Genomic DNA, 83,464 nt, shown 5'->3' on the forward strand with positions numbered 1-83,464 from the left:
AAAAGGGCTGCTATTTTCCAGCATCTGTCTTCGCTATGGATATTCTTGGCAACACGGTAGAAGACGCCGGTCTCGGGCAATCATTGGGGGAGCCCGATAATCTTTGCCTTCCCGTTCCCAATACTTTAGTTCCCTCCGCCGCCGATCCAGAACATATTGCGCAACTGCTGTTAACCATGCGCAACCAAGATGGCACTCCCTTTGACGTTGAACCCCGAAATGTTCTTAACCCGTTGTGGCAGCAGCTACGCAATCGAGGTCTATTTCCGGTGGTAGCGGTAGAGCTGGAGTTCTATCTGGTGGATAAAAAGCGTGATGCGGAGGGGTATATCCAGCCGCCTTGTGCGCCGGGTAGCGATGAACGCAACATGCAGAGCCAGGTTTATTCGGTGGATAATCTGGATCATTTCGCCGATGTGCTGCGTGATATTGATGAAATGGCTAAATTACAGGGTATTCCGGCCGATGGCGCGCTGGCAGAGGCTTCACCCGGCCAGTTTGAAATCAACCTGCACCATACCCGTGATGTGCTGCAAGCCTGCGATCATGCGGTTCAGTTAAAACGCCTGATTCGCCAGGTGGCAGAAAATCACGGCATGACGGCGACTTTCATGGCTAAACCTTATGAAGAGTACGCAGGCAGCGGTATGCATGTGCATATCAGTCTGCTGGATGCTGCCGATCATAATGCGTTTGCCTGCGATGATGGCAGCGATTCCCCTTTGTTAAAACGTGCGCTGGCAGGAATGATCGACCTGATGCCCGCCTCAATGGCACTGCTGGCACCCAATGTTAATGCCTACCGACGTTTAGTGCCGGAAGCCTGTGTGCCGTTACAGGCGTCGTGGGGACACAACAATCGCACGGTGGCGCTCCGTATTCCCTGCGGTGACGTCGAGAACCACCGCATCGAATACCGGGTTGCTGGCGCGGATGCTAACCCGTATTTAGTGGTTTCAGCGGTGTTGGCCGGGCTGCTACATGGGCTGGATACGCAACTGCCATTGCCGCATCCGGTGTCAGGTAACGGCCACGAAGCGGAAGGGCTGGCGTTGCTCGTTCGCCAAAGCGAGGCTCTATATGAGTTTGAAAACAGCTATCCGCTGCAAAAACTGGTAGGCGAACGTTTCGGTAAGGTGTGGCATACCTGCAAAAACTACGAGTTGATGCAGTTCGAACGGTTGATTACCGCTACTGAGATCGACTGGATGCTGAAAAACGCCTGAGCAATTTTTATATTTATTGTTCCGGCATCTTGTGTCGGGCCAACAGATTGAGGCAGAATACGCGCCCTGCAAAAACAGAATATAACCGACGCTTATCGCGCCGGTTATTTTTTTGCATATTGTTTTCGCTGACTTAACCGAGGCCGGGCACGCACCCGGATAGATAAACACTGAAAACACGCTGAAGCGTGAGATTGAGGATACAAAGATGGGGATGTTTTCCACACTACCAGCCCACGCTGGTACGCGTTTTCGTGATGACTACGGCGCCGCACGTACTGCAAACCTTACTCCCTGTCGCATTTTGCGCAGTTTCCCCATGGCTCAACCCGATCTGGTTGCCGTACAGGGGGGACTGAAGCATGTCGTTTAATACCTCCGCCGCACCACAGCGTGCGCATCTGAAAAAATCACTGACCTTACTTCCGGTCGTCATGATGGGCCTGGCCTACATGCAGCCTATGACCCTGTTTGATACTTTTGGTATCGTCTCTGGGTTAACCGATGGTCACGTTGCTACCGCTTATGCCTTTGCGCTGATTGCGATTCTGTTTACCGCCGTGAGCTACGGCAAGCTGGTACGCCGCTTCCCCTCTGCGGGCTCCGCTTATACCTATGCTCAGAAGGCTATCAGTCCGCACGTCGGCTTTATGGTGGGCTGGTCATCGCTGCTGGACTACCTGTTCATGCCGATGATTAACATCCTGCTGGCTAAAAACTATTTTGAAACGCTGGTGCCTGGCATTCCTTCGTGGATTTTTGTCGTGCTGCTGGTGGGCTTTATGACGCTCTCTAACCTGAAGGGCATTAAAACGGTCGCTAACTTCAACAGCCTGATTGTGGTGTTGCAGGTCATCGTTATGGTCGGTATCACTGCGCTGGTGATTTACGGCGTGGCGAACGGCGAAGGCGCAGGTACGCTGGCCAGCAGCAAGCCATTCTGGTCAGACAATGCGCACGTGGTGCCGATGATTACGGGGGCGACAATTCTCTGCTTCTCGTTCCTCGGCTTTGACGGGATCAGCTCCTTGTCGGAGGAGACTAAAGATGCAGAACGTACTATTCCGCGCGCGATTTTCCTGACTGCCCTGATTGGTGGCGTGATCTTTATCGTGGCATCGTACTTCCTGCAGCTCTATTTCCCGGATATTTCTCGCTTCCAGGACCCGGATTCCTCACAGCCAGAAATCATGCTGTTTGTTGCCGGTAAAACGTTGCAGTTTGGCATTTTGATTTTCTCGGTGGTGACGGTGCTGGCGTCAGGTATGGCGGCACATGCCGGCGTTTCACGTCTGATGTATGTGATGGGCCGTGACGGGGTATTCCCGGAGCGTTTCTTCGGTTACATCCATCCGAAATGGCGTACGCCTTCTCTGAACGTATTGCTGGTCGGTGCGATTGCCCTGATGGCGATTAACTTCGACCTGGTGACGGCGACCGCATTGATTAACTTCGGTGCGCTGGTGGCGTTTACCTTTGTGAACCTGTCGGTGATTGCCCAGTTCTGGATCCGTGAGAAGCGTAACCGCACGCTGAAGGATAACGTCCAGTTCCTGCTGCTGCCGCTGCTTGGCGCATTAACCGTCGGCGCGTTGTGGATCAACCTGGAAGCGAGTTCGATGGTGCTGGGTCTGATTTGGGCAACGATCGGGATTCTGTATCTGGCGTTTGTCACTCGCAGCTTCCGTAATCCGGTGCCGCAGTTCAGCGAAGAGATGTAAGTTAGTTTGTATCAGCTTTCCCCCACCTGGTGGGGGAAAGCTGACAGAAAGACGTTACCTATCCGCTCTTCTACCCCGCAATAACCAGTTCCCATGCTCCGGCACTTAATAATTCTCGCGCCGTGTGGTTTAACTGATCGTCCGTCACAATAGTATCAAACCGCTCAAGCGGAAGGGCCAAAAATGTCGCGATCTTGTTGTACTTCGAACTGTCGCTCAGCAGCACGCGCTTGCTGCTTACTTCGCTGACCGTTTGCTTCACCGTAACTTTGTCTTCATCCGGTGTGAATAAGCCGCGTGGCCCCCAGCAGAACGATGAAATAAACGCGATGTCAATCGCCAGATGACGCAGGCTACGTGCGGCTGCTTCCCCGACGCAGGAACGATTCTCGCGGCATACCGTGCCGCCGGTGTGGATCACCCGGCAGCTGCTGGCTTCCATCAGCAAATTCGTCACCATGAAATCATTGGTTACTACCAGCAAATCATTGCGATCCACCAGTTCACGTGCCAGCGCCAGCGTCGTGGTGCCTGCATCCAGGTAAATACAGCTATTATGCGGAATATGCTGAGCCGCCAGTCGGCCAATAGCATTTTTCTCATCATTAAACAGCGTGGTTTTGGTGAGATGTGAAGGCTCCGCCGCCAGCCGATCCGCTGAGCGCACTCCCCCTGACACGGACAGCACAGCGCCTTGCTCTTCCAGCTTTTGCACGTCACGACGGATCGTCATGTGCGAAACACCCAGACGATCGGTTAATTCCGCAATACTGACCACACCGCGCTCAGCAACCAACGCCAAAATCTGTTGATGTCGTTCGACCGGGATCACATCGTCTCCTTGATGATTATCATTTTTTCACATTGTAATGGATTTAAGAGGTAAGGCGATCAGAAAATTTGCCGCCTTTAAGCACGAATCCCTGCCTGGAAGCGCGTCTCTTAAGGCCTGGCGCGGATGTGGGGCGCGTGTGAAAATTTGTTGCATCTAAGCGCTGAAGTTATTTTTTGTGATGCCACACACATTTTTTCATCGGGTGACCTGTCAGGATTAACATCATCAAACAAATAATCACTTAATTTAACAGAGGGGCGACGATGCCAGTCTCAAACATCTGTGTTATCGGTTTAGGTTCAATGGGGATGGGCGCGGCGCAATCTTGTATCCGTGCGGGTCTGAATACCTGGGGCGTGGATCTTAATCCTGCCGCGCTGGACCTTCTGCGTCAGGCGGGCGCGCGTGATGCGCAGACTTCAGCAGACCGCTTTGTCGATCAGCTCGACGCGGTGCTGTTGCTGGTGGTGAATGCAAAGCAGGTCAATGCGATTTTATTCGGTGAAAATGGCCTGGCGGCAAAACTGAAGCCCGGCACGGTGGTGATGATCTCTTCTACTATCTCTGCACAGGACGCGCAACAGTTTGAGCAAAAACTGGCTGAGCATCAGCTATTAATGCTGGATGCGCCAGTATTAGGCGGCGCGGTCAAGGCCGCTACGGGCGATATGACCGTGATGGCATCAGGCAGTGAAGAAGCCTTTACCAAACTGCAACCCGTACTGGATGCGGTGGCGGCGAAAGTCTATCGTGTTGGGGCCGAAATCGGTCTGGGCTCTACCGTCAAAATTATCCACCAGCTATTAGCGGGCGTACATATCGCGGTGGGCGCAGAAGCGATGGCGCTGGCGGCGCGTGCGGGCATTCCGCTCGACACCATGTATGACGTGGTTACCCATGCCGCAGGCAATTCCTGGATGTTTGAAAACCGCATGCGTCACGTGGTCGAGGGTGATTACAGCCCTAAATCTGCCGTCGATATTTTTGTTAAAGACCTGAATCTGGTCGCCGACACCGCCAAAACGTTGCATTTCCCGCTGCCGCTGGCGTCTACTGCGCTCAATATGTTTACCGAAGCCAGCAATGCCGGTTATGGCCGCGAAGATGACAGCGCGGTGATCAAAATTTTCAGCGGCATCACGCTGCCGCAAGGTGGGGAGAAAGCCTGATGCGACTGGGAGTCATTGCCGACGATTTTACCGGTGCGACCGACATCGCCAGTTTTTTGGTGCAAAACGGTCTCTCCACCATTCAGTTTAATGGCGTGCCGCATAACAGCGACGCGCTGGACGCGCAGGCAATCGTCATCAGCCTGAAATCGCGTTCCTGTCCGGTTGAGCAGGCGATTGAGCAGTCGCTGGCGGCGCTGAGCTGGTTACCACAGCAGGGCTGCGAGCGCTTCTATTTTAAATATTGTTCGACCTTCGACAGCACCGAGCGGGGCAATATCGGACCAGTCACCGATGCACTGCTGGCGGCGCTTGGCGAAATGCAAACGGTGATCTGTCCGGCACTGCCGGTGAACGGCCGCACCGTTTATCAGGGGCATCTGTTTGTCGGCGAGCAACTGCTGTCAGATTCCGGTATGCGCCATCATCCGGTAACGCCGATGACTGACAGCAACCTGCTGCGGTTGATGGAGCGCCAGGCCAAAGGCAAAGCGGGATTAATTGCCTCACAGGTGGTTGAGCAGGGCGTGGACGCGGTACGTTGTAAGCTTGACGAACTGCGTGAGCAGGGCATTCACTACGTCGCAATCGATACCCTGAACGAACAGCACCTGCTGACGCAGGGTGAAGCGCTGCGTGACATGCGTCTGGTCACCGGCGGTTCCGGGCTGGCGATCGGTCTGGCGCGGCAATGGGCACAGGACGATGCCGATCACCGCAGCGCCGAACAGGCCGGTCGTCCCCAGGGAACGCGCGCCATAGTTATCTCTGGTTCCTGCTCGCAAATGACCAATCGCCAGGTCAGCGCCTATCGACAGCAGGCACCAGCGCAGGAAGTGCAGGTCGAACGGTGTCTCGACGATGTCGAAAGTTATGCCCTGCAGCTTTGCGACTGGGTTGATGCCAACAGCCATCAGGCGCTGGCTCCGCTGCTGTTCGCCACGGCCGATGCGCAAAATTTGCAGGCAATCCAGCAGCAGTACGGCGCGCAGCGCAGCAGCGAGGCAGTGGAAAATCTGTTTGCCGCCGTGACGCGTGAGCTGAAAAAACGCGGCTGGCAGCGCTTTATCGTGGCTGGCGGCGAAACGTCGGGTGTGGTAGCGCAGAGCCTTGGCGTCACGGCATTTCACATCGGCCCGACCATCTCCCCTGGCGTACCCTGGGTGCGCGATATTCGGCAGCCGCTGTCGCTGGCGCTGAAATCCGGCAATTTTGGTGATGAGCACTTTTTCCGCCGCGCCCAAACGGAGTTTTCCCATGCCTGAACAATATTCTCTTAACGAACAGCAGGCCCGCGCCGAGATGGTACAGCTCGGTGCTTCCTTCTTTCAGCGCGGTTACGCCACTGGCTCAGCCGGCAATTTGTCGATGCTGCTGGAAGATGGCAATCTGCTGGCCACGCCGACCGGTTCCTGCCTGGGCGAGCTGGATGGCGAGCGCCTGTCGAAAGTCACGCCAGAAGGCGAGTGGCTATCCGGCGATAAACCGTCGAAAGAGATCGCCTTTCATCGGGCGCTCTATCTGAATAATCCTGACTGCAAAGCGGTGGTACATCTGCACAGCCATTACCTGACCGCGCTTTCATGTCTGCAAGGGCTGGACACGCAAAACTGTATCCGTCCGTTTACCCCTTACGTGGTCATGCGTGTGGGTGACGTGCCGGTAGTGCCTTATTATAAGCCGGGCGATCAGCGGCTGGCTGAGGATCTGGCGCGGCTGGCATCGCGCTATCGCGCTTTCCTGCTGGCTAATCACGGCCCGGTGGTAGTGGGAAAATCGCTGCGTGAAGCGGCGGACAATACCGAAGAGCTGGAAGAGACCGCACGGCTGATGTTTACGCTGGGCGACCGCGCCATTCGTTATCTGACGGATGACGAAGTGGTGGAATTAAGGAGTCGATAATGCCGAAGTTTGCAGCCAACTTATCTACGCAGTTTAACGAGGTGCCATTTCTGGAGCGCTTTGCCGCTGCCGCGCAGGCCGGTTTTGAGGCGGTGGAATTTCTGTTTCCTTATGACTATCCTGCAGCGCAGCTGAAGCAGTTACTGGATGAGAATCATCTCAGGCTGGTACTGTTCAACACGGCGGCCGGTAACGTGGCGGCGGGTGAGTGGGGCGTATCGGCCATTCCCGGTCGTGAAGCCGATGCACATGCCGATATTGATCGCGCGCTGACCTATGCGCTGGCACTGAACTGTCCGCAGGTCCATATTATGGCGGCGACCGTGCCAGAGGGAGCCGATCGTCAGTCGTATGTCGATACGTTTGTCAACAATATGCGTTACGCCTCGGAGCGCTTTGCGCCGCACGGCATCACGCTACTGATTGAAGCGCTGAACCCGAAAACCAAGCCGAATTACCTCTATTCCAGCCAGTATCAAACCTTAGAAATGGTTGAGCGGATTGCTCGTCCTAATGTTGCTACTCAGCTTGACCTGTTTCATGCGCAGCTGGTGGATGGCAATCTCAGCCACCTGATTCGCCAGTATGCCGGGCGCTATCGCCATGTGCAGATCGCCTCCGCGCCGGACCGGCATGAACCGGATGAGGGGGAAATCAACTATCCGTGGCTGTTCACGTTGCTGGACGATGTCGGCTATGACGGCTGGATCGGCTGCGAATATATCCCCCGTGGCAACACGGTCAATGGCCTCGGCTGGTTCGCGCCCTGGGCAAAGAAATCCTGAAATAACCCATGAAATAACACCGGCGTTTCGGCGCCGGTGTGGCTCTGGTCGTCCTTTTGACGTACCGGCACCAGGCTGTGCTGTACCCCCTTAATCCCAAAAAGATAATTATTACCGAGGCTTACCATGTCTACCGCATTGCTGTTAGCTATTGCGTCCGCCAGCATCGTGATCTTACTGCTGCTGGTTATCAAAGCGAAAGTTCACCCCTTTGTTGCGCTGCTCATTGTCAGCCTGCTGGTGGCGGTTGCTACCGGCATTCCGGCTGAAAAAATCATGGAGACGATTATCAGCGGTATGGGCGGTCTGCTCGGCCATATCACCATTATCATCGTGCTGGGGGCGATGCTTGGCGCGATCATTGAAGCGTCGGGCGGCGCGGAGTCGCTGGCGCAGCGCTTCAGTAAAACCCTCGGCCTGAAGCGCACCGTAGCCGCGTTGACGATGGCGGCGTTTATCCTGGGTATTCCGGTATTTTTTGAGGTCGGCTTTATTATCGTTATCCCGCTGATCTACGGCTTTACCAAGGTGGCTCGGGTATCGCCGCTGAAGTTTGGTCTGCCCATGGCTGGCGTGATGCTGACGGTTCATGCGGCGCTGCCGACCCATCCGGGCGCGGCTGCGGCGGCAGGGATCCTGCATACCGATATGGGCTGGTTGATGATGCTCGGCATCGCGATTTCGATTCCAGTCGGTATCGTCGGCTATTATGCGGCGAAAGTGATGAACCGTCGTCATTATCATCTGTCGGTCGAGGTGCTGGAACAGTTGCAGATGGCGAAGCCGGAAGGCAGCGAGAAAAAGCACGAAGTGGCTCCGCCAGGCGCGCTGACCATTAGCGGGTTGATTGTGGTGCCGATCGCGTTAATCGTACTGGGCACTTTATCGCACACCTTGCTGTCCGAAGAGAGTGTGCTGCGTAAAGTGATGATGGTGATTGGTACGCCGCCGATTGCGCTGCTGATTGCGTTAGGTTTAGCGGCCTGGCTGCTGGGTGTACGTCGCGGCTGGAGCAAAGACAAACTGGAAGATCTGACTGGCCGGGCGATTCCAACTTCAGCGAGCGTGATTCTGGTCGCTGGTGCAGGTGGCGCATTCGGCAAAGTGCTGGTGGCGTCAGGGGTGGATAAAGCGCTGGCGGTGACGCTGGAAACGCTCCATCTGCCGCTGGTACCGGCGGCGTTTATTTTGTCGCTGGCGCTGCGTGCTTCACAGGGTTCCGCCACCGTAGCGATCCTGACCACCAGCGGCCTGCTGTTGCAGGCAGTGGCTGGGGTGAGCGATATGCAGCGCGTGCTGGTGACGCTGGCAGCGTGCTTCGGCGGGTTAGGGCTGTCGCATGTCAATGATGCGGGCTTCTGGGTGGTAACGCGCTATCTCGGCCTGTCGGTAGCAGATGGTTTGAAAACCTGGACGGTGCTGACCACATTGATGGGCCTGAGCGGCTTCGCCTTGACCTGGCTGCTCTGGGCGCTGGTGTAATCTCTGGGGGCGGAAAATACCGCCCCTGACTTTCGCTATGAAACCAGTTCCTGGGCATACAAATACAGCGCTTTTAGCTGCCCAAGCTTCTCCTGATCCGCCTCATGCAAACTCGCCAGTGACTCCAGCTCCAGCAAAAACGCCTGCACTTTCTCGGCATTTAACACTTCACGACGATGTTGCAGCCAGCGCTGTTGCTCGGCGTCATCCAGCGTGCCGGGGAAATTGCGGGCGCGGTAACGGAACAGCAGTTTCGCTACGCGGGGGCTTTCAAAGGTTAAATCCAGCGCAGGCAAGTTCTGCGGCGCGGTCTGACGGATAATCGTCATACCCGCCCGATCGGCATCGCTAAAGAAACCGTCATATAACTGCGCATCAACATCATCTGATGGAGTAAACGGCTCGGCTTCAGCAAAAAGGGTTACCGCTTTTTCACGCACATCCGGCTGTTGACGCAGTAGCGCCAGATTATCCAGACAGCGCTGACGATCAATGCCTAACCGCTCGGCATCTTCCGGGCGCAGGGTATTGGCTGGGGCCAGAACCGGACATTTATTAATATGCACCAGCTTGATGGGCACTGAGGCCAGCTCGCCCAGTTCGCTTTTACGCGTATATAAACGTTCACGTAGCGTATCGGCATCCAGCGTCAGCAGTGGAGTCATATCGCCCGCCAGATCCACGACAATCAGCGCGTTGCGATTCTCCGGATGCCAGGCGAGCGGCACAATCCAGCTGGTATTACCCCGTGCGGCGCCAAACATGCCGGAAACATGTACTAACGGTTTCATTTGCGGGATGTCGATCAGCGTCATCAGTTTATTTTTGTTGCGATGCGTAAACAAAAATGCAAACAGTTTCGGCTGCTTCTCTTTTACCAGCTTTGCCATGGCCAGCGTGGCGTAGACGTCAGACATCGCATCGTGGGCGTTCTGATGCTCCACGCCGTTAGCTTTGGTCAAATGTTCCAGGCGGAAGCTGGGAAAGCCGTCATCGTTTTCTGGCCAGTGGATGCCGTCCGGGCGCAGCGCATAGCAGGCACGCATTAGATCCAGCAAATCCCAGCGAGAATTGCCGTTTTGCCAGCTCCAGCCGTAGGGATCATAAAAATTGCGATAAAAAATATTGCGCGTCACTTCGTCGTCGAAGCGCACGTTGTTGTAGCCCACAACACAGGTTTGCGGCTCGGTAAACAGCGCGTGGATGCGTTCGGCAAACGCCACTTCGCTGACGCCTCGCGCCATGGCGATTTGCGGCGTGATGCCGGTAATCATCACCGCTTCCGGCTGAGGCAGATAATCATCCGGTGGACGGCAGTAAAACACCTGCGGCTCGCCAACTGGATTGAATTCGTTGTCGGTGCGCAAGCCAGCGAACTGCGCCGGACGATCCAGCGAAGGACTGGTGCCAAACGTTTCATAATCGTGAAACAAAAAAGTTAAATCCGAAGGCACAGCGTTTTCCTTTACGGGAAAAAATCAGCGCTCAGGATAGTCTGCCGGGCGCGTCAGCACAACCGCGCCGGTACAGGTTGCGAAGCAGACTGCACCGATCATACTTTTTTTCAATTTAGACAAACCTTCTCGACGCTTTTGCCGTAAAACGTGCGGCTGTTTCTGTTTCGTTTACCTGTTTGCGCAACTAAGGATGAAGTGTTGAAAAGGCGTCTGCTGATTACTGTAACTGCAACTATTTTTTGGGCATCGCTGGCGCAAGCCGAAGATATGCCTTTTCCCCTGACGCCACCGGCCATTGACGCCGCTTCCTGGGTATTGATGGATGCCACCACCGGCCAGGTGCTGACGGCCGGAAATCCTGATGAACGCCGTAATCCAGCCAGCCTGACTAAACTGATGACGGGCTACGTGGTCGATCGCGCTATCGATCAGAAAAAAATTACCCGCGACGATATGATAACTGTAGGTAAAGATGCCTGGGCGGCGGGTAATCCGGTATTCAAAGGCTCATCGCTGATGTTCCTCAAGCCTGGCGACAAGCTAAGCGTGCGCGATCTGAGCCGTGGTGTGATCATTGATTCCGGTAATGACGCCTGTGTCGCGCTGGCAGATTACGTGGCGGGCAGCGAAGCCGGTTTCGTTAAACTGATGAATCAGTATGTTGAAAAACTGGGCTTACAGAATACGCATTTTGAAACGGTACATGGTCTGGATGCGCCAGGTCAGTTCTCCAGTGCGCTGGATATGGCGAAACTTTCCCGGGCGATTATTGATGGCGAACCAGATTTTTACGCCATGTATAGCGAGAAAACGCTGACCTGGAATGGCATCACGCAGAACAACCGCAACGGTTTGCTATGGGATAACAATCTGCATGTTGATGGTCTGAAAACCGGCCATACCGAAACCGCCGGTTTTAACATCATCGCTTCCAATGTGGTGGGAAAACATCGCCTGATTGCGGTAATTATGGGCGGCAAAAGCGCGAAAGGGCGTGAAGAGCAGGCGCGCAAGTTGCTAATCTGGGGACAAAATACCTTTGATACCGTTCAACTGTTCCATGCCGGTAAAAAGATTGGCACTGAGAATGTCTGGTACGGTAATCCACACCAGGTTGATGTCGGCACCGTCAACGATATTTACCTGGCGCTGCCGCGCAGTGAAATTCAGAACGTGAAGGCCAGGTACGTTATTAATCGCAAAGAACTCGACGCGCCGCTGAAAGCGAATGAAACCATCGGTGAAATTCAGGTCATGGACAAAGACAAGCAGCTGGCAAGTTATCCGCTGGTAACGCTGAAAGCTGTTGATGAAGCGGGCATTGTTACGCGCATAGAAGATTATCTGAAGCAAAAGCTCTGATTCGCGCTTGTGGTATCGCGTAAAAAGCCGCCGAAAAAAGGGCAGCCTGTTGGCTGCCCTGTTCGCGTTTTATTGCAGATCATCCTTCATCTTTTTTATCTCTCCGGCATCGACCGGAGCGGCAGCATTGCCCCAGCTGTTACGGATATAGGTAATCACCGCAGCAATATTCTCATCGCTTAACGTACCCGCAAATGCAGGCATCGCAGGCGCGGTGGGATGTGCATCGGTATCGACACCGCGGCTTCCCGCCAGCACGACGCGCATCAGCGAGGTGGCATCAGGCTGGTTGAGCAACGGATTGTTTGCCAGCTGCGGGAAGATATTCTTCTCACCGCGTCCGCCAGGGCTGTGGCAGGCTGAACATTTGGCTTCATAAATAGTGGCCCCCATTTTCATGCGCGCATCACTCGCCGCTAGCGGCTCCGGTTTTTTCCCGGCTTTTTTATCGCCATCCTTAAGGTAAACTGCGACTGCGTTGAGATCGTCTTCACGCCAGTGCTGCGTCGAGTGACGTACCGCGTCTGCCATTGGCCCAGAAGCGATGTCATAACGGTTCACGCCGGTACGCAAGTAGCTCACAATATCCTGCTGTGTCCATTTGCCTAAACCGGTATGTTCGCTGGCGCTGAGGTCAGGCGCATACCAGCCTTCGACCACTTCACCGCCAAGAAAATGGCTGCTCTTATCGCCGCCCAGCAGATTTTTTGGCGTATGACAGGTGCCACAGTGTCCCAGACCTTCCACCAAATACGCACCGCGATTCCATTCGGCAGATTTATTGGGGTTGGCCTTAAATTCGCCCTTATCGAAGTTGATCCAGTTCCAGAACAGTAAGCTGGCGCGGATATTGAACGGGAAAGGCAGTTGGTTAGTCTCAACGGGGTGATGGATCGGCTGTAGCGTTTGCATCCACGCCCATAAGTCTTGCAGATCTTTTTCCGACATTTGGGTGTAAGCGGTATAGGGCATCGCCCCGTATAAACGCTTGCCATTATGCCCAACACCTTCATTCATGGCGCGACGAAAATCATCGTAGCTCCAGTTACCGATACCGGTTTCACGGTCTGGCGTAATGTTAGCGCCTGCCAGCGTACCGAACGGCGTTTGCAGCCTGACACCTCCGGCGAAAGGCTGTTTTTCATCGCTGGTGTGACACGCGGTACAATCCCCAAGCGTGGCGATGTACTGGCCCCGGGCAATCTGATCGTATTCCGGCTGGGCCTGACTGCTCAGGCTTAACGTCATGAGCACGGCAGCCGCAGAGAAAAGCGATAATGTTTTCATACGCTAATCATCTCCCCCGGACGTTTCAGATAGTATTGACGAATATCGTGTGCGGCTTTGTAGGCCAGCGCACCAACGGTGCCGGTTGGGTTGTAACCGGGGTTCTGTGGAAAGGCTGAGGCGCCTACCACAAACAGGTTCGGCACATCCCATACCTGAAGATGTTGGTTTACCGAACTGGTGCTGGGATCGGCTCCCATAATAAATCCGCCCACTACGTGCGAGGACTGATAAGGCACGCTGCTCCAGTGTCCGGTCATAGGTTTGACAATCATTTCACGTGGATTCATCGATTTAGCAATTTCTGCCACCTTGTTAGTACAGTACTGCGCCATCTTCAGGTCGTTTTGCGCAAAATCGAAGGTAATACGCAGCAGCGGCCGGCCGTGCGGATCGTTGTAGTTAGGATCTAACGACAAATAGTTAGTGCGCGTGGTGTAACTGCTGGCTTCACAGCCTATCGACATGGTGCTGAGATAGTTATCTTTCAGCGCCTGTTTCCACTTTGAACCCCATTTCGGGGTCTTAGGCGGTAAGGGGCGATAGCCAATCGGCGCGGAGCCAATAGGGGTGACGCGAATGCTGCCGCCGCCAAAGAAGCCAAGACCACTGTGATCGAAATTGTCGTTGTTAAATTCGTCAATGCCCATGCCTACCGCGCCGGCACCAATAAACGGGTTAAAGTTTTTGTTATCAAAGAACAGCGTCACGCCATTGGCGGTTTGGTAGGCGTAGTTGCGACCGGTGGTGCCTTTATTGGTCACGGGATCGTAGTCTTCACCGATACCGGAAAGCAGCATCAAACGAACATTTTCAAAGGTGAAGGCGGCAACAATCACGAGATCAGCGGGTTGCTCCCATTTATCGCCAGAAGAGTCGATATAGGTTACGCCAGTCGCTTTTTTACCGGTGGAATCGGTTAGCACTTCCAGCACTTCGCAGTTGGTATAAGCAGAAAAGTTGGGTTTGCGTATAAGCGCCGGTAACACTATGGTGATCGCGCTGGCCTTGGAGTAGTTGGCGCAGCCGTAGTTGGTGCAAAAGCCGCAGAAAGTACAAGGCCCCATCGTTACGCCATACGGATTGGTATAGGCTTCGGAAACCAACGAGGAGGGCACAGGGAAAGGCTTATAGCCAAGGTTTTTAGCCGCATCAGCAAACAATGTTGGGCCGTAAGGCTGACGCAGCGGGGCAGTCGGATATTCACCCGATCGCGGCCCTTCAAACGGATTGCCGCCGTCACGAACCTGGCCGTTGATATTGCCAGCTTGCCCTGACGTGCCCGCTACACGCTCAAACTGCATGTAGTGCGGCTCCATTTCTTCCCACGTTGTTCCCCAGTCTTGCAGCACTAACTCTTCCGGCATCGCGCGGGCGCCGTAACGCTCGGTCAGGTGCGTTTTAAGGTGAAATTCGTGCGGCTGAAAGCGAAAGGTAATACCGGCCCAGTGATTTCCGGCACCGCCCGTGCCATTACCGGGGTGAAACGATCCCCAGGTTCGCATCGGTAAAGCTGTTTGCGAGGGGTTGTTGCGCATAGTGCAGGTATTTTGTCTGGTACGTAACATTAACTCCTGGCGCATCACATAGCGCAGTTCGTCAGTCACCGTGCCGATATTAAAATCGCGCGCGGTATCGCGCCACGGACCGCGCTCAATCCCCACCACGTCCAGACCTTCATCGGCCAGTTCATTGGCAATGATCGAACCGGCCCAGCCGAGGCCAATCACCACGACATCAGTTTTAGGCAATTTTTTCATGATTTATCCTTTCGCTTTCCATTGCGCAATGCTGATCGGTTCAAGTTGCAAATTTTCGTTATGTCGTTCGATATAGTCGCGATAGTCATAACGCGCGCCTGGAAATCCCAGCATTTTCCACGACACCATCTCTTTATTGCCGCCGTAAATCGGGTCGGCAAAAAAGCCTTCCATGGTGTTGTTTAATATTTCCAGAAACAGCGACTGGGCGTCGAAACCGTCGAAATGCACTTTGCCTGCTTCCATATTGAGTAACAGCGTGTCCTGCTGCTCTGGGGTCAGATCGAAAAATTTTTTCTGGGAGCTGGTGGTTTGCACGTAGCGATTGAGCGCGGCTAAGCCCTGGCGATAACGCTGCTGTGGCACCAGCGCAGACTGATCGCCCTGTTCTGAGGTGCCTTTCTGGAAAGGGCCTTCCATATATAAGCGCTCGAAAGTGCCGTAAAAACCGTGTAGCTGGCGATCGATAAATACGGCGCATCCGGCTTCTTTGCCGCCCATGCTAAGCTCATCTGCGGGAATAAGACGGTCAACCACGGCTTCTACCGTGCGGGCCTCTTCATCAGTAAAAAATAGCCAGCCGGGCTGGTCGAAGGTTTCAGGAGGGTTATCGCTAAACGGCGTCCAGCCTGGCGATCCTTTTAACGATACGGCATCCGCTGTCTGACTGACGCTGGCGGCCACGCCGAGCGCAGACCACGTCAACACTTGCCGTCGCGTCACACCTGGCAGGGTTTTGGCTCTTTTTTTCATATCGCTTCCTTTAACAGAGTTAAATAAAAATTTGTAAGAAGAGTAAGATGTTAATTAAATGTTTTGTTAATGGGATCTTAAAGTATGTCAATTGTTGAAAATTGTAATTTAAAGTCAAAACTGTATTGAAATGTAGAAGTTGCGTTAAGCCTTAGCAAATCTAAGGGTTAGAATAATGCACGAAATGTACCCGCAACCGGAAAGCCACTTTGCGTCCAGATAAGCCCGTATCGAAACTAGAGTTTTGGTTCTATCGCCACTACCGCAGCGTGCATGGTGTACGTATCGCTATTGCCTTTTTGCTCACCTTTTTGTTTGTACGCGTTACCGGGATTCCGGAAGGAACCTGGCCGCTGATTACGTTGGTGGTCGTGATGGGGCCGATCTCGACATGGGGCAACGTTTTCCCGCGCGCGATTCAGCGCATCTGCGGGACGCTGGCCGGTTCTGTATCGGGTTTGATTGCGCTAAAGCTGGAACTTATCTCGCTACCGGTCATGCTGACGTGGTGCGGTATGGTGATGTTTGTCTGTGGCTTTCTGACGCTGGGTAAACATCCCTATATGGCGCTGTTGATTGGCATTACGCTCAGCGTGGTGGTCGGCGCCCCGGCAGGTGATTTCGCCATGGCGCTGTGGCGCGGCGGGGATGTGATACTCGGTTCGCTGCTGGCTCTGCTGTTCAGCGCCATCTGGGCACAGCGCGCGTATATGCACTGGCGCATTCAGCTTTCTGATTCGCTGGAAAAAATTGCCACCATTTACCACGCCGGTTTTTCGTCTAACCTGGTAGAAAAGCCGCGTCTGACTAAACCGTTGGGTAAACTGCTGACCAGCATTATTAAGATGCGTGCGCTGCTGGAGCCGTCGAGCAAAGAGACGCGTATTCCAAAATCGGTCTTTGAAGCGATTTAAACCATCAACCGAAATATGGTGTACACCGTAGAGATGCAAATTAATGCCTGGTGGGCGTCTCGTGAAAGTCATCTGATACTGCTGAATGCGCCAACGTTGCGCCGTACTCAGCAAATGACGGAAAACACCCTACGCGCGCTTTCACGGCTGGCCGTACGGGGCGAGACCGAAGAGTTGATCACCACCAGTCATGAACTGGCAGAGATTACGCGCGAATTGAAACAGCTGATTGCCGATACGGGCAGCGAGCGACTGGAGGAGACGCCGATTTACGGTTATGTATGGATCAGCCTGGAGTTGGCGAAGCAGCTTGAACGAATGAACGACTTACTGCGCATGGCGTTGCGCAAATAATCACCTCAGACAAGGACTTAATGTGAAACCCGCTTTCTTTGCGCTAAGATAAGAGCCAGTCTGAATTTAGCTGTGAAAATTGCTTACAAGGCTGGCTAGCCGCTAAGCTGATCGTTTTGACTCTCTCCCTGCGACAGCAGGCTCAAAGAAAGGTGCCATCATGGAAAATGCCAAGCAATCATTTCAGGACGTACTGGAGTTCGTACGTATGTTCCGTCGCAAGAACAAGCTTCAGCGCGAGATCGTTGATAACGAGAAAAAAATCCGCGACAACCAGAAGCGTGTGCTGCTGTTGGACAACCTGAGTGAATACATCAAACCCGGCATGAGCGTTGAGGCGATCCAGGAAATTATCGCCAGCATGCGCGTTGATTATGAAGATCGCGTTGATGAATACATCATCAAAAATGCCGATCTGTCGAAAGAGCGCCGTGAGCTGTCGAAGAAGCTCAAAAACATGGGCGAACCCAAAGCGCAGTAACGATACCCGATTCCAGTCAAGTGCCCCTGGTGGGCACTTTTTTTATGTTCCGCGCTTAGCCAGTCGGCGTGCAATGTGCTGCAACTGCTGCGCCAGTTGTGGCAAATCCAGCTTTTTATCCTCTGGCGCAGCGGTGGTTTCCCGCAGTATCAGCGCGGTTTCAAGTACCGCCGCCGATGCTTCTTCGCCGCGCAAGCGCGCGACTATCTGGTCCACACTGACCTGACCCAATAACTGTAAATCCTGACGCACCGTAGTCAGTGGCGGCTGATACCATGCGCTTTCTGCCGTATCGTCATAGCCCATCACCGAAATCTCGCCGGGAATAGTAACCCCGTGCTGATGCAGTGCGCGCATCGCCCCCAGCGCCATCTGATCATTCGCCACCAGTAAAGCTTGCGGTAATAAATCGGGCAACTGCGTCAGCAGAGCCTGATACCCAGACTGTGCGCTCCAGTCACCACGCAGCATACAACAAGGCGTTAACTGATATTCCGCCAGCGCTGTTAACCATGCCGCTTCACGCTGGCGGGCAGATACCGAACGTTCAGGGCCGTTCAGTAAGCCAATTTTTGTATGTCCCAGTGCGACCAGATGTTCAACCGCCGCACGAGCACCCGCTTCATTGGGATACTGACATTGCGCGACCGCAGCGTGCAGCTCGACATCCAAAAACAGCGTTGGCTTTTCACCGCATAATGCCTGAATTTGCTCTGCCTGTTGCGCCATCAGAGGCAGGTTGATCAGTATGCCGTCAACGCGCTGCGCCAGCAGTTCATTCACTGTGGCTTCGGCGTTGCCGCTATCCATAGCAATAACCAGATGATAGCCAGCGGCGGCGGCGCGTTGCTGAATGGCGGAGGCAATCTGTGCGGGCGCCATTAACGCTAAATCACTGGTAGCAAGGCCCAGCGTGCGCGTCGCTTTGCCTGCCAGCTGCTGCGCGACGCGGTTTGGCACGTAATTGAGCTGCTGCATCGCCGCGTCGACTTTTTCTCGCGTGCGGGGTGCAACTTGCTCAGAATGATTAAGCACGCGGGAAACGGTTTGATAGGAGACGCCAGCCAGTTGAGCGACGTCATCAAGGGTCACGGAGCGGGAAGTCATTGATCTCTCCTGAAGATGAAGCGGCGAGTGTAGCAAATTTTTCTCCGCCAGCGTGCCAGGATGACGCTACACTGCGGCAAGCACAGGAGAATCGTATGCAACTCAGTGATAACGACATTCAGGACATCAATCGCATTGCCGCCTGGCTGGCACTGGACGATATGCCCCAACAGGGTGAAACCCATGCGGACCTGGCGATCCTGGCCGGGCATGCAGTGTTACCCAACATTGAAGGTGCAGTGGCGTTAGCGAAAAAGTTTAACCTGCCATTGCTCATCAGCGGCGGAGTCGGCCATGCCACGCCGCTGCTGGCGGAAGCGATGGCGGCCCATCCGCTTTATCGTCAGATCGATACGCGAGGCATGGGCGAAGCGTCAATGCTGGCAGCGATTGCCCGCCTCTTCGCCGCGCTGCCAGACGAACAGTTGCTGCCTGAAAGCACATCGCGTAACTGTGGCGAAAATGCCGCGTTCAGCCAGCGTCTGCTGGATGCTAAAAATTTGCAACCGCAGCGGGTAGTGCTGATTCAGGACCCGCTATTGCAGCGCCGGACCGATGCTACTTTTCGCTGGCAATGGCGCAATCGTGAAGAGGCGCCGCAATTCATCAACTGGCCAGTGTTTACACCTCAGTTAATGAATGACGCAGGTATGGCGCGCATTATCGGCGCTCCGCCGCAGGGGCTGTGGTCACTGGAACGTTTTCTGACACTCTTACTGGGAGAGGTGCAGCGTTTGCGCAACGACAAACACGGCTACGGGCCAAACGGCAAAGGCTTTTTTGGCGAGGTGATAATGCCGGATGAAATTGATAATGCATGGCATCGATTGATGCGCCTGCCAGATGTGCAGGCGCGTATCAGGCATTAACGTCCTTGCCGGTATACCTGCAAATTAACGTTAACCGCATTGAGCAGCGGCGTGTTGATGCCGTTGCGTTTGGCGCGTAACAGCAGATCACCAATCACCTGCGCGGCTTCAATTTCAAAACCCTGCGTTAAATCACGGTACATTGACGATGTCATCGGCGTAGCAGGGTTATTCAGCAATTCATAAATCTTCGCTGTGATGGCCGGTCGTGGTTGATAGCCATCAGCGCTGATCACCGCGAGGATTTCGCTAAAAATACTTTGCAGCAGTGCTTCGCCGCCTTCTGATTGCAGAACCTGCTGTGTATTACCGCGCGCAAGACAGCACACCGCGCCTAGCGTGCTCAGTAGCAGCCACTTTTCCCATAACTCGCTGATAATATCCGCGGTAAAAAAAGTCTCCACCGTGCTGCTACGCAGCGCAGCATCGACGCGTTGCAGTCGCGCATCGTTATGACCATCCAGCGCACCGTAATAGATCTGATGAAGGGGCGTCATCTGTACCACTTCGCCATGCTCGCCCAGGGTGGCATTGATTTTACACAGGCCGCCAATTACCTGGCGATCGCCAAAGCGTGTACGCAGGGTATCAATATGGCGCATCCCGTTGAGAACAGGCATGATCAGGGTGTCTGGGCCAACCGCCGGCGCAATATCCTCCATCGCCTGATCGAGACCAAAACTTTTCACCGTCAGGATAATCAAATCGTAATTACCGTTCAGCGAGCTGGCCTGTACTAATTGTGGCTGCAGCGTTTCATTGCCTTGTGGCGTTTGCAGGATTAGCCCGGTTTTTTGCAGCTGATTAAAGCGGCGCTCACGCACCAGAAAAGTTACATCTTGTCCGGCCTGCGCCAGACGCGCGCCAAAATAACCACCGGTTGCACCGGCTCCAACAATCAAAATGCGCATAATCTTTTTCCTTGCCTGAAAACCCTTACCTTAAAACGCAGCGGCAAGGGTTTCCAGCCATGAAATGCTTATGAATGTGACGCCAGCGGGAATGGCAGCAGAGCGGTAGGAAAATCCTGATAACATACCGGCCGTAAAAAGCGCTGAATTGCCGTTGCGCCCACTGAGGTGCTGCGCGCATCGCTGGTCGCCGGGAAAGGACCGCCGTGCACCATGGCATAACCAACATCCACGCCGGTTGGGTAGCCGTTAATAATAATGCGCCCTGTCCGCGCTTCTATGTGAGGTAACAGGGTTCGTGCCAGCGGATAATCGGGTTCATTTAGCTGTAGGGTAAAAGTCAGTTGCCCTTCGATCGTCTCAATTACTGATTGTAAAACCGCCTCATCCTGACAGCGCACCAGCAACGACACGGGGCCAAATATTTCATTTTGCATGGCGGGTTGCGCAAGGAAGGTGTCGGCATCGGTGAGATAAACCTGCGCTTGCGTCTGATGCGGCGTCGCCGCAGGTTGTCCCGCGCCGAGCAGCCTTACGCCTGACAAGGCGGCCAGCGCTTCACTGTTTTGCTGGCAGGCGCGCTGTATGGCAGGCGTTAACATCGTGCTGGCGGGTTTTTGTGCCAGCGCTTCGGCAGTGAGCTGGCAAAAGTTTTCCAGCGCCGGGCTGTCCAGAGCCAGAGCGATGCCAGGATTGGTACAAAACTGTCCTGTGCCTAAGACCAGCGAATCCACATAGCCTTGCGCGATGCTGGCGCTGCGCTGTGCTAACGCAGTGGGGAACAGTAATAAAGGGTTAATGCTGCTCATTTCGGCATACACCGGAATTGGGCGCTGACGCTGTTGCGCGCACCTGACCAGCGCCAGCCCGGCATTGCGGGAACCGGTAAAGCCGACGGCTTGTATCGCTGGATGACTGACTAATGCCTGCCCGCTGTGATGCGATGTACCGTGCAAGAGCGCAAATACCCCAGGCGGAAGCTGACACTGTTTCACCGCGTCCACGATAGCCTGACCCACCATCTCGCTGGTACCGGGATGGGCCGGATGCGCTTTCACCACGACAGGGCATCCGGCCGCTAACGCCGAGGCGCTGTCACCGCCAGCAACAGAAAAGGCGAGCGGAAAGTTACTGGCACCAAATACCGCTACCGGGCCGAGCGCTACCTGCCGCTGGCGCAAATCAGGGCGGGGCAAGGGTTTACGCTCAGGCAGCGCGGTTTCGATTATCGGCGCCAGGAATTCACCGCGTTCAACCACATCGGCAAACATATTCAACTGGCCGATGGTGCGGGCGCGTTCACCCTCAATGCGGCCACGCGGCAGAGCGGTTTCCTGCATTGCCCGATCAATTAACGCATCGCCAATCGCCAGAATATTATCGCCAATCTGGCGCAGAAAACGCGCACGCAGCGGAAGATCCCGTTGAGCATACGCGTTAAAAGCCTGTGCCGCGCACTGACAAGCCTGATCAATTTGCGCCGGGCTGGCCTCATGAAATAGCGGAGGAAGGGCGTTGCCGCTCTCGGCTTCCATCGCCGAAAAAGCCTGCTCCTCACCGCAGAGGCGCAGTCCGTTAATCATGAGTTCTCCTGATAATGCCATCGTATTCTCCTCAAAGGGGATAATGTTGTAATCAGGCGCAGCAGCGCCACTATGTCAGAATCGTCAAAGCCCGTGGCCCGCATGGCAAAACTGGCCCATGCGGTCTGGCGGGTAACGAAAGCGTACAGCGCAGCGATCGGGCGTCGGCGAGTCCACCGCTGAAGAGACCTGACTAGTCGGGCAGGGCGGGCAGATCGCTGCGGCGAGCCACGGATGATGCATGAAGGCCAGGGCGAGGCGGTGTCCAGCCCAGCTCCAGCGAAATTTTGTTCGCCATGTCAATAACCAGACTCGCCAGCCCTTCCAGCCGCGCCAGCGGCAATCGTTCGGCCGGGCCAGAGACACTGATAGCCGCAAATACCTGACCGTTTGCAGCACGTACTGGTGCGCCGATGCAGTGCACGCCCAGTTCGTTTTCTTGCAAATCCAGCGAATAGCCGCGCTCACGAATACGCTGTAAGTCCGCTTCCAGCGCTGGGCCTTCAGCCAGCGTAAACGGGGTACGCTGTGGCAGTGAATCGTCGATAATTTTGCGAATCAGTCCCGGCGGTTGCCAGGCCAGGAACGCTTTACCTACGCTGGTACAGTGCACAGGTGCGGCTTCGATTCGCGTCACCATTGTGTTACCGGTGCTGTTCATTTCCTGGCGCTCAACAAAAGCCATCTGTGCCCCATCAAAGATGCATAAATGGGTGCTTTCACCGGTAATCAACTGCAACTGGGCCGCGTAAGGGCGCGCGTGACTGTCAAGATCCAGGTTCTGGATAACCAGATTGCCCAGCTGAAACAGCTTCATTCCTAGCTTGTAGGTTTCGCGCTTACCATTCTGTTCCAGCAAGCCGATGTCGCGCAGCGAGGACACCAGACGATGCGTCGTGGCACGCGGTAAACCGGTACGCGCGGCAATATCGGCCGGGGTCAGATTCGCGTCGCGTCGTGAAAAACACTCCAGAATTTGCAGTACCTTCGTCAAACTTTTAATGGCGGCCTGATTTAAGTTTTTAGCCTGGCTTCCGGCGCTCATTGTCATACCCACTCCAGAAATTCAGATACAGAGAAGCGCGGCAGGGTGCCCGCTTACATCACAGTATTCTATCATGCTGCCCCTTATACTGAGACGTCTGCGTAAAATAACGCTTTTTCGGTAAAAATTCCCTAAATCCTTCAGATGACCGCCATATTATCTCGTAATGTGGGATATGGATTTAAATATGACTTTATTAATCCTTATTGTAAAGGCGGCTTTTTTACCGCTTCACCGTCTTTTAGCGTGCTGCTTTTTCAGGAATATTTCATCTTGTGGCTGTATTTAAAGGTTTTTATCTGATTATTAGAAGGTTGAAGTTGTTATTGGGTTGTGGTTTTTTTTGGCCTTGTTATGTGATCTTAATTCCACATTGATAGATTAAATGTTGATCGTTATCTTTTTGTCTCACATTAATTGATTACTGCGAGATGTTATCGCCTAATCAAACGGGAGCAGAAAATGAGTCAGCATAACCACACTGAATTGAAAGCGAAGCTGCGCGGTGTTCTGCCGCCGATTACCATGCCGTTCAATGCGCAGGGCGAACTGGTTCGTGGCGGACTGAAGCAGCAAATCGACTTTATTATTGATTCGGGGGCCAGTGCCATTGTGGTAGGAGGCAGTACCGGAGAAGGGCATACGCTGTCGGACGAAGAGTTTCGTCAGGCCATGACCGAAGCTTATGAAGCAAACAATGGACGGGTGCCGTTTATCGCTGGCTTAATTGTTAACAGCACACGTCAGGCTATTGCTCGCGTGAAAATGCTGGAAGGCATGAAGCTGGATGCGTTACAGGTTACGCCGGTACACTACCTGTTCAAGCCTGATGATGATGCTACCGTTCGCCACTTTCGCGAAATCTATGAAGCCACGCAGACGCCCATCCTGATTTACAACGTTATCCCATGGAATTATCTCAGCCTGTCGCTGATGAAACGTATCATGGAAGAAGTGCCGGGCGTGGTGGGGATGAAACAGAGCGGCGGCGACCTGAAATCCGTGTCTGATCTGCTACTGCGTTGCCCGGATAAAATCATTGTCAGTGGGGTGGATGCGCTGCTTTATCCTGGTTTTACCATCGGCTGCCAGGGCGCTATATCAGCGCTGACCAGCGCGGTGCCTTCGGTTGTGGCGAAACTCTTCAAGGCAGTGGAGGAGAATGATCACGTCCCTGCGCGTGATATTCATTCCCGCCTGAATGATTTATGGAACACGTTCCCGCATGACAATCTTCCCGCCTGCGTCAAATATCTGCAAAGCCTGCAAGGTGTGCCGCTTTATCAGCCTCGTCCGCCAATGCAGCCGGTCAGCGAAGAACTAAAACAAACGATTAAAGCGTCGTTTGACCGTCTGATGCGCTAACTCACCTGCCTGCGCCATTTTGTGACGCAGGCCATTATAATCATCGCCGCGACCAGCCTGACAGCTGGCGTGGCGGAGGTGCAGAAGATGAAAACTTACCACTCTACCTCTCTCCCTGCCGAGCAGCGCGAGGCGGCGCCAGTGCCCCAAAAAATTGCCCGACCCAGACACCATCTGCGCTGGGCAATTATCGGCATTATCATCTTGCTGACCATCACCAATTATCTTGACCGGGGCAACCTGTCAGTGGCTGCCCCGCAGATAATGCAGGATTTAGGGATCAGTCACGCCATGATGGGGGTGATTTTATCCGCCTTTGTCTGGCCTTACGCCATTATGAATTTGCCAACAGGCTGGGCGGTGGATCGCTTCGGCGTCAAATTGCTACTGGCGCTGGCTGCTGGGTTGTGGTCTCTGGTCGCGATACTGACCGGTTTTGCTCGCAGTATCGGCACGTTTATTGGATTGCGAGTCGCGCTTGGCATCAGTGAAGCGCCGCTATTTCCGGGGGCGTTAAAAGCGACGGATACCTGGTTTCCTGATCGGGAGAAGGCCGCTGCCACTAGCGCGTATATTGCCGCTACGCAAGTGGGGCTGGCGCTGGCACCGCCGCTGTCTACTTTGTTGATGGCAGCTTATGGCTGGCCCATGATGTTCATCATTATGGGGGTGATCGGCTTCATCGCATTGGCCGGTTGGCTGGTGCTGTATCGAGAACCCGATCGGCATCCATGGTTGCATCAAGACGAGCTGCGTTACATCAAAGCAGGGCAGGCCACTGCGCAAGAAGCGGCCGATGCACCGCGCGTTACCGTGCGTGAATGGGCTACGTTGTTCAGGCATCCCTCAGTCTGGTACATGGTGACTGGCGGATTTTGTCTGCAATATGTGTTTTGGTTCTACATAGGCTGGCTGCCAACTTATTTGCAATAGGCGCAGGGCTTTACGTTAAATCGCGCGGGCTGGCTTTCTGCCTTGCCTTATATTGCTGGCGGCGTAGCGGTATTAATTGGCGGACGTTTTTCAGACCGGCTGGTGATGAAGGGTATTGATCCGTTTAACGCGCGTCGTTTCTCTATTGCGGGTGCTGCGTTGCTGACCGCGCTGGCGATGTTTATGACCGCGATGGCCAGCGGTCCGGCATTAGCTGTGGCACTGCTGACTTTAGGCATGTTCACTTACAGCCTGTCATCGGGCAATTACTGGACGCTGGCCGCAGAAGTCGTCACCACCAAAAAATGGGTAGCATCCATTGGCAGTATTCAAAATTTTGGCGGCTTCCTTGGCGGGGCTTTCGCGCCCGTGGTAACCGGGATTGTTATCGACCGCTTTGGTGGCTTTGTTCCTGCCTTGCTGCTGGCCGGTGTGATGGCGCTGATTTCAGCCGCGATGTATGGCATTGCGCTGCGTCACCGCTTACCGGTTTAAGCGATAACAGGCATGATATTAAAGGCAGTGGTCGCCCGGTGCTGCCCGGCATCGGCGGATGTAAAGCCTTATCACAATTGTCCCGGTCTGGTCTGGCCTTAAGACGTGCGGTTACTCGCTCAAGTAACGCATACACTGACACACTTCCTGGAGAAGCCTGATGAACGCTCATGAGATCACCGTGACCTCAGAGGTCAGCGCGCCTGCATCCCGCAGCGAGATGCGCAAAATCGTTACTGCCAGCGTAATGGGCACCATTATTGAATATTACGATTTCACGCTTTACACCACTGCCACCGCTCTGGTTTTTAACAAAATCTTTTTTCCTGGCGAATCGCCGTTGATCGGATCGCTGGCGGCTTTCGCAACCTATTTTGTAGGATATTGTGCCAGGCCGTTAGGCGGTGTGCTGTTTGGGCACTTTGGCGATCGTATCGGCCGTAAGTTCGCCTTGATGATGACGTTATGTATCATGGGCGCAGGGACTTTCCTGATTGGCTTGATCCCGCCTTATGCGCAAATCGGCGTCTGGGCGCCGGTACTACTGGTGCTGTTGCGCTGCCTACAGGGCATTGGCATTGGGGGGGAATACGGCGGCGGCATGACGATGGTAGTAGAGCATGCTCCGCCAGAACGGCGCGGATTTTACAGTTCGCTGGTGCATATTGGTGTTCCTGCGGGTTTTCTCTTGCCGATTATCTTTATTACCCTGCTTAACCTGGCGTTGGATGAAGAGGCGTTTTTATCATGGGGGTGGCGTGTGCCTTTCCTGTTAAGCCTGATATTGCTGGGAGTCGGTATGTTTATTCGTAGTCAGATTGAGGAAACGCCGGCTTTTAAACGGATGAAGCGGGAAGGGAATCAGGCCAGACTGCCGGTGATAGAGGCGCTGCGTCATCATCTGCGGGATATTGGTTTTGGTATTGGTGCAAAAATTGCGGAGAGCGGCCTGTTTAATATCTACGCAGTGTTTGCCATCAGCTATTGTGTCAATGTGTTGGGGTTGAAAAGTCAGGTCATTCTGTTTGCCATTTTACTGGCCTGCCTGCTGGAGTGCTTTACCCTGCCGTTGTTTGGCTATATGGCCGATCGCTTTGGCAAAAAGCGGGTGTATATCGGCGGCATGATCCTACAGGCGCTGCTGGCATGGCCATTTATGCTGATGCTGGCAAGCGGCAATCTGGCATGGATTTATCTGGCAATCGCGCTCGGCCTGGCATTAGGCCACGGTAGTACATTTGGCGCACAGGGCGTTTTCTTTTCATCGCTGTTTCCCGCTCGGGTGAGGTATAGCGGCCTGTCGCTGGTACAGCAAATTGGTCCTATTCTTGGCGGTGGTCTCTCGCCGATGATCGCCACCGCTCTGTTAGTCAGCGGTGAAGGTGATGGTTGGGTTATTGGTTATATGATACTGATGGCCCTGTTTTCCGCGGGCTGCGCATGGCGGCTGCGCGACGCTTCAGTCCATTAAGCCACCTACGCTCTCAACTCAGCAGGCCGGGGTTTCGCTGTTTTGCCTGGCGAAATTCCGGCAATAACAAGGCGTTATTTCTCTGAGCTTCGTCGAAAAACTCGAATGTGCGGTTGAAAGAAATTGACTATCAGTTGCGGTCTGACTGGCGTAACCTTTTTTCATCAAACATTGTTTTATGACGCGAGGGCATAACGTGCCCGCCGGAGAAGTCATCCATGAAAAAAATTGGTTTTTTATCTTTCGGACACTGGACGCCGTCTTCGCAGTCGGCGACACGCTCGGCGCAGGATGTGTTGCTGCAATCAATCGATTTAGCCGTCGCGGCTGAAGAGGCCGGCGCAGACGGTGCTTATTTCCGTGTACATCACTTTGCCCGCCAGCTAAGCTCGCCCTTTCCGCTGCTGGCGGCTATTGGCGCACGCACCCGGAAAATTGAAATCGGCACCGGTGTGATTGATATGCGCTATGAAAATCCGCTGTATATGGTGGAGGATGCCAGTGCCGCTGACCTGATTGCCAGTGGTCGCCTGCAATTAGGGATTAGTCGCGGATCGCCTGAGCAGGTGATTGATGGCTGGCGTTATTTTGGCTATGTGCCGCAGGAAGGCGAATCCGATGCGGATATGGGGCGACGTCATACCGAAGTCTTCCTTGATGCGCTGCGTGGTGAAGGTTTTGCTAAACCCAACCCGCAGCCGATGTTTCCAAACCCGCCAGGTTTGTTGCGTCTTGAGCCGCTGTCGGCAGGTTTGCGCGATCGCATCTGGTGGGGTTCTGGTTCCAACGCCACCGCCGAATGGGCAGCAAAAATGGGCATGAACCTGCAAAGTTCTACCCTGAAAGATGATGAGACCGGGGAGCCTTTCCATATTCAGCAGGCGAAGCAGATACGTGCCTATCGTGAAGCCTGGAAAGCGGCGGGGCATACGCGCGAGCCGCGCGTCTCCGTAAGCCGCAGCATTTTTGCCCTGATAAATGACCAGGACCGCGCCTATTTTGGCCGCAGTGGGCAGGAGCAGGATTCAGTGGGTTTCCTTGACGAGAAAACCCGTGCCATTTTTGGCCGTAGCTACGCGGCAGAGCCGGAAGCGCTCATCAAACAGTTAGCACAGGATGAAGCCATCGCTGAAGCGGATACGCTACTGCTTACCGTGCCAAATCAGCTCGGTGTGGCCTACAACGCGCATGTGATCGAATCGATTCTGAAATACATTGCGCCGGAATTAGGCTGGCGTTAACGCTGTCCAACGGGCAGGAATCACGCCCATGAAAAAGCCCGCTCAGGTTTGCCTGAGCGGGCTTTTTACTCCCTTCTCAGCCCGTGTTGCGTGCGGCTTGCAACACGCGGGCATCGCTTGCAGATGGTTTATCAGACACTGTTTTCTGTATAAATGGCTCATCCATTACCCTTACAGAGCAAGACGGCACCGTCATAAGTGGATGATCTCTACTCCATCTGTTCATTTTTCGAAAACAACTTGGTTATTATTATTCATTTTCTATCATGATTTCCGCCGCGTATGGTGAGGTTAACTTTCAGCACAACCGGGAATTATCATGACTGATTACGCAATCTCTAAAAACCCCGCTACTGGCGAGATACTGGCACGGTATCCAATGCAATCAGTGACTGAACTTGAAAGCATACTGGCGAACAGCCGCAGTGCATTCAAACGCTGGCGTGACAGCGCAATGGCAACGCGAGTTAGAGTATTACACCAGCTGGCAGAGCAGCTTCGCCAGCGTGAACCTGAACTGTCACGTATGGTTACTCTGGAAATGGGCAAACCCATCGCCCAGGCGCGTGCTGAAATTCTTAAGTGCGCCACCTTATGTGACTGGTATGCCGAGCAGGGGCCTACCATACTTGATGATCAGCCCACACAAATTCCCGATGCCTGGCAGCGTTTTAAACCGATTGGCACCATTTTGGCCGTCATGCCGTGGAATTTCCCGTTCTGGCAGGTGCTGCGCGGTGCGGTGGGTATGTTGCTGGCGGGAAACACCTATGTGCTGAAACATGCGCCTAACGTGATGGGAAGCGCCATGCTGATGGCCGAATTGTTTGCCGCTACCGATCTTCCCGACGGTGCATTTGCAGTTATCAACGTCAACAATGATGGTGTATCCGCTGCGATTAAAGACCCACGTATAGCTGCCGTTGCCGTGACCGGTAGCGTTCGGGCAGGGGCCGCTATTGCGGCGCAGGCAGGTTCCGCGCTGAAAAAGACGGTGCTTGAACTGGGCGGGGCCGATCCTTTTATTGTACTGGCTGATGCCGATCTGGATGAAGCCGTGAAATCTGCCGTACAGGGTCGTTACCAGAATACCGGGCAGGTATGCATGGCCGCCAAGCGCTTTATTGTGGAAAAATCGATTGCTGACGAGTTTGAAGCGCGTTTTAGCACTGCGGTACAAGCGCTGACGATGGGCGATCCATTGGATGAAAAAAATTATCTTGGTCCGATGGCACGTTTCGATCTGCGCGACGAATTGCACGAGCAGGTACAACGATCTCTGCATGAGGGTGCGCGCCTGGTACTTGGCGGCGAAAAGATCGCAGGGGAAGGCAACTATTACGCGCCAACTATCCTTAGCGATGTCACCACGCAAATGACGGCCTTTCGTGAAGAATTATTTGGACCCGTTGCAGCCATTGCGATAGCGCGCGACGCCGATCATGCCCTGGAAATTGCCAACGATAGCGAATTTGGCTTAAGTGCCACCGTATGGACCGCAGACAATGCCATCGCCGACCGCCTGTCTGATCGCCTGGAAACAGGGGCCGTATTTATTAATGGCAACGGCGCATCGGATCCGCGCGTTACCATCGGTGGGGTGAAAAAAAGCGGCTATGGACGTGAATTATCACATTTTGGCGTTCATGAATTTTGCAATATTCAGACCGTCTGGAAAAACCGCCGCTAGGGCTTCACGGTACAAGGCGGCAGACAATGTCGCCTGAAGTCAGCGACAACCGCTGAAAGCATTGTCGCGGGCCAGCCTTTAAGGTGCTGGCATCAGGCCTGAGTCCAGACTGAAAATCAGAGCCCGTCAACAAGGGTAATCAGGGCGTCCGCTACGGCTTCGCGTTCAGCGCGGGCACGTTGATACTCTGGTGAGTGATAACACTGTAGCGCGCTCTGATAATCTGTAGTGGTCAAGTAATATTGGCCACGGTTTTACAGTAAAAACGGTATCTGTTCTCTGACTCTTCCGGCGTCAGTCCACCGTTATAATGGTGAGGTCTGACGCTATTGTAGTAGCTCAAGATGTAACCATTAATTTGCTGTCGGGCCTCGTCCTTACCCGCATAGCCTTCCGCCGGCACCCATTCTGTTTTCAGACTGCGGAAGAAGCGCTCCATGGTACTGTTATCCCAGCAGTTTCCCCGTCGGCTGACGCTTTGTTTTATTCTGTAACGCCAGAGAACTTGTTGATATTTCAGACCGGTATACTGGCTTCCCTGGTCGCTATGGAACATGACATCATGCGGTTGACCACGCGTCTCATAGGCCATCCGCAGCGCATCGCTTATCAGTGCGGTATCGGCATTCGCTGACAGACTCCAGCCGATAACCCTGCGGGCAAAAAGATCCATAACAACCGCCAGACAGCACCAGCGATTTCCTGCCCGGATATATGTAATATCTCCGCACCATACCCGGTCTGGCTCTGGTACAGCGAACTGACGCTCAAGCAAATTCGGCAGGCAGGTATGCGCCTGACGGGCATTTTTGTACTGATGTTTTCCGGGCTGACAACTGCTCAGGTTCAGGTATTTCATCAGACGCCCGGCACGGTAACGGCTCATCGGGACGCCGTTGTGGGTCAGCATGTCAGCCAGAGTGCGCGCGCCCGCAGAGCCCCGACTCTGATTCCACGCCCGGCGTATTTCGCTGCACAGCCTGACTCGCGCCGGATTAACCGTATCGCGTCGTTTTCGCCAGTATCGGTAACTGCTGCGGTGTATTCCCAGAGCAGAACACAGGCTGACAACCGTGTGGCTGTCACTCAGTCTGGCAACTATCGTGAACCGTTCAGTGAGTCGGACATCAGGAGCGCGGTAGCCTTTTTTAATATCGTATTCTGTTCCTCCAGGCGGCGAACCTGCTTTTCCAGCTCGCGGATACGTTGCTGGTCTGGAGTAACAGGTGTGGCAGAGGGCGTAATCCCCTGGCGCTCTCGCCTGAGCTGGCGCACCCAGCTCTCAAGCGTGGTAGAACCGACATTCATCGCCTCACTGGTTTGTCGATATGAGTAGCCCTTATCAATAATCAGCTGTGCACATTCCAGCCTGAACTCTGGAGTGAAAGTACGCTTAGTTTTCTTGTTCATTAAGTCACCTGTTTTATGTTGTGGTGAGAATATCACCTTTATTCAGGTGGCCAAATTTACTGCGCCACTACACGGAAAGATGTGATTTTTCATGCTGGCAAGCAGGCGGTCAGCGGTATTCTGCGACCACTTCTTATTACTTTTATGCCAGCTCAGAGCCACGGCCTCAAAGAATTTTTCCGGCGCGCGAGAAGCTCTTTCGGCGATACGTTGCTGAGCGGGGTTAATGTTCTGCGCCAGCAACTTGCGGATACCGTCACGTTGTTGCCGGGCGTCGGAAAGGGATATATCGGGATAAGCGCCTAAGCCAAAGCGGGATTCTTTACCGTTAATTCGATACTTAAGATACCAGAGACGTGAGCCGCCTGGATTGACCAAGAGGTATAGACCGTGTGAATCGGAGACTTTGAAGGATTTATCAGAAGGCTTGAGACTGCGGATTTTCGTGTCGTTGAGAGACATATGGGGGTCACTCCATAATCGAACCAAACTGACCCCAAATCTGACCACCAAATTCTCCCGATGCAGAGGGTAAAATCAAAATGCATCGGGAAGATTTTTCACGCTAACTTGTTGAACCAACATCAGATAAGGATTCGCAAAGAGGCATGAAGACGAGAAATTGGCTCCTCTGACTGGACTCGAACCAGTGACATACGGATTAACAGTCCGCCGTTCTACCGACTGAACTACAGAGGAATCGTTTGAACGGGGCGCATATTAACGGCGGTCCATGACCTTGTCAAAGCTCTTTTTCACAAAACTATTTGACTGCTGAAATATACGCCAGTGAATCGAGTAGAGAGAAAAGGCACATTACGTGGAGAACGAAGATCAAGCCAGCGCGCTGCTGCGTTTTCAAAATGGCGTCTATGGCATGACTGAAATGTCGCGCATTGCCTTTGGCAGCAAAATGGCACCAACCAATGTGGTTACCGGCACTCAAGAATCGGGCGACAGAATATGCTCCCGATTTCACCAAAGGCTTGCAGGTACAGAGAGTCGTGGACGTGATTGTGATTTCGGCACTGAAAAGAAAATGGATAGCGGTGTGATTTTCAGTTAAGTGTGAACTTCCCTTCAACCTGACATCCTCTGCTAAACAGCCAGGACGGGTTGAAGGGGAGCACACCGAAAAAGGTTAGCCCTCAGTACTTTTCTCCCACCAGAGTTTATCCAGCGCATAATAGCGGTCACGCTCGGCTTCCGGCTGATCCAGATTGCGGTGCCATGGCTTAGCCAAAATGTAGTGCAGATTCTTGACGTTATCGCTCTGCCACATTTGGCTATGCTGAAACGGCAGCGTTTTCAATGCGTTGTAAATATACGACAGCGGTAACCAGCGACCAGCAAAGACCTCATTCAATAAATCCTGCTCCGAGAACGGATAAGCGCTTAAATCATCAATCGCGGCGATCCGCTGCGCTAATGCGTCAAATACTGCATTATCCGGTGTTAACACCAGAAAGCCGCCATTCAGATAATTATCAAGTTTAACCGGGGCCGGTTTGCCGCGATCCTGCCAGGTATAATGGCAAAATTCCGGTTGCCAGCTAACGGGATAAGTGGAAATTTTGTTCGGGTTACAGCGACAGGCATGACATGCTGCGAGCAGGTTATCGCCAAGATCCAGCGTAAACAGCTCATCCATATTTTGCAGTACCAGCATATCGGCATCTAAAAATACTACGCGTTCACAGTCTGTCAGCTGCCAGGCACGCAGCTTGGTCCAGACTTCACCAAACTGCGCCGACGCATAGTGATGTTCTAAATCGTCGCGCGGATAAAGCGGCTCGACCTGATGAATGACACAGCCTTGTGCCTGCAGATCTTCGCGATCGGCGAGGGGAATCGCATCCGTGGTCATTACTATCAGCGGCCAACGCGTTTCGCTCTGTTTCAGTGAGCGATGCAGCGCTTTCACGCCAACTAAATAGTCGGGTTGAGTCAACAACGTTACCCAGGCAAACATAATTTTCCCCAATAAATTCAATCGAAAAGAGTAATGATGTAATCATTACTGAAGCGACGCTGTGGATCGAGCTGGTTGCGCAGAGCCCGAAACTCATCCCACCTGGGATAGATTTCGCGCCATGTATAGCGCTCATCATCGTAATATTTTCCCCAGTGGGGACGTCCACCTTCTTCTGCCAGCAGCTTTTCCACATCTGTCAGAAAATGCAGCCCCTCTTGAGAAAGCGAACCGTCGTCAGCGTAATAGACCACAAAGCCGAAAAAGCAGGTCGGGCGACCGTAAGCCGGGCTTAACCAGGCCGACGACGCCCCTGTGCAGCGCAGAATAACCGGATAATGCATATGCGGCTGGTTCCGGGCATACCAGCTTTTTATTTTGCTAATAATGGCGGGAGTATTTTCCAGCGGCACGCCGATTTCTACATTGATTTGTGGCACGGCAATGCCGCGACAAAATAGCTGATAGATGTCGCCGGTCACGTCAGTAAAATCACGGAAACGGGTGACAGTGCGAAACTGTTTGCCGCCTTTACCGTGAATCTGCGTATCACGATGCATATGCGCCAGCGTTTGATCGATAGTGTCATTTAAACTGTCGTCGCCCGTATCGGCATGTTCCACCACTTTGCGACCGCGCTGCTCATAACGCTGTCGATCTTCAGGGCTGGCTTCATGGGCATTCCATACATGCATAAGATTGTCATCAACGAACCACCAGGCTTTGCTAAACGGATACGCTTCATTCCAGCGCGGTAAATCCTGTTCAAGGCGGTCGGCGGTGACGGCATATTTATGGCAGGTAAAAATACGGAATGGCGCGGTTCGTAGCGTGACGGCGGTAACAATACCGAGTGCGCCGAGCGTCACTTGTGCGGCGGAAAAGTCTTCCTGACCACGGACAAACTCGCGCAGTGAACCATCCGCGAGCACCATGCGAATACGCAACGCTTCGTCGGCCAGCGAACTTTGCTGCAATCCCTGGCCGTGCGTGCCGGTAGCCATCGCGCCTGCTAATGTCTGCACGGCAATGACGCCAGGCGACGATGCCAGCATACGATCCATCGTGGTTAGCGTGGCATAAATCTGCTGTAAAGAGGTGCCCGCACCAAACGTCGCGCTGTTTTCATCGCTGGCGATCAGGCCGGAAAGGGCGCTGAGATCCAGCAACAAATGGTTTTCATCGACCTGCAGCATCCTGCCGGGCGAAAGTCTGCTGCCCATTACGCGTACCCGGCCTTGCGACTGTCGCATGATCTCCTGAAGTTCTGCTTCGTTAGCTGGACGTTTCACCTGCTGGCGGCTGCCGATCCGGGTGTTTTGCGCCCAGTTCCACAGCGCATCATCTGATGGTTCAACCTGGGTTTGACGAAGCGGATAAAGGTGGGCGTCTCTGCTCACAACTGCGTTCCTGTTTATTAAGGTCTGTGACGGATTTCGTCATTAAAGCGTAGACCATCCCAGAAGGTGGCTTATTTCGCTAGTCCGCTAGTCGGGCTTGCGGATATAGCGCAACGTTGCGGTCACCGCTAACTGTCGGTTGCGATGAATGCTTTCTTCTTCGCTGTTGTCCGGGCTGAACAGCGCATTGAAGGTATAACGATTAGAGACATGATGGACGCAAATACTGCTGATTAAGCGGTGCACATCAATGGCTTGTACCTCTTTGATAAACAAACCTTGCTGTTGACCACGTGTCAGGATGTCATCCAGCACGTCGAGCGCGCTGCGATTCAGCGCTTTAATCTGCGTAGACTGGCTGATATAGCGACCACGCAGCAGGTTCTCGGTACAGACTAACCGCATAAAATCCGGGTGCGAGACGTGATAATCAAAACTGGCTTCCACCAGTTTGATCATCGCCTGCTCCGGTTTGATCTTTGCCAGATCCAGCCCGGTTTCGTGCTGGCGAATCGACTGATAAACCTGCTCCAGCACATCAATATAAAGCTGCTCCTTCGTCCCAAAGTGATAGACCACCATGCGTTTAGTGGTCTGCGCGTTCTCGGCGATTTTTTCCATACGCGCGCCCTGCATACCGAACTCAGCAAAAATTTTTAACGCACTGGCAATAATGCGTTTTTTTAGCCCTTCAGGGTCATTTTTTCGTTTTGTGATTTCCGACATAGCGTTAAAAAGCTGCTCAACAAAATAAGAAGAAGGAAGAGATTATCACAGCTATTTGTAAGGGAATGCGGCCGGGGTGCGTAATCAAGGCATAAAAAACCGCTTACGTTGCCTTAAGCGTTTTTTTCGAATGTGGCTCTTCTTACGGGGATCGCCTTTGCCTTTTGGTGGCTAAAAAGTAGGCGATCGTGGAAAGGAGCTCCTGCCTGGATAACCGAAATGTCCGCCAATAGGCGCAGCAACGCGCAGAGATGCCTGACTTCGGGTAAAGGTGACTCCTGGCGGTGCGTTTTTTTAAGCAGCGCGTAACAGGCCAGCATATAGACATCGATCTTGTCCGTTTTGGTCATAATCCCCATGCCGCAGGCAAAGTCCTGGTTACGGTGCGCATTTGTACGCTATTTGAACGAAAGGAATCTCGTTTGGATTGATCTTTTGTTTCTACCTTATCTCTTGAATGTACAAATGTTCATTGCTCGTTTAAGCGTTGCGATAGGGATCGCACTTTCTGTCTGAATTATTACTTAGCACACTAATTGTGATTAACGTCACGCTTTAAGCGTAAAAAATAGGCGATAAATATAACAGATGAACATCATTCGTTCATTTGATCATGATTCGATATAAAACCTTCGTTGTCACACTTAACGTTAATGGAGCGAGCATGCCAGACATAACAACGTAGCGCCGGTATTGCAGTGAACAGCCCGTTTAAAGTCAATGCCCGTAATAGACGTTTCGCCTGATGGTGATGGCTCCACCTCTGACTTACCTCGCAAAAGGTTACCCTATGAAAAACAGATTCAGTACGCGAGTGCTGGCGCTTTTTTGCGCCCTGTCGTTTCTGATGTATATCGACCGCGTCAACCTTTCCACCGCGGCCGGACTGATCAAATCGGATTTGGGTTTAAACAATACCGACCTGGGGCTGATATTCTCCGCCTTCGCTTACACCTATCTCGTGTTCCAGATTATTGGCGGCTGGTTCGTTGACCGATTCGGTGCGCGCAAAACCATCATTATTTGCGGTAGCATTTGGGTGGTTGCCACTGTCTGCACCGGTTTTGCTGGCGGTTTCGTCTCGCTGTTTCTGTCACGGCTTTTACTTGGCGTGGGTGAGGGCGCCGCGCTGCCTTCACAGGCGCGCGCCATGACATTCTGGTTCGCTCGTGAAAAACGCGGGTTCGTACAAGGCATTACGCATTCTTTCTCCCGTTTTGGTAATGCAGTCACGCCATCGCTTGTAGCATTGCTGGTGTTGCTGCACTCGTGGCGTTTTTCATTTATTGCGTTGGGCGCGATTACTGCCGTATGGCTGGCGTTCTGGATTGCTGGCTTTCGCGATAATCCTCATCAGATTGCCGAAATGAGCGAAGAAGAGCGTAAAACGTTGCCTCAGCTTGATGCTGGCGTAACGGATAAAGTCAAAGCGCCGATTCCCTGGAAAGCATTGCTGAAACGTATAGGCCCGACTATGGGTGTCTATTTTTGCTATGGCTGGACCGGCTGGCTATTTTTCACCTGGTTGCCCACTTTTTTCATGAACGGTCGCGGAATGGATCTTAAGTCGTCAGCACTGTTTACTTCCGCCGTGTTCCTGTCTGGCGTGGTGGGCAACACGGTCGGTGGCGTGGTCAGCGACATGATTCTGAAACGCACCGGCAACGTTGTGAAGGCGCGGCGCAACGTCATCATCTTCAGCTTTTTCAGCGCTATGTTGCTGCTTATTCCGGTAATTAACTCGACCGATATGACGGTGATCACCGTCTGCCTCGGCCTTGCATTCTTCTGCCTCGAACTCACCATCGGGCCTATCTGGGCGGTGCCGATGGAGATCACACCTAAATATGTCGGCGTCGCCAGCGGCCTGGTTAATGCGGGTTCAGCAGTGGCGGGTATCATTTCGCCGATTTTGTTCGGCATCATTATCGACAAAACCGGTAACTGGAGCCTGCCCTTTTACGGCTCGGTCGTGCTGCTGATGGTGGGTATTGTACTCACTTTCTTTATGCGCCCGGATATTCCGCTGTCTGATGATTCCACTTCGCACGGCGACATGCAGACCGCACACAACATCTACCACTAAGGAAACTATGATGAAAAAACCTTCAGTTGCATTGGTATTGGGCGATCCGGCAGGTATTGGTCCGGAGCTGGTCGCGAAAGTTTTGTCGCAACCCGCGCTGCGCGAACTGGCAAATATTATTCTTATTGCCGATCGTAACGAGCTGGAAAAAGGAATAGACATCGTCGGCCAGCGCTTTCCGTATCGGGAAATTTCAAACGCGGAAGCTATCACTTTTACGCCGGGCGAACCGCTGCTGCTTAACCATGACTGGACGCAACGTACGCCGTTTGATTATGGCAACGCTACCGAGCAGAGCGGCGTCTATATTCTGGAGACGCTGGCACGCGCGATAGAACTGACGCAACAGGGGATTACGCAAGGCGTCTGCTTTGCTCCGCTAAATAAACAGGCCATGCATATGGGCGGGCTAAAGCACCGCGATGAACTGCACTGGTTCGCTGAATTGTTGAATTGCAACGACTTCTGCTGTGAAGTGAATGTCGTTGATAATCTCTGGGCCGGACGCGCCACATCACATATTCCGTTCCGCGATATTGTCAGTAACCTTAACGTTGATGGTGTGGTGGATACCATCGCATTAATGGATCGTACGCTGCGTCAGGCGGGCGTTGCGCAGCCGAAGATCGCAGTTCAGGCACTGAATCCGCACGGCGGGGAAAACGGCCTGTTCGGCGATGAGGAGCAAACCATTATTAAACCCGCCATGGCAAAAGCGAAAGAGCAAGGCATTGAGGTATATGGACCTTATCCGGCAGATACGACGTATAAAGCCGTCGAGACGCAAAAACTGGATGCTGTGGTGTCGATGTATCACGATCAGTTCGCCACCGCTTTGAAAATGCTGGGTTTCGAGCGCGGTATTACCGTTCAGGGTGGATTGCCTGTTCCCATCGCTACCGCCAACCACGGCACTGCCTACAACCTTTACGGGCAGAATCTGGCTTCCTCTTCAGCCTTCGAAAAGGCTTTTCGGCTGTTAGTTCGCATGGCATCTAACGTCTCTTAATTTCTGACGGGCCGCCGGGCGTTTTGTCCGGGAGGCCTTAAATGCGACAGGCGGAATGCCGCGTTAGAAAGACGATATGCCCACACGTTTGATATTGCAGAGAAGCCCGGCATCATACGTGGGTACTGATAATGTCTGGTTGCAGCTACTGCCTGTTACCCGATTATGTTTGATGCTTCCAGTTCCTGCTTCGTACAGAAAGGAGAATGCCCGATATGTCTCATTCGCTTAAGCTCGGCGTGAATACATCTATTTTCGACGGCCACGATATGGATGTCGCTTTTAGCCTGATTAAACAGACCGGCTATAAGTATGTGGAACTGGCTTATAACCAAGGCTACGTTGGCGATCTGGATGACAGTCTGTTTAGCCCGGGCAACGCGGAACGCATTCGCAAGCTACTGGACAAGCATCAGCTTAAAACATTGGCTTTAGGTTGTACGTTCAATCTGGCGCGAACGGAGGCCGTTTCCTGGTTGCAGACGCGCATTCAGTTCGCACAGCGGATCGGCGTAAATTTATTGAATGTCTGCACGGCGAGCCGGCGCGACTATGCGGCTTTAGTGAAAAACCTTCAGCAGATTGCACCCGTACTTCAGCAGGCAGAATGTCAGTTACTCATTGAAAACGGTGGTGATCATAATTACGACGCTTTTGCCTTAACTCATGAGGGTGAGCAATTGCTGCATGACGTTAATGCGTCGTCGATCGCTTTTAATGGCGATGCGGGCAATATGGTATCGCTACGTCCTGAGGCCGATGCGATTGGAGAAGTACTGCAAATGTTGCCAAATATGCGCCATTGCCACATAAAAGACGTTGTGAAACTGGAAAATGAATACCGTTTTCCAGCGATTGGCCAGGGCCTTCTGGATTATTCGCGGCTGATACCGGTTTTAGCCGCTCATGAGATCCCCTGTACATTAGAGATCCCATTACGTATGCACCGACTGGCAGACAGTACACCACAGCGCAGCAGCACGCCGGTTCCGGTTGATCGCATTGTGAATGTTCTGAGCGAAAGTAAGCGGTTTATCGATTCAATCCGACTTTAAACGTATGCGCATAATGATTGCGGCTAGCGCGCACCAGGGGTGCGGAATGCTTTGGTGCGCTCAGCAAGCAGGCGCGCGTTCGGTTCGCTCATTAGCGATTAGCAACACAAAAAGAAGCTTCATTACGCCTTCAGCAAAATAATTGCTAACAGCCATAGGTCTTTTTTCATATCGACCCTCAATAAACAGCTATAACCCCGGCATCTGGATACGGGCATTCCCGGCCGTATCGATGAAATTAAACTGGTTATCCGCGCAATATTTCGCCAGCACAGACGTCAGGCGGTTGCACACCCGTAATGCAGGAATATCTAGAGGAAAGTGGGTCATCTGTTCACGGACGGTCATCAGTGACGCTTTACGATGGATATGCTTTACTTCCAGGGCAAATGTCACTCTCTCGCCCCCTAAGATACAAGTCAAAAATGTTACGCTTTAACAATCATCCTTATGGCATTTCCCATTTCAGCAGCCGCTCAGCTGCTGAATCTCTCGACCTGAACTGACGAGTCAGTTGCAGGCGTTCTAAAACGGGTCTTTTTTGCTGATTGTTCTTAGCTGACTTTCAAAAACCGCTGAAAAACAAAAAGCCCGCTCAGGTTTCCCTGAGCGGGCTTCTCTAAATTTGGCTCCTCTGACTGGACTCGAACCAGTGACATACGGATTAACAGTCCGCCGTTCTACCGACTGAACTACAGAGGAATCGTTGGAACGGGGCGAATATTAACGACGCTGCCTCGGGATGTCAAAGCCCTCTTTAACTTATTGCGTTCAACTGCTCGTAAAAGCAGCGCATTGCTGCTTTTTCATTACATTAGCCTGCTTTTCAAACTGCAAACAAGATCTCACTTTATGTGCATTTATCGGTAGATGTTAGATGCGCGTCAAAGTTTTGTTATTTGACGATGTTAAAACAATCATTTCAATGCTTTTATGTTAAAAGTTTCAAAAAGTAAGTATATGGAATAAATAAACTGTTTACTGCTGCCGGTGGAACAGGGCGGAAAAACTGAATCCTCCATTTGAATTTAAATAGTGTTTAATCAATATATTGTGAAAAGGAGTGATCGATCACAGAAATGCGTTAAACCCCAGATCTTACCTCTATTAACCGATAAAAAACGCCAGCCGTGTTGAATGGATGTAAAAAATATTTTTCATTCGCGGTGTCAACTCACTGAGCAAGTTAACGATAAAGAAGGGTCTCTATGAACATCAAAAAAACGATCGTTGCCTCACTGTTAGCCTGCATGTTACCCGCTGCCGCAATGGCAAAAGACATTCAGGTCGGCGTTTCCATGGCGCTGTTTGACGATAACTTTCTCACCATTGTGCGTACTTCGATTCAGCAGGAGATGCAGAAAGATGGCGTAAAAGGCCAGATCGAAGATGCCAAAGGTGACGTGGCGCAGCAATTACAGCAGGTACAAAGCTTCATAGGCCAGGGTGTTGACGCCATCATCGTTAACCCGGTGGATACCAATGCGGTAAAACCGATTATGGATCAGGCGAAGAAAGCTGGCGTGGCGCTGGTATTTGTTAACCGTCGGCCACAGGCCGAACTGACTGACAAAATGGCGTATGTCGGATCGGATTCCGAGCTGGCGGGTCGTTTACAGATGGAAGAACTGGCGAAAGCCATGCATGGCAAAGGTAACGTCGCGATCCTGCTGGGCGATATGGCGAATGAATCGACACGTGACCGTACCAAAGGCGTAGAAGCGGTCGTGGCCAAATATCCAAATATCAAGGTTGTGCAGAAGCAGACCGCGAAATTTATGCGCAACGATGCCGTTGATGTGGTGAGTAACTGGTTAACAGCAGGGGATGATATTCAGGCCATCGCTTCAAATAACGACGAAATGGCAATCGGTGCCTTGCAGGCGCTGGGGAAAAACCCTAACCACATTTTAATTGCTGGGGTGGATGGCACGCCAGACGCGTTACAGATGTTAAAGAATGGAAAGATGGTCGCTACCGTTTTCCAGGATGCTAAGGGTCAGGGTGAAGGCGCAGTGCAAACGGCGATCAAACTGGCTAAGGGTGAAGAAGTAAAAAAAGTGGTCAACGTCCCGTATCAGCTGATCACAAAAGACAACATGGACAAGTTTACGAATCGTAACCAGAAATAATCGTTCCCGACTTAGCCGTACGGAGGTGATGTATGACCGCTTTTGCGCTTGAAGCCGAAGGCATCAGTAAGTTCTTCCCAGGAGTGAAGGCTCTCGACAACGTATCGCTGCGGGTGCGTTCGGGAACGGTACATGCCTTGATGGGGGAAAATGGCGCGGGCAAATCCACTTTAATGAAGTGCCTGATCGGGATGTATCGTCCCGACATGGGGACGATTCGCATTAAAGGGGAGCCGGTGCAGTTTCAGGACACTATGGACGCGTTGCGTTCCGGCGTTTCCATGATCCATCAGGAGCTGAATCTGGTGCCGTACATGACAGTGGCCGAAAACATCTGGCTGGGACGAGAACCGATGAAGTTTGGTTTTGTCGATCACAGCAAACTTAACCAGGTAACGCAGGAACTGTTAAACAGACTGAATATCCGGTTAAAAGCCGATCGTATGGTGGGCGATCTGAGCATTGCGTCGCAACAGATGGTTGAAATTGCCAAAGCGGTGTCATGGAATTCCGACATCGTGATCATGGACGAACCCACTTCCGCATTGACGGAAACAGAAGTTGCCCATCTGTTTACCATTATTCGCGACCTGCGTGAGCAGGGCAAAGCCATTATTTATATCAGTCACAAAATGGATGAGATCTTTGCGATTACCGATGAGATCAGCATTTTTCGTGATGGCAGCTGGATTGGCAGCAACCACACCACGGAATTCACTCGCCAGTCGCTGATAACCCAAATGGTTGGACGTGAACTGACGCAGCTGTTTCCGAAATTCAACAATGCCATCGGCGAAGAAGTACTGACGGTGCGCAATCTCATCTGCAAAGATCGCTTTACTGACATCAACTTTACCCTGCGTAGAGGTGAAATTCTCGGCGTCGCCGGATTAGTCGGAGCAGGGCGCAGCGAAGTGATGGAAAGTCTGTTCGGCATGGAAAGTTTTGACAGCGGCGAAGTGCTGATTGACGGGGTGCCCGTAAACATTGATTCGCCATCAACAGCGATTGAAAAGGGGATGGCATTTCTGACCGAGGACCGTAAAAAGTCCGGGCTGTTCCTGGTGCTGTCGGTAATGGAGAACATGAGCATCGTCAATATGCCGGAATACAGCGGCAAGAGCGGCTTTGTCAGCCACGTGAAGATGGCGCAGGACTGCATGGAGCAGATCCGCCGTCTTAACATCAAAACGCCGACCATGGATCAGATCATCAATAACCTCAGCGGGGGTAATCAGCAGAAGGTTTTGATTGCGCGCTGGCTACTGGCGCAACCGAAGATTCTGATTCTGGACGAACCTACTCGCGGTATCGACGTAGGGGCGAAAGCAGAGATTTATCGTTTGATCAGTGAACTGGCCAACCGTGGCGTGGCAATCATCATGGTGTCGTCTGAACTGCCGGAAATTCTCGGCATGAGCGACCGGGTGATGGTCATGCATGGCGGGCGTATAACCGGCATCCTCGATAAAGAAGAAGCCGATCAGGAAACCATTTTGTCGTTGGCATCCGAGTGAGGCGCGAGAAAAATTATGAGCAATATGAAAGTAACTGCCCCAGCGGCAAATCATCAAACGTCGTTTTTCGCCAGTCTGCGGCACAAGATGCCGAAAGATACCGGCATCTTTGTGGTGATGGTCGGCATCGCGCTGATCTTTGAAATCGCCGGTTGGTATGTGCGCGATCAATCCTTTCTGATGAACACTAACCGTTTGATTTTGATTCTGTTACAGGTTGCGATAATCGGCATCATCGCGGTGGATGTAACCCAGGTCATCATTACTACCGGCATCGACTTGTCTTCCGGTTCGGTCATTGCCTTAACCGCTGTAGTGGCGGCCAGTCTGGCGCAAACCTCGGACAGCCTGACGCCGATGTTTCCGGCGCTGGTCAATATGCCTGCGGTAATACCGATTGGGGCGGGTATTGGGGTTGGATTGTTATGCGGCCTGGTCAACGGCGCACTGATTACCCGCACCGGCATCCCGCCTTTCATCGCCACGCTGGGCATGATGGTATCTGCAAGAGGGCTGGCGCAGTATTACACTCAGGGCAATCCAATTAGTTTCCTGTCTGATAGCTTTACGTCTATCGGTCAGGGCGCTATGCCTGTAGTTATTTTTCTGGTGGTGGCGTTCCTGTTCCATGTTGCGCTGAAGCATACCCGCTACGGTAAATACGTTTATGCTATTGGCGGTAACATGACCTCGGCGAAAGTGTCGGGTATTAACGTAAACAAATATTTGATCATTGTTTATACCATTGCAGGCGCGCTTTCCGGTCTGGCGGGCGTGGTGCTGGCGGCGCGCGTCAGCAGCGGTCAGTCAAGTATGGGCATGGCCTATGAACTGGATGCGATTGCCGCAGCGGTGATCGGGGGCAGCAGCCTGATGGGCGGCGTGGGTCGTATTACCGGAACGTTGATTGGTGCGGTTATCCTTGGTTTGATCAAAAGTGGATTCACCTTTATCGGGGTGGATGCTTATGTGCAGGATATTATTAAAGGCATCATTATCGTTGCGGCAGTTTCTATTGATATGCATCGAAACCGCAAAAAACGTTAATATCGTCGCGCTGCGAATCCATTGTCAGCGCTTAACAGCCCTGGTCTGGTCTGCGTCCGGGGCTGTAATCTCCCCCTTTGCAACAGAAATCAGCGTGAGCATGTGCTCATTTCACCTGTACCCTGCCACAAAAAGTAAAATCAGACACTGTGATAAAGCCAGCGCTTTCCAGACAGAGAGTTCTGTAATCATCTCCGTCGGCGCCTTTCGCGGGTGGGAAAGAAGAGAAAGACCTGCGCACCCTCAATAGGTGTAAATATAAGTTTAACCACTGATAACGTTTACACTCTGTTAACGTTTCAGCGCTCATAAACGCAGTCTGCACGCGGGCTCGACGCATCCTTATGACTCTGCCTGCACTAAAAGTGCACGATGCGTCATCACTTTTCTGCACACTTCTATCTATTTTTTGCACCATACAAGTGCATGTTCCCTCATCTCGTTTCCTTTTCCGTCATGTTCTGCGCTTATTAACCCATAAGAGTTAATCAGAAAGGCTTATTTTCCGGATGGTTAGGAATTTTCTGGCTTAGTTAAATCAGGATCTGCAAAAACTGGCCTGCATATTGCAATTTCATTGCTTACAAAGTGACTGGCTCAGGTTAGTCCACTATTCGGGGACAGGTGACGGAGGCATGATGAATTTAAGGCGACTGAAGTACTTTGTAAAAATCGTCGATATTGGCAGTCTGACTCAGGCGGCAGAAGTGCTGCACATTGCACAGCCGGCGCTCAGTCAGCAGGTAGCTACGCTGGAAAATGAACTGGACCAGCAATTGCTTATTCGTACTAAGCGCGGCGTAACGCCAACCGAAGCCGGTAAAATTCTCTACGCTCACGCTCGTACCATTCTGCGCCAGTGTGAGCAGGCACAAACGGCGGTGATTAACGCCGGGCAGGCGCTGAATGGGCAGGTATCAATCGGTCTGGCCCCTGGTACAGCAGCGTCCTCGCTGACGATGCCATTGCTGCAAACGGTGCGCGAACAGTTTCCAGACGTGCTGGTGTACCTGCATGAAAACAGCGGCAGCTCGCTAAATGAAAAAGTCATGAGCGGCCAACTTGATATGGCGGTGCTGTATGATCGTGCGCCAACGGCGGGGATCAATAGCATTCCGCTAATGAAAGAAGAACTTTATCTGGTCGGTGCAACTGATTGTCCGGGCAGTGCTGTTGATCTGGCTGACGTCGCGCAGATGAGTCTGTTTTTGCCACGTGATTACAGCGCGGTACGTAAGCGGGTTGACGAAGCTTTTTCACTGCGTCGCTTGAGTGCGCGCATTATTGGAGAGATTGAATCAATTTCTACGCTGACGGCAGCCGTTTCCAGCGGCATGGGTGTTACCGTATTGCCAGAATCTGCCGCCCGTTCTCTGGTTGGCTCTACCAATGCCTGGATGGCGCGCATCAACAGCCCATCGCTGAATCTGCCATTATCGTTGAATGTCTCAGCGCGTTTGCCGTTGTCGCCATCAGCGCAGGCAGTGAAGAATATTTTGCTGTCGCTGCTGAATAAGCCGCTGGCGGAGGAGCGGGAGCTGATGTCAGAGAGGTTGCTCACTGCGTGAGGGTTCCGGCCGGGTATAGTGGTTCACTCCGTGAAGGTTCCGCCCGCCAGGCGTGGGCAGCACGGTCTGACGGACCGGTCAGGCACACAGGGTGTAGTGGTTCACGCTGTGAAGGTTGCTCACTGCGTGAGGGTTCCGGCCGGGTATAGTGGTTCACTCCGTGAGGGTTCCGCCCGCCAGGCGTGGGGGAGTTTCAGCCCGGCCTGTGCAGGCGGACGTGTTAAGGGGCTTACGCCCGCCCCTTAACAATCCCGGCGTCCGGCAGCCTTCGCTGTCCCTTCGTCACTCACTGCGGCCTGACGGACCGTCCGGACTCGCCGTCCTGGCTCGTTCCGGCCTCTCGCCGACGTCCTGTCGGCTCGTCCTGGCCTCCGGTCTCTCCTCAGCGCGACGGATGCCTCCTCAAACCGCCTTCTGTGAGTGATAAGTTTTTTCTCGGCCAGGCATTGTCTGTTGGTCAGGAATGCAAAAACTACAAAATTATCGCGATAAATTCATAAAAGGAAAAAGCCGCTGTTGCAGCGGAGGTTTGCCAGAGGCCATCCTGCCCGCTGAGCGGATGAGGGATTTCAGGACGAGCGGCAGGGAGGCCGCGAGAGGACGGCATGAGCCAGGACGGCGAATCCGTCCGGTCCGTAAAGAAATCGCGAAGAAGCGAAGGCACCGCGTAGCGGCGGGCGGGCTGGCCGGAAGCGCGGGTCAAGGGTTGCCGCTCTGCAAACCTTGTCGGTCGCCCGCAGCGGCAGTAATGAAACTGCCCGTCTGCCCGGGCGAACGAAACCTCACCGCGCTGATCCGCAGCACCAGACAGCCCCTCACCATGCCGGTTCGCGCCACGAATACCTTCTTCAACGTCAGTTGGCGTCCGAACCAAATTACCTCCCGGCCTGCACAACGCAGTAAAACAGCGACAGAAAGATACCGCTGTTGCAGCGGGGGATTAACAGAGGCCATCCTGCCCGCTGAGCGGATGAGGGATTTCAGTACGAGCGGCAGGGAAGCCGCGAAGAGGACGGCATGAGCCAGGACGGCGAATCCATCCGGTCCGTAAAGAAATCGCGAAGAAGCGAAGGCACCGCGCAGCGGCGGGCGGGCTGGCCGGAAGCGCGGGTCAAGGGTTGCCGCTTTGCAACCCTTGTCGGTCGCCCGCAGCGGCAGCAATGAAACTGCCCGTCTGCCTGGGCGAACGAAACCTCGCCGCGCTGATCCGCAGCACCAGGCAACTCCTCACCGCGCCGGTTCGCGCCACGAATACCTTCTTCAACGTCAGTTCGCGTCCGAACCAAATTACCTCCCGGCCTGCACAACGCAGTAAAACAGCGACAGAAAGATACCGCTGTTGCAGCGGGGGATTAACAGAGGCCATCCCGTCCGCTGAGCGGATGAGGGATTTCAGGACGAGCGGCAGGGAATCCGTCCGGTCCGTAAAGAAATCCCGAAGAAGCGAAGGCACCGCGTAGCGGCGGGCGGGCTGGCCGGAAGCGCGGGTCAAGGGTTGCCGCTCTGCAACCCTTGTCGGTCGCCCGCAGCGGCAGTAATGAAACTGCCCGTCTGCCCGGGCGAACGAAACCTCACCGCGCTGATCCGCAGCACCAGACAAATCCTCACCGCGCCAGATCGCGCCCCGAACAAATCTCTCACCACGCTGGTTCGTGCCACGAATACCCTCTTCAGCGCCGGTTCGCGTCCGAACCAAACCACCCGGGTTACCTCCCGGCCTGCACAACGCAGTAAAACAGCGACAGAAATATACCGCTATTGCAGCGGGGCAGATACCAGAGGCCATCCCGTCCGCTGAGCGGATGAGGGATTTCAGGACGAGCGGCAGGGAGGCCGCGAAGAGGACGGCATGAGCCAGGACGGCGAATCCGTCCGGTCCGTAAAGAAATCGCGAAGAAGCGAGGGAACCGCGCAGCGGCGGACGGGCTGGCCGGAAGCGCGGGTCAAGGGTTGCCGCTCTGCAACCCTTGTCGGTCGCCCGCAGCGGCAGTAATGAAACTGCCCGTCTGCCCGGGCGAACGAAACCTCACCGCGCTGATCCGCAGCACCAGGCAAATCCTCACCGCGCCAGATCGCGCCCCGAACAAATCTCTCACCACGCTGGTTCGTGCCACGAATACCCTCTTCAGCGCCGGTTCGCACCCACCCTCATATTCCCTATTGTCATATAAGTAACTTTTTTATTATTTGTTGTTATCAATAATAATTCTTAACATCAATAGAACAGATTTCGTGAAGGGAGTAAATAACGTGAATTTCCAACAGCTTAAAATCATCCGTGAGGCAGCCCGCTGCGAATTTAACTTAACGGAAGTTGCTAATACGCTATTTACTTCCCAGTCGGGCGTCAGCCGCCACATTCGTGATCTGGAGGACGAACTTGGCGTGGAAATTTTTATCCGTCGCGGTAAGCGTCTGCTGGGCATGACCGAACCGGGCAAAGCGCTGCTGACCATTGCCGAACGTATCCTTGATGAAGCGGGAAAAGTACGCCGTTTAGCGGATGTTTTTACCAACGAAACCAGCGGCATTCTGTCCATTGCCACCACCCATACGCAGGCGCGCTACAGTCTGCCGCGCGTGATTAAGGCATTCCGTCAGCTCTATCCTAATGTGCGTCTCGAATTAAATCAGGGATCGCCGCAGGAAATTGTCACTATGCTGCTGGCGGGCGAAGCCGACATTGGTATTGCCAGTGAACAGTTAGTCAACAACCCAAGCCTTGCGGCATTTCCGTGGTTTAGCTGGCATCACGCCTTGTTAGTACCGAAAGATCATGAACTGGTACAGCAGCAACCGATTTCGCTCAGTAAACTCAGTGCGTATCCGCTGATCACTTATCGGCAGGGCATTACCGGACGTTCGCGTGTTGACCGCGCATTCCAGGGAGCGGGATTAAAGCCGGACATTGTCTTAAGCGCTCAGGATTCCGATGTGGTAAAAACCTATGTCAAACTGGGGCTTGGAGTTGGGATACTGGCAGATCAGGCTTGCGAAACGGAAGAGGTTGAAGGGCTGATACGCCTCGATGCAACGCATTTATTTGAGGCTAACACAGTATGGCTCGGCCTGAAACGCGGTCAGCTACAGCGCAATTATGTCTGGCAATTCCTGGAACTGTGCAATGCCAATCTGTCGCTGGAAGAGATTAAGCGTCAGGCGCTTTCCTACACCAGCGATGAAGAGCCGGTACTCGATTTCCAAATCTGAACACTGCCCCGTGCTGCTCCCGACCTGGACGGGAGCGCCTTCCACCGGTTGAACCCCCGTCAGCTTTTCCCATCGATAAAATCTGCATAAAGCGTATTTAAGTTTAAAAAGCGTTCGCAGAGGCTTACGTTTTTTCCAGGACGGTGTACATTTTCCTGATACCGCCCGTCTCGCCACCGGCTTCACGCCAGTCGTCCATGCGCTATAGCCGTTTGGTTAAGGGCAGCGGTTCGGACGGTCCTGCATAGGGTAAGGAGACAGAGGTGAATATGACGCTACGCCTAATGACGACAGACGATCTCGAAGCCTGTTTTAACATGACACAACGGCTGAAGTGGCCGCATCGTCGTCAAGACTGGCAGCTGGTGCAACGGCTGGGCGAGGGAGTGGTCACTGAAGAGCAAGGCAAACTGACTGGCTGCGCGATTCTCTGGCGCTGGGGCGAACGAGCCGCCACCATTGGTCTGGTGATAGTCGATAACCAGCGGCAAGGGCGCGGCTTGGGCAGGCAGTTGATGCTGGCGCTGCTGGAAAAAGTGCCGGATTATCATTTACGACTGCATGCTACTGAGCAGGGCAAAAGGCTGTACGAGAGACTCGGCTTTGTCAGCTGCGGCACAGTCAGGCAGCACCAGACTTCGACCCTGGCGAGGGTGCCAGCCAGCGTCATCCCGGCCGGTTTACAGCTACGCCGCGCGCTTACTACCGATCATGCTCGTCTTGTTGAACTAGACCAGCAGGCACATGGCATGTTGCGTCCTGATTTATACCATCATCTGATCGGCGATGCCCAAACCATCATCCTGGACGATATGCGGCAAAATATTCACGGCTTTGCCAGTCTGCGCCGCTTCGGCCACGGCTGGGTCATTGGCCCGATAATTGCCGCTACCTTACCGGTTGCACAAGCTTTGGTCGCCACGCTGATGCAGGGCCTGAGTGGTGAATTTATCCGTATCGACACTGACGGTGCGCTGCCGCTGGCACCATGGCTGAGCACGCTCGGACTGGAGCTGGTTGATGCGCCAACCACTATGGTGCGGGGAAGGCCCTGGACGTCGCAAGGCATGCAGACGTTTGGGTTAATGAGCATGGCGATGGCCTGATGCGCTTTCTTTAACGTGTCTAAATCGCAGCCCAAAAGCAGGGCGACGGAACAACCTGTGCAGCTGTCATTGCCATTCTCATTTTCAACCATCGTGAACAGCGACGCCGAAGCGCAATTTGTCTTGTATGCTTTGAAAAAACCGGTTTCAACGGCGAAACCGTCAGCCATTTACTGCGACGTCCATAACGCGCGGGTTCGCCATGCGTTGGCTGGAACAGTCTTATCAGCAAATACCGCTGCCCGCGTCATTACGGCAGCGTGCGTCACCAACAGCTTGCGATATTTGAGCCAATCGAACGCTACGTGGATGAGGGTTGAAAATGCAAAATATCATGGCAGAGCAGCAAACATATTCGGATAACGCTGTGACACTGGCTATGCGCGAGCAGAATGTGCCGCGTGGCGTCCTTACCGCGCACCCGCTGGTCATTGAGCGCGCTCAGGGCAGCGAAGTGTGGGATGTCGCAGGCCATCGCTATCTGGATTTCGTCGGCGGCATAGGCGTGTTGAACGTGGGACATAACCATCCGGTGGTAGTCAGTGCGGTCACGCGACAGCTTGGCCTGGTATCCCACGTCTGCTTTCAGGTGGTGGCCTACCCCGGCTATATTCAACTGGCGCAGCGTCTGAAACAACTGGTCGGCGGCGAAGAAGCCTATAAGAGCGTCTTGTTCACCAGCGGTGCCGAAGCGGTGGAAAATGCAGTGAAAATTGCCCGTGCCAGTACTCAGCGATCCGGCATTATCGCGTTTGATGGGGCATTTCATGGTCGTACTTTGCTGGCTGTAACGTTAACCGGCATGAGTACGCCATATAAACAAAATTTTGGCCCGTTCCCCGGCGATATTTACCGTTTACCCTTCCCGAACCCACTACATGATGTGACGGAAGTGGCGTGCCTGAAGGCGCTGGATCAGCTGTTTGCGGCACAGATCCAGCCTGAACGCGTGGCGGCAATAATCATCGAACCGGTACAGGGTGATGGCGGCTTCCTGCCAGCCAGCCCCGCATTTATGCAGGCGCTACGTCGCATTACCGAACAACACGGTATTCTGCTGATTTGTGATGAAGTGCAGACTGGCTTTGGTCGTACCGGCAAGATGTTTGCCTTTGAGCACCTCAACATCAAACCAGATCTGGTCACCGTGGCGAAAAGTCTTGGCGGCGGGTTACCGATCTCTGGCGTTATCGGGAAAGCGGCGATCATGGATGCGCCCACGCCGGGCGGCCTGGGTGGGACCTATGGCGGCAATGCATTAGCCTGTGCGGCGGCGCTGGCCGTGCTGGATCTGCTGGAAAAAGACAACCTGTTGGATCGGGCGCGTCAGCTTGGCGAACAGCTGAATGCGCGTCTGCATCTGCTGGCCGGGAAATACGCCTGTATTGGCGAGGTTCGTGGTGTGGGCTTTATGCAGGCGGTGGAAATCCTTGACGTTGAAACCGGACATCCTGACGCCGTGCTGGCGCAAAAGATCCTTGATAACGCCTGTCTGGGAGGATTGCTGCTGCTGAAATGTGGCCTGCACCGCAACACCATACGCTTCCTGGCTCCCCTGGTCACGACCGACTCACAGCTGGCAGAGGCGCTGCAAATTTTCGATCTTGCTCTGGCCCGCGCCACACATTGTCCCGGTTAGCCCTCTTCTTACGGCTATTGCAGGGAAAATGGATTTTCCCCGCTGGTCGTCACCCTTAGCGCCGACCTGTCAACAAAGACTATCTTCTCACCGATACCCTGGGCCAGAGGACAGCGCACCAGCTGCGGCCAACGCTCCGCGCTGCGGTTAGCGGGTCCCCTGATATTGAGCAAATAGCTGAGGCTGCGAATTGTCGTCTACGCTTTAAAACTGCACACATTAAAGGGAGAACGCGACAATGAGCAGTAAAACCAGTGATTTTTTTGTTCAGCGCCTGAAAGAGTGGGGCGTGACACGCATTTATGGCTATCCCGGCGATGGCATTAACGGCGTACTTGGCGCGATACAACGCGCGAATAAAAACGGCGACGGCATCGAATTTATTCAGGTACGACATGAAGAGATGGCGGCGTTTATGGCGGCCGGACACGCTAAATTTACCGGCGAGCTGGGCGTTTGCCTGTCTACTGGCGGGCCGGGTGCAACCCACCTGCTCACCGGGCTTTACGACGCCAAAATGGATCATGCGCCGGTACTCGCCATTGCCGGCCAGGCAGAAGTCACTGCACGCGGTGCCAGCTATCAGCAAGAAATGAACCTTGATCGCGTGTTCTCTGATGTCGCAAATTTTGTTCAGGAAGCCGCGTCACCCGCTCAGGTACGCCATTTGATCGATCGCGGTGTGCGGTTGGCGATAGCGCAAAATGGTGTAGCGGTCTTGATCATTCCTAAAGACATTCAGGATGAGGAGTGGCAAGCGCCGCAGCATGTGCATGGCTATACCCATTCTGGGCCAGGCTATCAGCGGCCAAAGGTGGTGCCTTATGAAGCTGATTTACAGCGCGCTGCGGAGGTATTAAACGCCGGTAAAAAAGTGGCGATTTTAATCGGTTCTGGTGCGCGCAACGCGGCGGTAGAAATGGTGCAGGCCGCGAATGTACTGGGCGCTGGCGTGGCGAAGGCGCTGCTCGGCAAAGATGTATTGCCGGATGATGCGCCCTTTGTGACCGGTTCGATTGGCCTGCTGGGCACGGAACCGTCCTGGAAACTTATGCAAAACTGCGACACGCTGCTGATGATAGGTAGTGGCTTCCCGTGGACCGAATTTTTACCGCAGGAAGGCCAGGCGCGGGCGGTGCAAATCGATATTGATCCGGCAATGCTCGGTCTGCGCTATCCGAGCGAAGTCAATTTACATGGCGATGCTGCCGAGACGCTGCGTGCCTTGCTGCCACTGCTGGAGCATAAAGACGATCGCAGCTGGCAGGAGGACATCGCGCTACAGGTGCGTGACTGGTGGACGCAGTTGGAAGAGCGCGCGCACGCTCCGGCGAACCCTGTTAATCCACAGCGTGTGGTGTGGGAAATGTCGCCACGACTGCCCGAAAATGCCATTGTCACCTCGGATTCCGGTTCCTGCGCTAACTGGTTCGCTCGCGATTATCGCGTGAAACAAGGCCAGCGCGCGTCTTTATCCGGCGGTCTGGCCTGTATGGGCGCGGCGGTGCCGTATGCGATCGCCGCCAAGTTTGCCAATCCGGAAAAACCGGTGGTGGCGCTGGTAGGCGATGGGGCGATGCAGATGAACAATATGGCTGAGCTGATCACCATCCAGAAATACTGGCAACAGTGGTCCGACCCGCGGCTTATTGTCTGCGTATTCAACAACCAGGACCTCAATCAGGTGACGTGGGAACAGCGCGTCATGGAGGGTAATCCGCGCTTTGACGCTACCCAGCAATTGCCGGACGTGCCCTATTCGCAGTTCGCGGAGTCACTCGGCCTGCGCGGCATTTTTGTCGATAACCCCGATGAGCTGGCAGATGCCTGGGAACAGGCATTACGTTCCGATCGGCCCGTGGTGCTGGAAGTGAAAACCGATCCTGAAGTTGCCCCGCTGCCGCCACACATTACCTTTAAACAGGCGAAAGCTTTTATGGCGTCAATGGCAAAAGGCGATCGCGGCGCGGCGAAAATCATCAGCGATACCGCCAGCCAGCTATTTCATAAAAAGCATTAAGGGCTAAATCGGCGCAAACCGTGCCGCTACTCTTAATTTCCGCTTCCCCGGCCGCGCTCGCGTCCGGGTTCAAACCACATCACTAAAAATAATTAACGGGAGTACGCACCATGGCTGCAAACAAAAACCCGGTATGGTTTATTTCGGGATGTTCGACCGGTTTTGGTCGTGAGCTGGCACAACAAACCCTTGCCCGCGGATTCAATGTGGTAGTCACGGCGCGTGATACCACAAAAGTCGCTGATTTAGTCGCCGGACATGATAATGGACTGGCGGTAGCACTGGATGTTACTCAGCAAGCCAGTATTGATAACGCTGTCAGCGCGGCGCTCGAAAAGTTTGGCACGATAGATGTGCTGGTGAACAATGCCGGTTACGGTTACCAAAGTTCGGTCGAAGAGGGCGAGGAAAAGGCGATCCGCGCCCAGTTCGACGCTAACGTTTTCGGTCTGTTTGCCCTGACGCGCGCGGTGCTGCCAACCCTACGTAGAGCGCGTCACGGACATATTATCAATATTACCTCTGTCGCCGGTTTTATTGGCTTTGGTAGCTCAGGCTATTACTCCGCCAGCAAACATGCGGTAGAGGGCTGGTCAGACTCGCTGGCACTGGAAGTGGGCCCGCTCGGTATTAAAGTCACCCGCGTTGAGCCTGGCCCGTTTCGTACCGACTGGGCCGGTCGCTCACTGCAACAAACGACGAGTAAGCTAGCGGAATATGCCGAAACAGCGGCGGCCAGGATGAAATCAACGTCAGAATACAGTGGCACACAAAAAGGCGATCCGGCCCGTGCTGCCACGGCGATGATTGCGATTACTGAGCATGATAATCCCCCACGCCATCTGGTGATGGGCGCATGGGGTTATGAGGCGGTGACCGAAAAACTGAAGGAACGCCTGGCGCAAATCGAAGCATGGAAACAGACGTCGATCGACACTGATTTTCCAGAATAGTCATCCTGCCATTATTTAACGCACATGCCCCCGCTAAGCAGAGCCGGAGAGGACATGTGCTCAGTCTCTCCCTTCTTCCGCACCTTATCCGTTCTCGCCTGCCATGCCGCAGGCATAAAGCGAATTCATCGTCATGTCACTGACCCGTCACCGCACTGTCATCTAAAAACTTCAAGGTAACGCCATCACGCAGCATCGCTTTCCGCTGCTTTTTCTTCTCATTAACCCATGAGGATTTGATCGTGATGGCGTTGTCCAGACATCCGACCACTGTTTACCAGGCGGTTGCCGCCCAGCTGGAACAGGCGCTGCATGAACGTTATCGCTGTGGGGATTATCTGCCTTCCGAACAACAGCTGGCCGATCACTATGAAGTGAACCGCCACACGCTACGGCGTGCGGTGGATGAATTGGTGAGTAAAGGGCTACTGCAGCGCCGTCATGGCATTGGCGTTTTGGTGCTGATGCGGCCATACAACTATCCGCTGCATTCACAGGCCCGCTTCAGTCAGAACCTGCTGGATCAAGGCAGTCACCCAACCAGTGAGCGGCTGTTAGCGGTGCTGCGTCCCGCCAGTCACGATGTGGCCAGCGCGTTAAGTGTGGCTGAAGGCGATAACGTTATCCATCTGCGCACGTTGCGCCGGGTAAATGGGGTGCCGGTCTGCGTTATCAATCATTTCCTACCAGACCTGAGCTGGTGGCCGCAGTTGCAGCGCTTCAACAGCGGATCGCTGCACGATTACCTCTACCAAAGCACCGGTAAACATCTGGTGCGCGCCCAGACGCGTATCAGTACCCACCGCGCACAGGCGAAAGAGTGCAAACAGCTGGAAATCGCTTTGCAGTCGCCGCTGTTGTGTCTGCGCACGCTAAATAAAACCACCGACGGCGCGATGGCGGAATACTCCGTCAGCCTGACGCGCGGCGACATGATTGAACTCACCCTGGAGCATTAATGGAACAGCAAACGGCCCGCCAGCACTGGTTCTCAGTGCTGGCACACAGCAGCGCAGAAAACCTTAACGCGCACTGGCAGGCACTCAATCTTACACCTGTATTTACCCTGATCCGGCCCGCCGAAACCGGGCTGACACGTTTGCAGGCGCGCATGGGCGCAAGCGGCAAATGGTTTGTGATGGGCGACGCCACCGTGAGCAGGGCATTAGCGTGATGGTGAACCTGCACTCGATCGAACTGGTGAAAAGCTATTGCACCCGCGTAATTGGCATTCAACGCGGCGTAGTGCTGTTTGACGGGCATCCTTCTCAACTGACCGATGGCCTGTTGCACCAGCTGTACGGTGATGAAATTAACCAGCTCCACTAACTCCCACGGCAAGAGAAAAGACACGCATAAAGCTGACTTCATTAGCTTTATTGACGGCCTTTGGCGTTAACGCAGCGGATACACCTAAACAGCTGAACCTGGGGATTTTGGGTGGACAAAATGCCACTCAGCAGATCGGCGACAATCAGTGTGTCAAAACCTTCTTTGATAAAGAACTGAACGTGGACACGCAAATACGTAACTCGTCTGACTATTCCGGTGTGATTCAGGGGCTGCTGGGCGGCAAAATCGATATGGTGCTGAGCATCTCGCCAGCGTCATACGCCTCCGTTTACCTGCAAGACCCAAAAGCGGTCGATGTGGTAGAGATTGTGGTGGACGACAAAGATCAGCCTAAAGGGTATCACTCCGTGGTGATCGTCAAAGCCGACAGCCCATACAAAAAACTGGACGATCTAAAAGGCAAATCGTTTGGCATGGCCGCTCCAGACTCCACCTCGGGCTTTCTGATGCCAAATCAGGCCCTTAAGAAAACGTTTGGTATTACTGGCAAAGCGGTGCCGCTGTGGCAGCCTGCTGCGCGCGATTAAGCCGCTCGCTGCGTTGCCAGGCACGCTGTAAAGCTTGTACCAGCTGGGCTTCCTGCCAGGGTTTTGCCAGCCGTTCACACAGCGGTAGCGTGACCGGCTGGTGGCGCAGGTCCTGCCCGCTGATTAGCAGCGTTGCCAGCTGCGGCCAGTTTTGCTGCACCTGGCGAATCACTTCTGCACCGTTAATGTCGCCCGGCAGCATCAGGTCACTGATCAGCAGATCGATGTCCGGCGTCTGACGCAGCAGTGCCAGAGCGCTTTTACCATCGCTACACTCCAGCGTGACATACCCCAGATGATGCAAATGTTCACATAGCGTCTGGCGCACCGCGGGTTCGTCATCAACGACTAAAACCAGCCGGGCGTCTGCTGTATCAGGTTGTGGCGGTGTAACCACGGCGGCCATCGTCGCTGCTTCCGGGGCGCGTGGTAATAACAGGCGCACGGTGGTGCCTTGTCCCGGCGCCGTTTCCAGTTCGATTTGCCCGCCCGACTGCCGTACAAAACCGTACACCATCGATAAGCCTAAGCCGCTACCGCTGCCGGTTGCTTTGGTGGTAAAGAACGGCTCGAATACCTGCTCCCGCACTTCTGCCGACATGCCGCAACCCTGATCGATCACCTCAATCGTTACCCGATCGCGCTTCTCTTCCTGTTCCTGACGACGCTGATTCCAGATGCGCAGATGGATCTCACCGCTCTGCTGATCCATGGCATCACGCGCATTGACGACCAGATTCATCAGGGCATTTTCCAGCTGACTGGCGTCAATCCACGCCGGCCAGCCGGGGCGTTGCGCATCAATCACCAGTAGCTGACCGGGCCGGAGTGAATGCTGTAACAGACCCTGCAGGTTGTCCACCAGCGCCACCACCGAAACCGCACAGGGGTGGAGCGCCTGTTTGCGTGAAAAAGCCAGCAAGCGCTGCGTCAGCAGGGCGGCGCGGTCAGCCGCCTGGCGCGCACGTTCAATACGGCTGGCAAGCGGGCCTGGGGGCAATTGCCCCTGAGTTAATGCCAGACTTCCGATAATCACTGCCAGTAAGTTGTTAAAATCGTGGGCGATGCCGCCGGTCAGCTGGCCTACCGCTTTCATTTTCTGGCTATGTACCAGCGCTTCTTCCAGCGCTTTGCGTGCGCTGCGTTCCAGTACGGTATTCACCATACCGCGTCGTGGCACTGGGCTAAAACGCAGCTCCAGCGTGCGTCCATCGGCGAGGCGCACTTCCTGCGGTTCACCTAAGCCGTGCAGTTGAATATTGACGCGCTGAAGCAATTGCTGGTAATGCAGCCCGCGATGCAGTTCACGTGGCGCGATGCCCAGCAGTTGTGCATATTGCGCATTCCACACCACCAGTTGTCCGCTGTTATCAAACAGGGCAAAGCCGTCGCGCATCGCCAGAAAGGTTGATTCAAGTTGATTACTTTTCTCTCTTAATAAGCGTGAGGTATAGGCCAGCGAAGCGGTGTTACGCGCAAACACATTAAATGCCCGCGCCAGATCGCCCAGTTCATCGCGCCGCTGTACGCCAGGCACGCTAGTGTGTTCGCCCTGGGCAAGTCGCGTCATCGCCCCGGCAATGGCCGTCAGGCTGGAACCTACGTTGCGGTAAATGTAATACCCGGCGTAGCAGGTGATCGCCAGCGCCAGTAGTACAAACAGCGCAATAAAACCAATGATTGAGTCCAACTCCCGATGTGTTGCCAGGGTGCGCGCTTCACTCTGTTGCGCCACCTGCTGCACACAGGCGGTAATGTCGTCATTCAGCATCGCCACCAGCGCTTTTACGTGATAGGTAGCATAAGCAATCGCTAAATCACTCTGTTCCAGCGCTGCCGCTAACGGCACTAATTGCTGCTGCGTTGCGATTAAACGTTGCACTTTATCTGCCAGCACGCCGTGTACTGGCAGGTTGCGCCATTCCATCATTACATCCTGTAACTGTCCGATAGCGGCGACGGGCGAGGGAGTACGAATGGCGACGGTAATGAGTCGCTCGGTTTGCTGAGGCAGTGCGGCGTTCGGTGTATATGCGGTATTGCGGATCATCAACTGATCGATATGACTCAGCAGTATCTGTGACTGCCACAAACCGCTGAGCATGATGTTGCGTTGCAGATGGCGCTGGTGTCCGGTGCGTAGCAGTTGAGTGATGGTTTGTTCCAGCATCAGGCTGCGGGCGCGAATACGCGATACGCGTTCTGGCTGGCGTGCCGCCATGGGTGCGGTTGCCAGTAAAGTCAGCGAATGTTGCAGCGCCTGCTGATTTTGCTGCAAGCGTAATGATTCGCTTTGATACTCAAGCGCGCCAACCACCTGCGACAATCGCACTGCGGCGGTGGCGACGTTAGCGGTGTCACGCGCCAGCGCCAGGCTGCCATTCATATCGGCCAGCGTTTGTGCCTGCGCCTGTTCCTGAATAGAACCGGCATGGCGAAAGCCGAGGATCGCGACCGCGCTTACCATCAGCGTGACGCACACCACCAGCAAGTTAAACAGCAGCAGGCGACCTCGCGCCCCAGCCTGCCACGGATAATCGCGCTGCATACCCCATTCTCCCTTACCGCGCTATTGGGGCGAGTATAGGAGCGCAACCGCTGGCGTTTATGACAAATATGAATGCGCGCTGACATTTTCCATTTATCTGGCGTTGATTAACTGCTCGACATTCGCGATCAGCAGGAGCGGGCAGATGACAGCCACACCGATACTATCCATGCGTGAGATCACCCGGCGCTTCGGCAATTTTTATGCGCTGAAGGGTGTCGATCTTACGGTCTATCCCGGCGAGGTTCATGCGCTGATGGGAGAAAACGGTGCCGGAAAAAGCACGTTAATGAAGATTCTGGCCGGCGCCTATAGCGCCAGCAGCGGAGACATTTTAATGGCTTTGTTGAATAAATCGAACTTTTGCTGAGTTGAAGGATCAGATCACGCATCCTCCCGACAACACAGACCGTTCCGTGGCAAAGCAAAAGTTCAAAATCACCAACTGGCCCACCTACAACAAAGCCCTCATCAACCGTGGCTCCCTCACTTTCTGGCTGGACGATGAAGCGACTCATGCCTGGTATGAGTCGGCAACGCCTTCATCACGGGGAAGACCTCAGCGCTATTCTGACCTTGCCATCACCACCGTCCTGATGATTAAACGCCTGTTCCGGCTGACCCTGCGGGCTGCGCAGGGTTTTATTGATTCCATTTTTGCCCTGATGAACGTTCCGTTGCGCTGCCCGGATTACAGCAGTGTCAGCAAGCGGGCAAAGTCGGTTAATGTCTGTTTCAAAACACCCACCCGGGGTGAAATCGCACACCTGGTGATTGATTCCACCGGGCTGAAGGTTTTTGGTGAAGGCGAATGGAAAGTCAAAAATCACGGCAAAGAGCGCCGTCGTACCTGGCGGAAGCTGCATCTGGCCGTTGACAGCAGAACACATGAAGTCATCTGCGCGGACCTGTCTCTGAACAACGTCACGGACTCAGAAGCTTTCCCGGGTCTTATCCGGCAGACACACAGAAAAATCAGGGCAGCCGCAGCAGACGGCGCTTACGACACCCGACTCTGTCACGATGAACTGCGGCGCAAGAAAATCAGTGCCCTCATCCCGCCCCGAAAAGGAGCGGGTTACTGGCCCGTAGAGTACGCAGACCGTAACCGTGCAGTAGCGAATCAGCGGCTGACCGGGAGTAATGCCCGGTGGAAATGGACAACAGATTACAACCGTCGCTCGATAGCGGAGACGGCCATGTACAGGGTAAAGCAACTGTTCGGAGGTTCACTGACGCTGCGTGATTACGATGGTCAGGTAGCAGAGGCTTTGGGCATGGTGCGTGCGCTGAATAAAATAACGAAGGCTGGTATGCCAGAAAGCGTGCGTATTGCCTGAAAACCCGGTCAGCTACAGAGTCACTCGTCCTGAAGCTGATTTATTCAACAAAGCCCATTTTAATTGATGGCAAAGTCTATGCGATTAAGGGACCCAAAGAGGCGCTGGCGGCAGGGATTACCCTGATTTATCAGGAAATTAATCTGGCACCTAATCTTACAGTGGCAGAAAATATTTTCCTTGGCAGTGAAATCTCTCAGGGCGGTATGGTGAAGCGGCGTCAAATGGCGGACGAGGCGCAGCAGGTAATTAACCGTCTTGGCGCGCAGTTCAGCGCTAACGATCGGGTGAGCCGATTAAGTATTGCTGAGCAGCAGGTAGAAATTGCCCGCGCATTGCATCGTAACAGCCGCATCCTGGTCATGGATGAGCCTACCGCCGCGCTGTCCAATCGTGAAACTGAACAGCTGTTTGCCTTAATCAAACGCCTGCGTAGCGAGGGCATGGCGATCATTTATATCAGTCATCGTATGGCGGAAGTGTATGAGCTGTCGGATCGCGTCAGCGTGCTGCGCGACGGACAGTATGTCGGCAGTCTGACGCGTGACCAGCTTAACGCCAGCGAGCTGGTGCGCATGATGGTGGGTAGACCCCTCAGCGACCTGTTCAATAAAGATCGCACTATTCCTTTCGGCGACATCCGCCTGGCAGTGAATCACCTCAGCGACGGCGGCAAAGTGCGTCCTGGCAGCCTGGCCGTGCGCGCCGGTGAAATTGTTGGTCTGGCAGGCTTAGTCGGCGCCGGACGCAGTGAACTGGCACAGCTGATTTTTGGTGTGCATCCGCCGAAAGAGGGCGAAATCTGGGTGGATGGTGAAAAGGTCAGCGTGCACTCACCACGCGATGCGATTGCCCGCGGTATTGGTTTCCTGACCGAAAACCGTAAAGAGCAGGGGCTGTTTCTGGAGATGGCGGCGCAGGAAAATATTGTGATGGCGACGCTGGAGCGTGACGCCAGCTACGGCCTGCTTAATCGTCGAAAAGGGCAGCAAATTGCCAGCAATGACATCGAAAATCTCAATATTCGCGTACCGAATGCACAGGTAAGAGCGGGCGGCTTATCGGGCGGCAATCAGCAAAAGCTATTGATTTCGCGTTGGGTCGCTATTGGGCCACGCATTTTGATCCTGGATGAACCCACGCGCGGCGTTGACGTGGGTGCCAAAAGTGAAATCTACCGCATGATGCAGCAAATGGCGCGTCAGGGTGTGGCGATTTTGATGATCTCCAGTGAACTACCGGAAGTGGTTGGCATGAGCGATCGTGTCTATGTGATGCGCGAAGGCGCCATCGCGGGTGAGCTGGAAGGCGAAGAGATTAGTCAGGAAAACATTATGACACTGGCAACCGGTGCGCACAGCGCATCCCCGCTTGAAGTGTAAGGAGAGCACCATGACAACATCTGGCACCCGCGCGAATACGCCGACAATGAAACGCGCTCTGATGAGCGATCTGCTGCAAACCGTCGGCATCTTACCGATTCTGATCCTGATCGTCGCGGTATTTGGTTTTGTTGCGCCGAACTTTTTTACCGAAGCTAACCTGCTAAATATTACCCGGCAGGCTTCGATCAATATTGTGCTGGCGGCGGGTATGACGTTTGTGATCCTGACCGGCGGCATTGACTTGTCGGTGGGATCCATGCTCGGCACGACCGCTGTAGTGGCGTTGGTGACATCGCTGGACCCCACGTTTGCTTCCATGACGATCCCGGTAGCGCTTGCCGCCGGGTTGGTGATGGGGCTATTTAATGGCGCTTTGGTGGCATGGGCTGGATTACCGCCGTTTATTGTCACGCTAGGCACCTACACCGCGCTGCGCGGCGCAGCTTATCTGCTGGCAAATGGCACCACGGTAATCAATTCGGATATTAATTTTGAATGGATAGGGAATGGCTACCTTGGCCCGGTGCCGTGGCTGATTGTCATTGCCTTTGCGGTGATTGCGCTGTGCTGGTTTATCCTGCGCCGCACCACGCTGGGTGTACACATTTATGCGGTAGGCGGCAATGTGCAGGCGGCGCGTCTGACCGGGATCAAAGTGGGCGCAGTGCTGTTGTTTGTTTATGGCATGAGCGGCTTGCTGTCGGGATTGGGCGGACTGATGAGCGCCTCACGCCTTTATAGCGCTAACGGTAATTTAGGTGTCGGTTATGAGCTGGATGCGATTGCGGCGGTGATTTTGGGCGGCACAAGTTTTGTGGGCGGTATTGGCACAATTACCGGCACGCTGATTGGTGCGCTGATTATCGCGACGCTGAATAACGGAATGACGCTGATGGGAGTGTCCTATTTCTGGCAACTGGTGATTAAGGGCGCGGTGATAATTATCGCGGTGCTTATCGATAAATACCGTACCAGGCACCATGTGAGCTGAACGCGCAGGGTTACTGATCGGACTGTTTATGTCGTTGTGTTCACGCCAATGGCTGACCGTCTGTCGGCTAACGGGCAACAGCAATAATGCCCTGGTATGAGCAAATAATTACCCTACGCCATTCAGCGGTTGGCGATCATAAATACCCAACATATTCCTGATGCAGAAAGGCGGCAAACGCATAAATCCCGGCGCTGAATGCTAAGTGAACCGGATGAATGGGAAGCCAGTGTCTCTGCACTGAAGTATGACGGGGGTAACAGCAGGAGAAGATCTATGCGTTTTAATCCGATTGTAACCGGGCTGCTGGCGGCGTCGCTGTTCAGCGCCAGCGTGGCTCAGGCGAAAGAGCTGAAATCTATCGGCGTGACGGTGGGCGATCTCGCTAATCCGTTCTTCGTGCAAATTACCAAAGGTGCGGAGATGAAGGCGCGCGAACTGGCGGGCGATAAAGTGAACGTTACGCTGGTCTCCAGTGGCTACGATCTCGGTCAGCAGGTTGGACAGATTGATAACTTTATCGCGGCAAAAGTCGATATGATTATCCTCAACGCCGCCGACTCCAAAGGCATTGCGCCTGCGGTAAAACGTGCGCGTGACGCCGGAATTGTTGTTGTTGCAGTCGATGTCGCCGCCGAGGGGGCTAACGCCACCATTACTTCGGATAACACACAAGCCGGGGAAATGGCCTGTAAATACATCTCCGATCGCCTGAAAGAAAAAGGCAGCGTCGTTATTATTAATGGTCCTCCGGTTTCGGCGGTGCAAAACCGCGTGGAAGGTTGTATGACTGAGTTCAAACGCCACCCCAATATTAAACTGCTCTCCTACAACCAGAACGCCAAAGGCAGCCGCGAAGGCGGACTGGAAGTGATGACCGGTTTGCTGTCGGCTAATCCGAAGATCGATGCGGTATTTGCTATCAATGATCCCACTGCGATTGGTGCCGATCTTGCAGCGAAACAGGCGCAGCGTAACGAATTCTTTATTGTCGGCGTGGATGGATCGCCCGACGGTGAAGAAGCGCTGAAACGTAAAAATTCGCTGTTTGTCGGGACGCCAGCGCAAGATCCGCAGGTGATGGCGGCGAAAGCGGTAGAAATTGGTTACGACATTCTGCAAGGCAAACCGGCGCCTGATAAACCAGTGCTGATTCCGGTCAGCATGATTGATCGCAATAACATCGGCAGCTACCGGGGCTGGACGGTGAAATAACCCGCATGCGGCATCTTACGGTGCCGCACTTTTCGGAGGTTCGACTATGCAACGTTCCGAAGTCAACGCCATTTTGCAACGGACGCGTGAGTTTTTCATGCGGCAGGATGTCCATTTGCCGCCCTGGGCGGATTATGGTCTTCATCAATGGCGCGAAGTTAATCGGGAAGCCGCTGAAGAATTACTGACGCTGCATCTGGGTTGGGATGTCACCAGTTTTGGCGAGGACGATTTCCGGCAAACCGGCCTGACGCTGTTTACCCTGCGCAATGGCTCGCCGGGTGGCAAGCCCTGGCACAAACCTTACGCCGAAAAGATCATGCACGTGCGCGAAGGGCAGGTAACGCCGATGCATTATCATCCGCAAAAAATGGAGGACATTATCAATCGTGGCGGCGGTAATGTGATCGTCACGCTGTATAACCGGGCTGGCGCGGGTCTGGCTGACACGCCGGTCAGCGTCACGCTGGATGGCATCAGCCAAACGCACGCTGCCGGAACCCAGCTGCGTTTATCGCCGGGCGAAAGCGTCACGCTGGAGCCGGGCATCTGGCATAGCTTTTGGGGCGAAGACGGTTTTGGTGATGTGCTGGTGGGTGAAGTTTCTATGCCCAATGACGACGAAAATGACAATGTATTTCTCACATCGCTGCCACGCTTCAATCCGGTTGATGAGGATGAAGAACCGCGCTGGTTGCTGTGCAATGAATACCGTCGCTGGCTGGCCTGAAGGAGTAAACATGGCATTGATATCTTTAGCGCAGGGCCTTGCTCATGCGCAACAATTCGGTTACGCGCTGGGTGCATTTAACGTTATCGATACTCACTTTCTGCGTGCGCTGTTCACCGCTGCCAGAAAACAGCGTTCGCCGTTTATCATCAATATTGCTGAAGTGCATTTTAAGTACATCACCCTCGATCACCTGGTCGAGGCGGTGCGCTTTGAAGCGGCAAAACATGCGATTCCTGTGGTACTGAACCTCGATCATGGGCTGCATTTTGACGCGGTGATGCAGGCGATTCGTCTCGGCTTTACCTCAGTAATGTTCGATGGTTCAACGCTGAGCTATGAAGAAAACCTGCGTCAGACGCGTGAAGTGGTGAAAATTGCCCATGCGGTAGGCGTGTCGGTAGAAGCAGAGCTTGGCGCGGTCGGCGGCGATGAAGGCGGCGCGCTGTTTGGTGAAGCCGACAGCGCAAAATTTACCGATCCGCAACTCGCCGCGGAGTTTGTGCGGGAAACGGGCATTGACACCTTAGCGGTGGCGATTGGCAACGCCCATGGCAAATACAAAGGCGAGCCGAAGCTTGATTTTGAGCGACTGGCGACCATACGTCAGCAAACGGGCGTACCGCTGGTGCTGCACGGCGGTTCAGGCATTAGCGACGACGATTTCCGCCGCGCTATTGAACTGGGCATTCATAAAATTAACTTTTACACCGGCATGTCACAGGCGGCGCTGGGGGCCATTGATCACTGCATGGCTTTGCGTCATTCCCGCTACGACGAATTTGCCGAAATGATGATGGCGGTAGAAAGCGCTATTAGCGACGTTGTGATGCAGCAAATGCAAATTTTTGGTAGCAGCGGGAGAGCCTGAGATGGCAGCGCGCAGCGGCATTTTGGCCGCCGGTATTATGCTGGTCGATTACGTTCACCGCATTAATCACTGGCCGCAACAGGGCTGGCTGGCGGAAATCAGTCACAGTGAAAAAGCGGCAGGTGGTGCGCCGCTTAACGTACTGTTGACGCTGTCGCGCATGCGATGTCAACTGCCATTGGCGGCAATTGGCTTACTTGGCGAGGATGCCGACGGTGATTTTTTAATACAGATAATGGACGAGGCGCAGATTAACCGGCGGTCAGTGCAACGCACCCGACAAATGCCCACCTCGACCAGTCAGGTGATGACCGCACCTGACGGCCAGCGTACATTCTTTTATGCGCCGGGCGCCAATCGTTTGCTGGATATTCAGCACGTTGATGCGCTGTACACACAGCATCGTATTTTCCATCTTGGCTATTTATTGTTACTGGAAAGCCTTGATCGGCAGGATGACGATTTTGGCACCCGCAGTGCTCACTTGCTGGCAAAGATGCAGCAATGCGGCTACCGGACGTCGCTGGATTTAGCGTCACGCGCGGGTGATTATCGCCCGCTGATTTTGCCATCCCTGCGCTGGCTGGATTATCTGGTGATTAACGAACTGGAAGCTGAGGCATTGACCGGCATCGCATTGCGTAACGCTAACGGCGTTCAGTCGCCAGCCGCGTTTGCTGTGGCCGCACAATGGCTGGCAGTGCAGGGCGTGCATCAGCGCGTGGTGATCCATGCTCCCGAAGGCGCATGGGTACAAGAAGTAAACGGTGCGGGTGTCTGGCAATCTGCCTGGCAACTGGCACCGGAAGAGATTGCCGGTAGCGTAGGCGCAGGCGATGCTTTTTGTGCCGGCGTGCTGTACGCCACACATCAGGGCTTTGATATGGTCAACACGCTTAAGCTGGCACATACCTGCGCCTGGTTTAATCTCCATGCCGCCAATGCCATTGACGGTATTCGCCCGCTGGATGAAATGCAGCGCTGGATGGATCAGGCAATCTGCGTGGAGAGCCGCGCTGCTTCTGGTTTCACCACATCAGCAGAGAAAACATAGCCGAGGCCGCGTATGGTGCGAATCAAAACTGGCTGATGCGGGTTGGTTTCGATTTTGCGGCGTAAACGCATGATCAGCACATCAATGGTGCGATCAAACACATCGAGACTTTCGCTGTGAGTTAATTCCAGCAGTTGATCGCGCGTCAGCACCTTACGCGCATGCTTAACCAGCGCACAGAGTAAGGTATATTCCCCCTGGGTTAACGGCACTGATTCACGTTGCGAATTGAACAACTGACAGCGCGCTTCATCTAATTGCCAGCCATTAAAGCGCCAGCCATCATTATCCGCTGCCTGCGGTGCCATACGGCCACAGCGACGCAAAGCTGCTTTAGTCCGCGCGACCACAACGCGTGGATTAAACGGTTTAGCAATATAATCATCCGCCCCCATTTCCAGACCGATCACCATTTCTGCTTCCGAACCCATGCCGGTCAGCATGATCACCAGTACGTCAGGACGCTGACGCTGTAACTGCTGCAACACCAGTAAGCTATTGGTGTCGGGTAGCATCATATCCAACATGACTAATGAGATGTCAGGATGCTGCGCCAGCATGGTTAGCGCCTCTTTTCCCTGATGACAGCTGTAAACCTTAAGTGCATGTTCACTTAGCACGTCCTGCAACACTTCGCAGACGGCACGATCGTCATCCACCACCAAAATCGCTGGCTTCATTGCGCGGCCTCAATGTTACGAAAGAGTTAATTTTGGAGTGTACACAGCTGTAAAAAGGCTGCTGATACCAGGAGCGGAAACGTGACCGGCGTCGCCTGGCAAAGCGACGAAGCGTGCGTTAGCGCAGAAATTTATGACATGTAAAAGGCTTTTCAGAACGCTATTTGCACAAAAAGAGGGCAATGCACCATAAGTGCGCCTTGTTTTGGTCCGGAAGCGTCTTGAGATGTGTTGAGCAAGGCCCGCCGCGCTGTGCAATTTATGGCATAGCAATTGCTAACTCCACAAGAGAAGGCGACAGGTTAAGGCGGAGGAGCATGCGACCGTCTGCGCCTTCTCAATTAAAACAACGCGCATGCAAAACAACACTGGCAAGGGACACGCACGGAAGTGATGTCTCCACTAATGAGAGATGATGATGTTAGATAAGTTCTTCAAGCTCAAAGCGCACAACACAACGATCCGCACGGAGATTTTCGCCGGAATTACCACCTTTCTTGCGATGGCTTACATCCTGTTTGTTAACCCCAGCATTCTTAGCGCGACCGGCATGGATAAAGGATCTGTATTCGTCGCCACCTGTCTGGCTGCGGCGATTGGTTCGCTGCTGATGGGCCTGATAGCTAACTATCCCATTGCGCTGGCACCAGGCATGGGGCTGAACGCCTTCTTTACCTATACCGTGGTACTGCATATGGGGTATAGCTGGCAAATAGCGCTGGGGGCGGTATTTCTGTCGGCGATTATTTTCTTTGCTTTATCCATTTTCAAAATTCGCGAATGGATTATTGCCAGTATTCCACCGCCGCTGCGTGCAGGCATTGCCGCCGGTATCGGTCTGTTCCTTGCGTTGATTGCGCTGGAGGGTGCAGGCATCGTGGTTGATAATCCTGCAACGCTGGTTGGCATCGGTGATTTGACCAAACCGGGCCCGCTGCTGGCGATGCTGGGCTTTATCATCATCGTGGTGCTGGAAGCGTATCGCGTAACCGGTGCGGTGTTGATTGGCATTCTTGTCATCACTTTTATTTCCATGGGCATCGGCCTGTCGCCGTTTGCGGGCATATTCTCTGCACCACCCTCCATTGCGCCAACCCTGATGCAGTTAGATATAGCGGGCGCATTTAACGTGGGACTGATTAGTGTAATTTTCGCTTTTCTGTTTGTTGATGTGTTTGATAACACCGGCACGCTGCTGGGTGTGACCAAACGCGCAGGATTAGCCGATGAGCAGGGCAACGTGCCGAAAATGGGACGTGCTCTGATTGCCGATAGTGCCGCCGCGCTGTTTGGTTCGCTGTTGGGGACGTCAACGACTACCAGCTATTTTGAATCGGCGGCAGGCGTCAGTGCAGGTGGACGTACCGGCTTAACCGCACTGGTGGTGGCGGTGCTGTTCCTGCTCAGCCTGTTTTTCTCGCCACTGGCTTCCAGTGTGCCGGTATTTGCTACCGCACCCGCGCTGCTGTTTGTTGCAGTGTTAATGGCATCTGGTCTGGCAGAAATTGACTGGAAAGACATCACCACCGCGGCACCGGTTACCGTAACTGCGCTGACTATGCCGCTGACCTATTCAATCGCCAACGGAATCGCTTTTGGTTTTATTACCTGGACGGTAGTGAAATTGCTGAGTGGCCGCACGAAGGAGATCAACGCGGCGCTGATGATTTTGTCGATCCTGTTTGTGATTAAGTTGGGCTGGTTAAGTGCTTAAGTAAAGATGACCGTTGCAGAAGCGCGGCGCTGCTGCAACGGATATGTTTTATCCTTCTTTATGACAACAATGACGTTTATTCCTACAGAGTCTCTTCTCATTACCTTTCAGTTTGCGCAGCCGATTCCAGGTTCTGCTTAAATTTTACCGGCCATGACAGTTTCAGCGCTACGATAGGCCATCGAAAATATTTTTCTGTTTTTTACCGAAATGGGGAATGCTTAATGGCTCACGCTCTGTTTCAATATCGCTGTCGATGGCTCTGGCCGCGCCGGTTATAAAGAGCTGGCCAGGCAGGTCAGCAGGAAGGACGTAATGGAATATTACTATGAAAAATTTGCGCGATGGGTCCCTTTAGCTATCAATGGGGATGGCCGTTGTGGAGGCGTCAGAATGGATAATCTAACCAAACATGTCGAAAACCTTGAGAAAGACGTCAATCAGATAAAGCGTGATTTGGCGGTGTTAACTGAGCGAGCAAACAGTTTTGCTATCAGCGTAGATTTGCAACGTATTCGTACACAACAAGTTGCGCTGCGTAGTGAATTACTGGAAAAGCTTAATCAGCTTGAGAAAAACACAGAAACCAGATTCGATAAAATAGATGGCGAATTTATCAAGATAGACGGGAAATTTGACAAGATAGACGAGAAGTTTGACAAAATAGACGAAGAGTTTATTAGGATAGACGGGAAGTTTGCCAAAATAGATGAGGAGTTTAGCAAGGTAGATAAGAGATTTGACAGGATGGAAGACAAATTTGACAGCCTTAACAACAGGATCCTCTGGACGTTAATGGTACCCGCTCTCGTTGCCGTGCTGGCCTGGTTTGTTAAAACGGCCATCCTTAAGATTTAATTTTGCGGCACTCGCCCTTCACGCTTTCGCTCTATAAACTTCTGCCTCCCGCTAAGCACCGCCGCCAGCTTAGGGGCGATAACTTATAGCGGTAGATATCGTCCGGCAAACATTATTCGGCAAACACTGTTGTTGTTTTGTCTGGCTTGATGAGGCAGCCGGTGCAAAGTGCCCGGCAAGCGCTAACGAGACCGCGCAGCGGTAAGCAGACTGGCCGAAAGCGCAGGCCAGCCATTGTCGCGTAGCAGTCTCTGGTAACCGTCCCGATCGCAAGGGTTTACCTGAATGGCGGTTCGTTAAATGTCCTTAATTTCCGTGAATGCAGTTTATCCCCTTCGGCTCTTAGCAGTTCTACTGCCTGGATGCCGATCTGCAAATGCTCGGAAATTGCGCCCTCATAAAAACGATTTGCCTGCCCAGGCAACTTAATCTCACCGTGCAATGGTTTGTCGGAAACGCACAGCAACGTGCCATAAGGAACACGGAAGCGATACCCCTGTGCAGCGATGGTGGCGCTTTCCATGTCTACCGCGACGGCACGGCTCAGATTGAAGCGCAGGGCAGAAGCGGAGTAACGCAATTCCCAGTTACGGTCATCGGTAGTAACGACCGTGCCGGTGCGCAATCGCTCCTTAACTTCTTCACCGGGCATACCGCTGACCGATTTGGTGGCGTCATATAATGCACGCTGGACTTCAGCAATGCTTGGGATAGGGATGTCCGGCGGCAGTACGCTGTCGAGCACATGGTCATCGCGCAGGTAAGCATGAGCCAATACATAATCGCCAATACGCTGACTTTCGCGCAGGCCACCGCAGTGACCAATCATCAGCCAGGCGTGTGGACGAATGACCGCCAGATGATCGCAAATAGTTTTGGCATTCGACGGGCCGACACCAATATTGATTAAGGTAATACCGCGACGATTTGGTGAGGTTAAATGCCAGGCAGGCATCTGGTGCTTTTTCCACGCTAAATCTGTCAGCATAGCATTGCTATCTGCCGTCTCTGCGGTAAGTACCACATCACCGGCGCAGGCCAGGCTGTCGTAAGGCGTATTTGGATCACGTACCTGCTCAATCGCCCAGCGTACAAACTCATCAACGTAGCGCGTGTAGTTAGTAAACAGGACAAACGGCTGAAAATGTCCAACTGCGGTGCCCGTGTAGTGGCGCAGGCGAGCCAGTGAAAAGTCAGTTCGCAGCGCATCAAAATGAGATAACGGGAACCCCGCCTCGGCGTGGAACAGACCGTCAGCGGTTTCATCACCAATCTGTGAAAGCTCTGTTGTCGGGAAATGGCGCGCGATACCCGCACTCATGGTGCGATCAAGGGTCAGATCTGAACCGTCAATCACATAGGGGAAAGGGATTTCCTGGCTGGAAGGACCCACTTCAATTTCAACTTCATACTCTTTTTCCAGCATCGCTAACTGCTCGGCGATGTAATGACGCAGCAGCGCCGGACGTGTAACAGTGGTGCTGTAACTGCCGGTATGCGTGAAACGTCCCCAGGCGCGGGTCCGGTTTTGCTGTGGGCCTTCGCCACGCCAGGTAATACGCAACTCCGGATAGACAAACAAACCCTGTGCCCGTGCGGTCTCGTCTGGCAGTGCCCCTTGCTCTGTAAACGCTTTGATGGCAGCACGCAGCGCGTTGACAGCCTCCTCATACAAGCGTTCCAGTGCATCCAGCGCCTGCTGGCTGGTCAATAATTTCCGTTGAGTTGGCATAAGTTCTCCTGGGGTTTTACAACGATTTCTCGTCAGCTTAGCGGGTTTGGCGTTGGCTTTGGTTAATAATCTGTGATCAACCGCATTTTGCACCAACATGGTGCTGGTGAGTTAGCCAAAGCGCTCTATCGTTAGTGATCAAGTGGACGCGAAATACACAAAAGCCCCCGCGTTTACCCTTCAGGGAAAAATCTCGTCATAGAAAGTGATTTGTGGCGAGTTTATTGCTTAGGAATTAACCGTGGCCATTCTGGCTACAGAATGTTCTCAAAGTGCTCTCCGATAAGCGTATTCAGAAACTGGTTTCTCTCTATTTGGCATTCGCTCTTAACCGTGTTGAGGATGACAGCATGTCTGTGAAATTGATCAAGTTACCAATGAAACTCGTCATAGTGGGATGTTTAACCACTGCATTTTATGCACAGGCCGATATAAAAATTGGCGTGGCCGGACCATTTTCAGGCCCTAATGCCACTTATGGTGCGCAATACTGGAAAGGTGCGTCGCAAGCCGCTGAGGACATTAACGCGGCGGGCGGCGTTAATGGCGAGAAGATTGTGCTAGTGCAGGGTGATGATGCCTGCGAGCCCAAGCAGGCGGTTTCTGTGGCGAACCGTTTAGTCGATCAGGATAAAGTGATGGCGGTGGTGGGCCACTTCTGTTCTTCCTCCACCATGCCAGCTTCTGAGGTGTATGACGAAGCGGGCGTATTAGCCATTACGCCAGGCTCGACTAACCCACAAATCACCGAGCGTGGCATGAAAACGATGTTTCGTATGTGTGGTCGCGACGACCAGCAGGGCGCGATTGCCGCCAGTTACATACTCGATACGCTGAAAGCTAAGAAAGTGGCGGTGATTCATGACAAAGATACCTATGGCCAGGGCTTAGCGGATGCCACTAAAGCGGCGCTGGAAAAACGCGGCGTAAAAGAGGTGATGTATGAAGGGCTGTCGCGTGGCGAGAAAGATTTCAATGCGTTAGTGACGAAGATCGCTCAGGTTAATCCTGATGTGGTCTATTTTGGCGGCTGCCATCCCGAAGCCGGACCGCTGGTGCGCCAGATGCGTGAGCAGGGCGTGAAGGCCAGCTTTTTCTCTGGCGACTGTATTGTCATCGAAGAGTTAGTCACCGCTGCTGGTGGGCCACAGTATACCAAGGGCATTTATATGACCTTCGGTAACGATCCGCGTCAAATTCCTGACGGTAAAGCAGTTATTGAGAAGTTCCGGGCCGGTGGATTCGAGCCAGAAGGCTACACGCTGTATGCGTACGCTTCGATTCAGGCTATCGCCGCGGCTTATAAGGGTGCGGGTAAAGATAACGAAAAAGCCAGCGACTGGTTGAAAGCGAACACCGTCGATACGGTGATGGGTAAAAAATCCTGGGACAGTAAAGGCGACCTGAAAGTCTCCGATTACGTCATCTACCAATGGGATGACAAAGGTAAATATCACCAACTCTGACCGATCGTGCCCCGCTTCACGGCGGGGCGATTTTTCTTTGGGTCTGCGTATAGACCCTCTGCGGTGAGACTTCCCTATGGACGCTTTTTTTCTGCAGCAAATGATCAACGGCCTGACGTTGGGTGCGGTTTATGGCCTGATCGCCATCGGCTACACCATGGTTTACGGAATTATTGGCATGATCAACTTCGCCCATGGCGAAGTCTATATGCTTTCAGCTTATCTCTGCGCCATTGGCCTGGCATTGCTTTCTTTCTTTGGCATTCACTCTTTTCCGCTGCTGATTTTTGGCACGCTGCTATTCACTATCGTCGTAACGGCAGTTTATGGCTGGACCATTGAACGCATCGCCTATCGTCCGCTGCGTAACTCCACACGTTTAGCGCCGCTGATTTCGGCGATTGGCATGTCGCTGATCCTGCAAAACTATGTACAAATCAGTCAGGGACCGAACCAGCAAGGCGTGCCGACGCTGTTAACTGGCGTGCTGCGCATGGACTTTGCTGGCGGCGTGGTGCAGATCACCTGGACCAAAGTCTTTATTCTGATCGCAGCGGCGTGTGGCATGGCACTGCTGACCTGGATAATTCAGCGCACACGGCTGGGGCGCATTTGCCGGGCGGTGCAGCAGGATCGGCGTATGGCGGCCATCCTCGGCATCAATACCGATCGCGTGATTTCACTGGTATTTGTGATTGGCGCGGCAATGGCGGGACTGGCCGGTGTATTGGTAACGATGAACTACGGCACCTTTGATTTCTATGCGGGATTCATTATTGGCATCAAAGCCTTTACCGCCGCCGTGCTGGGCGGCATCGGTTCGCTGCCGGGCGCGATGTTAGGCGGCCTGCTGTTGGGCGTAGCGGAAGCGCAGTTTGCCGGGCTGGTGAACTCTGATTACAAAGACGTGTTCTCTTTTGCCTTGCTGGTGGTGATTTTGATTTTTCGCCCGCAGGGTTTGCTGGGACGTCCGCTGGTAGCGAAAGTATGAGGACACAGGCATGAGTGAAGCCATCCAGGGGATTAATCTGCGGCATACGCTGCGTGAAACGGTACTGTCCGGGTTGATTGCCTTTATTGTATTTGGGCCAATTGTTGGCGTGGTATTAGACGGGTATCAGTTCCAGCTCCAGCCAAAGCGCGTGACGTTATTGGTGATGACGGTGATGATCGGACGTTTGCTGTTTAGCCTGTTTATGCAAACCGTGCCGGGCAAAAAACTGCTGCGTAAATTCGAGGGGGTGGACGATGGCGTCTATGTACGTGAACCCGGCTATCGTTCACGGTTGCGATGGATTATTCCGCTACTGCTAATCGCCGCCTGTATTTTTCCGGTATTCTCCAGCAAATACCTGTTAACGGTGGCGATTCTTGGGCTGATTTATGTGCTGCTCGGCCTTGGATTGAATATCGTTGTGGGTCTTGCCGGATTGCTGGATCTGGGTTACGTGGCTTTTTATGCCATAGGCGCCTATGGCCTGGCTTTGGGGTATCAGTATCTTGGCCTGGGTTTCTGGAGCATGTTGCCGCTGGCGGCGCTAATGGCGGCCTGTGCCGGGGCGCTATTGGGTTTTCCGGTGCTCCGCATGCACGGCGATTATCTGGCGATTGTCACGCTGGGCTTTGGTGAAATTATCCGTCTGGTATTAAACAACTGGCTCGATTTTACCGGTGGGCCAAACGGTGTTTCCGTGCCATCACCGACCTTTCTTGGCCTGGAGTTCGGTCGTCGGGCCCGTGAGGGCGGCGTGCCGTTTCATGAATTTTTTCATCTCAGCTACAACCCCAACCTGAAATTCATCTTTATCTACGCCGTGTTGATTCTGGTGGTATTGCTGGTGCTGTTTATTAAACATCGCCTGACGCGTATGCCGGTTGGTCGCGCGTGGGAAGCGCTACGCGAAGATGAGATCGCCTGTCGCGCCATGGGGTTAAATCACGTCCTGGTTAAACTGTCGGCGTTTATGCTTGGCGCTTCCACAGCCGGCATTGCCGGGGTATTTTTTGCCAGCTATCAGGGTTTTGTTAATCCTACGTCGTTCACCTTTTTTGAGTCTGCGCTGATTCTGGCGATTGTGGTTCTGGGCGGCATGGGTTCGACGCTCGGGGTGGTTTTAGCGGCGTTTGTGCTGACCGTCGCGCCAGAATTATTACGCAGCTTCGCCGAGTACCGCGTGTTGCTGTTTGGCATGTTGATGGTGTTGATGATGATTTGGCGTCCACGCGGATTGGTGCGTACCAGCCGCGTTGGCGTGCCGCTACGCAAAGGAGTTCGCCATGAGTGATGCAATTTTGCAGGTGGATAATTTGATGATGCGTTTCGGCGGCATCAAGGCATTAAATGATGTCAGCCTGAAGGTAGAGCGCGGCTCAGTGACCTCGCTGATCGGGCCAAACGGGGCGGGAAAAACCACGGTATTTAATTGCTTAACGGGTTTTTACCGCGCCAGCGGCGGGCGGATTCAACTTTATGCTAATCAACGATCAACCGATGTCATTCAGGTGCTGGGTGAGAAGATCGCGCCTGGCGACTGGATAAATCCAGCGCGCCTCAGTACACGCGTCTGGTACAAAATGTTTGGTGGCGCGCACCTGGTGAATCGGGCAGGGCTGGCACGCACTTTTCAAAATATCCGGCTATTCCGTGAAATGTCAGTGATTGAAAACCTGCTGGTGGCGCAGCATATGCTGGTGAATCGCAATTTACTGGCGGGTGTGTTCAATACGCGCGGTTATCGGGAGGCGGAAAACCGCGCGCTGGATCGGGCATTTTACTGGCTGGAAATGGTTAATCTGATTTCCGCAGCAAACCGGCTCGCTGGCACGCTTTCGTATGGCCAGCAACGGCGTCTGGAAATAGCGCGCGCGATGTGTACGCAACCTGAATTGATTTGCCTCGACGAGCCTGCAGCGGGGTTAAACCCGGTGGAAACCGATGCGCTCAGTGCCATTCTGCACCGACTGCGCGCCGAGCTCCGCATTAGTGTGCTGCTGATTGAGCATGACATGCCAATGGTCATGCGTATTTCCGATCACATTGTAGTGCTCGACCACGGCGATGTCATTGCCCAGGGAACGCCGCAGCAAATCCGCCATGATGCGCGGGTGATAGCCGCCTATCTTGGCGCGGACGATGAGGAAAACGCGTATGGCTGATCTGTTAGCGTTTGATGCGGTGGATGTTTTTTACGGCCCGCTGCAGGCCCTGAAAGGCGTTTCTCTGACGGTGGAAGAGGGCGAAATCGTGGCATTGATTGGTGCCAACGGTGCGGGGAAATCCACGTTGCTGATGTCAATTTTTGGGCAGCCGCGTATCGCCAGTGGTGAAATTCGCTTTCGCGGCGAACCGATCAGCCATAAATCCACCCATTTTATTGCCGCCAGCGGTATAGCGCAGGCACCGGAAGGACGGCGTATTTTTGCTGATATGACCGTGGAAGAAAATTTGCAAATGGGCACCATCGCCATCGGCAATCGTCACCAGAAACACGATCTGGAACGTATGTATACGTTATTTCCACGCTTGCTGGAGCGGCGTAAACAGCGGGCAATGACGTTATCGGGTGGCGAACAGCAGATGCTGGCGATCGCGCGTGCTTTAATGAGTCGTCCTGGTTTGCTGCTGCTGGATGAACCCAGCCTGGGATTAGCACCGATAGTGGTTAAGCAAATTTTTACTATTCTGCGTGAATTAACCGCGCAAGGGATGACGCTGTTTCTGGTGGAGCAGAATGCGCGTCACGCTCTGCAACTCGCCGATCGCGGTTACGTGATGGTGAATGGTGAAATTCGCTTAAGCGGGAGCGGAGCAGAATTGCTAAATAATGAAGAAGTGCGCAGTGCCTATCTGGGCGGCGGAACCGTTGGCGGTACAAAAAGTTTGTAATAATGATTAAACAGAGCGAGGAAACACTTTGCATAAATCCTTGCTCACTATCATCATTAAAACTCCTGTCCAGTCTCTTCTGAATTGGTAATCCCTTGCAAAATCCCGGCGTAGCAGTGATGCAGGCGATCAAGCGCACGGCGTGGTATCCCAAACGTCGCACTTATCGCACGCTGTATTGGCGTGAAATTTCGCCATTAGCGGTGCCCATCTTTATTGAAAACCTTTGCGTGCTGTTGATGGGCGTCTTGAGCACCTTCCTGGTTAGCTGGCTGGGAAAAGAAGCGATGGCTGGCGTGGGTCTGGCCGACAGTTTCAACATGGTGATCATCTCTTTCTTTGCCGCTATCGATCTTGGTACAACGGTGGTTGTAGCCTTCAGCCTGGCGAAGCGCAACGGCAAACGTGCGCGTGCTGCCACGCGCCAGTCATTAACCATGATGACGATATTGTCGTTTATGCTGGTGATTGCCATTGAATTCTGGGGGCATCTGTTTATTGATGCCATTGCCGGTGCGGCGGAGCCAAAGGTAAAGGAACTGGCGTTGAGTTACCTGCAAATTTCGGCGTGGAGTTATCCTGCTGCGGCGATCACCCTGATTGGCAGCGGCGCGTTGCGCGGCGCAGGTAATACCAAAATACCGCTGTTGATTAATGGCGGCATGAATATCCTGAATATTATTATCAGTAGCGTGCTGATTTACGGCTGTTTTTCATGGGGCGGATTAGGCTTTATCGGGGCGGGATTAGGCTTAACCCTCACCCGTTATATTGGCGCGATTGCCGTGATTTATGTGCTAATGATTGGTTTTAACGCTTCGCTGAAGATCTCCCTGAAAAGTTATTTTCGTCGCTGGAACAGCAATATTTTATTTGAAGTGCTGAGTATCGGCGTGCCTGCCAGTATCGAATCGGTGCTGTTTAACGGGGGCAAACTGCTGACGCAGGTCTTTGTGGCAGGTATGGGAACCAGTGAAATTGCCGGTAACTTTATCGCGTTTTCCATCGCCTCGCTGATTAACCTGCCAGGCAATGCGCTGGGATCAGCATCAACGATCATTACCGGTACGCGGCTCGGGAAAAATCAGGTGTTTCAGGCGCAGCGCCAGGTCCGGCATGTTTTCTGGCTGGCGACGATATGCCTGACCGGCATGGCTTTGCTGACGGTGCCACTGGCTGGCATTCTGGCGCGTTTTTATACCCGCGACCCGTAAGTGATCACCGTAACGCAGCATTTGATTTGGCTGAACGCGTTATTTATGCCGATTTGGGCAGCCTCCTGGGTGTTGCCTGCCGGGCTAAAGGGCGCACGCGACGCGCGTTATACCATGTATGTTTCGATGTTCAGCATGTGGTGTGCCCGCGTGGTTGCCGGTTATCTGCTGGGGATCGTGCTTGGCATGGGGGTGGTTGGCGTCTGGCTGGGCATGTTCCTTGACTGGGCGGTGCGCGGCATTTTTTTCTGGTGGCGGCTAAACAGCGGTAAATGGCTGAACAATTACCGGAAGATGGTGGCGAAAAGCGGGTAAGCGCTGATGGACCCTTCTGGCGCGTTCATGCTTACTTCGCTGATGCGAAAATCAGCCATGCGCTATGAAAATAATGAGCAGGATACGCGCCATAGCCGCAGCGATAAAAACACAGGCATCGCTTAGCTAATTTTTGATAAAGCAGTGCAGAAATTGATGGTTCTGTTCGACATGTAAAACCGGTTAACTCAGATCATTAACCCGTAAGGAGAAAGTGAGATGAAGCGACTTAAAGCATGGTTTGAAGCGTGGCTGACGGCTGGTATGTTAACAACAGCAGAGTCCGAACAGGATAATGAATGGCTGCTCTCCCTGAGCCAGCTGTATGGCGTAGAGCATTATCCGGCGCTTCATCGCTATCATGAAAAATAGTGGCTGCATGCGGGGCATTTGCGTAACCTTGACAGGTAACTGAATTGGGAGGCATTGTCTTTCCGCCAGGTCCTGCGATGTGCGTCAGACCGAAGAAATTATTGTACATAGCGTGGCGCACGCACTGGGGCTGATGGATCTGCCTCCCGCTGGGGCGACAATGTGAATTTAATGACCAAAAGTCATCGATCGTCATGACGGAACCGTCTGTCAATGGTTCGGCCCGTTTCTTTGGGTAGCAATTCCAGATTATGTGTAGACGCGCGCATTTTAGCTTTTGGGCAGGGTTTTCACGCAGCCGTTGCCATAAGCGAAAATTTATGTGTAAGCGACAATCCAGCTTTAGGGGCGCCCTATGCGGCCTTCGGCGCGTTCTACTTCCTCATTTCGGCGATCTGGCTGACTGTCAAAAATGTCCGCCAGCGATCCGCACTCGTCGACTGAATGGCTCTACCCGTCGGACAGTAGCATTGTCCGAGCCAGGGCGGTCAGGTGGCATCTGGCGCACCCCTACTGGTGTTTCGAGACCTTTCGCTGCTGCACCGCCTGAACCAGGCTGTTTTCGAGCCGTCCTTTGGCTACTTGTTAAACGCGAACTACGAGGCTGTAGGATCAGCCAGACGCGGTCTTATCAGCTCTCTGCCGATGACGTGCCTGACTAACGGGGCTTATGTCGATTTGCGCGCTTCTCACGGTACTGGAACCGCTGGCCGGGTTGGGCCTGAGTAGCATCACAGGATTAGCGCAAGTTGAAGCGGAAGAGTTTGTCTCCAGCCCCATCGGGTATGTCCGTATTCCAACGCCGTGCGTGACAATATCGTAAGTGGAACGATCGTTTTACTTTTGCAACCCAGGAATCACGAGAGCGTAGCATCCTCAGCTATTGAAAAATCACGCTAAAGGCGTGTGCGTGATGGGGAGTTTTATCTCGGTAATCCTCCCGAAAATCCGGTGTGTTGATAGGTAGAATTTTCTCGTAATCTGAACCGGGGAGATACCTATGAAAAAATCACGTTTTACTGACAGCCAGATCATGCCCATCCTGAAACAAGCCGAGGCCGGAACGCCAGTGGCTGAACTGTGCCGCGAACACGGCATGAGCAGTGCCAGCTTCTACAAATGGCGCTCGCGCTATGGCGGGACGGATGCCTCCATGATGGCCCGCCTGAAAGAGCCGGAAGACGAAAACCGCCGCCTCAAAAAAATGTATGCCGAAGAACGCTTTAAAGCGGAAAACATTCAGGAGGCCATGGCAAAAAAGTGGTGAAGCCATCGCACCGAAAGCAGATGGCACAGGACGCGGTCAGAAGCCGAAGCGTCAGTATACGTTTTGCCTGCCCGTTGTTTGTTGTCAGCGAAAGTTGCTGTCGCTATCAGCCTCAGATGAATGAAGAAAATACCGTCATTGCCGACTGGCTGCTTCGCATCACTGACAGCCAGCGCAACTGGGGATTTGGCCTGTGCTTTTTGTACCTGCGTAACGTAAAAGGCTTCCGGTTCAACCACAAAAGGGAGTACCGAATTTACTGCGAGTTGTCGCTGAATATGCGAATAAGGCCGAAAAAACGACTGAAGCGGGATAAGCCCGAACCGCTGGCGGTGCCTGAAAGCAGCAATGAATGCTGGTCAATGGGCTTCATGCATGATCAGCTGTCGGATGGTCGTTCTGTCCGTTTACTGAATGTTATCGATGATTTTAATCGTGAGGCACTGGCCATTGAGGTGGATTTTTCCCTGCCGGCAAGTCGGGTAGTCAGGACGCTGGCTCAACTCATTGAATGGAAGGGAAAACCAGCAGCCATTCGGTGTGATAACGGGCCATAATACACAGGTAAGCTACTGATGTCATGGGCGGAACGGCAGAATATAGTGCTTCACTTTATTCAGCCCGGAAAACCTCAGCAGAACGCTTATATTGAGCGATATAACCGGACGGTGCGTTATGACTGGCTGGGGCAGTATCTGTTTTCCTCACTGGATGAATTGCAGGACTATGCCACGCGGTGGCAATGGTTTTATAATCACGAGCGTCCGAATATGGCGTTAAATGGCTACACGCCGATGCAGCATATTCAGCGCATAGCCTGATTCTACTGATTGCCTCCGTTAAAAATGGGGGGATTACCCAAAAACTGGCGATTTTCTTCACTCATTATGTATCTCCGTAACGGATTATGAATCCTGACGTGCGGCCTTCAGAATATCGGAGAGACCACGGGCTAGCAGCTGGCGCGGCGCGCTGGGATACCGCTCACCACGGGAATATATACGCGGGAAGCTATCGCAACCGTAAGAGAGTAAAGGCGTCTGGATATATAGGGTCAAATCCAGATGGTGATTAGTCAATCAAAGATGCTGAGCATTCAGGATGGATTCTTATATCTTGCTATTATTGCAGTGGTTGCAGCATTGTTCTCTCTGTGGCAGAAAAAAATATGACCTTCAATTTGGGCAAATATGACAATTCATTTTGATAGTGAGCTGGCCACAGCAGGCAGTAGCAGAGAATAAGAACAGTCACATTTTCGTGAGTTGGCTAAATTGCGTAAATCTCTGTCCTGTATGGATAAGGAAAGAAATGGGATCTGAGTTTAGCTTTCGGGTACCAGACCAATAAGTTTATAAACATGGTGTTGAGCTATGTTTGAGCCATCGCAGAACGGGTTCACTGAGCGCTAACGGACGTTTTCTCGATAGATGCCTTCTGAATATTGGTTCAGGTCTATCATCCGCGCCTGAGTACATTTCAGTTAAATATATTAATCAAAAAGATAGCGTTAACTGGATACTGCCTATGCGCCCGAGCGTAAGGAAAAAGTTGTTGCTCATCCTGTCCACCGGAGCATAAAAATAAGTCTCTGCAGGTTAATGCGCGCGGTCTTAGGAATTGAGTTTTGCGATGCTTCAGGATACTGGAACGCCATCACGCACTCGATTTCAGGTGTGATGGCGCTTGACACAATGACTGGGTTTAAAATAACAAAATCAATAAGTTGCCAAAGATAATTTCAGATGTCCGGCGCAGGGCAACGTTCAAATTTCCACTAAGTGCCAAAACGGTCCTTCGCAATGTTTGCGCCATGCAGCCTATCGAACGACTGCTTCGGGTCAATTGTAGTCGTCAACACATAGAGTGAGTGTCAGCTTGCGACTGCACATAGGCGAGCATCGATCGGCACGCTTATAGTAAATGTCGGCCCACGTTCTACAACACTGACACTCCCCGCCGTGACTTTCTGTAACACTTTGAATAAAGGTAGTCCAGGTCACAGGACCGTGTGCCCACCGAGTAAACTATTTACTTACCTGCTGGCATGCCTGATTACATCGACATCTGTTGGGCGGTCTTTAGGTGCTGCTCAACAACTGGCGTGTGCGCGTCGGCCAGGGTCTTCACATCCGGATCCTTGATTTTTCTGGAGTCACTCTGCAGCGTCGACAGCACCATCTTGTGGTCCTTGGTGCCAGCGTTTTCCATATACATCTTGTCAAATGCGGCGCCGCTCTGCTTTTCCAGCTTGGCGGCCATGGCCTTGTGTTTGGCGTCCGGCTCAGTCGGCAGTGCCACGCCCTTTTGCTGGGCGACCGCCTGTACTTTGGTCAAGGCATCGCCGTGGTCTTTGACCATCTGCTGAGCAAATGTTTTGACGTCGCTGCTTTGGGCCTTGCTCAGCGCGATCCTGGCGGCGGCGACTTCATTGATATCGGCCTGCGCCATGTCTTTCAACGCTTTTTCGTCGCCGGAGCTAAGTCTGGCGCTCGATCCGGTCTGGCCTATGGGGCTATTCTGCGCGGCGCTCGTCGGCGTCTGGGCTTGCACGCCAACAGTGCTGAACATAACTGCTACTGCCGATACGGCTAGCAGTCCTTTTAAGGTTTTACTCTTTTGCATTTTGTTCTCCTGATGGTCATGGGTAAGGTTGGCGTTAGGTGATTAACCGTGCGCAGCCTCGTATGTAAATTACAACTGCCATGATCAGTATAGGATCAACGATTTGAGACAGCAGTTTAAGTTATGGTCTTCAATGGAGGACGGCAGCAAATGACGGAAGCAAAGAAACGGAAATTGCACAGCGCGGAGTTCAGGGCGAAGGTCGCATTGGAGTCATCCCTTTCACGAACGTGCGCAACTCATCCGGTGGGCCATGAGCGCCAGTGTCAATAC

General features: G+C 53.4%; 71 protein-coding genes, 2 tRNA genes and 10 pseudogenes (1 of these 83 running past the window's edge). 58 read left to right on the plus strand and 25 right to left on the minus strand.

The features are described from left to right. The 3 genes from H2P46_RS10015 to H2P46_RS10025 form a co-directional block, all read left to right on the plus strand. A protein-coding gene (locus H2P46_RS10015) for a glutamine synthetase (protein WP_193405011.1) crosses the window boundary here: on the plus strand, positions 1–1,226 show its 3' portion. Its footprint begins 193 nt before the window's first position; only the last 1,226 of its 1,419 coding nucleotides appear in the window; the start codon falls outside the window, past its left edge; it ends in the stop codon at positions 1,224–1,226. 208 nt (positions 1,227–1,434) lie between these two features. Next, the gene (locus tag H2P46_RS10020; protein ID WP_193404936.1) at positions 1,435–1,599 is read left to right on the plus strand and encodes a hypothetical protein; all 165 of its coding nucleotides are present in this window, start codon (positions 1,435–1,437) and stop codon (positions 1,597–1,599) included. Further along, the gene (locus H2P46_RS10025) at positions 1,589–2,947 is read left to right on the plus strand and encodes an APC family permease (protein WP_193404937.1); all 1,359 of its coding nucleotides are present in this window, start codon (positions 1,589–1,591) and stop codon (positions 2,945–2,947) included. The genes H2P46_RS10020 and H2P46_RS10025 overlap by 11 nt, the downstream gene beginning before the upstream one ends. Positions 2,948–3,017: 70 nt before the next feature. Here the strand turns inward: H2P46_RS10025 and ygbI are convergent, their stop codons facing one another. Then, entirely contained in the window at positions 3,018–3,779 is a 762-nt protein-coding gene (gene ygbI, locus H2P46_RS10030; protein ID WP_193404938.1) for a DNA-binding transcriptional repressor YgbI, read from the minus strand. A 266-nt stretch (positions 3,780–4,045) separates the two neighbouring features. Between ygbI and ltnD the strand changes: the two genes are divergently transcribed. The 5 genes from ltnD (at position 4,046) to H2P46_RS10055 (ending at position 9,120) form a co-directional block, all read left to right on the plus strand. After that, the gene (gene ltnD / locus H2P46_RS10035; protein WP_193404939.1) at positions 4,046–4,951 is read left to right on the plus strand and encodes an L-threonate dehydrogenase; all 906 of its coding nucleotides are present in this window, start codon (positions 4,046–4,048) and stop codon (positions 4,949–4,951) included. Then, positions 4,951–6,216 carry a 3-oxo-tetronate kinase gene (gene otnK / locus H2P46_RS10040; protein ID WP_193404940.1) on the plus strand — a complete coding sequence of 422 codons (1,266 nt, stop codon included), beginning with the start codon at positions 4,951–4,953 and terminating at the stop codon, positions 6,214–6,216. Before ltnD ends, otnK begins: the two co-directional genes overlap by 1 nt. Next, the gene (otnC, locus tag H2P46_RS10045) at positions 6,209–6,853 is read left to right on the plus strand and encodes a 3-oxo-tetronate 4-phosphate decarboxylase (protein ID WP_193404941.1); all 645 of its coding nucleotides are present in this window, start codon (positions 6,209–6,211) and stop codon (positions 6,851–6,853) included. Before otnK ends, otnC begins: the two co-directional genes overlap by 8 nt. Beyond that, positions 6,853–7,638, plus strand: coding sequence for an HPr family phosphocarrier protein (locus H2P46_RS10050; protein ID WP_193404942.1), 786 nt, complete (start codon positions 6,853–6,855; stop codon positions 7,636–7,638). The genes otnC and H2P46_RS10050 overlap by 1 nt, the downstream gene beginning before the upstream one ends. Before the next feature lie 126 nt (positions 7,639–7,764). Further along, complete coding sequence (locus H2P46_RS10055) at positions 7,765–9,120, plus strand: GntP family transporter (protein ID WP_193404943.1); 1,356 nt, start codon at positions 7,765–7,767, stop codon at positions 9,118–9,120. A 35-nt stretch (positions 9,121–9,155) separates the two neighbouring features. Here the strand turns inward: H2P46_RS10055 and sbcB are convergent, their stop codons facing one another. Then, a complete protein-coding gene (sbcB, locus tag H2P46_RS10060; RefSeq protein WP_193404944.1) occupies positions 9,156–10,574 on the minus strand; it encodes an exodeoxyribonuclease I in 1,419 nt (472 codons plus the stop codon). Positions 10,575–10,775: 201 nt separating this feature from the next. Between sbcB and dacD the strand changes: the two genes are divergently transcribed. Then, positions 10,776–11,939, plus strand: coding sequence for a serine-type D-Ala-D-Ala carboxypeptidase DacD (dacD, locus tag H2P46_RS10065; RefSeq protein WP_193404945.1), 1,164 nt, complete (start codon positions 10,776–10,778; stop codon positions 11,937–11,939). Positions 11,940–12,008: 69 nt separating this feature from the next. Here the strand turns inward: dacD and H2P46_RS10070 are convergent, their stop codons facing one another. Genes H2P46_RS10070 through H2P46_RS10080 form a run of 3 tightly spaced genes read right to left on the minus strand, consistent with a single transcriptional unit; the run spans position 12,009 to position 15,739 of the window. After that, on the minus strand, positions 12,009–13,226 hold the full coding sequence (locus tag H2P46_RS10070; protein WP_193404946.1) for a cytochrome c: 1,218 nt from the start codon (positions 13,224–13,226) through the stop codon (positions 12,009–12,011). After that, entirely contained in the window at positions 13,223–14,989 is a 1,767-nt protein-coding gene (locus H2P46_RS10075; RefSeq protein WP_193405012.1) for a GMC oxidoreductase, read from the minus strand. Before H2P46_RS10075 ends, H2P46_RS10070 begins: the two co-directional genes overlap by 4 nt. Further along, complete coding sequence (locus tag H2P46_RS10080) at positions 14,990–15,739, minus strand: gluconate 2-dehydrogenase subunit 3 family protein (RefSeq protein WP_193404947.1); 750 nt, start codon at positions 15,737–15,739, stop codon at positions 14,990–14,992. Positions 15,740–15,948: 209 nt separating this feature from the next. Between H2P46_RS10080 and H2P46_RS10085 the strand changes: the two are divergent. Both H2P46_RS10085 and tmaR read left to right on the plus strand, forming a co-directional pair. Continuing rightward, positions 15,949–17,007 (plus strand): annotated as a pseudogene (locus H2P46_RS10085) (FUSC family protein). A gap of 160 nt (positions 17,008–17,167) precedes the next feature. After that, positions 17,168–17,488: a PTS system regulator TmaR gene (gene tmaR, locus H2P46_RS10090; protein WP_193404948.1), complete on the plus strand. Its 321-nt coding sequence runs from the start codon at positions 17,168–17,170 to the stop codon at positions 17,486–17,488. 42 nt (positions 17,489–17,530) lie between these two features. On the opposite strand, the gene H2P46_RS10095 is transcribed toward tmaR, so the two are convergent. Further along, on the minus strand, positions 17,531–18,595 hold the full coding sequence (locus tag H2P46_RS10095; RefSeq protein ID WP_193404949.1) for a LacI family DNA-binding transcriptional regulator: 1,065 nt from the start codon (positions 18,593–18,595) through the stop codon (positions 17,531–17,533). 95 nt (positions 18,596–18,690) lie between these two features. Here H2P46_RS10095 and H2P46_RS10100 point away from each other — a divergent pair, with 95 nt between their 5' ends. After that, positions 18,691–19,464, plus strand: a complete 774-nt coding sequence (locus tag H2P46_RS10100) for a YdcF family protein (protein WP_193404950.1) — start codon at positions 18,691–18,693, stop codon at positions 19,462–19,464. On the opposite strand, the gene H2P46_RS10105 is transcribed toward H2P46_RS10100, so the two are convergent. The 3 genes from H2P46_RS10105 to H2P46_RS10115 form a co-directional block, all read right to left on the minus strand. Continuing rightward, the gene (locus H2P46_RS10105; RefSeq protein WP_193404951.1) at positions 19,461–20,375 is read right to left on the minus strand and encodes a ketopantoate reductase family protein; all 915 of its coding nucleotides are present in this window, start codon (positions 20,373–20,375) and stop codon (positions 19,461–19,463) included. The genes H2P46_RS10100 and H2P46_RS10105 overlap by 4 nt on opposite strands. 68 nt (positions 20,376–20,443) lie before the next feature. After that, the gene (locus H2P46_RS10110; RefSeq protein ID WP_202987393.1) at positions 20,444–21,958 is read right to left on the minus strand and encodes an aldehyde dehydrogenase (NADP(+)); all 1,515 of its coding nucleotides are present in this window, start codon (positions 21,956–21,958) and stop codon (positions 20,444–20,446) included. Positions 21,959–22,151: 193 nt separating this feature from the next. Next, positions 22,152–23,009 carry an IclR family transcriptional regulator gene (locus tag H2P46_RS10115; protein WP_193404953.1) on the minus strand — a complete coding sequence of 286 codons (858 nt, stop codon included), beginning with the start codon at positions 23,007–23,009 and terminating at the stop codon, positions 22,152–22,154. Between the two features lie 456 nt (positions 23,010–23,465). Between H2P46_RS10115 and H2P46_RS10120 the strand changes: the two genes are divergently transcribed. The 6 genes from H2P46_RS10120 to H2P46_RS10145 all read left to right on the plus strand — a co-directional run bounded on the left by H2P46_RS10120 (position 23,466) and on the right by H2P46_RS10145 (position 30,198). Beyond that, the gene (locus tag H2P46_RS10120) at positions 23,466–24,368 is read left to right on the plus strand and encodes a dihydrodipicolinate synthase family protein (protein WP_193404954.1); all 903 of its coding nucleotides are present in this window, start codon (positions 23,466–23,468) and stop codon (positions 24,366–24,368) included. Positions 24,369–24,455: 87 nt separating this feature from the next. Then, positions 24,456–25,301 carry an MFS transporter gene (locus H2P46_RS10125; RefSeq protein ID WP_193404955.1) on the plus strand — a complete coding sequence of 282 codons (846 nt, stop codon included), beginning with the start codon at positions 24,456–24,458 and terminating at the stop codon, positions 25,299–25,301. Positions 25,302–25,343: 42 nt separating this feature from the next. Beyond that, complete coding sequence (locus tag H2P46_RS10130; protein WP_193404956.1) at positions 25,344–25,796, plus strand: MFS transporter; 453 nt, start codon at positions 25,344–25,346, stop codon at positions 25,794–25,796. A 160-nt stretch (positions 25,797–25,956) separates the two neighbouring features. Next, positions 25,957–27,267: an MFS transporter gene (locus tag H2P46_RS10135; RefSeq protein ID WP_193404957.1), complete on the plus strand. Its 1,311-nt coding sequence runs from the start codon at positions 25,957–25,959 to the stop codon at positions 27,265–27,267. A 218-nt stretch (positions 27,268–27,485) separates the two neighbouring features. Beyond that, positions 27,486–28,508: an LLM class flavin-dependent oxidoreductase gene (locus H2P46_RS10140; RefSeq protein ID WP_193404958.1), complete on the plus strand. Its 1,023-nt coding sequence runs from the start codon at positions 27,486–27,488 to the stop codon at positions 28,506–28,508. Between the two features lie 319 nt (positions 28,509–28,827). Beyond that, positions 28,828–30,198 carry an aldehyde dehydrogenase family protein gene (locus tag H2P46_RS10145; protein ID WP_193404959.1) on the plus strand — a complete coding sequence of 457 codons (1,371 nt, stop codon included), beginning with the start codon at positions 28,828–28,830 and terminating at the stop codon, positions 30,196–30,198. 116 nt (positions 30,199–30,314) lie between these two features. Here H2P46_RS10145 and H2P46_RS10150 read toward each other — a convergent pair whose 3' ends face one another. The 4 genes and pseudogenes from H2P46_RS10150 to H2P46_RS10165 all read right to left on the minus strand — a co-directional run bounded on the left by H2P46_RS10150 (position 30,315) and on the right by H2P46_RS10165 (position 32,307). Further along, complete coding sequence (locus tag H2P46_RS10150; protein ID WP_193404960.1) at positions 30,315–30,434, minus strand: DUF1330 domain-containing protein; 120 nt, start codon at positions 30,432–30,434, stop codon at positions 30,315–30,317. Next, a protein-coding gene (locus H2P46_RS10155; protein ID WP_193404961.1) for an IS3 family transposase occupies positions 30,431–31,644 on the minus strand; the annotation gives its coding sequence in 2 pieces (ribosomal slippage) (positions 30,431–31,350 and positions 31,350–31,644; 1,215 coding nt in all). Before H2P46_RS10155 ends, H2P46_RS10150 begins: the two co-directional genes overlap by 4 nt. Positions 31,645–31,671: 27 nt before the next feature. Beyond that, a pseudogene (locus H2P46_RS10160) lies at positions 31,672–32,070 on the minus strand (Arm DNA-binding domain-containing protein); the annotation flags it as partial. A 161-nt stretch (positions 32,071–32,231) separates the two neighbouring features. After that, a tRNA-Asn gene (locus H2P46_RS10165) sits at positions 32,232–32,307 on the minus strand. A 121-nt stretch (positions 32,308–32,428) separates the two neighbouring features. Between H2P46_RS10165 and H2P46_RS10170 the strand changes: the two are divergent. Beyond that, a pseudogene (locus H2P46_RS10170) lies at positions 32,429–32,663 on the plus strand (hypothetical protein); the annotation flags it as partial. An 86-nt stretch (positions 32,664–32,749) separates the two neighbouring features. Here H2P46_RS10170 and H2P46_RS10175 read toward each other — a convergent pair. The 4 genes and pseudogenes from H2P46_RS10175 to H2P46_RS23490 all read right to left on the minus strand — a co-directional run. Further along, a complete protein-coding gene (locus tag H2P46_RS10175; RefSeq protein WP_193404963.1) occupies positions 32,750–33,580 on the minus strand; it encodes a glycosyltransferase family 8 protein in 831 nt (276 codons plus the stop codon). 17 nt (positions 33,581–33,597) lie between these two features. Continuing rightward, positions 33,598–34,980 carry a D-arabinono-1,4-lactone oxidase gene (locus H2P46_RS10180; protein ID WP_193404964.1) on the minus strand — a complete coding sequence of 461 codons (1,383 nt, stop codon included), beginning with the start codon at positions 34,978–34,980 and terminating at the stop codon, positions 33,598–33,600. Positions 34,981–35,067: 87 nt separating this feature from the next. Next, positions 35,068–35,706 (minus strand): TetR/AcrR family transcriptional regulator, encoded by a 639-nt coding sequence (locus H2P46_RS10185; RefSeq protein ID WP_193404965.1) that lies wholly within the window; start codon positions 35,704–35,706, stop codon positions 35,068–35,070. 233 nt (positions 35,707–35,939) lie between these two features. Further along, positions 35,940–36,098 (minus strand): annotated as a pseudogene (locus tag H2P46_RS23490) (IS110 family RNA-guided transposase); the annotation flags it as partial. Between the two features lie 398 nt (positions 36,099–36,496). Between H2P46_RS23490 and H2P46_RS10195 the strand changes: the two are divergent. The 3 genes from H2P46_RS10195 (at position 36,497) to H2P46_RS10205 (ending at position 39,856) form a co-directional block, all read left to right on the plus strand. Next, on the plus strand, positions 36,497–37,792 hold the full coding sequence (locus H2P46_RS10195) for an MFS transporter (RefSeq protein WP_193404967.1): 1,296 nt from the start codon (positions 36,497–36,499) through the stop codon (positions 37,790–37,792). 7 nt (positions 37,793–37,799) lie between these two features. Beyond that, positions 37,800–38,801 (plus strand): 4-hydroxythreonine-4-phosphate dehydrogenase PdxA, encoded by a 1,002-nt coding sequence (locus H2P46_RS10200; RefSeq protein ID WP_238938974.1) that lies wholly within the window; start codon positions 37,800–37,802, stop codon positions 38,799–38,801. A 215-nt stretch (positions 38,802–39,016) separates the two neighbouring features. After that, positions 39,017–39,856 (plus strand): sugar phosphate isomerase/epimerase family protein, encoded by an 840-nt coding sequence (locus H2P46_RS10205; protein ID WP_193404968.1) that lies wholly within the window; start codon positions 39,017–39,019, stop codon positions 39,854–39,856. A gap of 189 nt (positions 39,857–40,045) precedes the next feature. Here H2P46_RS10205 and H2P46_RS10210 read toward each other — a convergent pair whose 3' ends face one another. Both H2P46_RS10210 and H2P46_RS10215 read right to left on the minus strand, forming a co-directional pair. Next, positions 40,046–40,252 (minus strand): hypothetical protein, encoded by a 207-nt coding sequence (locus H2P46_RS10210; protein ID WP_238938975.1) that lies wholly within the window; start codon positions 40,250–40,252, stop codon positions 40,046–40,048. A gap of 230 nt (positions 40,253–40,482) precedes the next feature. Further along, positions 40,483–40,558: transfer RNA gene (locus H2P46_RS10215), tRNA-Asn, on the minus strand. A gap of 506 nt (positions 40,559–41,064) precedes the next feature. Between H2P46_RS10215 and H2P46_RS10220 the strand changes: the two genes are divergently transcribed. The 4 genes from H2P46_RS10220 (at position 41,065) to nac (ending at position 46,120) form a co-directional block, all read left to right on the plus strand. Further along, positions 41,065–41,988: a sugar ABC transporter substrate-binding protein gene (locus H2P46_RS10220; RefSeq protein WP_193404969.1), complete on the plus strand. Its 924-nt coding sequence runs from the start codon at positions 41,065–41,067 to the stop codon at positions 41,986–41,988. 32 nt (positions 41,989–42,020) lie between these two features. After that, on the plus strand, positions 42,021–43,505 hold the full coding sequence (locus tag H2P46_RS10225; protein WP_193404970.1) for a sugar ABC transporter ATP-binding protein: 1,485 nt from the start codon (positions 42,021–42,023) through the stop codon (positions 43,503–43,505). 24 nt (positions 43,506–43,529) lie between these two features. Continuing rightward, positions 43,530–44,552, plus strand: coding sequence for an ABC transporter permease (locus tag H2P46_RS10230; protein ID WP_193405014.1), 1,023 nt, complete (start codon positions 43,530–43,532; stop codon positions 44,550–44,552). Positions 44,553–45,190: 638 nt separating this feature from the next. Beyond that, positions 45,191–46,120, plus strand: a complete 930-nt coding sequence (gene nac, locus H2P46_RS10235; RefSeq protein ID WP_193405015.1) for a nitrogen assimilation transcriptional regulator NAC — start codon at positions 45,191–45,193, stop codon at positions 46,118–46,120. 1,111 nt (positions 46,121–47,231) lie between these two features. Here nac and H2P46_RS10240 read toward each other — a convergent pair. Continuing rightward, positions 47,232–47,612 carry a hypothetical protein gene (locus H2P46_RS10240; RefSeq protein WP_193404416.1) on the minus strand — a complete coding sequence of 127 codons (381 nt, stop codon included), beginning with the start codon at positions 47,610–47,612 and terminating at the stop codon, positions 47,232–47,234. A gap of 45 nt (positions 47,613–47,657) precedes the next feature. Here H2P46_RS10240 and H2P46_RS10245 point away from each other — a divergent pair, with 45 nt between their 5' ends. The 11 genes and pseudogenes from H2P46_RS10245 to phnD form a co-directional block, all read left to right on the plus strand. Beyond that, a complete protein-coding gene (locus H2P46_RS10245; protein WP_193404971.1) occupies positions 47,658–47,918 on the plus strand; it encodes a hypothetical protein in 261 nt (86 codons plus the stop codon). Positions 47,919–48,370: 452 nt separating this feature from the next. After that, complete coding sequence (cbl, locus tag H2P46_RS10250; protein WP_193404972.1) at positions 48,371–49,330, plus strand: HTH-type transcriptional regulator Cbl; 960 nt, start codon at positions 48,371–48,373, stop codon at positions 49,328–49,330. A gap of 263 nt (positions 49,331–49,593) precedes the next feature. Next, on the plus strand, positions 49,594–50,436 hold the full coding sequence (locus H2P46_RS10255) for a GNAT family N-acetyltransferase (RefSeq protein WP_193404973.1): 843 nt from the start codon (positions 49,594–49,596) through the stop codon (positions 50,434–50,436). 15 nt (positions 50,437–50,451) lie between these two features. Continuing rightward, positions 50,452–50,799, plus strand: coding sequence for a hypothetical protein (locus H2P46_RS10260; RefSeq protein ID WP_193404974.1), 348 nt, complete (start codon positions 50,452–50,454; stop codon positions 50,797–50,799). Further along, entirely contained in the window at positions 50,759–52,075 is a 1,317-nt protein-coding gene (gene gabT / locus H2P46_RS10265; protein ID WP_193404975.1) for a 4-aminobutyrate--2-oxoglutarate transaminase, read from the plus strand. The genes H2P46_RS10260 and gabT overlap by 41 nt, the downstream gene beginning before the upstream one ends. Positions 52,076–52,313: 238 nt before the next feature. Next, positions 52,314–54,095: a thiamine pyrophosphate-requiring protein gene (locus H2P46_RS10270; RefSeq protein WP_193404976.1), complete on the plus strand. Its 1,782-nt coding sequence runs from the start codon at positions 52,314–52,316 to the stop codon at positions 54,093–54,095. A 110-nt stretch (positions 54,096–54,205) separates the two neighbouring features. Further along, positions 54,206–55,048 (plus strand): oxidoreductase, encoded by an 843-nt coding sequence (locus H2P46_RS10275; protein ID WP_193404977.1) that lies wholly within the window; start codon positions 54,206–54,208, stop codon positions 55,046–55,048. Positions 55,049–55,293: 245 nt separating this feature from the next. Further along, positions 55,294–56,007, plus strand: a complete 714-nt coding sequence (phnF, locus tag H2P46_RS10280; protein ID WP_193404978.1) for a phosphonate metabolism transcriptional regulator PhnF — start codon at positions 55,294–55,296, stop codon at positions 56,005–56,007. Further along, positions 56,007–56,216, plus strand: a pseudogene (locus H2P46_RS10285) (phosphonate C-P lyase system protein PhnG); the annotation flags it as partial. The gene phnF and the pseudogene H2P46_RS10285, both read left to right, overlap by 1 nt. Further along, positions 56,192–56,377, plus strand: a pseudogene (locus H2P46_RS10290) (phosphonate ABC transporter ATP-binding protein); the annotation flags it as partial. The pseudogenes H2P46_RS10285 and H2P46_RS10290, both read left to right, overlap by 25 nt. 26 nt (positions 56,378–56,403) lie before the next feature. Further along, a pseudogene (gene phnD, locus H2P46_RS10295) lies at positions 56,404–56,886 on the plus strand (phosphate/phosphite/phosphonate ABC transporter substrate-binding protein); the annotation flags it as partial. Here phnD and H2P46_RS10300 read toward each other — a convergent pair. Next, on the minus strand, positions 56,882–59,476 hold the full coding sequence (locus H2P46_RS10300) for an ATP-binding protein (RefSeq protein ID WP_193404979.1): 2,595 nt from the start codon (positions 59,474–59,476) through the stop codon (positions 56,882–56,884). The pseudogene phnD and the gene H2P46_RS10300 overlap by 5 nt on opposite strands. A 145-nt stretch (positions 59,477–59,621) precedes the next feature. Between H2P46_RS10300 and H2P46_RS10305 the strand changes: the two are divergent. The 8 genes and pseudogenes from H2P46_RS10305 to H2P46_RS10340 form a co-directional block, all read left to right on the plus strand. Next, positions 59,622–59,816, plus strand: a pseudogene (locus H2P46_RS10305) (ATP-binding cassette domain-containing protein); the annotation flags it as partial. Between the two features lie 31 nt (positions 59,817–59,847). After that, complete coding sequence (locus tag H2P46_RS10310; RefSeq protein ID WP_193403199.1) at positions 59,848–60,816, plus strand: IS5 family transposase; 969 nt, start codon at positions 59,848–59,850, stop codon at positions 60,814–60,816. 56 nt (positions 60,817–60,872) lie between these two features. Beyond that, a pseudogene (locus H2P46_RS10315) lies at positions 60,873–62,198 on the plus strand (sugar ABC transporter ATP-binding protein); the annotation flags it as partial. 10 nt (positions 62,199–62,208) lie between these two features. Further along, entirely contained in the window at positions 62,209–63,192 is a 984-nt protein-coding gene (locus H2P46_RS10320) for an ABC transporter permease subunit (protein WP_193404980.1), read from the plus strand. 276 nt (positions 63,193–63,468) lie between these two features. Then, positions 63,469–64,407 (plus strand): ABC transporter substrate-binding protein, encoded by a 939-nt coding sequence (locus tag H2P46_RS10325; protein WP_193404981.1) that lies wholly within the window; start codon positions 63,469–63,471, stop codon positions 64,405–64,407. Between the two features lie 46 nt (positions 64,408–64,453). After that, positions 64,454–65,137: a D-lyxose/D-mannose isomerase gene (locus H2P46_RS10330; RefSeq protein WP_193404982.1), complete on the plus strand. Its 684-nt coding sequence runs from the start codon at positions 64,454–64,456 to the stop codon at positions 65,135–65,137. A gap of 10 nt (positions 65,138–65,147) precedes the next feature. Continuing rightward, complete coding sequence (locus H2P46_RS10335) at positions 65,148–66,008, plus strand: ketose 1,6-bisphosphate aldolase (protein WP_193404983.1); 861 nt, start codon at positions 65,148–65,150, stop codon at positions 66,006–66,008. A gap of 1 nt (position 66,009) precedes the next feature. Then, complete coding sequence (locus H2P46_RS10340; protein ID WP_193404984.1) at positions 66,010–67,062, plus strand: carbohydrate kinase family protein; 1,053 nt, start codon at positions 66,010–66,012, stop codon at positions 67,060–67,062. On the opposite strand, the gene H2P46_RS10345 is transcribed toward H2P46_RS10340, so the two are convergent. Next, complete coding sequence (locus H2P46_RS10345) at positions 66,999–67,742, minus strand: response regulator (RefSeq protein WP_193404985.1); 744 nt, start codon at positions 67,740–67,742, stop codon at positions 66,999–67,001. The two genes, H2P46_RS10340 and H2P46_RS10345, sit on opposite strands and share 64 nt — an antisense overlap. 415 nt (positions 67,743–68,157) lie before the next feature. Between H2P46_RS10345 and H2P46_RS10350 the strand changes: the two genes are divergently transcribed. After that, on the plus strand, positions 68,158–69,456 hold the full coding sequence (locus H2P46_RS10350; protein ID WP_202987416.1) for an NCS2 family permease: 1,299 nt from the start codon (positions 68,158–68,160) through the stop codon (positions 69,454–69,456). Between the two features lie 315 nt (positions 69,457–69,771). Further along, the gene (locus H2P46_RS10355; protein WP_193404986.1) at positions 69,772–70,314 is read left to right on the plus strand and encodes a hypothetical protein; all 543 of its coding nucleotides are present in this window, start codon (positions 69,772–69,774) and stop codon (positions 70,312–70,314) included. A 277-nt stretch (positions 70,315–70,591) separates the two neighbouring features. Here the strand turns inward: H2P46_RS10355 and H2P46_RS10360 are convergent, their stop codons facing one another. Further along, the gene (locus H2P46_RS10360; protein WP_193404987.1) at positions 70,592–72,046 is read right to left on the minus strand and encodes an AMP nucleosidase; all 1,455 of its coding nucleotides are present in this window, start codon (positions 72,044–72,046) and stop codon (positions 70,592–70,594) included. A gap of 350 nt (positions 72,047–72,396) precedes the next feature. On the opposite strand from H2P46_RS10360, the gene H2P46_RS10365 reads away from it, so the two are divergent. The 10 genes and pseudogenes from H2P46_RS10365 to H2P46_RS23500 all read left to right on the plus strand — a co-directional run bounded on the left by H2P46_RS10365 (position 72,397) and on the right by H2P46_RS23500 (position 81,123). Further along, entirely contained in the window at positions 72,397–73,512 is a 1,116-nt protein-coding gene (locus tag H2P46_RS10365; RefSeq protein ID WP_193404988.1) for a branched-chain amino acid ABC transporter substrate-binding protein, read from the plus strand. Between the two features lie 76 nt (positions 73,513–73,588). Further along, positions 73,589–74,503: an ABC transporter permease subunit gene (locus H2P46_RS10370; protein ID WP_193404989.1), complete on the plus strand. Its 915-nt coding sequence runs from the start codon at positions 73,589–73,591 to the stop codon at positions 74,501–74,503. A gap of 10 nt (positions 74,504–74,513) precedes the next feature. Continuing rightward, positions 74,514–75,797 carry a high-affinity branched-chain amino acid ABC transporter permease LivM gene (gene livM / locus H2P46_RS10375; RefSeq protein ID WP_193404990.1) on the plus strand — a complete coding sequence of 428 codons (1,284 nt, stop codon included), beginning with the start codon at positions 74,514–74,516 and terminating at the stop codon, positions 75,795–75,797. Further along, entirely contained in the window at positions 75,790–76,668 is an 879-nt protein-coding gene (locus H2P46_RS10380) for an ABC transporter ATP-binding protein (protein ID WP_193404991.1), read from the plus strand. The genes livM and H2P46_RS10380 overlap by 8 nt, the downstream gene beginning before the upstream one ends. Next, the gene (locus H2P46_RS10385; protein ID WP_193404992.1) at positions 76,661–77,398 is read left to right on the plus strand and encodes an ABC transporter ATP-binding protein; all 738 of its coding nucleotides are present in this window, start codon (positions 76,661–76,663) and stop codon (positions 77,396–77,398) included. Before H2P46_RS10380 ends, H2P46_RS10385 begins: the two co-directional genes overlap by 8 nt. A gap of 119 nt (positions 77,399–77,517) precedes the next feature. Further along, positions 77,518–78,927: pseudogene (locus H2P46_RS10390) on the plus strand (EmmdR/YeeO family multidrug/toxin efflux MATE transporter). A gap of 219 nt (positions 78,928–79,146) precedes the next feature. Then, complete coding sequence (locus tag H2P46_RS10395; RefSeq protein WP_193404993.1) at positions 79,147–79,299, plus strand: hypothetical protein; 153 nt, start codon at positions 79,147–79,149, stop codon at positions 79,297–79,299. Between the two features lie 670 nt (positions 79,300–79,969). Beyond that, entirely contained in the window at positions 79,970–80,122 is a 153-nt protein-coding gene (locus tag H2P46_RS10400; RefSeq protein WP_193404994.1) for a hypothetical protein, read from the plus strand. Between the two features lie 177 nt (positions 80,123–80,299). Continuing rightward, positions 80,300–80,566 (plus strand): transposase, encoded by a 267-nt coding sequence (locus H2P46_RS23495; RefSeq protein ID WP_476738966.1) that lies wholly within the window; start codon positions 80,300–80,302, stop codon positions 80,564–80,566. Positions 80,567–80,682: 116 nt separating this feature from the next. Then, positions 80,683–81,123: a DDE-type integrase/transposase/recombinase gene (locus tag H2P46_RS23500; RefSeq protein WP_476738967.1), complete on the plus strand. Its 441-nt coding sequence runs from the start codon at positions 80,683–80,685 to the stop codon at positions 81,121–81,123. 55 nt (positions 81,124–81,178) lie between these two features. On the opposite strand, the gene H2P46_RS23505 is transcribed toward H2P46_RS23500, so the two are convergent. Continuing rightward, positions 81,179–81,223, minus strand: coding sequence for a hypothetical protein (locus tag H2P46_RS23505; RefSeq protein WP_476738968.1), 45 nt, complete (start codon positions 81,221–81,223; stop codon positions 81,179–81,181). Here H2P46_RS23505 and H2P46_RS23510 point away from each other — a divergent pair. After that, positions 81,214–81,387, plus strand: coding sequence for an integrase core domain-containing protein (locus tag H2P46_RS23510; protein ID WP_476738969.1), 174 nt, complete (start codon positions 81,214–81,216; stop codon positions 81,385–81,387). The genes H2P46_RS23505 and H2P46_RS23510 overlap by 10 nt on opposite strands. 1,234 nt (positions 81,388–82,621) lie before the next feature. Here H2P46_RS23510 and H2P46_RS10410 read toward each other — a convergent pair. Continuing rightward, on the minus strand, positions 82,622–83,191 hold the full coding sequence (locus H2P46_RS10410) for a DUF4142 domain-containing protein (protein ID WP_193404995.1): 570 nt from the start codon (positions 83,189–83,191) through the stop codon (positions 82,622–82,624). Between the last annotated feature and the right edge of the window lie 273 nt (positions 83,192–83,464).

This window comes from Mixta mediterraneensis (assembly GCF_014946725.1).
Classification (GTDB): domain Bacteria; phylum Pseudomonadota; class Gammaproteobacteria; order Enterobacterales; family Enterobacteriaceae; genus Pantoea; species Pantoea mediterraneensis.

Bases quoted from the DNA above. Each gene is read 5' to 3' on its own strand.
- H2P46_RS10110 (WP_202987393.1), bottom strand. From the start codon at position 21,958: ATGATTAACGGACTGCGCCTCTGCGGTGAGGAGCAGGCTTTTTCGGCG.
- H2P46_RS23495 (WP_476738966.1), top strand. From the start codon at position 80,300: ATGAAAAAATCACGTTTTACTGACAGCCAGATCATGCCCATCCTGAAA.
- H2P46_RS10220 (WP_193404969.1), top strand. From the start codon at position 41,065: ATGAACATCAAAAAAACGATCGTTGCCTCACTGTTAGCCTGCATGTTA.
- ltnD (WP_193404939.1), top strand. From the start codon at position 4,046: ATGCCAGTCTCAAACATCTGTGTTATCGGTTTAGGTTCAATGGGGATG.
- H2P46_RS10230 (WP_193405014.1), top strand. From the start codon at position 43,530: ATGAAAGTAACTGCCCCAGCGGCAAATCATCAAACGTCGTTTTTCGCC.
- H2P46_RS10020 (WP_193404936.1), top strand. From the start codon at position 1,435: ATGGGGATGTTTTCCACACTACCAGCCCACGCTGGTACGCGTTTTCGT.
- H2P46_RS10135 (WP_193404957.1), top strand. From the start codon at position 25,957: ATGAACGCTCATGAGATCACCGTGACCTCAGAGGTCAGCGCGCCTGCA.
- H2P46_RS10275 (WP_193404977.1), top strand. From the start codon at position 54,206: ATGGCTGCAAACAAAAACCCGGTATGGTTTATTTCGGGATGTTCGACC.
- H2P46_RS10380 (WP_193404991.1), top strand. From the start codon at position 75,790: ATGAGTGATGCAATTTTGCAGGTGGATAATTTGATGATGCGTTTCGGC.
- H2P46_RS10145 (WP_193404959.1), top strand. From the start codon at position 28,828: ATGACTGATTACGCAATCTCTAAAAACCCCGCTACTGGCGAGATACTG.
- H2P46_RS10095 (WP_193404949.1), bottom strand. From the start codon at position 18,595: ATGACTTCCCGCTCCGTGACCCTTGATGACGTCGCTCAACTGGCTGGC.
- nac (WP_193405015.1), top strand. From the start codon at position 45,191: ATGAATTTAAGGCGACTGAAGTACTTTGTAAAAATCGTCGATATTGGC.
- H2P46_RS10140 (WP_193404958.1), top strand. From the start codon at position 27,486: ATGAAAAAAATTGGTTTTTTATCTTTCGGACACTGGACGCCGTCTTCG.
- H2P46_RS10360 (WP_193404987.1), bottom strand. From the start codon at position 72,046: ATGCCAACTCAACGGAAATTATTGACCAGCCAGCAGGCGCTGGATGCA.
- H2P46_RS10325 (WP_193404981.1), top strand. From the start codon at position 63,469: ATGCGTTTTAATCCGATTGTAACCGGGCTGCTGGCGGCGTCGCTGTTC.
- gabT (WP_193404975.1), top strand. From the start codon at position 50,759: ATGCAAAATATCATGGCAGAGCAGCAAACATATTCGGATAACGCTGTG.
- H2P46_RS10365 (WP_193404988.1), top strand. From the start codon at position 72,397: ATGTCTGTGAAATTGATCAAGTTACCAATGAAACTCGTCATAGTGGGA.
- H2P46_RS10395 (WP_193404993.1), top strand. From the start codon at position 79,147: ATGAAGCGACTTAAAGCATGGTTTGAAGCGTGGCTGACGGCTGGTATG.
- tmaR (WP_193404948.1), top strand. From the start codon at position 17,168: ATGGAAAATGCCAAGCAATCATTTCAGGACGTACTGGAGTTCGTACGT.
- H2P46_RS10080 (WP_193404947.1), bottom strand. From the start codon at position 15,739: ATGAAAAAAAGAGCCAAAACCCTGCCAGGTGTGACGCGACGGCAAGTG.
- H2P46_RS10195 (WP_193404967.1), top strand. From the start codon at position 36,497: ATGAAAAACAGATTCAGTACGCGAGTGCTGGCGCTTTTTTGCGCCCTG.
- H2P46_RS10055 (WP_193404943.1), top strand. From the start codon at position 7,765: ATGTCTACCGCATTGCTGTTAGCTATTGCGTCCGCCAGCATCGTGATC.
- H2P46_RS10345 (WP_193404985.1), bottom strand. From the start codon at position 67,742: ATGAAGCCAGCGATTTTGGTGGTGGATGACGATCGTGCCGTCTGCGAA.
- H2P46_RS10175 (WP_193404963.1), bottom strand. From the start codon at position 33,580: ATGTTTGCCTGGGTAACGTTGTTGACTCAACCCGACTATTTAGTTGGC.
- H2P46_RS10370 (WP_193404989.1), top strand. From the start codon at position 73,589: ATGGACGCTTTTTTTCTGCAGCAAATGATCAACGGCCTGACGTTGGGT.
- H2P46_RS10205 (WP_193404968.1), top strand. From the start codon at position 39,017: ATGTCTCATTCGCTTAAGCTCGGCGTGAATACATCTATTTTCGACGGC.
- otnC (WP_193404941.1), top strand. From the start codon at position 6,209: ATGCCTGAACAATATTCTCTTAACGAACAGCAGGCCCGCGCCGAGATG.
- H2P46_RS10320 (WP_193404980.1), top strand. From the start codon at position 62,209: ATGACAACATCTGGCACCCGCGCGAATACGCCGACAATGAAACGCGCT.
- H2P46_RS10300 (WP_193404979.1), bottom strand. From the start codon at position 59,476: ATGCAGCGCGATTATCCGTGGCAGGCTGGGGCGCGAGGTCGCCTGCTG.
- H2P46_RS10350 (WP_202987416.1), top strand. From the start codon at position 68,158: ATGATGTTAGATAAGTTCTTCAAGCTCAAAGCGCACAACACAACGATC.
- H2P46_RS10115 (WP_193404953.1), bottom strand. From the start codon at position 23,009: ATGACAATGAGCGCCGGAAGCCAGGCTAAAAACTTAAATCAGGCCGCC.
- H2P46_RS10270 (WP_193404976.1), top strand. From the start codon at position 52,314: ATGAGCAGTAAAACCAGTGATTTTTTTGTTCAGCGCCTGAAAGAGTGG.
- H2P46_RS10245 (WP_193404971.1), top strand. From the start codon at position 47,658: ATGAAACTGCCCGTCTGCCCGGGCGAACGAAACCTCACCGCGCTGATC.
- H2P46_RS10105 (WP_193404951.1), bottom strand. From the start codon at position 20,375: ATGCGCATTTTGATTGTTGGAGCCGGTGCAACCGGTGGTTATTTTGGC.
- H2P46_RS10070 (WP_193404946.1), bottom strand. From the start codon at position 13,226: ATGAAAACATTATCGCTTTTCTCTGCGGCTGCCGTGCTCATGACGTTA.
- H2P46_RS10400 (WP_193404994.1), top strand. From the start codon at position 79,970: ATGTCGATTTGCGCGCTTCTCACGGTACTGGAACCGCTGGCCGGGTTG.
- H2P46_RS10225 (WP_193404970.1), top strand. From the start codon at position 42,021: ATGACCGCTTTTGCGCTTGAAGCCGAAGGCATCAGTAAGTTCTTCCCA.
- H2P46_RS10330 (WP_193404982.1), top strand. From the start codon at position 64,454: ATGCAACGTTCCGAAGTCAACGCCATTTTGCAACGGACGCGTGAGTTT.
- otnK (WP_193404940.1), top strand. From the start codon at position 4,951: ATGCGACTGGGAGTCATTGCCGACGATTTTACCGGTGCGACCGACATC.
- H2P46_RS10410 (WP_193404995.1), bottom strand. From the start codon at position 83,191: ATGCAAAAGAGTAAAACCTTAAAAGGACTGCTAGCCGTATCGGCAGTA.
- phnF (WP_193404978.1), top strand. From the start codon at position 55,294: ATGGCGTTGTCCAGACATCCGACCACTGTTTACCAGGCGGTTGCCGCC.
- livM (WP_193404990.1), top strand. From the start codon at position 74,514: ATGAGTGAAGCCATCCAGGGGATTAATCTGCGGCATACGCTGCGTGAA.
- H2P46_RS23500 (WP_476738967.1), top strand. From the start codon at position 80,683: ATGAATGAAGAAAATACCGTCATTGCCGACTGGCTGCTTCGCATCACT.
- H2P46_RS10125 (WP_193404955.1), top strand. From the start codon at position 24,456: ATGAAAACTTACCACTCTACCTCTCTCCCTGCCGAGCAGCGCGAGGCG.
- H2P46_RS10120 (WP_193404954.1), top strand. From the start codon at position 23,466: ATGAGTCAGCATAACCACACTGAATTGAAAGCGAAGCTGCGCGGTGTT.
- H2P46_RS10050 (WP_193404942.1), top strand. From the start codon at position 6,853: ATGCCGAAGTTTGCAGCCAACTTATCTACGCAGTTTAACGAGGTGCCA.
- H2P46_RS10200 (WP_238938974.1), top strand. From the start codon at position 37,800: ATGATGAAAAAACCTTCAGTTGCATTGGTATTGGGCGATCCGGCAGGT.
- H2P46_RS10185 (WP_193404965.1), bottom strand. From the start codon at position 35,706: ATGTCGGAAATCACAAAACGAAAAAATGACCCTGAAGGGCTAAAAAAA.
- H2P46_RS10385 (WP_193404992.1), top strand. From the start codon at position 76,661: ATGGCTGATCTGTTAGCGTTTGATGCGGTGGATGTTTTTTACGGCCCG.
- H2P46_RS10340 (WP_193404984.1), top strand. From the start codon at position 66,010: ATGGCAGCGCGCAGCGGCATTTTGGCCGCCGGTATTATGCTGGTCGAT.
- H2P46_RS10335 (WP_193404983.1), top strand. From the start codon at position 65,148: ATGGCATTGATATCTTTAGCGCAGGGCCTTGCTCATGCGCAACAATTC.
- H2P46_RS10100 (WP_193404950.1), top strand. From the start codon at position 18,691: ATGCAACTCAGTGATAACGACATTCAGGACATCAATCGCATTGCCGCC.
- H2P46_RS10355 (WP_193404986.1), top strand. From the start codon at position 69,772: ATGGAATATTACTATGAAAAATTTGCGCGATGGGTCCCTTTAGCTATC.
- H2P46_RS10025 (WP_193404937.1), top strand. From the start codon at position 1,589: ATGTCGTTTAATACCTCCGCCGCACCACAGCGTGCGCATCTGAAAAAA.